This window comes from Sodalis sp. RH22 (assembly GCF_047324165.1).
Lineage (GTDB): Bacteria > Pseudomonadota > Gammaproteobacteria > Enterobacterales > Enterobacteriaceae > Acerihabitans.
This window is the reverse complement of record NZ_CP178731.1, coordinates 4024756-4140098: the sequence shown is the minus strand read 5'-3', so window position 1 is coordinate 4140098 and position 115343 is coordinate 4024756. Positions and strand designations below refer to the sequence as shown.

Here is a 115343-nt window from a genome sequence, read left to right as displayed (position 1 = left end):
GCGTAAACGCCATATTGGCCATGCGCTCGGCATCAGGGCCGGACAGGCCGTGGATATAGGCCCAGGTAATATAGTTGATGCTGCCGATGCCGCGGATACCCAGCCAGCCGATCAAGACCCGGTGCAGGCGCGGCGTGCCGCTGCCGATGGTCGCCGCATACACTGCGAGCGGGCGAACCAGCAAAAATACGATTGCCGCCAGCACCAATCCCATGGGATCCCAATGCAGCGCCAGGGTGACGCCCAACACGATAACGATACCGGCGGCAAACAACCGTTCCATGGTATCGCCAAAGGAGAGCGCGTCGCTGACCACCAGGCCGACGGAGCGCAGCGGCCCCGACGCACCGGACTCATGGCGCTGGTTGGGATTGACCAGGGATTCCGCCGTGCCGCCGCGCGCGTCCTCCGGCAAATGGTCCGGCGAATGCCGGGAAAAGATGCCCAGCTCGGTGCGCCTGAGCCCGACGCCGGCGGCAAACGTGGCTAAAAAGCCCGACGCATCCAGGCTTTGCGCCGCGGCGTAGCTTAATGCCACCAGCGCCAGGGCCAGGAAATCATTGGGCGCGGTGTCGTTCCGGGTACTTTTCAGGTGCGTGGCCAGATGGCCAATCAGCCGGCCCATGCCAAAACCGATGCCCAGCCCGCCCAGCAGCGCCCAGGCGACATCGCGCAGCGCCCAGTGGCCCAGCATGCCGAACGACAGCGGCTCATGGGTGGTCAGCAGCAGCATGGCCAACATCAAAATCGGCAGCGCCGTGCCGTCGTTCATGCCCGCTTCGCTGGACAGGGAGACCCGCAGGCTATCGTCGTCGCGGGCGTCGTTAACCGAAATCAGGCTGGCCAGCACCGGATCGGTAGGCGCCACTATCGCGCCGAAGGCCAGGGATAGCGGCCAGGAGAATCCGGTCAGCCAGTGGGCGGCCAGCGTCACGCCGCCGACCGTCAGGATCATCGCCGGGAAAGCCAGGCGCAGTCCCATGCGCCAGCCCGGGTCCTGGAACGGCAATCGCAGCTTGAGGCCGGTAATAAACAGCGAGGCGGCCATGGCAATTTCGGTGACATGCGCGATTAACATCGCGTGGGCGGCCACATCCACCCGCAGCAGGTTCAGCACCCAGGGACCGCAGACGATGCCCGCCAACAGATATACGCCGAATGAGGTGACGGGCCCGCGATGGATCCAGCCGGACGCCAGCGACATGACTAATAACAAGCCGCCCACGGCCGCTGTCCATCCCGTAAAACCCATGCGTTCCCCTGATAATGTCGTTATTCCCCTCTAAGTATGATCTATTTTTTTTATTCGCTCTGATTATGTGTGGACGGACTATCGGCACCCCGGCACGGCATATCGCGTCACGCGGGAAAACCGAACCGCCTTGCGATGCCGCGCCTTTGCCACTGCGTGCCCCCGCCCTTGCGTATCGCGCGGCAACTGGCTACTGTTCTTTCTGATTGTCGGCACTTCACCGGAGCATATTGTGATGTCTTTAACGTCCCTGGCGCGCCTGCGCGATATTCCCGCCGGCGAGTGGGATGCCCTGGTCCCGGCCGGACAACCCTTTCTGCGCCACGCCTTTTTGTCGTCTCTTGAGGACAGCGGCAGCCTTGATCCGCGTTCGGGCTGGCAAGCCGACCATCTGTTATGGGTGGAGGACGGCCGTACCCTTGCCGCCATGCCCGGCTACCGGAAACACCACTCCTATGGCGAATATGTTTTCGATCAGGGCTGGGCGGAAGCCTGCGAACGCGCCGGTATTCAGTATTATCCCAAATGGCTGGGCGCCGTGCCCTTCAGTCCGGTAACCGGCGCCAGGCTGCTCGGCGACCCGGCGGCGGGCGCCCGGCTGCTGGCGGCGCTGCCGGGGCATCTGGCCCGCCACGGCCTCTCGGGCGCGCATATCAACTTTACCGATTCCCGCGCCAACGGTCTGCTGGCGGCCGAGCCGGACTGGCTCAGGCGCCTGGGTTGCCAGTATCATTGGTTTAATCGCGACTACCGGGATTTCCAGGATTTTCTTGATGCCCTGACCTCGCGCAAACGCAAGCAAATGCGCAAGGAACGCGGGCAGGTCCTGGCGCAGGGCATTGAGTTCGCCTGGCTTGCGGGCGGGCAGGTGAGCGAGGCGCAGTGGGACTTTATTTACGCCTGCTACGCCAATACCTATGAGGTGCGCGGCCGCACGCCCTACCTGGCACGGGACTTTTTTAGCCTGCTGGCCGCACGGATGCCCGACGCCGTCCGGGTGGTGCTGGCCAGCCAACGGGGCCGCCCGGTGGCCATGGCCTTCAGCCTGGTGGACGGCGATACGTTTTACGGGCGCTATTGGGGCTGCCTGGCGGAATTCGATCGGCTGCATTTCGAAACCTGTTTTTACCAGGGCATTGATTATGCCATTGCCCATGGGCTGGCGCGTTTTGACGCCGGCGCCCAGGGCGAGCATAAGCTTATCCGCGGTTTCGAGCCGGTGCTGACCGACTCATGGCACTACCTGCGCCACCCCGGCCTGCGCGAGGCGGTGGCCGATTTCCTGACGCAAGAACAACAGGCCGTGCGCGCCTGGGCGCAGGACGCCAGGCAGTCGCTACCCTACCGCCAGGACTGAGCAAAACGTGGCGATAACCGGCACCGACCAAGCGCCATGCCGCCGCCCTGATTACTCCGCCCCGACAAATCCGCCGGTCTGGTATTGCCATAACCGGGCATACAACCCCTGGCGGGCCAGCAGTTCGTTATGGCTGCCGACCTCGGCGATGCGCCCATTATCCAGCACCACCAGCCGATCCATCTTGATAATGGTCGACAGCCGGTGGGCGATGGCAATGACCGTCTTGCCGCGCATCAGCAGCTCCAGGCTTTCCTGGATGGCCGCCTCCACCTCCGAATCCAGCGCCGAGGTCGCCTCGTCCATAATCAGGATCGGCGCGTCCTTCAGCAATACCCGGGCGATGGCGATACGCTGGCGCTGCCCGCCGGAGAGCTTCACGCCGCGCTCGCCGACATGGGCATCCAGGCCGGTACGGCCCTGCGGGTCGGACAGCAGCGGGATAAACTCGTCGGCGCGGGCGCGGCGAATGGCATCCCACAGTTGCTCGTCGCTGGCGCCGGGTTTGCCATACAGCAGGTTATCGCGGATAGAACGGTGCAGCAGGGAGGTATCCTGGGTGATCATGCCGATCTGCGCCCGCAGGCTCTCCTGGCTGACGTGGGCGATATCCTGCCCGTCGATAAGAATCCGGCCGCCGTCCAGGTCGTACAGGCGCAGCAGCAGGTTCACCAGCGTCGACTTGCCGGCTCCGGAGGGGCCGATCAGACCGATTTTTTCGCCGGGTTGGATAAACAGATCCAACCCGTTTATCACCGGCCGCTCCCGGCCGTAGTTAAAATCAACATGATCAAACCGAATGGCGCCGCGGTCGACCACCAGCCGCTGCGCCCGCGGCCGGTCGGTGACGCTGACCGGTTGGGCGATGGTTTCCAGGCCGTCCTGCACCATGCCGATATTTTCAAAAATGCCGTTAACCACCCACATGATCCAGCCCGACATATTGACGATGCGGATCACCAGGCCGGTGGCCAGCGCAATGGCGCCCACGCTTAACAGCGACTGGGTCCATAACCACAGCGCCAGCCCGGTGGTGCCGACGATCAGCAGGCCGTTGAGCGTGGTGATCACCACGTCCATACTGGTGACCACACGGCTTGCCAGCTGGGTTTTATACGTCTGCTCGCTGATAGCCTCGCGGGCATACTGCTGCTCCAGCGCCGTATGCGCGAACAGTTTCAGGGTGGTGATATTGGTATAGCCGTCGACAATACAGCCCATCAGCTTGGAACGCGCCTCTGAAGACGCCACCGAGCGGGCTTTGACCCTGGGCACGAAATAATACAGGCAGACCAGGTAGCCGAAAATCCAGGCCACCAGGGGGATCACCAGACGCCAATCCGCCTCGGCAAACAGCACCAGCGTGGTGATGGCGTAAATCAACACATGCCACAGGGCGTCCACCGCCTGCACCAGCGAGTCGCGCAGTGAATTGCCGGTTTGCATAATGCGCTGGGCGATGCGGCCGGCAAAATCATTCTGGAAAAAATTCAGGCTCTGGCGCAGCACGTAGTTATGATTTTGCCAGCGGATCAGGCTGGTCATACCCGGGCTGATGGTCTGGTGCACCAGCAGGTCGTGCAGGCCGATGAACACCGGACGCAGCAACAGGATCACCACCGTCATCCACAGCAGTTCGCCGCCGTGCTCGCTGAAAAAACGCGTGCCGGGCGTGCCGTTGACCAGGTCGATAATCCGGCTCAGGTAGCTGAACATCGCCACCTCGATAAGCGCGCCGACCAAACCCACCACCAGCAGCGCGGCAAAGCTCGGCCAGACCTGGCGCAGATAATACCAATAGAAAGGCCATACCCGGCCGGGTGGCGCCTTCGTCGGCGCTTCCTGGAAAACGTCGATAAATTTTTCGAAACGGCGGTACAGCATCACAATCCTCTCATCTCGTTTAAGCTGGGCGTACCCGGGATAAAGAAGAGTAGTGCATTTTGCGCCGGATTTTTGACTCAATTCACCGCTCATTAAGCCACAGTATCTTATGGCGGCGAGGAAACGCGGCGGGGCTCATGACGTAAAAAACGGCGCGCTCCCCGGCGCCCGCCGTCAGGTTGCCGCCGGCAGGCGTTATGCAGAGCGCGCCGTTCCACTGCTTCTCTTATTGATGCCGCCGCGTGAACGGGCGGATGTTATCGGCGCAATCCCGACGGCCTTGTCCCTTGGCGCGCGGGATCACTCAACCGCGTCGCGAATCAGCGGACAGGTCATGCAATGACCGCCGCCGCGTCCGCGGCCCAGCTCGCTGCCCACGATTTCAATGACCTCCACCCCTTCTTTACGCAGCCGGGTATTGGTTTTGGTATTGCGATCATAGGCCATGACCTTGCCGGGAGACAGCGCCACCATGTTATTGCCGCTGTCCCACTGCTGGCGTTCGGTATCGTAATCATTGCCCTCGGTTTCGACCACACGCAGCGTATCCAGGTTTAACGCCGCGGCCACCGCCTCGACAAAGGAGCCCTGGTCGCGGCTGAGCTTCATGCCGGTCGGGCCGTCGTCCGGACGCAGGGAAAACGTTTTGATTTGATTGACGATGGCCGGATACAGCGTCACCACATCCCGATCGCAGAAGGTGAATACCGTATCCAGATGCATCGCCGCGCGCAGTTTCGGCATGGCGGCAATCATTACCCGTTCCACCCCGGACTGTTTTTTAGCGAACAGCGACGCCGCCAGTTGGGTAATGGCCTGGTGCGAGGTACGTTCGCTCATGCCGATGAGCACCGTTTTATTGCCGATAGGCATCACATCGCCGCCTTCCAGGGTGGCGGTGCCGTGGTGAACCGTCGGATCGCCATACCAGACATCGAAATGGGCATGGGCAAAATCCGGATGGAATTTATAGATAGCCGCCATCAGCAATGTTTCCTCATGGCGGGCCGGCCAGTAAAGCGGGTTAAGCGTGACGCCGCCGTAGATCCAGCAGGTCGTGTCGCGGGTATACAGGGTATTGGGCAACGGCGGCAGCAGGTACTCGGTAATGCCCACCGCTTCACGGATCAGCGTCAGTTCCTCATGATCGGCATATCCCTGTGCGGCCAGTTCGGTGGTGGAGAGGCCGCCTATCAGCACTTCGGCCAGGATCCGCGGCGGCAGGCCATCGAGGAAACTGCGGGTTTCGCTTAATATCCCAAGCGTTACCTCATCGGGCACGATTTGCTGATCCAGCAGCCAGCTCCTGGCCAAAGGATTTTCCAGGGTCGTCGCCAGCAGGTTATGCATTTCCACCACCTCGACGCCCTGCTCGCGCATTTTGGTCATAAAGTCGAAATGATCGCGTTTGGCGCGCTCCACCCACAGCACGTCGTCAAATAACAGTTCATCACAGTTACTGGGCGTCAGGCGATTATGCGCCCTCCCCGGCGCGCACACCAAGACCTTGCGCAGTCGTCCCACTTCCGAATAAACGCCATACTCCGCAGGTTTTTGCTTCTCTGTCATATCAGCTCCCGTCATTTAGATGGTGATAACCCCGGTGGCGAGACTCCACAGCGCCGCAATGGCCGCCAGCATCACGACGATAAAGACTATCCGTTCCGCCGCGGTGAATAATTCCGCCTTCTGTTCACGTTTTGCGAGAATAAACAGCACGGTGCCGGATCCGTAGATCACGGCGGACAACAGCAGATACTTTAATCCGCCGGCATAAATCATCAGCAACGCGTAAAAGGTAGCGATTGCCGCAAAAAGCAGGTCTTTTTTATGCCCCCGCCAATCGGTTTCATAGGTCTCGCCGGTCCAGGCCAGCTTTAAGGCGTAGGCGCCGACCAATAAATAAGGGATAAGCGTCAGCGAGCTGGTCAATTCAAGCGCCAGCTGAAAGGCATAATCACTAAACAACGTCAGGACCAGGAAAACCTGGATGGTGATATTGGTCAGCCATACGGCGGCGGAGGGGACCGCCCGGCTATTTTCCGTGGCGAATATCTTCGGCATGCTTTGGCTTTTGGCGGCGCAGAACAGCACTTCCGCCGCCAGCAGCGACCAGGAGAGATATGCGCCGAGCACCGAAATAATCAGCCCCGCGCTGATAAACACCGCACCCCAGCGGCCCACCACCGCTTCCAGCACGCCGGCCATGGACGGCTGGCGCAAGGCGGCCAGGTCCGGGCGCAGCAATACGCCGTAGGACAGCATGGTCACCAGGATCATCAGGCACAGCACGCCGATAAAACCCAGCACCGTGGCAATGCCGATATGGCTGCGCTGCCGGGCATAGCGGGAATAGACGCTGGCGCCCTCGATTCCTAAAAAGACAAATACCGTCACCAGCATGGTGCTCCGTACCTGGGAAAACAGCGATTCGGGCTGCGCCGCCGGCGCCATCGCCAGGGCGGCATGGCCGGCATAGCCGTAGTCGTTGAGGTGCGATACGTCGCCGCCGCGCGCCAAATCCGGGACGCCCCAGAAATTGGCGGCAAAAAAATCGCCTTTGAAGGCGAAAATCAAGACAATGACAAAACAGAATATCGGAATAACTTTGGCGAAGGTGGCGATGGTATTGATTGACGCGGCGCCTTTTACGCCACGCAACAACAGCACATGGAATGCCCAGAGAATAACCGAAGCCACCAGTACCGCCGGCACGGTATCGCCATTGCCGAATATCGGAAAAAAGGCGCCAAGCGTGGATTTTATTAAAATATAATAAGAAACGTTGCCTATACAGGTGCCCGCCCAGAATCCCAGGGCGGAGGCAAAACCTAAATAATCGCCGAATCCTTCCTTGGCATAAATAAATACCCCGGAATTGAGTTCAGGCTTGCGCTGGGCCAGCGTCTGGAAGACAAAAGCCAGCATCAGCATACCGCCGCCCGCGATACACCAGGCGATCAGGGCGCCGAAGCCGCCGGTGGCGCGACCGAAGGTGGCCGGCAGGGAAAATATACCGGCGCCGATCATCGACCCCACCACCAAAGCCGTAAGCGACCATAGAGACAATTTCGCGTCTGCTGAGTTTGTCATATATATTCTCAATGTCTTGCGGTAAATCATAAATTAACTCATTTTTTACGCAATGTATTGTGATCTTTTCGTGATTTTAGATTTTTGCAATATATCCATTCCATGCCTTTGGCGGCATGCCTGTCGCCATGATTTCTATATCCATAGAAACTAAATGATGAATTATTTTTAATACGAAAGTTAATTTTAGAAGGAAATCATATTAATTATATTTATTACATATTACCTAACAACATTAAAAAAACGCGGTGGAATATCCGCCGATATCATAGTTATTATTTCTCGCACCGCTGCGCCTTTAAATATGCCGCGAAGACCATTATGCCGTTTTTTATCATGCCGGGTCCGCTACGCGGCGGCATGGGCGCTTGACCGGGGCCGTGGTTTTTCTGTTTTCCACGCGAGGGGATTTGCCGGTATCATCCGGCGCGTTATCGTCGGACCAAACAGTTTTTTTTATTGATCGAAACGTCTTATCAATGGGTAACCGTTAAGCATCACCCATGGCCGTTTAGCCTTGCGCCTAAGGCCTGCCGCAGCGCCTGGGCCAATTGCGCCAGGCTAAACGGCTTGCGCAGCAGCGTGACGGCGTCGGGCAATCCGCAGCCGTCGCGGCGCATATCCTGACCGCTGATAAGCAGGGTAGCCAGCGCCGGATTCGCCCGGCGGGCCAGGCGAATAACATCGGCGCCGCTGTGCGCGCCGGGCAGCATTAAATCGCTAATCAGCAGGGCGATATCCGGCGTGCGCCCGAGCAGCATCAGGGCCTCGGCGCTGTCGCCGGTGGCGAGCGTCAGGTATCCCAACTGATGCAGCTGTTCGCGCAGGGTTTCGCGCACATCGTCCTGATCGTCAAGGATCAGCACCAGCAAGTCCTCGCGCGCCTCGGGAGCGGGTTCGGCCGGCGGCGCCGGGACCGGGGTCGCGGCCGGCGCGCGCGGCAGTTGCAGGCGCACCAGCGTGCCGGCGCCCGGTGACGATTCAATCTGCACCCGGCCGCCGGACTGGCGGATAAAGCCATAGACCATCGACAGCCCCAGGCCGCTGCCGCTGCCGACCGTTTTGGTGGTGAAAAAGGGCTCGAATACCTGCGATTGCACCTCGGCCGACATACCGCAGCCGCTGTCGGCGACCTCCAGCGTCACCATATCCTGCTTCCTGCCGCCGGCGCGCACCACCCGCTGGTTATAGGTACGGATAATAATTTCGCCGCCGCGTCCCTCCATGGCGTCGCGGGCGTTGACCACCAGGTTCATAATGGCGTTTTCCAACTGGTTGACATCGATCCAGGCAAACCAGCCGGGCAGTTGAGGCTCAAGCTTCAGCGCGAGGTTGACCGCAAGCGTTTGGCGCAGCAGTTCGCTCAGGTTATCCACCAGCCCGGCCAACTGCACCGCCTGGGGATGCAGCGCCTGTTTGCGGGAAAAGGCCAGCAGGCGCTGCGTCAGCTGGGCGCCGCGCCCGGCGGCTTTCAGGGCGCGATCGATGCGCTCGCCGTCGCGGCCGTCGCCGTTTGCGCACAGCTCAAGGCTGCCGATAATCACCGCCAGCAGGTTATTGAAGTCATGGGCCAGGCCGCCGGTCAGCTGTCCCACCGCCTTCATTTTCTGGCTATGGACCAGCGCCTGCTCCAGCGCCTTGCGCTCCGAGCGGTCCAAGACCACATTGACCATGCCGTGGCGCGGCACCGGGCTGAAACGCAGCTCGAGGATAGGGCCGTTTCCCAGGTGTATTTCCAGCGCGCGGGGTTGAAGCGCGCGCAGGTGGGCCGCCACCTCGCGCCAGTCGCGATAACCGGGCGCCTTTGCCTGGTTGCGGCCGAGGAACGCCAGCAATTCCCGGTAATGCTGGCCACGAAACAGCAGCGTTGCCGGCAGCCCCAGCAGCAGCGGGTATTGCGGGTTCCACACCACCAGGTGGCCGCGCCGATCGAACAGGGCAAACCCGTCGCGCATGGCCAGGAAGGTATTTTCCAGCTGGGTGCTTTTTTCTTTCAGCAGACGCGAGGTATGCTCCAAAGACGCGGTATTGCCGGCAAAGACGTTAAAGGCCCGCGCCAGATCGCCCAGTTCGTCGCGCCGGTGCAGTCCCGGCACGCTGACCTGGCGCTCGCCCCTGGCCAGACGTGACATGGCGTCGGCGATAACCGACAGGTTGGACCCCAGGTTGCGATAGATATACCAGCCGGCGAACAGGGTGATGACCAGCGACAGCAGGGCAAACAGGCCGATGAAATAGATGATTGACGCCAGTTCGTTATGCGTCTGGCGCATCCGCTCCCGCGACTCCCCCGCCACTTTTTGCACATACAGGTTGATATCGCCGTTCAGCATGCCGACCAGCGCCTTGATATGATAGGTGTAATAGGCGATGGCCAGATCGCTGCCGGACAGCTCGCGCCCCAGGGGGCCGAGACTGTGCTGGCTCAGCATAAATAACCGGATTTTATCGCCCAGCAGGGCGCTGGCGTCGCCGGCCGGCGGCCAGCCGGCCATCACCTGATCCAGTTGGATTAGCGCCGACCGGGGGCTGGTGGTGTGAATGGCGATATCCAGCAAGCGGTCGATTTCGCCCCTGAGGGCGACTGTCGGCGCCAACTGGTGTTCACGGGCCGCGATGGTATCAATCTGGCGCAGGTACATTTGGCACTGGTACAGCTCGCTCAGCAGCTGGTTGCGCTGCATATGCCGCTGATGGCCCAGCTCAAGCAGGCGGGTGACGCTGGCTTCCAGGGCGCCGCTGCGCCCGGTGATGCGCTCCACCAGCGCCGGTTCGCTCCCGGCCAGCGGCGATTGCGCCAACCGGCGCAGGGAAGATTGCAGCGCCAGCTGCGTTTGCGCCAGTCGCATAGCCTCGCTCTGGTATTCCAGCGCGCCCACCACCTGGGACAGGCGGATGGCGGCAATGGCCACGTTGGCGGTATCGCGTCCCAGCTCCATGCTGCCGGTCATTTCACTGAGGGTACGGGCCTGCATTTGTTCCTGCAGGTTGCCGGCATGGCGGAACCCCACGATCGCCACCACGCTCACCATCAGCGTCACCGCCACCACCAGCAGGTTAAACATCAGCAGGCGGCCCCGGGCGCCTGCCAGGATCGGCCTTGGGGAGAACAACGACGTCATATCAGGGCTCCGCGACGGGCAGGGCGCCAGTATAAAACCCATGCCGTGGCTAATTATGACAAACATGAACGACCGCTGACATTTTGCATTTATCTGCGCCTGCTTTACTGCGCCTATGACGGCTTAACGAAGGCGCCAACCGGATGACAGCTACCCCGATTCTCGAAATGCGCGATATCGGCAAACGTTTCGGCCATTTCCATGCCCTGAAGTCGGTCAACCTCAAAGTCTGGCTGGGCGAAATCCATGCCTTGATGGGGGAAAACGGCGCGGGCAAAAGCACCCTGATGAAAATCCTGGCCGGCGCTTACACCGCCACCAGCGGCGAGATCGTCATCGACGGCGAGCCCAGGCCGATTAAAAGCCCGAAAGACGCCCTGGCGGCGGGCATTACGCTTATCTACCAGGAAATGAATCTGGCGCCCAACCTGACGGTGGCGGAAAACATCTTCCTCGGCAGCGAGCTGGCGCGCGGCGGCCTGGTGCAGCGCGGCAAAATGGTCCAGGAGGCCCAGCAGGTCATCGATCGCCTGGGCGCCCAGTTTCACGCCACCGACCTGGTCATGTCGCTGACCATCGCCGAACAGCAGCAGGTGGAAATCGGCCGCGCGCTGCACCGCAACAGCCGCATCCTGGTAATGGACGAACCCACCGCCGCGCTCTCGTCCCGCGAAACGCAGCGCCTGTTCGAGCTGATAAAACGGCTGCGCCAGGAAGGGATGGCCATTATCTATATCAGCCATCGCATGGCGGAAGTCTATGAACTCTCCGATCGGGTCAGCGTGCTGCGCGACGGCCAGTATGTCGGCAGCCTGACGCGCGAGCAGCTTTCCGCCGCCGAGCTGGTGCGCATGATGGTCGGGCGGCCGCTAAGCGATCTGTTTAATAAGGACGTCCATATCCCGGTCGGCGATGTGCGCCTGGAGCTGCGGGACCTTACCGACGGTAAAAAAGTCAAGCCCGTCAGCCTGACGGTGCGTTCCGGCGAGATCGTCGCGCTGTCCGGACTGGTGGGCACCGGCCGATCCGAGCTGGCCCAGCTGGTGTTCGGCGTCCATAAACCCACCGGCGGCGTCGTGCGTGTGGACGGCAATCCCGTCGCCATCCGCTCGCCGCGCGACGCCATTGCGCTGGGCATCGGCTTTTTGCCCGAGAACCGTAAGGAACAGGGGCTGTTCCTGGATATGGCCGCCCATGAAAATATCGTTATGCCGATCCTGGAGCGCGACGCGCGCTTCGGCCTGCTTAACCGACGCAAGGGACTGTCGATTTCGTCCGAGGCCATCCGCGCGCTCAATATCCGCGTGCCCCACGCCCAGGTGCGCGCCGGCGGGCTGTCCGGCGGCAACCAGCAAAAGCTGCTGGTGTCGCGCTGGGTGGCGATCCATCCGCGCATCCTGATCCTTGACGAGCCGACGCGCGGGGTGGACGTGGGCGCCAAAAGCGAGATCTATCGCATGATGGGACAAATGGCGCAGCAGGGCGTGGCCATTTTAATGATCTCCAGCGAACTGCCTGAGGTGGTCGGGATGAGCGATCGCGTATACGTGATGTGTGAGGGCCGACTGGCAGGGGAGCTCAGCCGCGGCGAGATTTCGCAGGAAAATATCATGACGCTGGCCACCGGCGTCGCACTGACACCGTCGTCCGTTTAAGGAGCCGCCATGGCCACCAATTCCGCTACCCCCGACGCCACGCCGGCCGCCGCCAAACGGCCCTGGCTGAACGACCTGATGCAAACTGTCGGCATCCTGCCGATCCTGGTGCTGATCGTGGCGATTTTCGGCTTTGTCGCGCCCAATTTCTTCACCGACAGCAACCTGCTGAATATCGCCCGCCAGGCTTCCATAAACATCGTCCTGGCGGCCGGGATGACCTTTATTATCCTGACCGGCGGCATCGATCTGTCGGTGGGGTCGATGCTTGGCGCCACGGCGGTGGTGGCCATGGTGGTCTCGCTCAATCCGGCGCTGGCCTGGCTGTCGATTCCGCTGGCGCTGCTGGCGGGGCTGGGCATGGGGCTGTTCAACGGCATCCTGGTGGCCTACGCCGGCCTGCCGCCGTTTATCGTCACCCTCGGCACCTATACCGCGCTGCGCGGCGCCGCCTACCTGCTGGCGGACGGCACCACGGTGATCAATTCCTATATCAATTTCGAATGGATCGGCAATTCCTACCTGGGGCCGGTGCCCTGGCTGATTATCATTGCCCTGGCGGTGATTGCGGTGTGCTGGTTTATCCTCAGGCGCACCACCCTCGGCGTGCATATCTACGCGGTGGGCGGCAATATGCAGGCGGCGCGCCTGACCGGCATCCGGGTCAGCTTTGTGCTGCTGTTCGTCTATGCCGCCAGCGGCCTGCTTTCCGGCCTGGGCGGATTGATGAGCGCCTCCAGGCTCTACAGCGCCAACGGCAACCTGGGCATGGGGTATGAGCTGGACGCCATTGCCGCGGTGATCCTCGGCGGCACCAGTTTTGTCGGCGGCATCGGCACCATCACCGGCACGCTGGTGGGGGCGCTGATTATCGCCACGCTTAACAACGGCATGACGCTGATGGGCGTCTCCTATTTCTGGCAGCTGGTGATCAAAGGGGCGGTGATCATCATAGCGGTGCTGATTGACAAATACCGTACCCGACATCATCAGGCATAACCCATACCGGAGAGAAACCATGCGATTTAATCCTGTTTATACCGCGTTGCTGACGGCGGCCATGCTGACCGTCGCCCCCCTGGCGCAGGCCAAGGATCTGAAGGCCATCGGCGTAACGGTGGGCGATCTCGCCAACCCGTTTTTTGTCCAGATAACCAAAGGGGCGGAAATGAAAGCCCGAGAACTGGCCGGCGATAAAGTTAACGTGACGCTGGTGTCCAGCGGCTATGATCTAGGCCAGCAGGTGGGGCAAATCGATAATTTCATCGCCGCCAAGGTCGATATGATTATCCTGAACGCGGCGGATTCCAAAGGCATAGGTCCGGCGGTGAAACGCGCCCAGGCCGCGGGCATCGTGGTGGTGGCGGTCGATGTGGCGGCCGAGGGGGCCGACGCCACCATCACCTCCAACAATACCCAGGCCGGAGAACTGGCCTGCCAATACATTACCGATAAGCTGAAAGGCAAAGGCCAGGTGGTGATTGTTAACGGCCCGCCGGTGTCCGCGGTGCAAAACCGGGTGGAAGGCTGCATGAACGAGCTGAAAAAACACCCGGATATCAAACTGCTGTCCTATAACCAGAATGCCAAGGGCAGCCGCGAGGGAGGATTGGAAGTGATGACCTCGCTGCTGGCGGCCAACCCGCATATCGACGCGGTCTTCGCCATTAACGACCCGACGGCCATCGGCGCCGATCTGGCCGCCAAGCAGGCCCAGCGTAAAGAGTTCTTTATCGTCGGCGTCGACGGCTCGCCGGACGGCGAGGAAGCGCTGAAACGCGAAAACTCGCTGTTTGTCGCCACGCCGGCCCAGGATCCGCAGGTCATGGCCGCCAAGGCGGTGGAAATCGGTTATGACATTTTACAAGGCAAGCCGGCACCCAAGGACCCGGTGCTGATCCCGGTGAAAATGATCGATCGCAACAATGTCGGCAGCTACAAGGGCTGGACGGTGAAATAATCCACAGCGCCGGCGGGCCGGCGCGGTCGACTCCGCGCCGGCCCGCCATCATCCTCCTATGGGCGGCGAGGTATCGCGCCGCCCGCTCCCGATGACAGCGGAGGCGATATGAAACGCTCTCAGGTCAACAGTATCCTGCAGCAGACCCAGCAATTTTTTGCCCGCAACGGCATGCATCTGCCGCCGTTTGCCCGTTTTTCCCCCCCGGACTGGCTGGCCCTGGAACGCCGGCACTGGCGCGAGGTGTTTGATCTGCGCCTGGGCTGGGATGTCACCGATTTCGGCGGCGATGATTTTAGCCATACCGGCCTGACGCTGTTCACCTTGCGCAACGGCTCCCCCGACGGCGCGCCTTATGCCAAAACCTATGCCGAAAAAGCCATCCATTGTCGGGAAGCACAAATCACGCCGCTGCATTTTCATTGGCATAAGCGCGAGGATATTATCAACCGGGGCGGCGGCAACCTGATGGTGGAAATGTATAACAGCGATGAGGGGGAACAGCTCGCCGCCTCGAAAGTGACGGTCGTCATCGACGGTTGCCGGCAAACCCACGCCGCCGGCTCCCGGGTGCGGCTGGCGCCCGGGGAAAGCATTTGCCTCACGCCCGGTATTTACCACAGTTTCTGGGGGGAGGAGGGTTATGGCGATGTGCTGGTGGGCGAAGTCTCCATGACCAATGACGACCAGCATGATAACCGTTTCCTGCGGGGACAGGCGCGTTTTAGCCCGATAACCGAAGACGAGGCGCCGCGCTGGCTGCTATGCAACGACTACCCCCTCTTACCGGCCTGACGCGCTCAGGCGGTCTGGGCGATGGCGGCATCGGCGCGCACCACATCGGCCGCAAACACATATCCCAGCCGGCGGATGGTGCGGATAAGCGTCGGCTGGTGGGGATTGGATTCTATCTTACGGCGCAGCCGCATGATCAGCACGTCGACGGTGCGATCGAAGACGTCCAGGGTTTCGCTGTGGGTCAGTTCCAGCAGTTGATCGCGGGTGAGCACTTTACGGGCGTGCGCAATCAGCGCCAGCAGCAGGCTGTATTCGCCCTGCGTCAGGACCACCGGATCCCCGCCGGGATTAAACAGCGTGCAGCTGTCGCTGTCGAGCCGCCAGCCGTTAAACAGCCAGCCGTTGTGACGGCCGGCGGCCGGCGGCGCCATGGACGGCGAACCGCCGCGGCGCAGCACCGCCTTGATGCGCGCAATCACCACGCGCGGATGAAAGGGTTTGACGATATAATCATCGGCGCCCATTTCCAGACCGACGATGATATCGGATTCCGATCCCATGCCGGTGAGCATCACCACCGGCAAATGCGGCCGCAGGCGCTGGATCTGCTGCAATACCAGCAGGCCGTTGGTATCCGGCAGCATCAGGTCCAGCAGCACCAGCGCAATCTCCGGCGATTGCTCAAGCAGCGCCAGCGCCGACCGGCCCTGATGGCGGACGTGCACGGTAAATACATGCTCGCTGAGCATGTCGTTTAACAGTTCACAGATGGCGGGGTCGTCGTCCACGACAAGAATACTGGGTTTCATATGCCGTCTTCGCTGTGTTACGGGAATGATAATAGAGTGTACATTAAGCCAAATCGATAGCATGGTTCAGGATGTGGATGTGTGAGACGTCTCTCATGCCGCATCGGGGACGCGATGGCCGGCGGCGGATTAAATGGAGGAGGTGACAATGCGTATTGGCATAGATCTGGGCGGGACCAAAACAGAAGTGGTGGCGCTGGGCGAGGACGGACAGGCGATATATCGCCAGCGTATCCCCACGCCGCGCGACGATTATGACCAGACCCTACGCACCATCGCCTCGCTGGTGGCCGGCGCCGAACAGGCCGCCGGCCGGCAGGGCAGCGTCGGCATCGGCATCCCGGGCACCCTGTCGCCGTATACCCAACGGGTGAAAAATGCCAATTCGGTCTGGCTCAACGGCCGGGAGATCGATAAGGATTTAACGGCGCTGCTGGGACGACCGGTACGCATCGCCAACGACGCCAATTGCCTGGCGGTATCCGAGGCCACCGACGGCGCGGCCGCCGGCGCCGCCACCGTGTTTGCGGTGATTATCGGCACCGGCTGCGGCGCGGGGCTTGCGATCAACGGCCGGGTTCATGCCGGCGGCAACGGCATCGCCGGAGAGTGGGGCCATAATCCCCTGCCCTGGCAGGACGGGGACGAACAGCGCCATGCCCGGGAAGTACCCTGCTACTGCGGCAAGACGGGCTGTATCGAGACCTTTGTGTCCGGCACCGGTTTTGCCGGCGACTACACCCGCCTGGGCGGGCCGCCGTCCACCGGCGCGGAGATTATGCAGCGGGCGGCGGCGGGGGACGCGCTGGCCGGCATGGCCGTCAGCCGCTATGAGCAGCGGCTGGCCAAGTCGCTGGCCCATGTGATCAATATCCTCGACCCCGACGTGGTGGTGCTGGGCGGCGGCATGAGCAACGTCGACCGCTTATACCGTACCCTGCCGGCGTTGATTAAAGGCTGGACGTTCGGCGGCGAGTGCGAAACGCCGGTGCGCAAGGCGGCCCACGGCGATTCCAGCGGGGTGCGCGGCGCCGCCTGGCTGTGGCCGGATTGATCCGCCCGTGCCGTTTTTAGCGATCCTTATCTATAATCAATTGCATGGCGAACTAATATCGCGATAGAGATGAGAGGATCATGGCTGAAAAATCGACGACATCAACCCCGTCCCCCGGGCAATCCGGCAGTTCGCTGTTCGGCAATATCCATACCGGCAACGAAAAGATTGATAAGGTGGCGTTACGTTCCGGCCGCCTGATCGGGAAAGTCAGCGCCTATCCGGCTGTGGCGCACGTGATCCGCGCCGTGGAACGTTTTAACGACCGTATGGGCAGCCAGTTCGGCGCGGCGATCACCTATTTTTCCTTCCTGTCCCTGATACCCATTTTAATGGTGTCCTTCGCCGGGGTGGGGTTTTTCCTGGCGTCCAATCCGGATATCCTGACCAACCTGATTAACAAGATTGCCGACAGCATCAGCGACCGGACCCTGGCGGATACGCTGAAAACCACGGTCAAGACCGCCATCGCCCAGCGTACCACGGTGGGTATTACCGGGCTGCTGATAGCGCTGTATTCCGGCCTGAACTGGATGGGCAACCTGCGCGAGGCCATCCGCGCCCAGCTGCGCGACGAATGGGAGCGCAATCCCCAGGATGAGGAAAAATTCTATCTTAAATACCTGCGCGATCTGATTTCGCTGATTGGACTTATCGTGGCGCTGATTGTCACCCTGTCCCTGACCTCCATCGCCGGCGCCGCCCAGGAAAGTATCGTCAAAGCCCTGGGGCTGGACACCGTTGAATGGCTGCGGCCGGTCATGACGGTGGTCACGCTGATAGTCTCGGTGCTGGCCAATTACCTGCTGTTTTTGTGGATCTACTGGGTCATCCCCCGCCATAAGCCGCACAGCAAAGCCATGTTCCGCGGGGCGCTCCTGGCGGCGGTGGGTTTTGAAATCATCAAAATTATCATGACCCTGACGCTGCCCAAGCTGGCCACCTCGCCTTCGGGGGCGGCGTTTGGCTCGGTGATCGGGCTGATGGCGTTTTTCTACTTTTTTGCCCGCCTGACATTGTTTTGCGCCGCCTGGATAGCCACGGCAAAATACCGCGACGACGACACTCCCACGCCGCCGGGGACGAAAGCGCCTCCCGCGGCGAATCGCGGCCGGGACAATACCGGCGCCGGCATATCTTACGGCGCGCCTGGAAAACCGCCGGCGGCCCGGCGCCTCTGCGCCGCCCGGGCGGCATCGGGACAGGACCGCCTCTTGCCCTATCTAATGGTGCTTACCGCCGGTATAGCAGTGTATTATTTCAATAAAATGCGCTAAAAGCAGTGAGTATTGCTACTTTTAACAAAAATATAACCACAAACCAGCATATAACACTTACCCCGCCCTTTTATTTGCCCCCGGGGCAGGGTTAAATTCTGCCGGTTGCCGCCTATCACGGTCTTCCCTCTGCAAACAAGCGTCTGTGTCACATAATCTGCTTTTTGGCAGGCAAAGACGCCGGGTGGTCAAAAATACGCCATTGAAAATGCTTTTTTCTATGTCTAAGATGCCTTTCTTTTACGCATTTGATCAATAAGAAACAACATGCCAGCCTCCATCGCACCAGCCATCGAACCCAATGCGCCATCCGTCCCGGTAAACTCCCGGGGTAAAGTGATTGTGGCGTCGTTAATCGGTACCGCCATCGAATTTTTCGACTTCTATATTTACGCTACCGCGGCGGTCATCGTTTTCCCGCATATCTTCTTTCCGCAGGGCGATGCTACCGCCGCCACGCTGCAATCGCTGGCGACGTTCGCGCTGGCCTTCGTCGCCCGGCCCATCGGCTCCGCCCTGTTCGGGCATTTTGGCGATCGCGTCGGACGCAAGGTGACGCTGGTGGCCTCGCTGCTGACCATGGGTATTTCCACCGTGCTCATCGGCCTGCTGCCGGGTTACCAAACCATCGGCATCGCGGCGCCGATACTGCTGGCGGTGGCCCGTTTCGGCCAGGGCCTGGGACTGGGCGGCGAATGGGGCGGCGCGGCGCTGCTGGCCACGGAAAACGCGCCGGCGCATAAGCGCGCGCTGTACGGCTCGTTCCCGCAACTGGGGGCGCCCATCGGCTTCTTTTTCGCCAACGCCATGTTTTTAGCCCTGTCCTGGCTGCTGACCGACGAGCAGTTCCTGAGCTGGGGCTGGCGCGTGCCTTTTATCCTGTCGGCGGTACTGGTGCTGATCGGCCTGTATGTGCGCGTCTCGTTGCACGAAACGCCGGTATTCGCCAAGATAGCCCTGGCCAAGGCGCAGGTGCGCATGCCCATCGGCACGCTGTTCAGTAAGCATCTGAAAGCCACCGTGCTCGGCACCTTTATCATGGTGGCGACCTATACGCTGTTTTATATCATGACCGTCTATTCGCTGACCTACGGCACGACCCCCAAGCCGATTGGCCTGGGGATCCCCCGCAATGATTTCCTGCTGATGCTGATGGTCGGGGTCATCGGTTTCGGGCTGCTGGTGCCGGTGTCGGGCCAGCTGGCCGACAGCTTCGGCCGCCGGCGGACCATGATCACCGTAACCCTGATTATCATCCTGTTCGCGCTGGTTTTCCCGTCCATGCTTGGCTCGGGCAATATCTGGCTGGTAATGGCGTTCCTGCTATGCGGTTTTACCGTTATGGGCCTCACCTTCGGACCCATGGGCGCGCTGCTGCCCGAGCTGTTCCCCACCGAGGTGCGTTATACCGGCGCGTCGTTCTCCTATAACGTTTCCTCGATTATCGGGGCTTCGGTCGCGCCCTATATCGCCACCTGGCTGACCGCCAATTATGGTCTGTTCTATGTCGGCATCTACCTGGCCTCAATGGCGACCCTGACGCTGCTGGCGCTGCTGGCCACGCACGAGACTCGGCATCGGTCATTGTAGCTGTTAAAATAAGCGCGCCGGCAGTCAGGGGCCATCCCCCGGCCGGCTGGAGAATGACGGGCCGGATCCCCAGTGGTGCGGCCCGTTTTTTTTGATTATGCGAAAATAATGAGGGCTGTAATGAATATGCGGCGTAACCGATATTTCCTGCCGATACTGTTGTTGGTCATCGCGGCCATTGGCGCCGGCATCTATTACAGCCGCTTGCCCGGCGGCAACCCCGATGCGCTGTGGAAGATCGTCAGCCAGAAATGCGTACCCGGACAGCAAAAAACCGGACAGCCGGCGCCTTGTGCGCAAGTCAACCTGGCGGCGGGGTACGTGATACTTAAGGACCTGAACGGCCCCCTGCAGTATTTGTTGATGCCGACCGAAAAAATAACCGGTATGGAAAGCCCGCAGTTGTTACAGCCCCAGACCCCCAACTTCTTTTATGACGCCTGGCGGGCGCGGCACTATCTCGCCGAAAAACGCGGTGCCCCAATCCCGGACAGCGCCCTCTCCCTGGCGATTAATTCCGCCTCGGGCCGCACGCAGAACCAGTTGCATATCCATATCTCCTGCCTGCGTTCCGATGTGCGGCGCCGGCTTGACGGCGAAGCCGCCGCCCTCGGCAATGCCTGGCGCCCCTTGGGCGAACCGCTGATGGGGCATCCGTACCTGGCAATGCACGTTACCGCCGCCGAACTGGCGGCGCAGAGCCCGTTTCTGATGCTGGCGCGCGGCGTGCCGGACGCGGCGGATAACATGGGGCATTTTACGCTGGCCCTGGTGCCGCTGGCCGACGGCGGCTTCGCGCTGCTGGCCGGCGAGCGCAACCTGCTGCGCGGTAATCTGGCTTCCAGCGAGGAGATCCAGGATCACAACTGCGCCATCCTGCGCTAAGCGGACATGTCCGTGTCGCCCCTTGGCGGGATTTTCGCGTACGGCTTGCGGGTGAGGTTTATGTTGCCGCGGCGAGGGTTTCGCTGATGCTTGCGGGTGGGGTTTATGTTGCCGCGGCGAGGGTTTCGCTGATGCTTGCGGGTGGGGTTTATGTTGCCGCGGCGAGGGTTTCGCTTGCCATGCGTTAGGTTGTTTTATGCAGTGCCGGGCGCCGGCAAGCGACAAAGAGGCCGTACCGCGACGGCCTCCTTGACCTCCGCGCGTCCGGCAGATCGTGCGCCGCTGCGCGGTGCCCGGCATCACCCATCCCGGCTTTTGGACCGCCCGGCATGCGTTCCAGACGCAAGCCGGGCTTTCGCCGCTCCCGGCGGCTCATCCAGCCGTGACGTGCGCCGCCGGCGCACTCTATGCCGGCACCACGTCAACACCATCGCCTGCCGGCAAAACAGCGTTTTGGGGTTCTTAGCGGTATGCGCTTACCGGGAAAGGTCTCAGTATTCATTTTACGCTAATGTTTACAGGCTGATGGCTAATGGCTGGAAGCGTAATGCTTAATGTTAAAACTCAAAACTCAAAATTGAATGATGAATGTCATATGGCATAACTGCATGACTGCATGACTGCATGACTGATAAGTCTCTTTCGGTATGCCTGCTTTTCGCTATGTCAGCGGCATTCCAGACCCGTTGCATTCTGTAATGGTTAACCGTATCCCGGCGCCAGACCTTATCCCAAGCATCAGCGCCGCTGTTGTTTCATAATATGCCGTGCGAACCGCGACATAGGGACCGGCATAAAGCGCGCTGACGGCGCCTGTGACCCCGGCATGAGCCGCCGGGAGCGGCGAAAGGCCCGGTAGCGCCGGGAGCGCATACCGGGCCGGTGCATCACGGGGGCATGGGCGGCGGAAGGCATCGCGCAGCGACGCGCGACCTGCCGGGCGCGCGGAGGTCAAGGAGGCCGTCGCGCTACGGCCTCTTTGTCGCTTGCCGGCACCCGGCAATACATAAAGCAACCCGACGCATGGCAAGCGAAACCTCCGCCATGGCGACATAAATCGCCCCGCACACGACAAGCGAAACCTTCGCCATGGCGACATAAATCGCCCCGCACACGACAAGCGAAACCTTCGCCATGGCGACATAAATCGCCCCGCACACGACAAGCGAAACCTCCACCACGGCGACATAAATCGCCCCGCACACGACAAGCGAAACCTCCGCCATGGCGACATAAATCGCCCCGCACACGACAAGCGAAACCTCCACCACGGCGACATAAATCGCCCCGCACACGACAAGCGAAACCTCCGCCACGGCGACATAAATCGCCCCGCACACGACAAGCGAAACCTCCGCCATGGCGACATAAATCGCCCCGCACACGACAAGCGAAACCTCCGCCATGGCGACATAAATCGCCCCGCACACGACAAGCGAAACCTTCGCCACGGCGACATAAATCGCCCCGCACACGACAAGCGAAACCTCCGCCATGGCGACATAAATCGCCCCGCACACCACAAGCGAAACCTTCACCATGGCGACATAAATCGCCTCGCACACGACAAGCGAAACCTTCGCCACGGCGACATAAATCGCCCCGCACACGACAAGCGAAACTCACACCGCGGCGACATAAATCGCCCCGCCAGCCGCAAACGAAGCCCCTAACGAGGCGACATAAACAGCGCGACATTTACTTCCCGGGGCGGCCAATATTGCCGGACCTCATCAGCCCCATCACGCATCAGGACCGCGATCGCAAAATCTCCACTCGGCATATTAAAGGGAGAGCGTGCCGCCCTGTTATTTTTTGTTTTTCATTTCCTGCAAAATCGGACCGCACTGATTCTCTTCACCGCCGCTGGGCGAAATCAACGCCAGCAGCGCCGCCGCCGGCGCCAGAACCGCGCCAAGCGCCACCGCCGCCGCCCCGCGCGCAATCAGCGGGCCGGGTTTTACCCCGGCGTCGGGGTTCTTAAAGGTGCCGCGCACATACAACGGCGAGCGCAATGTCACGATACGCATCCCTTTACTGTCCGGATTGATGGATAAATCCAGCCGTTCGCTGGAAAAATTAGTCGTGCCGGCAATATTGATGACCGCATTCTCTGTATCAAACACAAACAAGCGCGGCGTAGCCAACCCGTTACGCACCCCCAGGTCCGCCGCCGCGCAGTTAATCTTCACCTGTTCGTCGCCAAACAGTTTGCCGACCACATAGTTACCCACGTTCAGGCCGGCGATTTCCATCAGATTACGGCTGATAACGCCGTCGTTCATCAGAATACGCACATCGCCATTGGCGCTGCCCAACAGCGCGGCCACGGAATTACCGGTGCCGGTAAACTGCGCATCGCCGTTCAACTGCCCCATGCTGCTGCGCATGGCTTCCACGTCGGGGAACAACGCCTTAAGCTGCAGTCCGCGCGCGTGCAAATCCGCCCTGCCCCGCATCGGCGTCTTGTTGCCCTCAAGCTTAATGGTGGAATTCAGGTTGCCACGCGCCATGCCAAAACGCAGCGGGTCAAGCAGCAGCACGCCGTCATCTAGCTTAACGTGGGTATAAAGATCGCTGATTGGCAGATTTTTGCCGTGTTCGATGCGCTTGCCGGTGAATTTCACATCCGCGTCCATGGTATCCCACTTGGCGGTATCGAATTTATCGTAGGGCAGCACCTTATCCGCCGGCTGTACCGACTGGGTTTTGGCTTTCTGCTTACCGCTTTCCGTGCCGGAATCCGCGCCGATAAGCGGCCCCAAATCGGCAAAGCGCAGTTCATTCGACACCACTTCTCCGGTCAGAGAAGGTCGCGGTTTACCCTGCACGAACTCCAGCGTGCCGTGGATATCGCTTGAGCCGATTTTGCCGTTAAATTTCTCATAGCGATAATGCCCGGCCTCCTTGCCCTGGAAATGGGCAATCAGGTGCCCGTCCGTTGAATACGGCGGTGAATCCGGCAATACGACACCGGTCAGGGCATGCAGATCCCCCAGGTTATCGCCCGCCAGCCGCAGCCGCAAATCCAGGCCGCCCAGGTTCATCGGATCTTCCAGCGTCCCCTGGATAGCGACCCGGGTCGCGCCGGAGCGCACGTCCGCCTGCAAAGGGAAGGGCCGGCTGGCGCTGCGCAGCGCCAGCATGCCGCCGATTTTACCGTCGCCGCTCAGGGGCTCGTTGTTATATTTCCCCGTCACCTTCCAGCCGAAGATATAGTCGTCGGTACGCCGCGCCGCGCCGCTGCCATCCGGATTGACGGCGGTATCGTCCTTGGCCGTTTTTTCATCGCCGCCGGACTTGGCCGCGGTATCGGCCTTGGCCGTTTTTTCATCACCACTGGACTTGGCGGCGGTATCGGCCTTGGCCGTTTTATCATCGCCGCCAGATTTGGCCGAGGTATCATCGGCCTTGGCCGTTTTGTCGCCGCCCGCGCTGGAGGCGTCGCCCCGGGTGGTATTATCCTTGGTGCTGGCGCCGGCCAGCTCCGCGTAAGGGATAGGCTTGCCCAGCGGATTGACCGTCATATGAATGTCGGCCTTGGTTATCGGGTCGAGAAAGTCAATTTTCCCCTGGTCAAAGGCAATATCGTCCACCTTGAATGACCAGGCGGAAGGCGGCGTGTCCTGCTGCGGCTGATCGCTGTTGGCCAGGTTAAAGGTCCAGTTGTTCTTACCGTTGGCCAAACGCTTTAACGCGGCGTCGGGGCTGAAAAGAGTAATGCGCGGGAGGTAGATCTCCTTATGCAGCAACGCCAGCGGCGACAGACTGGCCTCCACCCGTTTCAGCCGGGCGGTATAATCGCCGGGCACGTCGGGCGGGTTGCCGAGTACCACGTCTTCCGCATGCAGATGCGGCCAGGGGATCCATGCCCGCCATCCCGCCTCGTCCCGCTGGCGCGACCACTGTACGCCCAGGTCGCCGTTAATGGCGAAGGGCCGGTGCAGCTCGGCGGTAACCTTTTCATTGATCGTGGGCTTCAGGCGATTCAGATCGTAGGTGGCGATAAAAATAACGATGGCAATCAATACCACCACTAAGAATAATACAATGCCTAAGATCGCCTTTTTCGTCCGGGTCATGGTGATAACATTCCTCATTAAACGGCCTTATGTCATTAATCATAGTTGAGGATTTCGGACCTGAGGCAGGATAATGATTGAATTTGTTACTGAAAATAGTGATTATCCCTGAACAAGGGCCCCCGCAGGGCGCGATCTAAGTCATGAAAAATTAAAACAACGTTTCAGTGCTATTGACGGCGGCGACCAATCTAGTGAGACTAAGTGCGTTAACCCCTTTCTATTCACTTTATTCATACAGGCTCGCAGTAAATGACAACCAAAAACATTGCCGTTATCGGCGAATGCATGATTGAACTGTCCGAAAAAGGCACCGATGTTAAACGCGGGTTTGGCGGCGATACGCTCAATACCTCGGTGTATATTGCGCGGCTGGTCACATCGGGCGAGTTGGACGTACATTACGTCACCGCGCTCGGCACCGACACCTTCAGTGAAGACATGATCGGCGCATGGCGGCAGGAAGGGGTGAAAACCGATCTTATCCAGCGCCTGGATAACCGTTTGCCGGGCTTATATTATATCGAGACCGACGCCACCGGCGAGCGCACCTTCTATTACTGGCGTAATGAAGCCGCCGCGCGCTACTGGCTGGAAAGCGCGGATTCAGAGCGTATCTGCCGTGAGCTGGCGGGTTTTGATTATCTTTATTTGAGCGGCATCAGCATCGCCATCCTCAGCGCCGAAAGCCGCCAGCGCCTGCTGGCGCTGCTGAAAACCTGCCGGGATAACGGCGGCAAGGTCATCTTTGACAATAACTATCGTCCGCGCCTGTGGGCGAACAGGGAAGAAACCCAAGGCGCATATCGGGATATCCTCACCCACACAGATATCGCCTTCCTGACCCTGGACGATGAAGATATGCTGTGGGGCAAACAGCCGGTGGACGAGGTCATTAAGCGCACCCGCGGCTGGGGCGTGCAGGAAATTGTCATCAAACGCGGCGCCGAGTCCTGTCTGGTAACGACCCGGGAAGGGGAACTGCTGGACGTGCCGGCGATCAAACTGCCGCAGGACAAGGTGGTCGATACCACCGCCGCGGGCGACTCGTTCAGCGCCGGCTATCTGGCGGTGCGCCTGACCGGCGGCGACGCGGTCTCTGCTGCCAAATGCGGCCACCTGACCGCCAGCACGGTGATCCAATATCGCGGCGCCATCATTCCACGCGACGCAATGCCCGCAATACCTGCATAAGCCCATGATGCGTGAGGCGGCGAATGCCCTTTCCTGGCTATCGCCGCCATCATGCCCGCCGTTACCGCGTTGAAACCAGCCCCGCCCAGCCCGCATCAAGACGGCGGCGGGATATCCGTGACTTCCGGTTTGCTCTCATCGACGGCTGCCGGCTGCGGTCCCGGCGCCATGATATGCTCGTAGGTTTCCTGCAGCGCCTTCATATTCATTTCCGGCTCGCCCTTGGGCTGCATCAGCACCAGCGTGGCGTTTTGCGATAGCTGCGAGCGCAACTCTTCATTAAGCATCTGCAGCGTCAGCTTGGACAAAAACGCGTTGCGCAGCTTCTGGTACTGCTCCGGCGCGATATCCACCACGTCATTTTGCTGTGAACGCAGACGCTGGCTCATTAATATGTCGGTATCGGTACGGGCGTAAGTGGCGAACAGCGTGCCCAACTCGCCGGTCTTGCGCGCCATAAGCGCGTCGAACTCCGCCTTGCTCAGGCCGTTATTGCGCAGGTTCGCCAGCTCATGGGAAACAAAGGTCAACGCGGCCGTCAGGTTATCCATGGCGGTGTCCATATGCACGGCGCACTGGGAGCGCTGGTAATGCACATTACAATCGAAACGCAGGTTGGTCTGCTTCAGGTTGCTGTCTTGCATGGCCTGCTGGACATGCCAGAACAACGCCTCGCGGGCCAGATCGCTGCGCCAGTAGCGATCCAGTGAGCGCGAATCGCGGATAGGCTGCCAGGGAGTATCCCATACCAGCTTCAGACTATCTTCTTTGGCGTCCTCGCTCATCAGGCTGACCGGCTGCGCCACCAGCGGCGACAGCGCCGGCAGCGTGGAAGGCGTATCGCGCTTGCCCTTCAGCGATGAGAACGTTTTGACGATCTGCTCGTTCAGCCCGCGATTGTCGACGTTGCCCACCACATACAGCGTCATGGCGTCCGGCGTATACCAGCGCTGATAGAATTGCTGCAACTGCTGGCCGCTCACCGGCGCGGCCGCCTGCCGGCTCGGATCGTGGGCCAGCAAGACCGACCCTTTAAGGCGGTAATGCCACCAGGGGCTGCCGGCATTGGCGGGGGCGGTCGCCACCGGATCGGCCCCTTCCAGGGCGGCATGCAGCGTGGTGGGATTAATGGTTAAATGGCCGCCGGTGTTCATCATCCATTTCAGCGCCTCTTTCAACAGCTCGGGGCGGCCGTTGGGCAGGCTCAGGCTGTAAAGCGTGTAATCGTAGGAGATGACGGCCGGAGGCTGCGGACGTTCGCGGTCCACGCCCTGTTGCCAGAGTGATTTCAGCTGCGCGGAGGAAAAGTTTTCACTGTGTGTCAACGCCAGGCGCGGAAGCAGGCGCGCAAAACCGGTCTGCTGCGCGTTTTCAGCCAGCGAACCGGTATTCACCATTAAGCGTAATTCAATACGATCGTTCGGCCGTTGCGGTGTTGCCAACACTTGCCAGGAGAAGCCATTACTGAGTTTACCCTGTTGCCAGGCGGGATCGGGTTGTAATGCTTCTGCCTGAACATTGCCACCCACCGTCGCCAGTAACACTCCACTCATGAAAAGACGAATTCCGGTGCCCTGCATGTGAACCCCTACTCAATAACTGCCTATTAAAATATGTAATCTCACTCAGACGGTTTACCGTGCGTTCCATCGATTAGTACTTTTTCCGTCGGAAAAAAGCGTGGCGCAAAGTGTACCATGTTGTTAGACCGCAGACCTTTGCGGATGTCACGGCACGGCATAAAATAGTACCGCCTGGGGTATAAACGAGATAAAAATAGGCGTAACAGGGCATTACCGGCCGTATCGCCATGCATCGGCCGGTAAAAGGGGGGCAAAAACAGCAGGAAATGATCAGGTTCCGGAGGCGGCCGTTTTCGTGGGTTTAAGCACCGCGTTCAGCTGTTTTTCATCCAGTTGATCACACCACTTGGCCACGACGATAGTGGCGACGCCATTGCCCACCAGGTTGGTCAGCGCGCGGGCCTCGGACATAAACCGGTCAATGCCGAGGATAAGCGCCAGCCCGGCCACCGGCAGGTGCCCGACCGCCGACAGGGTCGCGGCCAGGACGATAAAGCCGCTGCCGGTGACGCCCGCCGCCCCCTTGCTTGACAGCAGCAATACCACCAGCAGGGTCACCTGATGGATGATGTCCATATGGCTATTGGTGGCCTGGGCGATAAACACCGCCGCCATGGTCAGGTAGATGGACGTGCCATCGAGGTTAAAGGAATAGCCGGTGGGGATCACCAGGCCCACCACCGATTTTTCGCAGCCGGCACGCTCCATTTTATCAAGCATGCGCGGCAGCGCCGACTCGGAAGAAGAGGTGCCGAGCACAATCAGCAGTTCTTCTTTGATATAGTTGATAAAACGGAAGATATTAAAGCCGGTGACCCGCGCAATCAGCCCCAGCACCACCACCACGAACAGGATGCAGGTCAGATAGAAACAGGCGATAAGCTGCCCCAGCTGTATCAGCGACCCCAGGCCATACTTGCCGATGGTAAAGGCCATGGCCCCGAATGCGCCAATCGGCGCCAGGCGCATGATCATATTGATAATGCCGAAAATCACCTTGGCGAAGCTGTCGATAACGTTAAAAATCACCTGGCCCTTTTCGCCCAGGCGGTGGAGGGCGAAACCGAACAACACCGCGAACAGAAGCACCTGCAGGATATTGCCGCTGGCGAAAGCGCCGATTACGCTCGCCGGGATGATATCCATCAGAAACGCCACCAGTCCCTGCTGCTCGGCCTGCTGCGCATAGATAGCCACCGCCTTGGCATCCAGGGTGGCCGGATCGATATTCATGCCGGCGCCCGGTTGCACCACGTTAACGATAATCAGGCCGATAATCAGCGCTATGGTGCTGACGATCTCAAAATACAGCAGCGCCACCGCCCCGGTGCGGCCCACCTCTTTCAGGCTTTCCATGCCCGCGATACCGGTGACCACGGTACAAAAGATAACCGGTGCAATGATCATCTTGATCAATTTAACAAAACCATCGCCCAGAGGTTTCATGTCCGCGCCCAGTTCCGGATAGAAATGCCCGAGCAGGATCCCTGCCGCAATGGCCACCAGGACCTGAAGATAAAGGCTTTTAAACGGGTTGAATGTCATACGCCAACCTTATTCATTAGTTATACGCGTTTAAGTGGGTTGAATATGTAGCAAGGATATTAATGATTTGATAATGAATTACATATCTCGAAATACCAATACACCACCGCGCGGGGGTTGTCGGCAGGCAACGGAGAGAAATTAGAATTGAAACGCTTCAGTTGGACTTTAGAAACTATAGTAACCGGCCATGGGAAGCGGCACACGGCCGCACCGGCGATCAAACGGCGGCGAGATGCAGGAAACGCTGCTCGAAATCCTCCTGGGGCAGAGGCTCGGAAAACAGGTAGCCCTGTCCCCAGCTGATGTTATGATCCAGCAGGCATTGCAGCTGCGCCTGGGTTTCCACGCCTTCAGCGATAACCGGCAGCGACAGCACCTCGGCAATGGCGCTGACAATACGCAGCATCACCAAATCCTCCGGCAGTTTTTCGATAAAACTCCGGTCGATTTTCAGCAAATCAATGGGCAGGTTGCGCAACCGGTCCAGATAATAAAGGCTGGAGTAGCCCATGCCGAAGTCATCCAGCGCAATCAAAATCCCCAGCTCGCGCATTTGCCGCAGCAGGCCGAGGGAGTGCTCGAATTCAGTAATGCGCGCGGTCTCGGTGATTTCCAGCACCAGTTGTGCGGGCGCGATCTCGTAGCGGGCCAGCAGCACTTTGAGAAACGGCACCAGATTGGATTCCTGCAGTTGTTTGGCCGAGAGGTTCACCGCCAGCTGGAGATGGATACCGCGTTTACGCCATTGCGCCAGAATGCGGCAGGAGGCTTCTAAGACCCAGTTGCCCAGCGGCACCATCGCGCCGATTTCTTCGGCGCCGCTGATGAAATCCGACGGCAGCGAGTAACTGCCGTCATCCTGGCGCCAGCGCAGCAAGACCTCCGCGCCAATCAGCCGCCGGTCGCGAATATCCACCTGCGGCTGGAAGAACAGTGCGCAGCGTTCCTGCTCTATGCCTTCCAGGATGGTGCTTTCCAGCGTCATGCGCCGGTGAACCATGGCGGTGAGCTTGGGCTCGAAGAATAAGATCTGGTTTTTGCCGTTGTCATGGGCCAGCATCATGGCGGACGTGGCGCGCCGCAGCAGTTGATGCGCGGACTCGTCGTTGCGCAGCCTCAGGGCAATGCCGATGCTGGCGGCGGGACGCAGCGACAGGCTGCCGATGGCCAGGGGGGCATTAATGCTTTTCATGATGCCCTGCGCCAGTTGCATTCCTTCGTAAGCGTTCTGGATTCCGTGATCGAACAACGCGAATTCATTGTGATTGAGCTGGCCGAGAAAACGATGATCGTTAAGGTGCCGCTTAAGCTGCCGGGTCAGCGTCATCAGCAGGATGCCCCGTTGCGCCTCGGTAAGAATGCCGGTGGCTTCCTGTAGCGTGCTGATACTGATGACCAGCAGGCAATATTGCTGCATATCCCGGCACAGGACCATGCGCGAATCCAGCATGGCGGTAAACAGGTTTTTATTCGGCAGCGCGGTCTCGGCATGGCGGGTCGACAGCCGGTTAAGATCGTCGAACATGCCGGCCAGTATCTGCTGGTTGCGATTATAGCTGCGCACCAGCACGCCAAGCTCGTCGTCGCGGTGCATATCCGGCAGCGAAAGCTGGTGGCGGGGAATGTCCTGCGCCGGCAGCGTTTCCAGACTGCGGGCGATTTCACGCAGGGGATGGACCATCAGGCGGTTAATACACCAGGTGATCGCAATCGTCAGCACCAGCGCCAGCAGGAGATAGGTGGACATCATGGTGGAAAACGCGCTGGCGATAAACTGGTACAACCGGTAGGAGTCGGCTTGCAATACCAGCGACGCCAGGGCCCGTGGATGCGAAGGCCGCGGAAGCGCGTACAGCGGCACCGAGATTTCCACCGGCAGCCGGAACAGGCGCTCTATCAGCGCCGGCACCGGCCGCTCCGGCGGAAAATCCGCGTGCAGCACCTGGAAATCATCCGGCAGCACCACATCCGCCCGGCTCAGGATGCCCACCGGCTTCAGGGTGGCGAGAATCCGCTCGGCCTGCGGCACGTCTCCCTTTAATACCGCGCTGGATAAAGGCTGACGCACCGACATGGCTATATTTTGCAGCTGCTGGGCGTAATCCTCACGGCGCTGCTGCACAAAATGGAACAGCTGGATCACAATGAAAATGCAAATAGTCACCAGCGCCACGCCTGACACCGTAGCCATTTGTTTAATCGTTAATGAACGTCTGATCCGCAAACTGTTCTCCAAGGCGTTTTTCAGCTCGACCCGTTACGCTCCCTAACCCGGCGGACGGTTACCCGGCTCACCCCGGCCCCGGCCATGACGAAGGACAGCGCATATTTTCGCGATTCGGGCAGCAAAAGTTGCCGGGCGGGCCGCAGAGCGATTTTGTGCATACTAATATATACTATCTCACGCCGGGTTTTATTTTTTAAAACAGGCATTTCGTCTCTTTAACGCTTATCGGCGACACTCGGTTATAATGACGACGTTTTACCTAGGAATATTCTGATTCATGGCGGTCCTGGCGCGCGCCGGCGGGGTAGATAGGGCATTAATCCCCGCGCATCCCTGACGTTGCGGCGCTGGCGTGAAGAACAACAGCTGTGTAAAATGCAATCAGCGCCTTACATCAGTTTTGTTGCAGTTTGAAATGCCATTATTTTAACAAGACATTAAGTTTTCTTTATAATTTTTCGCAGGCATCACGAATGGGATAGCATGAGCAGAGGATAATGGCATTTCCCAGGCTATCGCTTTTATTCATAGCCGCCCCATGCCGGCGTTGAAGATTTACATTTTCACTGCTTCGGCACTCAAGACGGGACTATAATTTTACCGCAGCTCAATGTGTTTCATTTGATTTAACTTTGTAAAAAATTGAAACTTGTATTAGTTTGTCTTGAGGACCTTCTCATTCATTTCATTGTGCCAGGCTCGAGGCCCATTACCATCCCTAACATAACCCGCGGGCGCCGTCTTGTTCATAAGATAATGCGGTCCGCAGAGTGGTCGCGCAAATTTATCCGGTGAGGTAGGAATGAATAATTACGATGATATTAAGCGGTTTAAAGAAAAACTCAATATGGAAGGCATTGATTATAAAGAAATCGCTGAAAGCAATCCTAATATTACCGCGCATAACTGGGCGATTATAAAACAAGTGGCCACGGCCGATGAACCTTTTCATCCCCTGGAGCAGGGGCGCCCCACACAGCCCACCCCCGCTCCCGTCTCGGATAAAGAATTCAGCGCATCGCCGCTGGGGCAACCGCTGGCGGCCCAGCAGCCGCGCGCGGGCGGAAATATTAATCGGGACATTGGCGCCATAAACGCCCACTATCAGCCGCAGGCCTCAACAGCGGCGGAGTCTTTTGCTTCCCCCCTGATGAGCGCGGTCGGCAAGGCGCTGCCGGCGATAGGCCCCGTGGCGCCCGTCGCCACGCCCCAGGACGGCAATGCGCCCGCGGGCGCCGCGTTTCTTAACGCCATACAGCAGGAATTTGCCGCTCCGCCCGCCGCCGTGCCCACGCGGTCACAGGAACCCGCCGCGGCATCGCCCTTCGACGCCGGGCAACATGGCCGCCCCGCCGCGGCATCGCCTTTCGACGCCGGGCAACACGGCCGCCCCGCCGCGGCATCGCTTTTCGACGCCGGGCAACACGGCCGCCCCGCCGCGGCATCGCTCTTTGACGCAGCGCGGCATGACCAACCCGCCCGGACGTCTTCTACGGCGGCGTCATCGGTCCGGGCGCCGGCCAATGCCGCCGGTACCATGCGCTTTAATAGTCTGTTTAACCGGAAATCCCAGTCATCGGCAATGCCGTCGGGTCGGGATACGCTCCTTTCACTTCTTTTAGAGAATATTGCGTTATGCCGTTAGTCTGTGTCTGTTCGCCGAAGGGCGGCGTGGGTAAAACAACCGTCAGCGCCAATCTTGCCTACGCCCTGGCCCGCAGCGGCAGCAAGGTGCTGGTTATCGATTTCGATGTGCAAAACGCGCTGCGGCTGCATTTCGGCGTACCGATTTCCGATACCCGCGGCTACGTGGCACAGGCCACCACCGCCGTGGACTGGAGTCAGTTTATCCTGAAAGCCGACGCCAATCTGTTTGTCCTGCCCTATGGCGAGGTGGAGGAAGAACAGCGTCTGGCGTTTGAAAACGCCATCAGCCGCGATCCGCATTTCCTGCTGCGCGGATTAAACACGGTATTAAATTACCCCGGCCTGGTGGTCATCGCCGATTTTCCTCCCGGCCCGGTGGCGGCGTTAAAAGCCGTGCAACCCTTCGCGGATATGCACATTGTGGTCATGCTGGCGGATACCGCCTCGCTTTCCTTATTACCGCAAATGGAAAACCACAAATTCCTCGGCGCGCCGATGAATAACCGCCTTGGGGAGTATTATGTGGTTAATCAAAGCGATATGCGCCGCAACTTAAGCCGCGACGTATCGCAGTTTTTTGAACAGCGTCTGGGCGACCGGTTATTAGGCACCATACACCGCGATGAGTGCGTACCCGAAGCCAACGCGTCGCAGCGTTCAATCATTGAATTCAGCCCGGTGTCCGCCGCCGCGTTCGATATAGAACTCATCAGCAAAAAAGTCGCCGCCATTGTCGGCGTGAAAGTGGGCGATGGCGAGTTTTATGCCATGCCTAATCACGGCATCAAATAATAAGCACAGGAACAGGCATGAATAAGTTTCTATTTTCTATACTGCTTTTACTGTTACTGCCTGTTGCCGTGCTTATCATCATCACGCCGATGGACAGCGACAAACAATACATCTTCGGCCTGTTCAGTATCGGACTGATGTTGCTGCTGGGCGTAAGTAAAAGCCATTTAATCAGCGTCATCATGATAGTGATGTCTTTTTTGATGTCCACCCGCTATATCTATTGGCGCGCCACCGAAACGCTGCACTTTAATTCGGTGATTGAAGCGGTATTGGGGATCGGCCTGTTTATTGCCGAAATGTATGCCTGGGTTATCCTGGTGCTGGGTTACCTGCAAACCACCTGGCCGTTAAAGCGCAAAATTGAACCTATGCCGGACGACCCGGCCACCTGGCCGACGGTGGATGTCTACGTCCCGTCCTATAACGAGAGCCTGGACGTGGTGCGTGATACCGTCCTTGCGGCGCAGTGTATCGACTACCCGCGCGACAAGATGAAAATCTATATTCTGGACGACGGTAAACGCAATGAATTCGCGGTGTTTGCCGCCGATGCCGGGGTGGGTTATATCACCCGTAACGATAATAAGCATGCCAAGGCCGGCAACCTTAACCATGCGATGACCGTGACCAAAGGCGAGTTTATCTGCGTATTCGACTGCGATCATGTCGCCACCCGTGGCTTCCTGCAGGCCACCGTGGGCAGCTTTTTGATTGACGATCGCCTGGCGCTGATCCAAACGCCCCACCACTTCTATTCTCCCGATCCGTTCGAGCGCAACCTGTCGGCGGCGCGCGATATCCCCAATGAAGGCGCGCTGTTCTACGGGCCGGTGCAGCAGGGCAACGATAACTGGAACGCCACCTTTTTTTGCGGGTCCTGTGCGGTGATCCGGCGCAGCGCGCTGGAAGAAATCGGCGGATTCGCGGTGGAAACCGTCACCGAGGACGCCCATACAGCGCTGAAGCTGCAGCGGCTGGGCTGGAACTCCGCCTTTTTGTCCATTCCGCTGGCGGCGGGTCTTGCCACCGAGCGCCTGGGGCTGCATGTTATCCAGCGTACCCGCTGGGCGCGGGGCATGACCCAGATTTTTCGTCTGGACAATCCGCTATTCGGCCGCGGCCTCAAGTGGCAACAGCGTTTGTGTTATCTCAACGCCATGCTGCATTTCCAATACGGCCTGCCGCGCGTGGCGTTCCTGACCGCGCCGCTGGCGTATTTATTGTTTAACCAAAATATTATCGCCTCTTCCGCCAGCGCCATTTTTGCCTATGTTTTGCCGCATTTGTTCCTGGCCATCTATATCAATTCCCGCATGAACGGGCGTTTCCGCTATACCTTCTGGGGTGAAATTTACGAAACGACCATGGCGTTCCATTTGATTATCCCCACCCTGCTGACCCTGATTTCCCCCCGGCACGGTAAGTTTAACGTCACCGATAAAGGCGGGTTACTGGATGTCGGCTTCTTTGATTTCCATATCGTCAAACCGCATCTGATCGTGGCGGTGCTTCTGGGCATGGGTATTGCCGCCGGGGTAGTGCGCGCGATCATGCATGACTATTTTAACGTCGATCCCCGGGTGATTTTGCTCAATATCGTCTGGGCGTCCCTGAGCGTCATCATTTTGCTGGCGGCGATTGCGGTGGCCAAGGAAACGCGCCAGATCCGCAAGACTATCCGTATCGATGTCAGCATCCCGGCCATTATCCACTACGCCAGCGGTATTTCGGTGCGCACCGAAACCCTGGACCTCTCCATGGGCGGGATGAAGCTGGTAACCCCCGACGACCGCTATCAAACCGATCGCATCGAGGAAGTGGAACTGCGGCTGCAGTCCGGCGCGGTCTGTATCCCGGTCAGCCTGATTGGCGCCGACGCCAGCGTTATTCGCCTGATGTTTGAAGCGATGCCGCTGGAAAAACGACGTGAGCTGGTGCGCGTGGTGCTGGCACGCGCGGATGCCTGGATTGTGCCGCCCTATCCGAAAGATCGGCCGCTGCACTCATTTGCCAGCATTGTCCGCTGCGTCTTCGAGCTCTTTTACAACACCTGGAAAGAGCGCGGCCAAAAAAGAAAGAATGCCAAGTCCGCAGGACCTGGCGAAGCGACCTAAGCTCACGCGGAAAAAATTGCATGCCATTTCGTATCAGGAAGATAGCCCATTGTGTATTACTGATCGCCGCCTTGGGCGGCCTCGGCGCCACGGCATGCGTCGGGGCGGCCTTTGCCGCCGATCCGCAGGCCGCGCCGGTTTATCACCTGCCGCCGCTTCCGGCGGCGCAGGATACTGACGGCGCGGGCGCCCAGTCCGCTGACGATACGCGCCAATCCCCGGCCGCCGACCCGGCGGCAACCGGCGCCGGCGCGCCGGCCGATGGCAGCGCGCCACCAACCGCAAGCGCCGTCGGCACACCTGCCGGCGGCCTGCCGATGGATTTTCCCCCGCCGGTAATAAGCGTGGCGCCGCAGGCCGCCGCGCCGGGCCAGGGCGTCGATAGCCAACTGGCGCAGGTGACCCCCCTCAACGATGACACTATCAGTGTTGCCGGCATGGGCCAGCCGAACGGCCTCACGCTGAGCGGCGGCCAGCTCCAGTCCGGCATTGTGTTTACCCTGCCCCGCGATCAGGTGGCGACCACCGCCCGGCTATACCTGGCGCTGAAAGTCTCCCCGGCCCTGGCCGCGCGGGACACCAGCCTGCGCCTGATGCTCAACGGCCAGGAACTGGGCAATGTGGCGCTTAGCCAGGCCAGCGCCACGGATAATGTCTATGAGCTGGATATTCCGGCGGCAATGATCGTCAGTAACAACAACCTTAGCTTTAGCGTGAATGACGACAATACCCTGACGTGCGAGCGGGATCTGTCGGATAAATATTGGGTGACCGTCCTGCCCACCAGCCATTTGCAGTTGAGCAGCCAGATACTGGATATCGGCCGCGACTTAAGCCATTTCCCGCGCCCGTTTTACGATCCGTTGTCGATGAAGGGCTCGTCGGTGGCGTTTATCTTCGGCCAGACGGTCAAATCCGACGCGGTGGCGGCCGCCAGCATGCTGGCGTCCTATTTTGGCCTGCTGTCCAGCTACCGTAATATGGAATTCCCGGTGCACCTGAACGAGCTGCCGGCGCAAAACGGCATCCTGTTCGGCCAGCCCGGCGATAAAATCGCCGATATCACCCTGCCGCAGGTAACCGGCCCCACGCTGCAGATGATCGATAATCCGCTCAATCCGGTGTATAAGCTGTTGCTGGTGGTGGGGCGCAACGGTAATGAAATGCGCCAGGCCGCCTATCGCCTGATTTCGTCGCCGCTGCCGGCCAGGCAGGATGTCATCCAGGTGCAAAACCAGACTATCCCGTTACGCCAGCCCTACGACGCGCCGCGCTGGATTGACACCACCAAGCCGGTCTATCTGAAGGATCTGGCGCAAAACCCGGAATCGCTGACCGCCAACGGCCTGTATCACGACGGCATACGCATCGGCTTTCGCGCCGCCCCGGATCTGTTTATGTGGGATGGCGATTTCATCCCGGTAAAAATTGATTACCGCTTTCCGACCGAAAACTGGATAGACGAAGATTCGTCGCAATTGAGCATTACGCTTAACGGCACCTTCCTGCACAGTTTGCCGGTCAATAAGCACGGGCTGGTGGAAACCGCCTGGCGCAAGCTGGGCGGCGATACCCGCCAGGAAACCTTTACCCTGCAGCTGGCGCCTTATCTGATTTACGGCGATAACCAAATGGAATTTTATTTCGCCCTGAAGCCTAAGGCCGACGCGCCCTGCAGCCTGCTGACCAGCAATAATATCAAAAGCCGCATCGACCCGGACTCAACCATCGACCTGAGCCGGACGCACCATTTTACGCTATTGCCCAACCTGTCCTATTACGTCGGCGCGTCATTTCCCTTTAGCCGGCTGGCGGATTTCTCCCAAACGGTGATGCTGCTGCCCGCCAAACCGGAGGCCGGTGAAATCGCCACGCTGCTGGCGATGGCCGCCCGCGCCGGCAATGCCACCGGCATCGCCCTCAATCATGTGGATGTACGCCTGGGCCTGCAAGACCATGCCGCCGGCGGCATTCCCCTGGCGGATAAGGATATCCTCGCCTTCGCCTCGCTTAAACAGACCGATCTGGTGCGCGATTTGCTGGCCGGTTCGCCGTATGAAATGCGCAACGGCCTGCTGTCGGTCAAGGAAGAAACGCTTACCGCCCGCCTGAAAGGCTATTTTACCGGGCGTTTTTTCCGTCAGGGCGTGGAAGCGGACCGTTATCTGGCCTCCACCGACGCCTGGCGGGGATTCCTGAGTTTCGCCTCGCCCTGGGCCGGCAAACGGGTAGTGGTACTGGCCACGGCCACCGACAGCGATCAGTTGTCGCATATTAACGCTGATTTACAGGTACCGGCCATTAATGCCGGCGTTCGCGGCGATATAGCGGTGATCAATGCGGAAAACGGCGTAAAAAGTTTTACCGTGGGCAGCCAGTTCCCCAGCGGGGAGATGCCCTGGTACATGATGATAATCTGGTACGCCAATCAGCATATTATTTTCCTTTCCTTAAGCGGCCTGGTGTTCGCGGTACTGATAGGAAGTTGTATTTACGTTCTGCTGGCGCGGCATGCGGCTAAACGCCTGGCCAATAGCGCGAACAAATAACCGTATCGATAAGATGCGTTGCCTGACTGGGCCATATGGGTAAAAGAAAATGAAACGGCAAATAAAAAAAGACTTAAAAACGCTGTATGTCGCCGGCCTGGCGGGCCTGTCGCTGTTTTCCGCCCTGGCGCAGGCAGCGGATAATAGCCCGGCCATTAACGCGTTGCTGCAGCAGGCAGCCTATTGGCACGAAAAAGCCCATAACGATTTGGCCCAGGAATCGTTACAGAAAATCCTGGCGGTGGATGAAAATAACGCCGATGCCCTGTATCTGCTCTCGCTCTACGCGTTACGCGACGGACAAAAGGCCGAGGCCCAGAAATGGCGCCAGCGGCTGGTCAAGGCCTCGCCAGGCGACGCGCGCCTGCAGAACCTCGACAGCGCCAGCGTACTGCAAACCATCTCGCCGACCCAATTAGCCAATGCGCGCCAACTGGCGGCGCAGGGCAACACGGCGCGCGCCATCGAAAGCTACCGCACCCTGTTCCAGGGCAACCAGCCGCTGGACAGCCTGGCGGTAGAGTATTACGAAACCCTGGCCGGGGTTCCGGCCTCGCGCCCGGACGCTATCGCCGGCCTGCGCAGCCGCGTCAGCCAGCAGCCGTCCGATACGGCCGCCAGGATGGCGCTGGGCAGGATCCTGACCTATGACGAAAACACCCGTCGCGAAGGCGTCGGGCTGCTGGCGCCGATGGCGGCCAATAACAAGGCGGCGGACAACGCCCTGCGCCAGGCGCTCATCTGGATGGCGCCGCAGCCCGGGGATAAAACCGTCTATGACGATTATATGCAACGCCACCCCAGCGACGGCGCGGTATTACGCCATTTTCAGGAAAGCGTGGGCGGCGCTGAAAAGGGACAGGGCTATTCAGCCCTGAACAGCGGCGATCTTACGGCGGCGCGCAGCCGGTTCGAGGCGGTGCTGACCACCAACCCCAACGACGGCGACGCCTTGGCCGGGCTGGGTTATATCGCTATGCGCGGCGGTGATTTCAGCGCGGCGGAAAACTACCTTAACCAGGCAATGAAGCAAGGCGGTCCGAACAGCGCCCAATGGGCGGCGCTGGCCAAGGACGCGCATTTTTACGGCGAACTGAACAAAGCCAAAGGCGCCGTCTCGTCCGGCGACCTGAACGCGGCGCTGGCGCTCAGCGAGCCGCTGGCGCAGGCGGAAGGCAGCAAAGGCGTCTCGGCGGAGCTGTTCCGCGCCGACGTCTTGCGCCGCAGGGGCGACCTGGCCGGCGCGGAGCAAGCCTATCGCACCGCGCTGTCGAGCGATCCGCAGAATACCGATACCAAGCTGGGACTCTACTATACCCTGCGCCAGGCCAATAAGACCGCCGACGCGCAGCAGGTGCTGGAAACAATACCGGCGGATAAGCGCCCGCAGGTGGCGGCGGGCGGCGTCAACGTCGAGCCGTTGCGCCGCCAGGCCGCGCAGGCAATGCAAGCCAACGATCCGCAGCGGGCATTGAATTTGCTGCAGCAGGCGCTGGAAAAACAACCGTCCAATATCTGGGTGCGCCTGGATATGGCGCGCATCCTGCAAAAGCAGGGAGACAGCGCGCAGGCCCAGGCCTTGATGGCCGCCGCCGGCCAGCGCGGCGCGCCGGCGGACAACCTTTACGCCGCCGCCCTGTTCGCCAGCGAAACTCAGCGCTGGGCCGCCGCGGCGCAGCTGCTGGCCTATATTCCCGACAGCCGGCGCAACCGCGCCATGCGCGATCTGGCCGTGCGGGTAAACTTTAACCAGCAGATGGCGGGCGCCGAACGTTATATCCAGGAGGGCAACCGCACGGCGGCGTTAAACACCTTGCGCTCCCTGGCGCAAACGCCACCCGCCGCGCCGGCAGATGTGGGCAAACTGGCGCAGGATCTGATGACCCTGGGCGACAGCGCCGCCGCGGTGGCGCTGGTACGTAATAATATGCGCGCCGGCGTTAACGGCAATGCCGGTGATTATGCGGCCCAGGTCGGCGTGCTCAACCAGGCCGGCCTGACCGCGGAGGCGGAGGCCTGGATGAATAATCCGCGCATCGTGGCCAGCAGCACGCCGGCCGAACTGAGCCGCATTCGCCAGGGCTCGGTGATTAACCAGGCGGATGAACTGCGCGAACGCGGACAATACGCGGCGGCCTACGATAAGCTCATCGTGGCGATGCAAAGCGATCCGCAAAACGTCGATCTGATGCTGGCCATGGCGCGTCTTTACCAGTCCGGCAAAATGAACGAACAGGCGGCGCGGGTCTATGATTATGTGCTGGTGCGCGAACCGCAAAACGAAGGCGCCCGCGAAGGCGCCGCCAACGCGGCCCTGGCCCAGGGCGATATCGCCCGCGCCAAACGACTGGTGGCCGGCATGCAGGGACCGCGTTCGGTAGATCGCATGGTGCTCGAGGCGCGCATTGCGGAAGCGGCGGGGGATCATGAGCAGGCCATCGCCCTGCTGCGCTCCGCCAAAGGCCGGGTCATCGGCCTGAATACCGCCGGCCCCGGCGGCGCGCCGGTTGTCGGTGGGCTGGAAACCGCCGACAATCCCTTCGTTAATAAAACCGTGGCCGCGGCCGCGCCGCGCACCGCTTCCGCCTACGGCGCCGTACTGCCGTGGCAGCGTTCCGATAGCCCGGCGCCGCTGCCGCTGACCGGCTTGACGCTGGCAACCGCCAGCGCCGAAACGCCCGAAGACCGTACGCTTAAACAAATCAATCAGCTGCTTGATCAGGAACAGCAAAAAACCGCCACCTGGGTGGAAGGCGATGTGGGAATCCGCAGCCGCGACGGCGAAAGCGGCCTGAGCGGCCTGACGGAAATCAAGGCGCCGCTGGTGCTCTCCGGCGTGCCGTTCGACAGCTCGCGGCTAAAACTATCGGTCACGCCGGTTTCGTTAAATTCCGGCTCCACCAGCGGCACGGTCAGCAACCGTTTCGGCACCGGCGCGCTGCAGCAGGGACGCATGGTGGAAAACGCCACCAATAACGCCACCGCCGCCGCCGGCGCCACCACGTCGACCACCACCACGTCCACCACCACCAACTCCGACGGCACCCAGAGCAGCACCACCACCACCACGTCCTCGACCGCGGATGCCGCCTCCACCGTCAATCCCGGCGATTACGCCGCCGATTCCTCCGGTTCGCAGCAGGCCTCCGGCGTGGAGGTCAACCTGGCGCTCAGCGGCGACAGCTACAAGGCCGATGTCGGCACCACGCCACTGGGCGAGGATCTGAGCTCACTGGTGGGCGGTCTTCAATGGTCCCCCAGCCTGACCACCTTCAGTAAGCTTATCTTTACCGCCGAACGACGCGCGGTCACCGACAGCCTGCTTTCCTACGTGGGCACGAGGGATAAGATTAGCGGTAAAAAATGGGGGCAGGTCACCAAAAACGGCGGCGGCGTCCAATACTCCTACGACGACGGCGACGCGGGCCTGTATGCCGGCGTCGGTGGTTACAGTTACCAGGGCGACAATATTCCCGGCAATACCGGCATCACCTCATCGGCGGGATTTTATGTCCGCCCGCTACGCGAGGACCATAGCGAGGTGAAGACCGGTATTAACATTACCTTTATGGATTATGATAAAAACCTCAGCTATTACAGCTACGGCCAGGGAGGCTATTTCAGTCCGCAAAACTATATCAGCGTCTCGCTGCCGGTGGATTACACCCAAAAGTATGACGACTGGGACCTGACGCTGGGCGGCTCGGTGGGCTATCAGTCCTATTCACAGGATAAAAGCGCCTACTATCCGAATAATCCGGCGCTGCAAACCGCCCTGGAATCACTGGTGGCCGGCGGATACGTCGATTCGGCCTATTACGACGCCCGTAATGAAAACGGCGTCAGCTATAATGTGCACGCCAACGGCAGCTATAAAATCAATCCCAATATGTCCGTGGGCGGGCAGGTGGGCTACGACACCTTTGGCGACTACTCCGAGAGCACCGCGCTGGTGTACTTTAAATATTTATTGGGTGGTAAATAAGTATGCAGGATATATCTGACGCAACGTCCGAGCTGGTTTACTTCCGCCGGCGGCAATATCAGCCCGGCTGGCAGGATCTGCTCGATATCATGATCTCCGGCATCGCCGCCAATGCCGGCGACGAAGATCGCCGCCAGTTCCTTAACCTGATGGGTAGCCAACTGGCCGGGCGCTTTCCTTTACCCCATGCCGAAACGGTCGGGGATCTGGAAGATGGCTTTAACCGGCTCTGGTCGGAATTCAATTGGGGCTTTGTGCGGCTGCAGCCGGGTGAAACCCATCTCACGTTGATACATCATGCCGTTCCTCCCGCGGCTACGGGCGCTGAGCCGGAGGAGTGGACCGCCGGGCTGGCGGCGATCCTGGAAGGCGCCTATGCTGAATGGATATTAGCCCAGGGCGGACAGCCTCATGTCGCGCTGCGTTGGCAGCAGGACAGCGCGGAAGGCATAATGACTTTTAGTTATCAAAACACTATTTAAGGGATTGAAGCGTTATGAAATTTGCCCGCCATTTGCCGCTGCTGCTCGCTATGTTTTTCGCCCTGCTGACGGGCGCGGCGCAGGCCGACAGCGCCGGCTGGCAACATTATAAAAGCCGCTATATGCTGCCGGAAGGCCGCATTATCGATACCGGCAACCACAATGTCAGCCATACCGAGGGGCAGGGCTACGCCATGCTGCTGGCGGTAAACTATAACGACCGCGCCGCCTTCGATACCCTGTTGAATTGGACCAACCAGCATCTGTACCGTAAAGACATCGGCCTGTACTCCTGGCGCTACGATCCCGCCGCTACCCCGCCGGTGGCCGACATCAACAATGCCTCCGACGGCGACACCCTGATCGCCTGGGCGCTGCTCCAGGCCGGGGACAAGTGGAAACTGCCGAACTATACCGCGGCGTCGAACGCGCTGCAGGCGGCGATAATCAAACACAATGTGATTAAGTTCGCCGGCTTCAACCTGCTGTTGCCGGGGGCGTCGGGCTTTAACCAGACCAGCTCGGTGACGCTCAATCCGTCATACTTTATCTTCCCCGCCTGGCAGGCGTTTTACCAGGCCGGCCATTTGAAGATCTGGAACGATTTAACCGCCGATTCCCTTAAAATCCTGGGGCTGATGCGCTTTGGCGACCCCCGGCTGCCCACCGATTGGGTCACCCTGCGGGCGGATGGCGCCTTGACGCCTTCCGATCGCTGGCCGTCGCGCTTTAGCTTTGACGCGGTGCGCATACCGCTGTATATCAACTGGGCGCAGCGCAACAGCCTGGCGCTTGGGCCGTACGTCGCCTACTGGCGCCAGTTCGACCGGCTGGCCACTCCCGCCTGGGTCGATGTGCTGACCGGCGCCAAGGCCGATTTCATGCTATCGCCGGGCATGCTGGCCATTCGTGACGCCATCATGGGCAACGGCGCGCAGGTCAATGACAATATCCAGCCGCAGGAAGACTACTATTCCGCCAGCCTGCGGATGCTGACGTACTGGTCGCTGAAATAATTACCCGAACTACAAGTGCAGTCGCGTGCGGCCCTCGACAGGGCCACATGCATAAAAAATGTTACCCTTTATCATCGAATTTATTCCTCTTAACATCATCATTGGTCCCCTTGAATACAGTTAACGGATTATAAGAGATTCCCCAGTCGTAATAGTCCGTTTTTTCAATCTTTTTAATTTTGTGTACGATGTAAATGCCAACGGGTAAAAGTATAATTGACATAACCACTTTATAGCACCACGTAGTAGATATGATATTAACTAATTCATAAAATGAATATTTAGATGATAAACTGATTGGATAATCGGTAATCAGCAATACCGCCTGGGCCATCATGGCGGATAAGGTATAGCGGATGATGAAAAAGCGGCCGTTGAAATACACTTTAAGCTTGGATATTAAAAAGCTATTGCAAAAATAAGATGCCGGCATCGAGACCCAGGTCGCAACGGTTACCCGCCAAAAGTCATTGTAGAGGCCATAATAGTGCTGGGAATAGGCATTCGAATCAACTTGAATAACTGCACATATATTTATTAAAAAAACATATATTGTTTGGCATAAAACCACAATCCAAACCGTACGCCCCCCTAATTTATAACCATAAACTTCCGTGGAAATAGTTGATAATAAATAAAATAATGAAAATATAATGCCGCTAGCGGTAATTCTAAAGTCGCCTAAATTAAATACCTTAAACATCAATGTGTCGCACATCACCATGATGGTAACAGTTAATCCGACAAATAATCCGTATAGCTTGTAATCTGTATTCATAAAATCCCTTTTAAAAATTATCGTCTGTTAACGTGTACATACTTGTATTGGAAAAGATCTTCATCTTTAAGGCCTTTAGACTTTTTAGTAGTGCTTTAATAGTTTTAACATTTAGAGCGAACAGGTCATAATCTTAATTTCAAAATTTCAATAAGTCATGCTTTTTTATTACTTCGTTTAATTGAATAATTTACTTTTTATACAAATTGAAAAATATAGCATATTTATTATTAGAAATTATTTCTTCCTGGTTAATTATTAAAGTGTACCTATAATGTCAGAAATATTTTAAAATATCACTATTAACGAATAGCTTAAAGTTATAAAAGATGAAAAGTACTATTTTTTTAAAATTTAACATCAATATTAATCTGGAAATTAGAGTAAAAATTCAGTTTCTCCTCTCAGTATATTGCCGAAGTACCGGAGGAGAATATCTGCTATAATAATTATATTCGATATACTTATTTTTTTATCTTTTCGTCTAATTCTTGTACACATTCAAACATAATTTCTTTAATTATCTCTGAATCATGAATAGCCACGAATTGCTCCATTGTCCCATAAAAATCCAAGAATGAAATCCTGATTGTTCTGGATACCCATACTGCAAAAAAAATCTGAGAGCAATTATCTAACCTTTGCGATAAAAGCATGGCACTTTTAGGCTTATGATTGTGTTCTGCTTCAAAAGCTAAGGCCGCAGTATCTACACTACGCCAAGCAAAATGATTTTGCAGATTTTCTAAATCAACAAGTAGAGGGCCCCCTATCAATAAATCATCTCTTAATTCAGTAATCAAGGTTCCTTTTATATTTAAATACCCATTTACACGTAGGTTTGTGGGCAGTTTATCGATAGGCGTATTTTCAAGATCTAATGAATCATTACAATGAAAATCATCAGGTAGGGCTTCAATATTAGTGTTTTCCATGAAGATAGATTGTCCAACCTCTATGTCTATTGGTAATATCCGAACCTTCGTATCTTTAGCGTCAAGATTATCATAAACCTTGAGTTTATTGGGTAGCTTATTAATAGCACAACCTTTTAAAATCAATGATCCCATGACAATTAAATATTCAGGTAGATGAGTCACACCACTATCGCTAAGGTCAAGGGTATCGTTGATTATGATTAATCCGCCCGGTGTACGGGAAAACTCAACTTTTTTTGAGAGAAGATAATCGAAAAAATTAATTTTATGTCTCCTTCGTTATATGGTGATTGTGTCAATGTAAACTAGCATGTGATTTTCAAGGGAAAAATATACTTTGATAGACAATCATTTTGAATAAAATATATTTAAATATCTATATAACTCAGCTTAATATTAATTATTCTAACCACTAGGAAAATAAACAATAGAGCAATATCTAACGGACATAAATTACTCGTTTTTAGTTCTGAGTGACAATATACTGTATTTTTTTCAATATATCATCACAGAGACAATATAATGCATAAAATTGACTTAAAAAATCAAAATGGTGAGCATGAAGCACTTCTTACTATTGGGAAAAATTTGGTTTATTTGATGTCAACAAGAAATGTTGACAGTACAGAATTAAGCACCTTAACCGGTCTTGGCACAGCAACTATCAATAGTATGCGGCGAGGTATCGGAAATCCTACGCTCGCAACGATTGTCGCGTTGGCTCAATTTTTTGAAGTTAGCCTAAGCGAGTTCACAGACATTAATATAGAAAGGCAGGCAATAAGTCATAAAAAAATTAAAACACTGCCATTAATAAAACTTAATGAATTAAATATATTTTTGGATAACGTGTTGGATACATATGATACTTATACTACAGAATTATGTGTATTTGGAAATAATGATTGTTTTGCTATTAATATAAATAATGATTCTCTATACCCACAATTCTCTAGCGGAACAATTTGCATAGTAAAAAAAGATAACACACCCCATGACGGAGATATTGTTTTAGTAAAAATAAACAATTGCACTCCTTGTTTTAGACGTGTATTTATTGAAGATACAGGTTATTTGTTCACTGCGGTATCGATAGATCAGGATTTAGTCCCTTCGGCATATAAATCTTATTCTATAGTTGGTATTATAATCAAAACCATTAAATATTTTTCTTGATATTAAATATTCTGAGGTGATTAATGCATTGGCGTTTAGTTATAAAATGGGTTAAGGCAGTTTTTACCCCTCAGTATCAATTAACTTTAAGTGAAGTAATAAAATCCAGGATCCCCTATAAATCCAAATACATGTTTAAAGAATTTGGTAGTCATGAATATATTAGTTTAACATTCGAGGATATAAAAAAAAGTGAAAACTTACTACATATCATTAACCCTAACAACCTAATTGAAATAAGCCTAATTGAATCTAAAATACAAAAAGATTACGAAGCTTATTACATAACTGAAATGACAATTGGCAATAACTATAAGCTGAAAGCACTGGATCAGGAAGTTTGTTTTTCAGGCGAGTACATACATAAAAATATTGATGTTTTTCAGAACTTTCACTCGAAAGATCTTTGTGAAATTATGTATGCGACCGGTTTTAATAAAGGCCGAAGGGTTTCTCTTGCTCTAAAAGATGTCAGCGATAGTAGAAAGCTTAAACCAGCTAAAACGAACACAGATAATATTTACAACTTTAAGCCTATGGAGTAAGTAGGCAGCATCAACATCTAAACTGTGGGACAGAAGTCATGGTCCCACCTCCACCGGATGATATTTACCAATGTTCATACCCTGTATGTCTGCTTTGCTGCCAAATATCTATGTCTTTAACCGGTGTTTCGTCTAGATCTCGTTTCGTAGTAAGTTCTGCAGGAATACATCGGCTCGACGCCGATTTTAAAAACAGCTTATCCCCAGCGAATTATCGCATCAAGATCCTCACGACTAGCAAGATACGATTGATTGGGCATCGACGCAGGAAGAAATACTGTGGCAAAATTGTTCTCCTTTTTTGAGAGATAATTCATTATATTCGCCTTAAAAACGGATGTGGCAGACACATAGATAATACCTTCAAATCAAGCCATAATGATCATCATCAGTAAAATTTCCTACATCCTGAAAACATTTTAAAAACTTGGGCCCGCGCTTTATTGTTTTCTTGATTCTGCTGCCTTTTTTTTGCCTTCGCGGTGGCGGCAAACTCGCCCTCAAACATGTTTGAAAAATTGTTATCTATCTCTTGCCTCTTCTGTCACAGCTTTGATCAGATTAATAGTGATACAATTTTTAGCATTTGCTAGTTTAATGGCTGGGCTTTCGTATTTAAGAAGGTCGGTTTCATCGTTTCACTGTGCGCACGTTTATGTGCATAACGAAAACGCATATATCTGAGAATAAACAATAACAAAAATCTATTATGGACTGTTGGCGTAACCGGTCATCAGGTTAGGATGACACTGAGGTAATAAGGGTACGAAGGCATAATTGCACATACGTTTGAAGCGGTCATGATAGGCAGGAAAAATCCCATCATGCCCGCAGGCACGGTCTTGTTATCAAACTCAGCGAATGCCCTGCGCCTCGTCCTGATCGACGGCAAAGCAGGCCACCAGTTGGTCGCCGTAGCGCTTAAGCTGCGGCTGCAGTTCGGTACAGGTACCGAAACGGCGGCGGCAGCGGGCGCTGAAGGCGCATCCCGGGGGCGGGTTCAGCGGGCTTGGCAGCTCGCCGGTCAGCTTGATGCGTTCGCGGCGCAGATCCGGGTTCAGCCTGGGTGTGGCCGACAGCAGCGCCTGGGTATAGGGATGGCGCGGATTACTGAAAATCGCCTCTTTGCTGCCCTTCTCCACGCAGCGGCCCAGGTACATCACCATCACTTCGTCGGCAATGTGTTCCACCACCGACAGGTCATGGGAAATAAACACATACGACAGCCCCATATCCTGCTGCAGGTCCATCATCAGGTTCAGTACCTGGGCGCGCACCGATACGTCCAGGGCCGATACCGGCTCATCGGCGATGACCACGTCGGGGTCGAGCATCAGCCCGCGGGCAATGGCGATACGCTGGCGCTGGCCGCCGGAAAACATATGCGGATAACGATCATAGTATTCGGTACGCAGTCCCACCTTCGCCATCATCGCCAGCGCTTTCTCACGCCGTTCGGCGCGGTTGAGCGAGGTATTGATTTGCAGCGGCTCCTCGAGGATTTGCCCCACCTTCTTGCGCGGGTTCAGCGAGCCGTAGGGGTTCTGGAACACGATCTGGATCTTCTGGCGCCGCAGGTGCGCGGCGGTCACATCAGGTTTCAGCAGATCCTGGCCCAGGTAATGCAACTGCCCGCCCGTTGGCGTTTCAATCATGGTCAGCAGACGGCCGAGGGTGGACTTGCCGCAGCCGGATTCGCCGACCACCGCCAGCGTCTTGCCGCGCTCCAGGGTAAAGGATACCCCGTCCAGGGCCTTGACCATGACCTCCTTGCCGAACAACCCTTTTTTCACCGGGTAGTATTTCTTTAAATCCACCGCGTGCAGCAAGGCGGTTGCCTGCGGATCGTAAATAGTCTCGCTCATCGGGTGGGTCTCCCCGCATCATCCAGCGGATAGTGACATTTAGACTGACGATCCGGCAAATCCCGCAGCTCCGGCTCTACCTGGCGGCAATAATCGGTGGCATAGGGACAGCGCGGGTTCAGCAGGCAGCCGGTGGGGCGATCGTATTTGCCTGGCACCATGCCCGGCAGCGAGGCCAGCCTGGCCTTGTCGGTGGCAAATTCCGGCAGGGAGCGCAGCAGCGCCTGGGTATAGGGGTGGCGCGGCGCGCGGAAGATTTCCGTCGCCTTGCCGGTTTCCACCACCTGGCCGGCGTACATGACGATAATATGATGCGCGGCTTCCGCCACCAGCGCCAGGTCATGGGTAATCAGCACCAGCGCCATATTTTCCCGCTGCTGCAAATCCAGCAGCAGCTCGATGATCTGCGCCTGGATGGTCACATCCAGCGCGGTGGTGGGCTCATCGGCAATCAGCAGCTTGGGACGGCAGGCAATCGCCATGGCGATCATCACGCGCTGGCTCATGCCGCCGGACAGCTGGTGCGGATAGACATCCAGCCTGGATGCCGGCGCGGGAATGCCCACCAGGGTCAGCAGATCGATGGCGCGCTGGCGCCGGGTCCTGCGGTTGCCGCCCTGGTGCACCTTGATGGCTTCCATAATCTGGTAGCCTACGGTGTAGCAAGGGTTAAGGCTGGTCATCGGGTCCTGGAAAATCATGGCGATGTCGGCGCCAATCAGCTGACGGCGCTCGCTGTTGGAGATTTTCTGCAAATCCCGGCCGTTGAATACCAGGTTTTCCGCCATGACGCGGCCGGGAAAATCAATCAGGCCCATAATGGCCAGCGAGCTGACGGACTTGCCGGAGCCGGACTCACCGACGATGCCCACGACCTGGCCCTGTTCCACCTGGTAGCTGATGCGGTCGACGGCACGAAACGGTGTTCCTTCATCACCGAAATGTACCGATAATTTATCTATGGTTAATAACGCCATTGCTTCCTCGTTACTGCTTGAGTTTGGGGTCGAGCGCGTCACGCAGTCCGTCCCCCATCAAATTAAAGGCTAACACGGTGAGCAGGATAATGACCCCCGGGAAGGTCACCACCCACCAGGCACTCTGCGCAAACTGCAGCACATCGGAGAGCATGGTGCCCCACTCCGGTGTCGGCGGCTGCGCGCCCATGCCCAGGAAGCCCAACGCGGCCATGTCAAGGATGGCATTGGAGAAGCCCAGCGACGCCTGCACGATCAAGGGTGCCAGGCAGTTGGGAAGGATGTTGATAAACATCTGGCGCAGGGGTCCGGCGCCGGCCACGCCCGAGGCGGTCACATAGTCGCGGTTCACCTCGCCCAGCACCGCCGCGCGCGTCAGGCGCACGTAATGCGGCAGGGCGACGAACGTCAGCGCCAGCGAGGCGTTGACGATGGAGGGGCCGAAGATGGCCACCAGCACCAGCGCCAGCAGCAGGCTGGGCAGCGCCAGCATGATATCCACCACGCGCATGATGACCACGTCCACCAATCCGCCGATATAACCGGATAACAGCCCGAATATCACGCCGAATATCAGCGACAGGACCACCACCAGGCAACCGACCAGTAGCGAAAGGCGCGCGCCGTACATCAGGCGGGTCATGATATCGCGCCCGACGTCATCGGTGCCCAGGATAAACTGCCAGCTACCGCCCTCCATCCATACCGGCGGGCGCAGCAAGGCCTCGCGGAATTGCTCCGCCGGGCCATGGGGCGCGATGACCCCGGCGCCGATGGCGACGACGAACATCAGGACGATATAGCCCAGGCCGATGACCGCGCCCTTGTTGCGTTTAAAATAGTGCCAGAACTCCTGGAGCGGGGTCATGGGCTTCGGTGCGCCGGTTATTACCGGCTCAGAGATTTCAGTCATTTTCCATTCCCCTATTTCTTGTGGCGAATACGCGGGTTAACCACGCCATACAGCACGTCCACCAGCAGGTTCACCACAATAATCAGGATCGCCACCAATAACACCCCGCCCTGTACCACCGGATAATCACGGCGCTGCAAGGCCTCGACCAGCCAGCGGCCCAGGCCCGGCCAGGAGAAAATCGTTTCCGTCAGGATAGCGCCCGCCAACAGGGTGCCGACCTGCAGCCCGATAACCGTCACCACCGGCAACAGGGCGTTGCGCAGGGCATGGACAATAATGACGCGCATGCGGCTCAGGCCTTTGGCGCGGGCGGTGCGGATATAATCCTCGCTCAGCACTTCCAGCATCGCCGAACGGGTCATGCGCACAATCACCGCCAGCGGGATAGTGCCAAGCACGATGGCCGGCAGCACCATATGCATCACGGCGTCTTTAAAATCCCCCGGCTGGCCCCAAATCAGGGTATCGATCAGCATAAAGCCGGTAAGCGGCATGCTGTCGTCCAGGAAGACCGTGTCGCCCACCCTCCCGGACACCGGGGTGAGGTTAAAGTGCACCGACACCAGCATGATGAGCATCATGCCCCACCAGAAAATAGGCATCGAATAGCCGGCCAGCGAAATACTGACGGCGGTATGATCAAACAGCGAACCACGTTTGACCGCCGCCAGCACCCCGGCCGGGATACCGACCAGCACGGCAAAAATCATTGCGCAAACACCCAGTTCCAGGGTTGCCTGGAAACGCGGCACGAATTCCTGCCAAACGGGGATGCGGCTTTTAAGCGAAATGCCCAGGTCACCGTGCATAATGCCGACGACATAATGAACATATTGCTGAAATAAGGGTTTATCCAGGCCCAGCGCCGCCATCATCTCTGCGTGGCGCTCGGGGGACATTCCGCGTTCACCCGCCATGATCAGCACCGGATCGCCGGGAATCAAATGGACAAACGCAAACGTCAGCAAGGTAATACCAATAAACGTCGGGATTACGAGTCCCAAACGTCGGAGTATGAACTGCAACATATTCCGAACTCTCTGTTTCTGTAGATAGTTTACCCGGGCGCATTACGCGCCCGGGTTATCAAAGCTCACATCTTCAGGATTCCCCCCTGGCCTCGCTGGCGCGATTCCTTCCCCGGTGCGGCACCGGGGAACACTCCCGCTTCCCCGCATGGGTGGGGGAAGCTCCCTTTAGGGATATGGGGGGTTAATTGACCTTTAGTCTAAAGATACGTTCTCGAAATGATGTTTACCCAGTGGATCGACCACATACCCTTTCACTTCCTTACGCACAGGCTCGTATACCGTGGAATGGGCAACGATAAGCGCGGGCGCCTGATCGTGCATGACCACCTGGGCCTGTTTGTACAGATCCACGCGTTTCGCATGATCGGACGTGCTGCGCGCCGGCTGGATCAGGTCTTCAAACGGCTTGTAGCACCACCTTGAGTAGTTGGAGCCGTCTTTTGCCGCATCGCAGCTGAACAGGGTGGCGAAGAAGTTATCCGGATCCCCATTGTCCCCGGTCCAGCCCATCATAACAGACTGATGCTCGCCGGCCTTGGCGCGTTTGAGGTATTCGCCCCATTCGTAGCTGACGATCTTGGCCTTAACGCCGATTTTAGCCCAGTCGGACTGAATCATTTCCGCCATGCGCCTGGCGTTCGGGTTGTAGGGACGCTGTACCGGCATAGCCCACAAATCGATGGAGAAACCCTCCGGCAAGCCCGCTTCCTTCAGCAGTTCTTTCGCTTTGGCCGGATCGTAAGCGTAATCCTGCACCGCGTCGTTATAGCTCCACATGGTCGGCGGAATCAGGTTTTTCGCCGGCTGGCCCGCGCCCTGGTATACCGCGTCGATGATGGCGGATTTGTTTACCGCGGTGATCAGCGCCTGGCGAACCTTCAGGTTATCCAGCGGTTTTTTCTCGACGTTAAACGCCAGGTAGCCCACGTTCAGGCCCGGCTGTTCCATCAGGTTGATGGTTTTGTCTTCTTTCATGCGCGCGATGTCGGCCGGATTAGGATACGGCATGATCTGGCATTCGTTTTTCTGCAGCTTGGCATAACGTACGGACGCGTCCGGCGTAATGGAGAACACCAGGCGGTCGATTTTCGGCTTGGTGCCCCAATAGTTTTCAAACGCTTTGTACAGGATGCGGGAATCTTTCTGGTACTGCAGCAGTTGGAAGGGGCCGGTACCGATCGGGTTAAGATCGATTTTTTCCGGCGTGCCCGCTTTTTGCATCAGATCGGCATACTGGGCGGACATGATGGAGGCGAAGTCCATGGCCAGGTCGGCCAGGAATGGCGATTCCTCGCGGGTCAGGTTGAAGCGCACGGTGTAGTCGTCGACTTTTTCCACGCTGGCGATCAAATCGCCCATGCCCATGCCGTCAAAGTACTCGTAATTGCCGCCGGAGACTTTATGGTAAGGATGATTGGCGTCTTTCTGCCGCATAAAGGAGAAGATCACGTCGTCTGCGTTGAAATCGCGGGTCGGTTTGAAATCCTTGCTTTCCTGCCACTTCACGCCTTTACGCAGATGGAAAGTATAGGTTTTGCCGTCGGCGCTGACTTCCCACTTTTCGGCCAGGCTCGGAATCACTTCCGTGGTGCCCAGCTTGAAATCGACCAGACGATTGTAGATCGGCACGGAACTGGCATCAAAACTGGTGCCGGACGTGAATAACTGCGGGTTGAACCCTTCAGGCGAGCCCTCTGAACAATATACCAGAGTCTTTGCCTGAACGCTGGCCGCCACGGCTAATGCCGCCAGGCTAATGCCGACCTTCAGTATCCCTGATTTGGTCAAGGAAATTGTCATCATTCTGCTCCATTGTGTGATGTGATGTTGTGTGTTGTACGGCCAGACGCTGTTTTATTTAATGCTGCGGTCTGTGCAGTGCGCCTTGCGGCATCAGAACCAAAGAAGGGAATATATGCCGGGATGCCCATGAGGCAGCACCCCCCGACGCGTTGAATGCGTGGGACCATTCAAACAATCCATTGCCCCTCCTGAATTCCGAGGCTCCCAATTTGGCAACTGTTTGCCAATACGTCAATATAACCCGTAGGGATTTACACATTTTGTGAGACGCAGCAAACGAAAACAATCCACAGGTGTTTGGCCAAAAATGAAGCACGATCGCCAGTCAATATAGCTAAACTGTGAAGTAATTCACTTTATGACAATGAGTAAGCAGTCATACATACTATTTAAAAACTAAAAAAAAATTTGATCGTGTGGCGAATATATGAACTGTTATTTCAGAATTTCCGGATGAAAGCAGGTAAAAATGCTGACATTGGTTCGCCTTGATGACCATATCGACAACCTTTCCGTCCAGTCTGCCATACTATCTGCGCGCTATCCATCAGCCATAAACAAAGGTTATGACCGACCATAAGAAAACCTTGTTTATTGATGCCGGAAATAAGGATAACTTTGTAATATACTGATAATTATGCTTATTTTTAACGCTAATCGCTCTCTGCAGTATTGACTCCGCAGGACGTTTTATCGGGGGGCGTAATAAAATGAGGCGCAATGCAACAAACCGCTTTTTCGGCTATACATCGCGATAAGATCAAATAACGGTGTCATATTTTCCCTGATAAAAACAAAATAAATAAATTAACTATTTGCTGCCATAAAATAAATAAGTTATTAACCTTAGAGAGAATATGCGCTTGCCGGGAAATCGGTACCATGACGGCGCAGTTAAAATTTCTTTACCTCAATGTGCAGTTTTTTCAAGGCATAATAAAGCTGCCGGGGGGTGATATGGAGCAAACGGGCGGCTTTGGCCTTGACCCCGCCGCTTTTTTCCAGGGCGGCGACCAGGCGATAGCGCAGCTCCTCATCGGCGTCGTCAGGGGCGCCGGCCGTCGCGGTCATGGCGCTCATCATTATTTCCGCCGGCCATAGCGGCGTAGCCGGGCCATACCCCGCCTCGTGGCCCGCCTCCTGCGGCACCGTCTCCTGCTGCCGGCTGATTTCCTGGTTCAAACGCTGGCGCAGGCAGCGCCCGGACAGGCAGGGCAATTGCTGGATAACGCCATCCCGGGCCTGGATGGCGGCATGCTCAAGGCAATTCTCGATATCGCGCACATTCCCCGGCCAATGGCACAGATAGAGTGGCGCCTGGGCCGCCTCGGTCAGCGTGAGCGTCCTGTGATTATCGCGGTTATAACGTTCGAAAAAATAGTTAACCAGGCCGGGAATGTCTTCTTTACGCTCGCGCAGGGCCGGCAGGGCAATGGTGGCGATATGGATGCGATAATAGAGTTCGGCTAAAAAGGTCCCCTGCGCCATCCTCTGCTCCAGGTTTTTCTCGGTGGCGCAAATTATGCGCACATCGCAGGCCAGGGTGCGGGAGCCGCCGAGCGGCTTATAACGCTGTTCTTGTAAAATGCGCAGCAGCCGCTTTTGCAATAACAGGGAAAAATGGCCGATTTCGCTGATAAACAGCGTTCCGCCCGCCGCCAGGGCAATATCGCCGGGATAGCCGGCGATATTGCCGGAAAAGCCCGCTTCACAACCGAACAATTCGCGCATGATATCGTCGCTGGCAAGGTAATCGCAGCACACTTTAATAAACGGACCGGCGCGATGTTGCGACTGGAGGTGAATCGCCCGGGCGATAACATCCTTACCGGTTCCCGGCTCGCCGCGCAATAATACCGCTGAGCGGGTGGGCGCAATGTTTGCCACCGCCGCCAGGGTGCGTTTCATGGCATGGGAATGGGCGATGATCTGATCGACCGCATGGCCGCCGCGTCCTTTACGTGAGCGCGCTTTTCCCGCCGGCCCGCAAAGGTCGACGGCGCAGCGCGGAATGGCTAACCGCCCCGCGGCGAGATCACCGGTGCCGGCCATATCAGTCTCCACTCCGGTAATCTTTATAGTTCAGCTGATATTTCGCCATGCGCAGGCCGAGCATGCGCCGGGTCAGGCCCAACTGCGCCGCCGCCCTGGACATATTGCCCTGGAAGCGGGCCAGCGCCTCGACGATCAGTTCATACTCCATCATGGATAAACGGGCCTCCAGGCCCGACTGCTCGCCAAGCGTGCCCAGCACGGCCGGTTGCAGGGCGGCGGGCAGATGATAGCTGTGGACCACCCCCTCTTCCGCCAGCAATACCGCACGCTCCATCATATTTTCCAGCTCCCGCACGTTGCCCGGCCAGTCGTAGTTGAGCATTAAGTTCAGCGCGGGCGTGGAAATGGCAGGGACATCAACCCCCTGTTCCCGGGCAAACCAGGCGTTGAAATGTTCGGCCAGGATCAGGATATCGTTACCCCGCTCACGCAGCGCTGGAATAGTAATAGGGAAGACATTCAGACGATAGTACAGATCCTCGCGAAAGGTGCCGTTGGTGACCATGGCGGTTAAATCGCAGTGCGTCGCCGCCAGGATGCGCACGTTGACCTTAATGGACTCGTTGCTGCCCAGGCGTTCAAAGCACCGTTCCTGGATCACCCGCAATAGCTTGGCCTGGGCCGAAAGAGATAATTCGCCCACTTCATCCAGGAAAATCGTGCCGCCATCCGCCTCCTCGAACCTTCCGGCCCGACGCGCGACGGCACCGGTAAAGGCGCCTTTTTCATGGCCGAACAGCTCACTTTCGATGACGCTTTCCGGCAGCGAGGCGCAGTTGAATTTAACAAACGGCCCGCTGCCGCAGCTGCTGTTATAGTGGATGGCGCTGGCGACCCGTTCCTTGCCGACCCCGCTTTCACCGAGGATCAGCACCGTGGTGCGGGCGTGGCTGACTTTGTCAATCATCAGATAAACCGACTGCATCGCCCTGGAGTTGCCGATGATATTCGCCGGTTTGAATTTTTCCTTCAGCTCTTTATCCAGCCGGGCGCTTTGAGCCTGCAATACCTGCTTATGGGCGCGCTCCAGCAAATGCAGCTCCACCGCCTGGGCAATAGTGGTGGCGATAATGGCCAGCACCTCCAGATCCAGATATAACAGTTGCCGGTTATTGTATAAACGTTCCACCCCAATGGTGCCCATTACTTTCATGCCGCGCATGATGGGCACGCAGATAAAGGAAAGATGGCCATCGACCGTTTTATCCCAACTGCCGGTGCGATTGAGAAACAACGGCTCTTCGGCAATGATCGGGACAATAATGGGCTGGCGGGTTTCCACCACCCTGCCGGTGATGCCCTCGCCGGGATAATAGACGCCCTTTTCGATTTCATCCTTGGATAAACCGTAGCTTTCATGGATAAAAATCTGGTCGCAGCTGGCATCGTAGAGCGAGATCATCGCCCGGGTAACCTGCAAATGTTTTTGCATCAGCTCCAGCACCAGCTTGAGCGTCTTGGATAAAGAGCCTTCCCTGCTGACCACCTTGCTGACCTCGGACAGCAGGGGCAGCAGTTCGGAGCGGCACTCGCCCAGTTGGCAGGTAAAGGATAACGAATCCGCCAGCGTCGGATGGGCGGATGCGGTGTCATTAAGCATGGCCGGTGGCATAAAGCGCGCCTCCCTTTGGCGCCCAATGGGCGGTGAAGGTCAAAAAACCGATGTGCCGGCATAGGTTTTCCGGCCCGAGTGAGAGTGGTGCAAGTTGCCGGCCATCTATCGCTATATAATTAAATATATAACGATATGATTTAACGTCGTTTTGCCATTGGCGCATTGACGCCAGTGGCTTTTTTGTCTTGTATGTGACAACGGATAATCAACAATGTACGTTTCACGCCGGAGTCAGGCGCCCGGCTGAAGCGGCGCGCCCTGCAGCAGCCTGAGTCCGCATCATCATGTTGATAAAAACCGGGATGGGGACACTCATACCGCGCTGTGGACAAACCGCAGCGATAATGGGATAGCAGGCTGATTATCCCGATAAGTGGTGCCGGCACGCGTATCAACACATTATTATTAGACCATCCGCCTTCAGCATCTTAGAGAATACGCAGTATTTTTTACTGCTCACACAGGAATAATGCTAATCAGGAAGGTTAAAGTTTTTAATAAAAAAATAAATATGCCAAAATGCTGGCTAACTCGTTTATCTTATTTAAGCAAAGATAATGATTTAGGAAATTAAAAAAATAATATCATCCATGCCGCTGAATTTGTTATTCAAAAAAGATACTCGAAACAATAACCTGTCGCCAGCAACCCAAAAAATATTGCGGCAATATAGCTTTCAATTGACTTTCAATTAATAATATTTTCACCCATGGACAACAATGCCGGTTTTAAAAAGGTTTCTCTTTGATATTGCCGTTTAACTCTTTGTTAACTTTTTCATGCTTTACTTGCCCTATTAGCACACCCCTATCCGCGTCTTATGTGATGAACCCAATTAATCGGGAATAATTTATTATCATTCAAATAAGGGAATAAATGAATATCGGCGGTTGTGGCAGTTCATCGGGCAACAGATGCGGCAGCTCATCCAGGGGCTGTGGCGGCGGCAATTCCCGTGGAGCATGCGCGACGCACAGAGGCGGGGGTGGCGGTGATTATGCCGGCCGGGTCACCTCGTCGAGAAATGAAGATGTCATGACCGTAACCGCCACCCCTGGCAGACACCACTCCGGTAATCATCATTTCCGTCTGCATGGCGGCGGCAACGGCGGTAATACCAGCGGGAGCGGAGGTTTTAATAATACACAGCAATTAGAGACGGCGAGAAGAAGGGATTTTCAAGCACTTACGGAACAATTTCAATATCACATTAATTTATCAAAAGAAGTGTTGGATAAAGCCCTGGCGGAATGCCAGGAAGATCATGATGGCTATCACTCCCAGCCAAGGCCTGCCACATTGGCGGCGGCAGAGGCGCTGGACAATGATATGCGGGCGCAGGTGTTTTCCGCCCAGCATAAAAAGCAATCCGCCTACCAAGCGCTGAGTGAGATTAACGACCGCCTTTGCCATCTCAGTACCGGCGTTATCGCATTACATAAAGAACTAAGCACTAACCCGAGTACGTCTGTTCGGGAACGCTATTTACGGCAAGAACATCAGCTCAATCTAGAAAAGACCAAACGGAATAATCTTGACCATGCCGCCCGGGCAAGGGCTGGACAGGTGGATAACGCGCTCAAACGGAAAAATGAAACCGGGCAAATTTTAGCGGCAATAAGAAACTCTATTGCAGAACAAAAGGCTGCGGGAGCTCCCCCTGAAGCGCGGAAAGCTGTTGTCAACGCTGAAAACGCCGCAAACTCCCGTAGCGAACCCTTGGCGGATAAAAGTGCTATACCCGCATCGGCAACGCCCTCCATGGTGGGCAATACTGCTATTCCCGCATCGGTATCGCCGTCCATGGTGGACCGTAATGCCATTCCCACATCGGCAATGCCCTCCATGGCGCAGGTTAACGCGCGGCGCGCCATAGCGTTATCCGGTATGGCAGTGGCCCCATCGCCCAGGATGGCGCTGGCGCCGGTCGCCGCCGGCGTAAATGGCGGTATGGCAAACGCCGCCGCCGGCGGGGTTAATGGTCTCGCGCTACGCACCGCGATAAGCGAATTAGGCGCGGCCACGCTCGGGCTGGCAAAACATCCCCTTGGCCTGGGGGTGGGGTTGTTAGCCTACAGCGGCAACGTGGGCGAAGGTAGCGACAAGGTGCCGGGGCGCGACCTGGCGCAACGCTTCGCCACTGCTCCGTTGGATCCGTCTGAACTGGCGTCTGCGCCAGGGGTCAGCTGTGCCGCAGGTAACGCTGTAAAAAATAACCTGCTGGGCGCTGTCGCCGGGGCTGCAGTGGAAAGCGCACCGGTGGCCGGAGCTGCTTGCGATGCTGCCAAAGAAGGCAAAAAAGACGCAGCGCTGGCGCTTGGTAAGGCTGCAACCGAGGTTCAGGCCGCTGTTTGTCGCGACAGCCTGCTGTGTGTGGCGAAACTTATCCTGACGGGACAAAGCGGTAGTACAACGGAAACTGTGCCTGTTGCGGATGATTTGACGGGCGGTAAACTTGAAAACCCATCGTCAAATCAGGATAATAAGAACGTATTTATCTCACCGGATCAGCGAGGAGATCAGAGATTCCGTCACACCGGCAATATCGAACGCAAACCGTATACGGATGAGAGTACGACGGTAACGCCGATACCGGAACATAGTAAAGATAAATTCATTTATCTGTCTAATGGCAAAGATAATAGATTACCCATTTCAGAACCTACGGTGGCAAATAATGGATTGAAAGTTGAATCTAATGCTAAACATACACCTGGAGCACAAGGATCTAGGCCTAATGCCGGGGTTGAGCCGAGAAATTCTTTAGAACTATTTGACCATTCTATTGCTACGAAAGATCCGAAGATAAGGCTAGCCATTGATAATAATGGGAATATTCATCGGTTCTTCAACACTAGCAAGGATGGAAAGGGCAATTTTCACTGGAGTGGCAGCTCGGGAGATGAAAAAAATGCTTTAGGTAACAGGGAATTGGGGAACTTTAACAGAGAAATCAAAGAGCTGAAGGATAAAAAATGATTTTCGGACAACCTTTTGTATTTGCTGTTTTTTACGAATTACTGGAAAAAACAGAGGACAATTACTGGAAATATGGACTTTTTGGTTTTTTTATTGAGGACGAAATATATCCAGCAAAGGGATCTAATTATACATTGTCAATGGCTATTGATTATCTAAAGGATTGTGAGCCTGAAATAACTAATTGCAAAAATAATGAGCTCCTTTTTCCCGACAGCGATTTAGAACTGTTAAGAAAACTGGCACATTCGCATGGAATGCTTCTTGATAGTGATCCTCAAGATTTGGAATTGCCTGACGCAAAGCCGTTAGGCGTTTTTTTAAGCCCACTTGAAGTATCAGACGTTGGCTTTTATTTGTTTTATTATCCTAAAGATGAAGATGAAGAATACTTGATATACACAGCGGATTACGGTAATACAGCTAAAAAAGCCATATTTAAGAAAGGTACTATCAGTAATGTGTTCGCACAACTCCCAATCAAAGATGCTATATAGTTGACTAAAATTCCGGCACCTACGCCGGTATTTTTAACTTATATGCCAGTCCGTATCTGATGATTTAGGAGCGTTACTTGGCTCAATGGATTGGACGATATGGCGTGATTCATCCAAACCTGCCGATCCAGCGGTATGGGAAGACTGGATAGCAGCAGTTAAAAAAGTGGATTGAACAAGAACCCGTTCAACTCTTACCTATGTTGAGTACCCGCGCCCGGCAACGCCCGTCCGGTTGTTGCGCCACCGTAAGCGCCAGCTTTAATGCCGGCAGTTCATGTTTAAACCATTTCGGCACATGATCGCAGGTAATGTCGATTTGTTTAAAGGCTCCCGCGCGGAAAAATGGCAGCAGCACCTGTTTCGAGGTTAAGGCGCCATCGCTTTTCAGCGCGTCGATAAGGTTAAGGCAATATTCCCCCGCGCCCTGGCCGGGCTTGATAACGCTTTGGGCCGCCGCTGCCTGCTCCCGCGGCGCGTTCTCTTCCACAAACTGCCGGATACGCGTCAGGAAACCGGCGGGTTCCCCGGTCAGCCGCCACAATTAGGCGCGGCCGCGCTCGGGCTGGCAAAACATCCCCTCGGCCTGGGGGTGGGGCTGTTAGCCTACAGCGGCAACGTGGGCGAAGGCAGCGATAAAGTGCCGGGGCGCGACCTGGCGCAACGCTTTTCATCTGCTCCAGCGGCTCCGTCTGGACCGGCGTCTGCGCCAGGGATCAGCTTTTCCGCAGGTAACGCTGTGGAGAATAACCTGCTGGGCGCGATCGTAGGTGGTGCGGCGGAAAGTGCAGCGATAGCGGGAGCAGTAGGTCATGGCAGCCAGTCGGAGTCGAACGATGACGACGGCTTCGATATGGGTGGAGACATCTGTGAAGGCACGCGCGAACAGTGTTCGGTACGTGATGGAACGCGCGGGCCGGGACGGATGGAAAGTCGCAACGAAGAGGGCGGCGAGGCTAAACCGAATCTGGGCAAAGACATAGCCAAAGCCGCCGATGCGCAAAAAGCCGAGCTGGGCGGAGTGGGATCGGGAACACCGGGAGGTTGGGGGCCGGAAGACGAAGAGAAAGCCAGAAATAATGACCGAAAAGTTATTACTGTTGAAGAGCTGAGGTCCACCTCCTCAAGGGGGCAAGAAACTTTAGGCAGATCAAAGCTTTTTGAACGAGCAGGTGGAAAAAACGCAGCTAATAAAGAATTTGATGCCTTAGCGCCTGATAATGTTAAACAAATTCCCGGTGGCAGGGTCGGTTCATTGTCTGATGGACGGACAGTCATTATCCGCGAACGTAGTACTGACGGCAGACCTACATTAGAGATACAATCTGGCAGGAATAGAATAAAATTCAGATATGAGGAGTGATTATATATGAAGGAAAAATTAGTTAAACTTGCATATGATGAATGCTCCACGCTGGTTGGTAGCCAATTGATTAATTGTAACTATGCTTCTGGGGCGCTTTTTTTATCTTTACTTGCAAACAATAAAAAAATAAAAATTGCCTTTGATTGGATTTATTGTTTCCGCGTTATTGACGAGGGTGATTTATTGAAAATGCAAGAAGAACAAAAAGGTGAAATGGTCGCTGGCATTTATACTATTTTACATTCACCATATTTGAAGTGGTTTAATGAACAGAGTGCTGATATCCATGCGAAAGAAGGTGTTGTTCACTATTCAATAGTTACAATTGAAGATGTGATAGATGTACTATCGTTAGTTCCACCGGTGATCTCCAGTGAGTAATTTTTTGATTAAAACCCCGGCCTAGCACCGGGGTTCTCCCTCGAGCCAGGACGGTAAAACGGCACTGATATCGCCTGATCAACGCCGTGAGCAAGGTTCTAGGCATACCGGCAACATAGGCGGTAAACCGGTAAGGGGCGGAAATATTTTTGCAAATCCTGGTGCGGATCCTCTTACTATGAGAGATCTGGTTTACCTTTCTCAATAATCTAACAGTAAAATTGAAAACGTCATCACTGAAACATTATCGGGTAAAAAAAACTTCACCAGCTCGACGACGTTAACTACTGACAAAGCATTAGCTGCGGGTTTGAAGTTTTTAGGCTCAAATTACAAGGAAATTGGCAAGACTGGTTCAGGGGTCTACCATAGTGCAGACGGAACAAAAGAATTTAGAATAGATTCAGGTTCTATAAGCGGCATGCATGCTCCCGGTATTCCGCATGTTCATTTTAGTGTAAAAGACCCGGTAACGGGTAAGTATAGTTCGAATAACCATGTTCCTTACGAAGATTAAGGAAAGATGATGATTATGAAAAATGGAACCATAGTTAGTGGAGAGTATAATGGATGGGAAATACAGGTTGTAGATGATACCCTGGGTGATACTGGTGGCTATTATTTAATATTTCAGAACAGTGATAAGGTGGTCTTTGATTATTGGTTTGAAAAAAGAGAATATCTTGATAATCAATTAACCGATTACAGTATCAAATGGAATGATTAGAGGCAGCTTACCCCGACTACTGCCGGGGTTATCACCAGCACCCAAATAGGCATTTAGCATGGGCGATACCTGCGGAAAATCATCCCCTGGACAATGACGGAGCAAGGAACGGAGGTCGAGGACACCTGATTGATTGCCGAGCCACAGGCAGGTCAAGTGCCCAGAATTTGCGCCAGAAGCGGGCTTGACTTTTTAAACGCCCAAGCAGGCAACTCAAGCGTTGCCTGCGATATTGAGCACCAACGCCCGGCAACGCCCGTCCGGTTGTTGCGCCACCGTAAGCGCCAGCTTTAATGCCGGCAGTTCATGTTTAAACCATTTCGGCACATGATCGCAGGTAATGTCGATTTGTTTAAAGGCTCCCGCGCGGAAAAATGGCAGCAGCACCTGTTTCGAGGTTAAGGCGCCATCGCTTTTCAGCGCGTCGATAAGGTTAAGGCAATATTCCCCCGCGCCCTGGCCGGGCTTGATAACGCTTTGGGCCGCCGCTGCCTGCTCCCGCGGCGCGTTTTCTTCCACAAACTGCCGGATACGCGTCAGGAAACCGGCGGGTTCCCCGGTCAGCCGCCACATAGTGATGCCCATGCCGTCAAAATAGGACAGCAGCGCGCCGTGAATAGCGGCGGCGACAAAATGGCGGCAGCCGTCGAGGGACGTCAGCATCTCCAGGGTGCGGGTTCTGATTTCGCTTAATCCCATTTGCGGGCGCAGGGTAAACGGAATATCCGCAACCGGCCGCCAACCGTCGGCGGTTGATTCATACACCCGCACCGCGCCTGGCTGGTACAGCGAGGCGGCCCGGCCGCCGGCATCGATAAATACCGCTATCTTCATTTTCCACTCCCTAAAATCCGTGCTGTTTACCCTTCATTGAAATGATATCAATACGCAGCACCAGGGTGGCGCGCACATTGGCGGCGGGAAAGGTCCAGGCTTTGTCGCTGAAGCGGGCGACAATCAGGTTAAGCGCGGCGATCTTTTCCGCCTCGTCCCGGATAAACACCGCGTTGCCCAGACCGATGACCGTACGGTGCCTGGCCTCGAAATTACAGATCACCTCGTCTTCCACCACGCCCTGTTCGGTGGAAACCGCAAAACACAGGGTGCTGTTTTTTTTCAGCATCGCTATTTTGGTGCCGGCCCTGGCGGAATGGAAATAAAGCGACGTGCCGTCCCAGGCGTAAAATACCGGTACCATAAAAGGGATATTGTCCTGCGCCAGGGCGATATACATCACCCTGGCGGAGTCCAGGATCGCCGCTATTTCGGCCGGTTGCGTTATTTCCCGTTCATCGCGACGCATGGCGCCGTGCGGATGTCCCGGGGCCGCGCGCGGTTCTGTCGACTGCATAGGTCGTGCCCTCCTTTATCGCGCCTGGGAACCCTGGGTGCCCAAAGCGGTTAAAATCCCCGACAATTCCCGGCAAATGGCGATAATGCCGGCCGAATCCGCCAGGGTCGGGGTGCCGTGGTGGTAGTTTTCCAGCGAACAGAGACCAAAGATGTCATCCAGCGCGCGGATTTTGCCGCTTAATGACGGCGAAAAGAGAATAACCTCCTCCGCCGTATCCATAAGGCTGCCATAGTTGTGGTTATACGGCATGCTGCCGTACCAGGCGCAGAGTGCGATGAGATAACACTCCACGGCAATGGACGCCACGTTGAAAACCAGACCGGGCGACTGCGCCTGTTCGGCGAACAGTTCCGCCCGCCGGTGATAGCCTTCGGCATCATGGGAAAGCCGGATAAACTTTTGCCGATCGGATTCAAATAACAGTTTTGACATTGGTTTTATCCTTATGAATGACAGGCCGATACCCATTACCAGACGTTAAGGATCCACTCTTTGTTTTTCTTGTATTCCATATCGGTGAACAGCGCGTTGGCAAACTGCTCCGCCAGCCAGATGGCCCCCGCATAGCCCACCACCGGATGGCGCCATAAGCCGGCGCGGTCATAGGTGGGAAACCCAACCCGGACCATGGGGATCTGATTGTCGATGGCGGTAAAGCGCCCTTTGGAATGGCCGAGGATCAAATCCAGTTCCAGCCCTTGGTGGGTAATGCGGTTTTCCAGTTCCCACAGGTCGGCATTGGTAATGATCTCCATGCCGTGATCCACCTGCTCCTGTAGGGCGATAATGCGGGGATCGGTATCATAAAACGCGTTATCGTCGCCCAGCAGCAGCAGTACCGGCTTCATTTCCAGATCCAGGCAAAACTCGGCCAGGCCGATGACCAGATCGGGATTGCCGTAAATCGCCACCCGCTTATCGGCCAGGAACATATGCACCAAATCGGTCAAGGCGTCGATGGCGATGCCGCGCTCGCGCACCAGCGATTCCGGAATTGCCTTGCCGGTCAGCTGCCGCAGGTTTTGCAGGAACGTGTCGGTATTACGGATACCAATGGGCGTAGGCCCGATAATGGTGGGGATGGCGAATTGTTCCGCCAGGTAATCCGCCGCCTTGCGTCCTTCATAACGGTTCAGCGCGAGGGTGCCCAGGGCGTTGGCCGTTCCCACCAGGTCCTCGACGGTGGTATTGCCGTGGGAAACGGTGTTGCCGCTGGGCATCACCGGGGAGTCGAAATTTTCAATTTCAAACAGCACGGTGGCATCGATGCGCATTTCCGCCAGCAGATGTTTCAGCGCCGTCACGTCGCCGGGGTTAACCCAGCCGGTGAACAGGTTAATCTTGCCGTTGGGTTCGCTTTTCTTGGCAAAATATTTGATGAAATCCCGCACCGTCACATCGTAGCCGCTTATCATGCTGCCGACAAAACTCGGGGTATGGATCGGGATCAGATAGACCTCGCGGCCGGGAAATTTCTCTTTCAACAGCCCATCGTTAAGCTTGCGCACCACGCCGTCCACGTCGTCGCCGATCACCTCGGTGGAGCAGGTGGTGATAATCGGCACCACCCTGACATGGGGGTAGCGCATCAGCAGCACGTCCACCGCCTGCTCCACGCGATCGAGCGCGCCGAATACCGCGCCGTCCTCATGCACCGAGGAAGAGGCGATTTCAAAGCTCTCCTTTAAATGCTGGGAAATCAGCAAACGCACGAACATCACGCAGCCCTGGCCGCCGTGCACGATGCCGATACAATCCTTGACGCCGATGCTGACATATTGCGCCCCCGCCGGCTGGCAGGTGAATATCGGATTGATAACGCCGGTACGATCTTTCTTTCTTAATTCACACGACATGCTAGTGCCCTCTAATAGCGCCGATCGGTTAATTCCGCGTTTAGCGATCCGGTAATCGTCAGGTAGTTCAGCCGTTCATGGAGCGCGGTGATAAGCGCGGCGATCTCCGTCTTACCCATCATGCCCAGCCAAGAAAAGCGCGTTTTATACGCCTCCACCAGTACCACGGCGTCGGCCCAGTAGCAGCGATTGGCCGGGGTACTGAGATCCACCGGTTCGTCACACAGCAATTGCGCGACGATATGCAAAATGCCTTCATTCTGCTTTTCCCGGTCCCAGACGCGGGAATGAAACTGCCAGAGGCAATGTTTCATGATGTAATCCACCAGCGGCTCGATACGGTCTTCAATCTGGTTTGCCATCGATGGTTCTCCTTATTCCGCCGGAATGACCGTCTGGCCGGGAAAGGTGGGATAAACGCGCTCACGCAGCTTGGCTACGCTGTCATAGCCGCCGCTATACTGGCGCAGGGTGGTGGACGCCAGGGTCTGATCGTCAAGGCCTGCGGCAGCGAGCATTTTCTGTGTGGCGAAACCCCGGTCGGTGGGGATGGCATCCTTGCTGATATCCAGCAGGGCCAGCTGATGGATGGGTGAATAAATGGCGTTATAGATATCGCGCGCAAAACGCACCCAGCCTTCGTACCCCTTATAGGGACCGTTATGGTACGCATGGGCGTTCAGGTAGGGGACGCGGATTTTTTTCGCCACTTCGCCCGGGCGCTTGCCGGTAAAGATGACATCCGGCTTGAGCTGGTACATCGCTTCCAGGGTTTCCAGTTCATTGGGATCGTCGATGGCCATGGCGCCGGCCTCGCAGCGGGCAATGCCTTTTTCCATATCGCCCTGATGGCCGAATTTGGTATAGACCGACACCACTTCCACGCCCATTTCCGCATGGATTACGTGCGCCCAGTGCCAGAGTTTGGAACCGCCCGGCCATAAGCAGACTTTTTTGCCTTTCAGGCGCGCCATATACCAGTCAAGCTCCGGTTTCCAGCGGGCGGTTTCCTCGTCGATAATGGCCTGCGCGCGGTCTTCGATACCAAAAAACAGTCCGATCTTGCGCAGGGAATCCGATAAGGGGCCAAAACCAAAACCGTCGATATCCAGGCGCGGAATGCCGTAGCGCACCCGCAGTTCATTGGCGATATATTCCGCCGAGCGCGCGCATTCCAGCACATTAAGGTGGGCTTTATGCATGCCGCGCAAATCATCGTAGGAGCCGTTGCCGGTAAACGTGGACAGCACCTGGATACCCATGCGCTTAAAGTAATCCACCATCACTTCTTGATCGCCCTGGATATTGTATTCGCCCACATAGTTGATGACATGATCGCTGGTGATTTTCGGCTCGACGGTGCCGACCTTCTGGTTAATCCAGGCGATATTGATTTTATGATGGCCTCCGGACTGGCTGGGGCCGGCGAAACCCGGCGAATTGCAGACAAAAATATCCACATCCGGCAATTCGTCCATCACGTCCTGCGCCACGGCGGCGATATCGTCGCCGATCAGCGCCGACGCGCAGGTTTGGTAAATGGTCATGCGCTTAATGGTGGGCTGGGCCTTAAACGCCTCCAGGATATTCTGCTTCAGCACCCCTTCCGCGCCGAACACGATATGTTTTTCCTTCATATCGGTGGCAAAGGTATATTTCAGCTGGAAGTTGTCGTTATCGCTGATGTAGCGTTTGGTTTGCCAGGTATCGTAAGTACATCCCACCGGTCCGTGGCTGATATGGATGACATCCTTCATCGGCGTGCCGATAACATGCTTGGCGCCGCAATAGGCGCAGCCGCGTTCGGACAATGTTCCCGGGATGGTATTCAGATAGCCCAGGGGCAGCACCGAGGTTAAGTCCTCCCCGGCGCCTTTGACTACGGCATGGAGTTTCCGCTCCGGTATACACTTGCTAACCTCAAACTCATGATGTGGCATGGTTCATTCCCCGATTAAGTAACTGGTCATCTTGCCGGCCGGCGGCGATCCGGTCCTTTAGCCCTTGGCGCTGTTCAATCAATCGGCCAGGCCGTATTTGACCACCATGGCTTCCAGCGCTTCCATGGTCATGGGTTTAGGGATAACCAGGTTTTTATTTTCAATAATCTTACGTCCCAGCTCGCTGTATTCATGGGCCTGGTTAGATTCCGGATCAAATTCAGTAACGGTTTTTTTATTGAATTCCGCTTTCTGCACGATATTATCCCGCGGTACAAAATGCAGTAATTGCGTGCCGATGGCCGCGGTGAACTCCTCAACAAATTCCCGCTCCCCGTCAACCTTGCGGCTATTACAAATAATACCGCCGAGACGGACACCGCTTTGCTTGGCATATTTCACCAAGCCTTTGCAAATATTATTGGCGGCATAGATCGCCATCATTTCACCCGAGGCGACAATATAGACTTCCTGGGCCTTGCCTTCGCGGATCGGCATGGCGAACCCGCCGCAGACCACGTCGCCCAAAACGTCAAAGAAGATAAAATCCAGATCTTCGGAGTAGGCGCGATTATTTTCCATCAGGTCGATGGCGGTGATGACGCCTCGTCCGGCGCAGCCTACGCCCGGCTCAGGGCCGCCGGACTCAACGCAGCTGATGCCGAACACGCCGGTTTTGACCACCATGTCATTGGTGATCTTTTCGGCGCCCCGATCGCGCAGCACGTCCATCAGGGTTTCCTGATGCATGCCGCCTAATATCAGCCGCGTGGAATCCGCCTTCGGATCACAGCCATGAATAAACACTTTTTGACCATGATAATAGGCTAATGCGGCGGCGGTATTTTGTGTGGTGGTCGATTTACCAATACCACCCTTGCCATAGATTGCCAGTTTGCGAGTCACAATAAAGAACTCCTCTGATGAATAATGTATAATGAATAAAAAATAGTAAAGACAGCATGAATAGAGCAATCCCCATGCCAAGGCGTAAAACAGTCCGTACGGCCGCGATAATAATGCGTATTTTTTTGTAGCGGGAATACGTTACCGCCTGTATTTATTGGCAATATCACCATGCGGCGAAATCGTATTTTACATACCGCCGGTTGCTGACGGGAAAATGCATATCCGCGCATTTAGTACATTCGCGAACATTATTAAAAATAAAAGTTCACGACGGTGTTTTATCCGGTGGGAGGACCCGACCGGCCCGGCGCTTGATCCGTATCATTCACGTTTTAGCGCCGGTTGTGTTATTGGTGATCCAGCAGGAAGTGGCGACGGCGCATTTACATCATCTCTCTCAACACGACGAGGCACGATCATGCTTTATCTTTCCGATCAGGAACTGGATTCGCTACTGCAGGAAGATATCCGCTACGGCGACCTGACTACCCGCGCCCTGGGCATCGGCAACCGTCAGGGCGTCATGAGCTTTAGCCGGCGCACCGCCGGGAAAGTCAGCGGGCTGGACGCCGCAGCAAGGGTCCTGCAACGGCTGGGGCTCAGCGTGGTGATGGCGATGGCCGACGGGCAGATGGCGCAGGCCGGCGATGTGCTGTTAACCGCAGCCGGGCCGGCCGAAAGATTACACCAGGGCTGGAAAGTGGCGCAAAACCTCTTGGAATGGTGCAGCGGCGTCGCCCAGGCCACTCATGAGATGGTCGCCATGGCGCAAGCGGTAAACCCCAGGATGCGCATCGCCTGCACCCGCAAAACCATTCCCGGCACCAAAACGCTGGCGCTGGGCGCGGTGATTGACGGCGGCGGCATCCTGCATCGCTGCGGAACCGCGGATACGGTACTGTTGTTCGCCAACCACCGTCATTTCTGCGCCGATCCGGCGGATTGGCGCCAGCATGTGGCCACACTGCGCGGCGCGGCGCCGGACCGGTTAATCGTGGTGGAAGCGGATAATGAAACCGAAGCCATGGCGGCTATAGACGCCGGCCCGGACCTGGTGCAACTGGATAAATTCAGTCCCGCCGCGGTAAGCCGGGCGCTGGCCTATGCCAACAGCCAGGCTACCGGTTGCCGGCTGGCGGCGGCGGGCGGGATCCATTCCGGCAATATCGGGGAATACGCCCGCACCGGCATTGAGCTGGCAATCACCTCGATGCCTTACTACAGTCCGCCCGCCGATATCGGCGTCCGGCTGTATCCCGCCAAGTGATACCGCCGTCATCCGCTTCGCGTCTCAACAGCGCACGCCGTAAGGTATTAGGGATTTCCGGCCGTTATTGGCGGTGAGTCGTGGGTCGCCAGCACAATGCTGGACGCCTTGACCAGGGCAATCACTTCATCACCGTCCTTGAGGCGCATGCCGGCGACGCTCTCATTGGTAATGACCGAAACCAATGACATGCTGGCATCGACGGCGACCGTAACTTCGCTGTTGATGGCGCCTTTGACGATGTTGGTGATGCTGCCGGTAAATTGATTGCGCGCCGAAAACCGCAGGCCGGTGCCGGCGGTCGTCAGGATCACCCAGGGCGCTTTGATAAACGCGCTGGCTTCGCCGCCAAGGCGCAGGTCGAGATAGTGCACGCTGCTATGGGTAATGGTGGCGACCAGCTTCTTGCCGCCCGCCAGGGTGAGTTCTATTTCATCATTGACCGCGCCGGCGACAATGGCCGTTACGGTGCCAGTCAGATGGTTTCTTGCGGATGTCAGCATAGTCTTCTCCAGAAGGTAAAAGGAAGCCTGGGCAAAAAGTCACTACCCCTGCCAATACGCAGCAACTTTTATGCCATATATCCCGGACGGTGTTTATTTAAGTTATGACTCACCAGGAAAATGACCGGGCCGGCGCGGCCTGTTTCCCCAGGATACCTGATAAACGCCCGCCGTTCATCTTGACAACCCCCGTGCGCTTCTGGGGATACCCGACGTTTCGCAATGTGCTCGCCAAGGGAAGGAAAAAGTTATTATCCGTCGCCGGATTTATTTATGACTACTATAAAACATCGGCCATCTAGCCATGGCTTATTAACATTGATTCATCGAACCTTTAATTATTATTCAATATATTTTTCAAAAAATAATGTTTTAATTTTAATAAATATCCCGTTGAGTATTCTCTAAGATTCCTTTGAGGTAAGGATATGAATAAGAAGTTTTTTTTCCTGGCGTGCTGGCTGGGCTGTGGCCTGGCGGGTGTTGCCCGGGCGGTAACCACCACCGGAGCCATTAACGCCTCGCTGACCTTAACCAACGGTTGCCTGATCAACGGCGACCCGGCCACCAGCAATGTTAACTTCGGCACGCTCGATTTCGGTACCCATCCCGCCACTTTCGAGGAGCTGAGCGCGACACTGAGCGGCGCCACCGGCGACGGCATCCGTGTTCGTTGTACCACCGGGGCAACCTTTAGCGTGCAGATAACCGGCAGCAACCCCGCGCCGGTGAATGTGTATGGCGCGGAAACCGCCAGCCCGCGTTATCTGGTGCTCGGCAGCGACGCATCACAGGGCATTGCGTATACGCTGTATAACGACGCCGCGTTTACCACGCCTATTGCCAACAATACCGGCCTGAGGGCTACCGGTGTCCCTGATCCGGTAAACGGCAATATTTATCCGGTATATGGTCGGGTCACCCAGGGCGGGAATAATACCAGCGTGCCGGCGGGTACTTATAGCGACGTGATTAATGTCCAGGTCATTTATTGATAGCGGAATGCTTAAGGGATGTCAGTACTCAACCGACGGCAACGGCCTCATTGCCTGGGCGTGGCGCTCGGGTCGCTGCTGGCGCTGTATCCAGGACCGCTGTCCGCCTTGCCGACGCAAAATTTTCAGATATCGGCGTCGGTGGTGTCGGGCTGCCAGATCCAGGGCGGCGGTGTGCTCGGGACGCTGGATTTCGGTACCTTGTCCGGTATCGATACCCGGGCCGCCAATGCCGCGCTGGTGCAAAGCGCCTCGTTTGCCATCGCCTGCACCCCGGGCACGACCTTAACCATGAATCTGGGCGGCGGTAATCATTTCACCACAACGCGTCATCTTCAGCGATTGAATAATACCGATCTGATTGCCTACCGCCTTTTCACCAGCGCCAGTTTATCGCCGGCCAGTGAAATTCCGGTTAACCAGGATATCGCCATCAGCCACGGCGATGGCGACCACATCCAGCTGCCGGTTTACGGACAGCTGCAGTTGGATGGCTTTCACCCGGCAGGAACCTATACCGATAGCATTACGGTAACCCTGTCCTGGTAACGATTTAGAAGGATCTGAATATGACCATTCTCGCCGTCGGGCGCTTTCTGTTGTCGCTGCTGCTGGGCCTGTGGCTGCCCATCGCCTGGGCGGGGCACGCCGTCCTGATCTGGCCGGTGGATCCCTTTTTGGCCGGCACGCAAAAAGCCACCGAGCTGTGGGTGGAAAACAAGGGCGCCGCCGCCACCTTGCTGCAGGTGCGGATCTTTTCCTGGGAGCAGACGGAGGGCGGGGAGCGCTTTCATACGCAACAGGATATTATCGCCAGCCCGCCCATGCTCAGGCTGGATGCCGGACAAAAACAGCTGATCCGCATTATCAGGCAAGCGCCGCCGGCTTCCGGCCCGGAACAAGCCTTTCGCATCCTGCTCGACGAAATTCCCACCCCTAACGACCGGGCCGACGATCCCGCCAATTCGCTGATGTTCCAGATGCGTTACTCCATTCCGCTGTTTGTCTACGGCGGCCAATCGTCGCCGGACAGCGGCATGCCGCTGTTAAGCTGGCGTCTGGTCCAGGTACGGGGCGAGCCTTATCTGGAGATCCGCAACCAAGGACCGGTACACGCCCGGCTCAGCAAAACGCGGCTGGGGAAATATCAGCTCACCGACGGATTGTTCGGTTACGTACTGGCCAACGCCCGCCATCGCTGGCCGCTTAACGCCGGCGTTGACGCTCACGCGGTGCTGGAGACCCGGGTCGATAACCGCAACAAGGTATGGCGCGGCACGTCTTCCGCGCGCTAGATAATGGACCGTCCTGCGCCGACCTTTCTCCGCCGTTGCGCCGTTACCCTGTTAAGTTATTGGGCTTGCGGGTTTCCCATGGACGGCAACGCGGAAACGTTCTCTTCGCTGCCGCCGCCGCCGGGGATGGCGCCCGGGCAGGCGCAGCGTCAATATATGCTGGAGCTGGTGGTGAATGAATCCGCCGTCGGCCGGATCGTGCCGGTGGCGTTTCGCGACGGGCATTATACCGTGCCCACCGCCGATCTGGTGCAAGCCGGGCTGCCGGCCGATCGGCTAAACGCGCAGCAAACGGATGTCACCGCCCTGCCCGGCGTAACGGCGACTTATGACCGGCCGCGGCAGCGGCTGTTGCTGGCGGTGCCGGCCAGTTGGCTGCCGGAACAATCGATAAGCCTGGAGCCGGGCGGCCGGCGCCATCCTGCACGCGTCAGCCCCGGCGCGTTGTTCAACTATGATATTTATGGCAGTCGCATCAGCGGCGACGTGCGCTTAGCCGTATGGCATGAATTGCGTACCTTTGGCGATGCCGGCCACTTTTCCATTGACGGCGTGGCGCAGCGCCAGATAACCGGCGCGCCCGGCGGCGGCGGCTATATGCGCTACGATACCTATTGGGCCAGCCAGAACGAGGAGCATGCCCTGCGCTGGGCGGCGGGCGATGTGATCACCGACGCGTTATCGTGGAGCAGCAGCGTGCGTATCGGCGGCATCCAGCTCGCACGTGATTTTTCGGTACGCCCGGATATCGTGACCTATCCTCTGCCTTCGTTCGCGGGACAGGCGGCGGTGCCCACCACCGTCGATATGTTTATCAACGGTTATAAAACCAGCAGCAACAACCTCCAGCCAGGTCCTTACTCGCTCAACAATATGCCTTTTATCAACGGCGCCGGCGAGGCGGTTATCGTCACCACGGACGCGGTAGGCCGCCAGGTGATCACTACCCTGCCGTTCTATGTGTCCAGTACCCTGCTCAAACCCGGCTTATCCGATTATTCCGTGGGCGCCGGCGCGCTGCGCCGCGCGTATGGCGTAAAAAACGCCGATTACGGCCCGCCGGTGGCCAGCGGTTCCTACCGCCGGGGAACAACGGACTGGTTGACGCTGGAAAGCCATGCCGAGGGCGCGCAAAACCTGGCCCTGGCCGGCGCGGGCAGCCTGTTGCGGGTGGGACGCGCGGGAGTGATCAACGGCTCCTGGACCCGCAGCCGTTTTGGCGGATGGGCCGGAGAACAATATGGCTGCGGTTATCAATACAGTAACCGGGTCGCCAGCATCGGCACGCAGCATACCTGGCGCAGCAGTCACTTTGCCCATCTGGCGCTCTATGATGCCGGCGCCCGTCATCGGCCGCGCACCGCCTCGACGTTAAGCCGGGCCAGCGCGCAATATAACGCCGGCGTCACGCTGCATCGTTATGGCAGCCTCGGCGCGGCAATGATCGATATCCGCGGCCGGAGGGGCGATCGTACCCGCTTATGGAATCTGTCATGGAGCAGGAATCTGTGGGGCGACGCCAGCCTGTTTGCGACCGCGGGTTTCGATCGGCAACAGCGGGACTATTCCGGCGCCCTCTCGTTGATCATGCCCTTTGGCGGCCTGGCCAGCGCCAGCGTCGGCCTGGAGCGCGACAGGCCCGGCGGCGACGCCCAGCGCCTGACGGTGTCCCGCGCCATGCCCTCAGACGGCGGTTTCAGCTGGGACGCCTCCTATGCCCGCCAGCAAAGAGACAAAGATTATCGCCAGGCCACGCTCGACTGGCGTAACCGTTATGTCGACGCCTCCGGCGGCTTTTACGGCGTCAGCGGCAGCGACGTGCAATGGGCGGATATCAGCGGCGCGCTGGTGACGATGGATGGGCGGCTGCTGGCGGCAAACCAGTTAAATAATGCGTTTGTGCTGATAAAAACCGGGCAGCCGCAAGTGCTGGTACGTTATGAAAACCAGCCGGCGGGCGTGACCGACCAAGCGGGCTACCTGCTGATTCCCAATGTTATCGCCTACTACCCGGCTAAATACGGCATCGATATCTTAAATATCCCCGCTGATTTGACGGCGCCCGCTATCGAGCAACGTTTCTCGGTGCCCCGCCAGAGCGGCTATCTGCTCCATTTCCCTATCGAGCCGCTGCGCGCGGCCAGCATCATCCTGCATGACGGCCAGGGCCGGCCGCTGCCCGTAGGCACCCGGGTCGTGCGCGACGGGCGGCCCGATGATTATGTGGGCTGGGAAGGCCTTACCTGGCTGGAAAACCTGGCAACCGACAACCGGCTGCGCGCCGTCACTCCGGACGGACGGCGCTGCGCCGCCCGCCTGACGCTGCCGGACGGCAGGCCCCGGGCTTTACATACCTACGGGCCGTTGCCATGCCCGCTGTCCGCGACACCTTAAGGAACGCTTGATGAAAACCCTTTCCCCGGGATTGCTGTTGCTCGCATTATTATGCCAGTCCGCCCTTGCCGCCTGCGCCTTGCCCGGCCGTACCGTCGCCTTTGGCAAGGCAAGCTCTTTCAGCATTAACAGCACCGTCAGCACGTCCAGCAACAGTATCGAGGTTAACTGCGGCGCCGGCAGCACGCTTGCCCTGCTGAGCACCGACCATATTGATCTGCAGCTCTATTCCGCCAATGCCACCAGCAGCGGACAGGCGGCGCTGAAAGCCATCGACGGCGGCGATGTTATCCCCATCCAGGTATGCACCGCCGCCAACTGCGCCACGCAACTGGCGCTTAACGGCGCCCCGGTGAGATACCATTCCGCCGAGCTGGTAAACCTGGTCGGGCTGATGGGGGGGTCGAACTTCAGTATCCCGCTGTATTTGCACACCATGACGGGCCAGAACGTGGCGGCGGGAACCTATACCGTCACCCTGAATATCCTGGTGAACTACGCTATCTGCACCGGCATAGGCGCGCTGGGACAATGTATGCCGGGCAGCAGCCAGATGGGTTCCGCCATGGTGCCGCTGACGGTTAACCTGGTCATCACCAACGACTGCGTCGCTATTACCGCCCCCGACATCAGCTTTGGCGCCGCGCCGCTGGTGAGCGGTTTTAATCCGGTATCGCAGACGATCGGCATCGTCTGTACCAAAGGCAGCACGTATACGGTGGGGATGAATAACGGCAATCATGCGGTCGGCAACGTCAGGCACATGGCCAGCGGCGGCAGTCTGCTCGGCTATGAGATCTCTAAATCCAACGGCGCCGAGTCCTGGCGTGACAACGGCAATGACCGCTGGTCCAGCGCGCTATCCAATAGCGTCAGCAGCGACGGCACCCTGCGTACCTACAATTATGTCGCGCGGATTTTGCCAAACCAGCCTACGCCGCCGCCGGGCAATTATACCGATAATGTGGTTATCGATCTGTCGTTCTAGGCCGTGCGGCAGGCGTTAAACAATAAAGAGTGGAAAGGGCTTAATTTCACGAATATCGCTATTATCAATAACCAATCCATTGACGTTTTTTATAGAGTGGATTTTTGCGGCACCCTGGGCGGGCGTTAGCGGACGCTACGCCAGAGGCGTGGGTTTTGGCACCGACTTCCTGATCAATTCATCCGTTTCGAACGCTGGAATAGCCTCGCCGGAAAAGGCGACGGCATACCTTTGTCCCCCTGAACTGATATGCACAACAGTATCGTAGCTTTTACCAGAGGTTTCTTTTCTCCGCTTTGTCCTGCGAGACATCAGCTGAAGCGTTGTTTTTGGCATGACCAGAATACGTCCAAGCCTGAATTCATCATGATAAATAGACGTTTTCCTGTCATTTTCAATCAAAAAGAAATCAACTTTCATATCATCCCCGCATCGCTTGTTATATCGTTTAAAAATGCCCCCAGGGCCTGACTTTATTATACGAATTCATCGTCTCCCTAAAATAGCATCCAATGCCGACAGCAAAACAATATCCAGACTAATTTATAACATGCGCCGTCAAGCCGGCAGATACAAGCTTTTTTAACATTTATTTGACATATCCAGGCAATACCAATGCTAATTTCCTGTTGTAAAGGTAAATTTATTCAAAGAGTTGTTCAGCAATTCATCAGAAATGCTTAAGAAAAAATGCAGCTTTGCCACTTAAGATAATGCGTTAGCGACAAGAGAATTTACGGGCATGATTTATCGATGCCAATTGATTGCCTTTTATAGAAGCGTATTTTAGCCCGCCGCGTGCTTTTTATATTTTCACCCGCAGATAAACATATAATCTCAAATGTCAGTCAGGTAAATTTTTATAATTAATATATTTTGTAAAACGAATGATGGATTTGCTTATCCCCACCCGGGCCTCAAATCCTTGCCGGCCGTCGTGCCGCGGTTATTTTTACACAGGAAATCACCTGTTCCCGATAATATCGGCTGGCGGGGCTGAAGTGTTTTTCCCAAAACGGGCGCGCTGGTCAGGGACGAGGTTTGCTGCAAAAAAAAAAGCACGTCCTAAGACGTGCTTTTTTTCTGCCTTGTCTGGACTGCTGGAGACAAGACCTTGAAGAGGTTGGTCGGTGAGAGAGGATTTGAACCTCCGACCCATACGTCCCGAACGTATTGCGCTACCAGGCTGCGCCACTCACCGAATGCGGGCGCATCTTACTGCGGCCGTCTTTTTGCGTCAATCCCTTTTTCAAGAAATACTGCCGACTGTTTACAAAAGCGCCGCCGGCGGTACCTGTCGCTTACAGGGCCATCCCCTTGGCCGCAGGCTTGGCGCACCAGTTGTTCCGCGGGTTGATGCCGCCGTTCGGCGACGTATAGCCCAGGCAGCCGAGAATGGTATCAAACAGCTCTTCATGGCGATGGGTGGCGCCGATACGCTGCTGGGCCTGCAGGCGGTCGAACGCCTCCCGATGGGGCTGGTCGGCCAGGAACGCATCCGACGCCCAGACCATCATCGGTACGCGGAACTGTTCCGGCGGCGCCATATCGCGCGGCGTGCCGTGTAAATGGTAGTTTTCATCAATGGACTCGCCATGGTCGGAGGCGTAGAACACCAGGGCTTTTTTATTGCGCATCCTGTCGATGACGCTTGCGATAAAACTATCGGTATACAACACGCTGTTATCGAAGGCATTGATAAGCTGCGCTTTGGAGCAGGCATGATCCACGCCCATGCATTCAGGCTGGTAGCGGGCAAAATCCCGCGGATAACGCTGCGAATAGAGGTAATGCGAGCCTTTGGTATGCAACACCATCAGGTGCTTGCCTTTGGGGTAGCGTTTAAGCGATTCGCTCATCTCATCCACCAGCAGCATATCATCCACGGATTTGCCGTCGTTGCGTTTTTCCGCGGCGATCATCTCGCGAAACGAGAAGTTATTGGCATAGGTATTTTTATAAAACCACACCTCGCTCTGCATGGCGAACAGCTCCGAGGTAAAGCCGAGCGAACGCATTACCGCAAAGATATTCTGCTCTTTTAACGTCCGCTGCTGGTTATCCGCTGTCCCGCCCTCGCGCACGAACATGCAGCGCAGGGAGAGTTTGGTGGAGGTATCGCAGGATTGCCCGCGAAACGCCACCAGGTTTTTCTCGCGGGATAATTTGGGCGTGGTATCGCGGTGATAGCCCAGCAGCCCCATATGGTCCCAGCGGGTGGTTTCGCCGATGATAAAAACCACATAGGTATCATCGATACCGGCCGGAGTCACATAGGTAAACTGCTTGGCGGGATCGAACAGCGTGTCATTGTCCTGGTTTTCGTCGAAATGGGTGTAGGCGAACAGGCCAAGGGCCGCCATCCAGTTAACCGGCAGGTAGGAATGCGCGATAACGCCGCCGTAGCTGGGCAGATCGATATTGGTGATTTTTTCGCGCACGTTCTGCGCCTTATCCTGATAGCGCACCGGCAGCCAGATCAGCGCCAACGTAACCAGTAGGATCAACAGAGGCTTAATGCGCTGGCCGGGGGTCTTCATCTGCTGGATCAGGGTACCGCTCACCGAGTGTTTCCAGATCAAAAACAACGGCAAGGCGCTGACCGCCACCATCCACAGGACAAAATAAAACCCGACCACCTCTTTTGATAAATCAATATCCGTGGTCATGACAGAGGCAATAATGCCGTAGCCAATAACGACATTAAAATAGGTCATGTAATAACTGGCGGCAACCGAGATTAACAACAATACTGTAGCCACAGTACGGTAGAAATGACGCCCGCCCAGCGAAATCAGCCGCAGCAAAAAGAAGGTGGATAGCACCGTCACCATAATTTCGGTAAGGGCGATAACCATGTGGCCGACGGTGGTAACCGGATGAAGCACATCGAAACGCCGGATAAAAACCGACAGGTTAAGAAAAAAACCCACATAAACAGCGATTATTATCGATAGTTTTTGCTGCGACAGCTGTTTGACTAATTTAATCAAGGCAATAGTCCATGATAATCAATAAATTAAGGTCTCGCTGCCGGCGATTTGGCTAGCGGATTCGCACCCGACTTATGCCGCCATGGCTAACAACGAATGGATAAGCATACCTTTAATGTGCGAAACCATTTTGACAAATTTCATATTAAAAAGTTTTGGGTAGTAACGGTTTATCCTGCGGCGGACGCGCCGGGCAAAAAAAAACGCCGCAAGCAAAGGCTCGCGGCGTTATCCAACCGGTTTCACCGGCAGCCGCGCTGAGCGGCGGCACCGGTTTAACGCTGAAAACTAATTAATGACGTTAAGTTTAACATCAATGTTATTGCGGGTCGCGTTGGAATACGGGCAGACCACATGCGCTTTCTGCACTAACGACTCGGCCAGGCCGCGATCCATGCCGGCTAAATGAATATCCAGCTGGGCTTCAATGGCAAAACCGGTCGGCACCGCGCCGATGCCGACCGTGCCTTCGATAAACGCGTCCGCCGGCAGCTTCACTTTCTCCTGCGCGGCGACATGTTTTAACGCACCCAGAAAGCAGGCGGAATAGCCGGCGGCGAACAGTTGCTCCGGGTTGGTGAATTCCCCGCCCGGGCCGCCCATTTCTTTCGGCACGCCCAGTTTGACATCCAGCACGCCGTCGGATGAGGTGGCCCGGCCATCGCGCCCGCCGGTGGCTTTGGCTTTTGCGCGGTACACAACTTTTTCAATAGACATGGTTCTTTCCCTCTTACGTTGTTGGATGATGCCTTCGCCGGACCGAGTGCCGGACGAAGATATATTGCAAGCGATTAAATCGCTTGCAACTTAAAAGCAGGGGCTTTATTCAGTATAGCCCATAGCGGTAGCCTGGTCGCCGCTCAGGCCCCCAGGGCGGTTACCACTGCGCCAGCTGGGCGCGAAGGGTTTGCAACTGCCGTTTTAAGTCGTTGAGCTTTTCTTCACTGCAGGCCGTGGCGCACAGGATATCGTCCGGCACCGTGCGCGCGGTTTCCCGTAATGCCCGGCCCTTGTCGGTCAGACGGATAATCACCTGGCGTTCGTCCGCCGCGGAGCGAAAGCGTCCGAGCAGGCCGGCGGTTTCCAGGCGCTTGAGCAGCGGGGTCAGCGTGGCGGAATCGAGATACAGCCGTTCGCCGATATCCGATACCATCACCTCGTCACGCTCCCACAGTACCAGCATAACCAGATATTGCGGGTAAGTGAGATCCAGCTTGACCAATAATTTGCGGTAGACCTTGTTCAAGGCCAGGTTCGCCGAGTACAGGGCAAAGCAGAACTGCTGGTCAAGGGCTAAAGGCGTAGCCGTCGCTTTTGGGTCATCATGTTTCGTTTTCATGGTGTTATTATAAATAGCGCGCGATAGAATCGCAAGTTATTTTTTTGCTCACCTTCCCCCGTCTGGACTGGCGGCGCGGAAAACATACCGTGCGTTTTTGCTACACTTTTTATCGGTAAGTCGTTACCGTAACTTTTCACATCGATGATATCATTAGCAAACTTGCTATTAATCCTTACCTACTGCGTGTGACCCATGGAAGCCTGGAAGATCAATATCTTTTCCGTTTGGTTAGGCTGTTTTTTCACCGGCCTGGCCATGAGCCAAATCCTGCCTTTTTTGCCGCTGTACGTTGAGCAACTTGGCGTGCGATCCCATGAGGCGCTCAGCATCTGGTCGGGATTGGTATTCAGCGCGACGTTCCTGGTTTCCGCGGTAGTGGCGCCGCTGTGGGGCAGCCTGGCGGACCGGCGGGGGCGCAAGCTGATGCTGTTGCGCGCGTCGCTTGGCATGGCGGTGGTGATTGCGCTGCAGGGTTTTGCCAGTAATGTCTATCAGTTATTCCTGCTGCGGGCGCTGATGGGCCTGACATCAGGTTATATTCCCAACGCCATGGCGCTGGTGGCATCGCAGGTGCCGCGCGAGAAAAGCGGTTGGGCGCTCGGCACCCTTTCCACCGGCCAGGTGGCCGGCGTGATTGTCGGCCCGCTGCTCGGCGGCTTTATGGCCGATCACCTGGGTCTGCGGGTGGTATTCCTGGTGACGTCGGCACTGATGTTTACCAGCTTTCTGGTGACGCTGTTCTTGATTAAAGAGAAAACGGTTAACATCAAAAAAGCCGATCAGCTCAAGGGCCGGGCAATCTTTCATTCATTGCCCTATCCAGGCCTGATTTTCAGCCTGTTTATTACCACCATGATGATCCAGCTGACCAACAGCTCGATAAGCCCTATTCTGACTTTGTTTATCAAAGATATCTACAACGATACCGGCAATCTGGCGTTTATCAGCGGCGTGATCGCCGCCGTGCCGGGCGTGTCGGCGCTGCTGGCCGCGCCGCGCCTGGGCCAGTTGGGCGACCGCATCGGCACCTCGCGTATCTTGATGGCGGCGATGATGGCAAGCATAGCGCTGTTTTGTTGCATGGCCCTGGTGAAGACGCCCTTGCAGTTGGGCGTGCTGCGCTTCTTGCTCGGATTCACCGACGGCGCGCTGATGCCCGCCGTCCAGACGCTGCTGGTAAAATATTCCAGCGATAAAGTCACCGGCCGTATCTTCGGTTATAACCAGTCGTTTATGTATATGGGGAATGTGGTAGGGCCGCTCATCGGCTCCAGCGTCTCGGCGGTACTGGGCTTTCGCTGGGTGTTTTTATTCACGGCCTTGATGGTGCTGATCAATACGGTGCAGCTCTGGTCGGGCTTTCGCAAGATCCCCGCCAGGAACAGTTAAATCCAGGGATAACGGCCGCCCATTTGCACCACCATGATACCGGCGCAGATTGCCACAAAGAATAAAAATACCAGCAGAATTCGGGTCATCGCTTCGCTCCTTATCAAAATATTGCCTGTTTTTTGACCAGCCCTTTTATACTATAGCCGCGCCGGCCGAACCTGAAAAACATCTGTGCAAAAAAATCGTTCGCCATCCCTTGCCCATGCCGGCAGACATGCAAACAAGTGGGAGCGATGGACGCATGTCCGCCACTCCCGCAAGCCGGGTTTTGCCATCAGACCCGTCTTAGCCCAAGCACAACATGCCCGGGATGTTATTTGAAAATGCGGAAACGTTCTTCATCGTCGATAAATGTTTTTTCGCCCGCCGCCTGCTCAATGGAGCCAAACGGCATTTGCGCGCGCAGTTTCCAGCTGTCCGGCAATTCCCAGGTGCGTTTAACCTCATCGTCAATCAGGGGATTATAATGCTGCAATGTCGCGCCGATACGCTCCTGAGCCAGGGCCGTCCATACTGAAAATTGCGCAATGCCGGTGGAATGTTCCGACCAGATGGGGAAGTTATCGGCATAGGCGGCAAATTGCTTTTGCAAAACATCAATGACCTTGGTGTCTTCAAAAAACAGCACCGTCCCTTTGCCTGCGGCAAATGAGGCCAGTTTGGTTTCAGTGGCGGCGAAGGATTGCGCGGGCACAATCTTCCTCAGCGTTTCTTTAATGATATTCCATAATTTTTCATGCTGTTCACCAAAGAGCACGACAACACGGGAGCTTTGAGAATTAAAGGACGAGGGGCTATGTTTGACCGCGTCTTTCACCAGCGAGGCGATCTGGTCTTCCGATAGCGCGACATTCCTGCCGATGGCGTAAATCGACCGGCGGGCTTTGATGACGTCCAGAAATGCATTGCTCATAGATCTACTCCTGTTAAAGGGAAATTAATGAACGGCGGCTACAGGCGGTTCATCGCACCGGCTAGCTTATGCCTTGTCGGTGTAATCTGTAAATCATTCGCATCATTCTCTCGATTAACTATGCTGATAAGACTTATTGCGGATCTTCATGGCATTAGCCCATGACCTACCAGACGAGCAGGAGCGATGATCTTATGACCATAGAAACCCTCGCGTTAAATGAAGCGGTGGGCGGCGTTCCCAACAGTCCGCTGCCCCTGGTCATCTATCGCCGCGTGATACCGGCGCAAACGCCCGATCCGGCGGCCTGGCTGGAACGTCATTTTGCCGCCAATGATTGGCCGGCCCAGTGGCGGTATATTATCTATAACTTCACCCATTTCCATTCCAATTGCCACGAGCTGCTAGGTGTTTACGCCGGCGAATCCCAGGTGCAGTTCGGCGGTGAAAGCGGGCCGGTCGTCACTTTGTCCCTAGGCGATGTGGTGCTGATCCCGGCCGGCGTCGGCCATAAAGCGCTGCAATCAAGCGAGGATTTTATGGTGGTCGGCGCTTATCCCAACGGCATGAACGCCGATTTATGCCGCGACGATCCCGCCAGGCTGGCCTCAGTGCAACAGCATATCGGGCAGGTGCCGTTACCGGCCACCGATCCGATCAGCGGCGATCGGGGCGGCATTACCACGCTATGGCATAATCCGGAACAAGCATAAGCCGGCGTAGAACAGGAGGAAACTATGTCTCGAGTCCAGGCAGTCGATCATTTGGTTATCAGCGTTAGCGATATTGCCGTTTCCAAGAAATTCTACAGCGGATTGTTTACGTTCCTGGGTTTTGACGTGATGGACGAAATGCCCGCGGCGATGGGCTGGAGCAACGGCACGACGCGCTTTTGGATTTACCAGGCGGACGAGCAGGGTAAAAAGCATCCTTATCGTAAAGGCGACGTGGGATTCCACCATTATGCCTGGTCGCTGAACAGCCGGCGGGACGTCGATGAGCTGCAGGCGTGGCTGGAACACAACGGCGCCAGCATCGTCGACCCGGCCGGCGAATATTATGCGGACTATTATGCGGTCTTTTTCCTCGATCCCGACGGCCTGAAGCTGGAAGGCATGCATTACGGCAAACAGGAGTAATACGCGGCCGGGCAATGGACCCGCCTGTCATATAGCGGAACCTGGGCCATACTTAGGTGACCCCCACTCACAAGGAGAAATTCCTGATGAAAGAGATCGGCGCAAACGGCCAGGTGGATTACGTTGAGTTCAACGTCAGCGATATCCAGCGTGCCAAACAGTTCTATGGTTCGGCGTTCGGTTGGGCGTTTACGGATTACGGCCCGACCTATACCGAATTCTACGATGGCAGGATTACCGGCGGCTTTACCTCCACCGAGGCGATTACCCCGGGCGGCGGCCCGCTGGTCATTTTCTACGCCAGCGATCTGCCCGGCACGCTGAAAAAGCTGGAAGCCGCCGGCGCGGAAATCGTCAAGCCGATATTCGCCTTCCCCGGCGGGCAACGCTTTCATTTCAAGGATCCCGACGGCTACATATTAGGCGTTTGGACGGAAGATTAGCCGGCGCGGAAAATCTGCGATCCTCCTGTCAAAAATAAAACAGCGTTCTATTTTTGCGACGCCGTCATGCTACCCTATGGCATCAGATCATGACTTCATAGGATAACAGGAGGAATTATGTCCAAGACAGTCGCCGTATTGCTGGCGAAGGGTTTTGAGGAAGCGGAAGCCATCATCGTAATTGATGTGCTGCGCCGCTTGGATATCAAGGTTGAAACCCTCTCATGTCAGGATAGGCTTGAGCTGGTGAGCTATCACCAGATCCGGATGTTCGCCGACGCCCTGCTCGAGCATCGCCGGGAGACGCTCTATGACGCGGTGGTGATCCCCGGCGGCCTTGAGGGTACGGTCAACCTGGCCGCTAATCCGCTGGTAACGGATTTTATCCGCCGCCACGATGAGGCTGGCAAATGGATTTGTCCGTTATGCTCGGCCGCGGCCCGGGTGCTGGGCGGCAACGATTTACTCAAGGGACGCCGCTATGTGTGCTCCGGCGATCTGCACCGGGGAATCAGCGACGGCCGCTTTATTGATGAGAAAGTGGTCGAGGACGGCAACCTGCTCAGCGGTAAAGGACTGGGCGTCGCCTTTGATTTTGCCTTTTCCCTGGCCTATCGCCTCACCGGCGATCAACAAAAGACCGACTTCCAGGTTGAGCATATCTATTACGATTACTGGCGCACGTCAGCGCCGTTAGGCGGTATTGTCCCGAATTAGCCCGATCATGGCCGGATTTAGCCTGTTTATGTGCCCTACCCATGGGCACTATAGTGCTACAGCATTATCACGGAGTCCGGAAATGGCACAAAGCGCGTTATTGATTATCGATGTCCAGCAATCTTTCCTGCAGCGTCCCTTCTGGTCGGAAGACGACGTGCCCGCCTTTCAACAGGCGCTGCTGTCACTTATCGCCGGGTGCCGGCAGCGCGGCGCGGCGCTGGTGGATATTTTCCATAACAGCGGCGACGGCCCCTTTAGCCCGCAGTCCGGCCTGGTAAAACCGCTGCCGTTCCTGACCCATACCGCCGACGCCACGTTCCACAAACATGTCCATAACGCCCTGACCGAATCCGGACTGCGCGCATGGCTGGATGAGCGGGACATCAAGCACGTGATCATCGCCGGCATCCGCACCGAGCAGTGTTGCGAAACCACTGCCCGGGTGGCGTCGGACCTGGGGTATCGCGTCACTTTCGTGACCGAGGCGACGCTGACGTTTCCCATGACCCATGACGGCCGGACGCTGAGCAGCGCGGATCTCAAGCACCACACCGAAACGGTGCTTATCGACCGTTTCGCCGCTATCCGCACCGTGGCCGGCTGCCTGGAGGAACTGGAGCAAGCGTGATGCGTGATGTTTATTTCCTGGTATTGCCCCAGGTCATGGCGCTGGATCTCACCGGCCCGGCGGAGGTGCTGGCGCTGTCCGGCGCCTTCAGGCTGCACTACATCGGCCCGCAGGAGGAGATTGCCACCTCCATCGGCATGACCGTCAGCCGGATTGCGCCGCTGCCGGCCTCCCTGCCGCCGGACAGCATCGTGGTGCTGGCGGGTGTCGCCGACTCCCGCCAGCAGCTGGACAGCGCGCCGGCGCTGGAGGCGCAGCGGTGGCTGCGTGAGCGCCGATCATCCTTTCAGGATCGGACATGGACGCTGGTGTGCGTTTGCTCCGGGTCGCTGCTGGCCGGGCGGGCCGGCCTGCTGGACGGGTATCGCTGCACCACCCACCATGACGTGATGGAGCGCCTGCGCCAGCAGGCTCCCGCGGCCCTGGTCAAGGACAACCGGATTTTTGTCGAGGATCGGGGGGTATTTACCAGCGCTGGCATTACCGCCGGTATTGACCTGGCCCTGTACCTGGTCAGCCTGTATGTCGGGCCGCAGCAGGCCATGGCCACTGCCCGGGAAATGGTGGTTTATTTCCGCCGCGGCGGCGACGACCCGCAGCTTTCGCCCTGGCTGCGCCACCGTAATCACCTGCACCCGGCGGTACACCGCGCCCAGGACATCCTGGCCCATGAGCCGGAGGCGGAATGGCGCCTTGACGCGCTGGCGCGGCAGGTATTTATGAGCAGCCGCCATTTGACCCGGCTGTTCCGGGAACATCTAGGGCTTAGCGTCAGGGAATATCACGAACAGCTGCGACTGGCGGTGGCGCAGCAGCGTTTACAGCAGGGCCAGGGCATCGAGAAATCGGCGCTGGCCGCCGGTTTTTCCTCCAGCCGCCAGTTGCGCCGGGCGCAGCAGCGCTGGCAGGAATAACGCCCTGCCGGCATATCAACCCCGGATCCGGGATTTCAGCTGACCCAGCGGCGCACATCAACGCGCCGTAGCCCCGCCGCCAGCAGCAGGCTCACCAACAGCGTGGCGATAAACACATACATGATATCCAGCGGCGGCGCCGCTTTAAAATCCAGGCCATGGGTGCGGATAAAATGAATGATAAACGCATGAAAGCCATAAATAGCCAGCGAATAGCGCGAGATCAGGCGTAGCGGCGGCCACCATTGCCGCCGGCAGGCCTGTTTAAAAAATACAAACAGGCTGACGGCGCCGATACATACCAGGGGGCCGCAATAAAGGTAATAGGTATCGGCGAAGTCGCCATTAACGATCAGCTGCTTTTTCGTGCCCACCGCCACCAGCACGACACTGATAATAAACAGCGCCGCGGCGATCACGGGGATTTTTTTACCGCGCAGATCAAGCATACCCACGGCCCGGCCCAGCACCGCATACAAGATGTAATAAAACGTATCGCCGCTGATAAACAGGTTTACCGGCAGCAAGGTTATATGGCCGCGATTGAACGTTACGGTGTTGGGATTGGCCATCACCGCCAGCAGCACTATTATCGTCGCCAGAAAACCGGCGGACACCGGTTTGATTTCGATCAGCGGCGACAGCAGATAAATGACCATCACCGCGTAGAAAAACCAAAGATGGTAGAAAACCGGCTTCTGCAAAGCCCCTTCCAGCGCCCGCGCCGCGTTGATGGGGGTAAAAAGCGCCATATACAGCAGCCCGATCAGGCTGTAAAACAGCAGGCATAGCCCCATGCGCAGGAAATGTCTGGCGCCGGCGCGCCTGGCGCCGAAAAAAAGAAAGCCCGATATCATAAAAAATAGCGGAACGGCAACCCGCGACGCGGAGTTAAGCACATTGGCCAGCAGCCAGTTGTGCTCACCGATGTCCAGGCCATGGGTAACATAAAACGAGGTGGTGTGGATCATTATCACCATCATGCAGGCCAGCGCACGCAGATTATCTATCCAGTCAATTCTTTTATCTTCGTCCACTCACTTCATCCCTATCCGCATTTTGTATGCATACGCTTAATCTTCAATATCTTAAAAATAGGCTATATATCTACAAATGAGGAAGCAAAGTAAAAAATGAATTATCCGGATGAAGGATAATTTCGGCCGGGGTTGCGTGGGATTTAAAATAAATGCAAAATAGCCGGCCAATGTTAAAAACATTGACGGATTATTTTGTTTTTAACTCTATATTTCAGCTGGTTATAATATGCAAAGCTCATTATCTCCCTCCGTTCGTTTAGGCCGGAGGGCGTTGCTATTTCCGTTATGCCTGGTGCTGTTCGAATTTGCCGTCTATATCGGCAACGACATGATCCAGCCGGGCATGATGGCGGTGGTCGCATCCTTTAATGCGGGCCGGGAATGGGTTCCGACCTCCATGACCGCCTACCTGGGCGGCGGCATGGTGCTGCAATGGCTGCTGGGGCCATTGTCGGATCGCCGTGGCCGGCGCCCGGTAATGCTGGCCGGGGTGATGTTTTTTATTGCCGCCTGCCTCGGCATTCTGCTGGCGCAAACCATTGAGCAATTTATGGCGCTGCGTTTTTTACAAGGGTTCGGACTGTGTTTTATCGGCGCGGTGGGCTATGCCACCATCCAGGAGTCGTTCGATGAAGCCACCTGCATCAAAATTACCGCGCTGATGGCCAACGTCGCGCTGATTGCCCCGTTATTAGGCCCGCTGGCCGGCTCCATTATTATCCAGCTGGCTTCCTGGCAGGTCATGTTCGTGCTGTTTGCCGGCCTCTCGGCCATCGCGCTGGCGGGCTTGTGGCGCGCCATGCCCGAAACCGCCTCGCGCCTGGGGGAGTCGTTTTCTCCGGGCGGCCTGTGGCGCGACTATAAGGTGGTGCTGACCAACCGCCAGTTCCTGTACGGCGCCATGGCCATCGGACTGGCCTGCCTGCCGTTGCTGTCCTGGCTGGCCCAGTCGCCGGTGATCCTGATGGGCGACGGGGGGATGACGCCGATGGAATACGGCTTGCTGCAGATGCCGGTGTTCGGCGCGCTGATCCTGGGCAACATCACCCTGGCGCGATTAAGCGGCCGGCGTACCGTGGATCGGCTGATCAAGCTCGGCGCCGCGCCGATCATCGGCGGGCTGGTGCTGGCCACCGCGGCCACCCTGTTCTCGCCCCACGCCTATCTGTGGATGACCGCCGGCATGAGCCTGTACGCCTACGGCATCGGCGTCGCCAACGCCGGCCTGTACCGGCTGACGCTGTTTTCCTGCGCCATGAGCAAGGGCACCGTGTCCGCCGCGCTGGGCATGCTGAACATTATGGTTTATACCCTGGGCATCGAACTGGCAAAAACGCTGTACGCCCAGGGCGGCAGCGGCCTGTTCAACCTGTTTAACCTGATAAGCGTGCTGGGCTGGTATACGCTGGTGCGGCTGTTTATCCGCCGCCGCGCATCCACGCTGACGTCCATTCCCACGCCCGCGCTATAAGCGTCAGCAAGAGAAAGGCCGGCAAAGGCCGGCCTTTGTCACCCTGGGGTTAAAACAGCCCCATCGGCTGATCGGAGTAGCTGACCAGCAGGCATTTGGTCTGCTGGTAATGCTCGAGCATCATCTTATGGGTTTCGCGCCCGATACCGGACTGCTTATAACCGCCGAAGGCGGCATGGGCGGGATAGGCATGGTAGCAATTGGTCCATACCCGGCCGGCCTGGATGCCGCGGCCCATTTTATAGGCCACGTTGCCGTCGCGGCTCCAGACCCCGGCGCCCAAGCCGTAATCCGTATCGTTGGCCAGCGCCAGCGCCTCATCCATATCCTTAAAGGTGGTTACCGCCAGCACCGGACCGAAGATTTCCTCCTGGAAGACGCGCATACTGTTTTTGCCGAACAAAATGGTCGGCTCCAGGTAGTAGCCCTCGGACAGTTGCCCCTCCATCTGTTTGCGCCGCCCGCCGGTGAGGATCTCGGCGCCTTCTTTTTTGCCGATATCAATATAGTTGAGAATGGTGTCCATTTGCCCCGAGGATACCTGCGCCCCCAGCTGGGTCCGGGCATCAAGGGGATTGCCGCTGCGGATGGCCTCGACGCGTTTTACCGCCCGCTCCATAAACCGCTCATAAATCGATTCCTGCACCAGCGCCCGGCTTGGGCAGGTGCAGACTTCGCCCTGGTTAAAGGCAAACAGGGCAAACCCTTCCAGCGCCTTATCAAAAAATGCATCTTCCTGATTCATGACGTCGGCAAAAAAGATATTCGGCGATTTGCCGCCCAGTTCCAGCGTGACGGGAATGATGTTTTGCGCCGCATAGCTCATGATGCGCTGGCCTACTTCCGTGGAGCCGGTAAAGGCCACTTTGGCCACGCGTTTTGAGGTGGCGAGGTATTCGCCGATTTCGGCGCCCGCCCCGTTGACCACGTTAATCACCCCCGCCGGCAGCAAATCCTGAATCAGTTCCATCATCACCAGGATGGAGAGCGGGGTCAGCTTGGCCGGCTTAAGGACGATACAGTTGCCGGCGGCCAGCGCCGGGGCCATTTTCCAGCAGGCCATCAGCAGCGGGAAATTCCACGGAATAATTTGCGCCACCACGCCCAGCGGTTCATGAAAATGGTAGGCGACCGTATCGCCGTCGATTTCGCTGATGCCCCCTTCCTGGGCGCGCGCGCAGGAGGCGAAATAACGAAAATGGTCGATAGCCAGGGGCACGTCGGCGGCGCTGGTCTCACGAATCGGCTTGCCGTTGTCCCAGGTTTCCACCGCCGCCAGCAGTTCGACGTTTTGCTCCAGGCGATCGGCGATGCGCAGCATGATATTGGCGCGGGTCTGTACCGACATCGCGCCCCACTCCGCTTTCGCCTTATGGGCGGCATCCAGCGCAAGGTCGACGTCGTCAGAGCTGGAACTGGCGATTTCGCACAGCGGCAGGCCGGTTACCGGCGTCAGGTTGACAAAATAATCACCTTTTACCGGCGCGACCCAAGCACCGCCGATAAAGTTGTCGTAACGGGGTTTAAGTTTGAGCGGATAACCATATTCGCCGGGTATTAACCGGCTTGAGGGGGGATTGTAAGCCATGTTTTCTCCTAGACACTGTGACTTTACCAAGAGTGGGCTGGGCTGATAAACGCTATCCTTTAACGTTAGCTGCAGCGGACACCACGAGACAGGTAAGGAGGGAATGAATTTTAACTATTCGAGAGGGTTCACAGTTTGTGTCATAACATTTCAGTGCCATACAGTGCCGCTGCTACTGGCGGCGCAGTACGGGCAAAACTGGTGCGCGCAAACAGCCGTTCCGCCAGCGCCACCAGCATCGGCCGATTCACGCACCAGTTGGGCATCACGCGGCGATAATTGATAAACCCCAGCGTGCAGGCCACGGCAATATCGGCAAGCGTCAGGGTGGGGCCGTTAAGCCGCCTGCCCTCGTGGGCATGTTCCTCCAGCGCGTCCAGGCCGCGGCAGATTTTTGCGCGCTGGTTCAACAGCACGTTTTCATCGGGGCCGCCGCCGCGCCCGCATTCGCGGACGATGGCCATGGCCGCATCCGTCACGCCGTCGGCCAGCGCTTCAATTTGCCTCACCCGCAGCGCTTCCAGGCGATCGGCCGGCAGCAGCGGCGGTTCGGGATGGGCCAACTCCAGATATTCCGCGATGATGGGCGAATCAAAGATACCCTCGCCCCGCTCGTTAAGCAGTACCGGCACCTTGCCCAACGGGTTCACCGCCGTGACGCAGGCATCACGACCGTTAGGAGAGGCGCTGACCAATTCAAAGGCAATATCCTTTTCCAGCAGGATAACTGAGATTTTCCGCACGTAAGGACTGGTATAGCTGCCTAACAGTTTCATTGGTTCGCCTCCGGTGGCCGTGGTCGCACAAATCAGTATGGCTCATGACACAGAAGTTTAAGTTAGAGAAGCCGTATTTAATGGAATGACAACGTGCCCAAGATGTTGCCTACCAGGTCGTCATGAACGGCTGCGCCGGAGGTCGGCGTCAATACCTGGATGGTGATGACGCGATCCAGGTAAGGCGTTATCAGCAAGGTGCCCAGCATGGCTTTGCCCTGCATTTCCTGTTGGGAGTCGATGCGCAGGAATTTATGCTTATCCACCATTACCGGGACCTGGCCGGTTTTCCTGACATTCTTGAACTGGGTTTTCAGGCCCGACAGCGCGCCCTGCGCCATTTTATTAAATGCCGCGTCGCTGGTGTCGTTGGCATCGCCGTTGACCGTGCGCACCTCGCTGATGCCCACCGCCTGCGAATGCGCCCGGTTGGCGAACAGCTGGACCACCACGCCGGTATTTTGCGCGTTGGCGTCCTCCCGCGTCTGGTTAACAAAATCCGGCGGCAGTTGTAAGGTTATCTTGCCGTCGAGCAACGCGACCCGGACACTGTTTTTCAGTTCCGGCGCCGGCGCGGCGGCGGAAGAGGACGCCGCCGGCGCCGATGCCGCCGTAACGCCCAGCACCGATACGCCCGCCAGGGCGATCGCGGTCATAATCCTGATAATACGCCTTGCCATGTCAAACATCCTTCTCGCAATCAACGGAGTGGCCGCCAACGGCAGCCTGCTGTGAAAACATCGTTAAGCAAAAGCATAGCCCCTTTTTAAGCGCAGCGGCGCGCCACATGCGCATTTTGTTACCGCGCCGCCGGTGGAGTAGACTAGGGACATCAGGCCCACCAGCACAACGGCGAGTAAACCATCGTGACCGACCCTCTTCCCATACAGGATACCGACCCCACCACCCTTGCCGGGATAAGCCGGCTCGGCGTTCGCAAACGGGGGCAGCTCGACCGGGAGCTACCCGACTGGCTGGCCGAGGAAGTGCCGGTGGCGCTGGTCTACAACGGCATTTCCCATGTGGTCATGATGGCCTCGCCAAAAGAGCTGGAGCAATTTGCCCTGGGCTTCTCGCTGTCCGAAGGCATTATCAGCGCGCCGGGCGAGATTTACGGTATGGACGTGGTGACGGCCTGCAACGGCCTGGAGGTGCATATCGAACTGTCCAGCCGCCGTTTTATGGCGCTGAAAGAGCATCGGCGCGCCATGGCCGGACGCACCGGCTGCGGTGTCTGCGGCGTCGAGCAGCTTGAGGAGATAGGCAAACCCATCGCTCCCCTGCCCTTTACCCAAACCTGGCCGCTGGCGCGGCTGGACCATGCGCTGGCGCAGTTGAAAAGCGTGCAGCCCATCGGCAGGCTGACCGGTTGTACCCACGCGGCGGCCTGGATCACCCCCGAAGGCGAACTGACGCTGGGCTGCGAGGACGTCGGCCGCCACGTGGCGCTGGACAAGCTGCTCGGCTGCCGGGCGCGCCAGGGCGCCGCGCCCGGCGCGGTGCTGGTCTCCAGCCGGGCTAGTTATGAAATGGTGCAGAAATCCGCCATGTGCGGCGTGGAAATCCTGTTCGCCGTCTCGGCCGCCACCGCCCTGGCGGTAGACGTGGCCGAACGCTGCGGGCTGACGCTGGTGGGATTCAGCAAGCCGGGGCGGGCCGCGGTTTATACGCATCCCTGCCGAATCGTTGACAGCAAAAGCTAAACATGTTCTTTAAAAGGGACTGATAAACGTTTTAATAAACGTTTAATTAACTATAATGATCGGATTGCTTACGCGGCACTAACATTCATTCAGGGTGCCGCTCACCTAAAATGGAGAAGATAAATATGAGCTATACTCTGCCATCCTTGCCTTATGCTTATGACGCCCTGGAACCGCATTTCGACAAACAAACGATGGAAATCCATCACACCAAGCATCATCAAACCTATGTCAACAATGCCAACGCCGCGCTCGAAAGCCTGCCTGAACTCGCCAGCCTGCCGGTTGACGAACTGATCCAAAAACTCGATCAGGTGCCGGCGGACAAAAAAACCGTACTGCGCAACAACGCCGGCGGTCACGCCAACCACAGCCTATTCTGGAAAGGCCTGAAGCTGGGCACCACCCTTTCGGGCGATCTGAAAACCGCCATTGAGCGCGATCTGGGTTCCGTCGACGCGTTCAAGGAAGCGTTTGAAAAAGCCGCCGCCACCCGTTTTGGTTCCGGCTGGGCCTGGCTGGTATTGAAAGACGGTAAACTGGCCGTGGTCTCCACCGCCAACCAGGACAACCCGCTGATGGGCGAAGCCATCGCCGGCACCTCCGGCTACCCGATCCTGGGCCTGGACGTGTGGGAACATGCCTACTACCTGAAATATCAAAACCGTCGCCCGGACTATATCAAGGCCTTCTGGAACGTGGTGAACTGGGACGAAGCGGCCAAACGTTTCGGCGAAGCCAAATAACCGGCGTCCGTTAAATGTAAAAACCATCCCGCGGGATGGTTCGGTTGATCGCAAACGTCCCGGCCTTACGGCCGGGACGTTTGCATTTCAGGTACCGTTGCTCCCTGAAGCAGGCTTATTTCAGTAACAACTTGTCAGTGAAGGCTTTTTTCGCGCTGATGCGGACTAAATACTCGGTGGTCGACAGCACCATGGTGGAACGGACAATCTGCTGGTAGCGCTGCTGCTGCATACGCACCAGCGCGTCATCCGCCGGTACGCGGGAAAATTCCGGCAACGGCGGGAACGCCGCGACGCAGTGCAGTTCGCTGAACGGGCCGAGGATTTCATCGTCGGTAAACCGGTATTCCTTGGGATCGTCCTGCAAGGCCTCGTGCAAGGCCATCAGCAGCTCGGCGTCCTCATACTCCTGTCGGCTGATAACGCCCAGGGCGTATACCAGCTTCAGGCGCACCGGTAGTTCGCCCAGCGGACCGGCGCCAATCAGTAGCGGCTCCACGGCATATTTTACCGCGTAATCATCCTTGCGAAAGATTTGCAGCACCAGAATATTGACCGCCTCGGCCAATAATTCCACCGCCGCGCCCATCAAATCCCTGACCGTTGTGCCGGCGTTCAGTTGTTCGAGGACCTGGTTTTCGTACAGTTGAGTATTTTCCGTCATCACCGAACACCATGTAACCCCCGGAGGCGGGATATTGCCCGCCGCCGGATCTTCATCATCATTGCATGGCGTTATAAAGATCCACCACCTGCGCTACCACCTCGCCGTCTTCCTCAAGACCGGAGACCTGCGCCAGCGCCGCTCCGGGGCCTGATTTTTCCAGCAATGCCGCCCATTCCTGCGCCTGGGGATCCTGCTCGCTATGATAATGCATGGCGGCGGCGATGCCCTTAAGCAGGTTGTCGTGGCGCAGGCCGTATTCCATGGTGCCGCGCAGCGGCTTGATCAACCGGTCGCCGGCGCTGAGCTTACGCAGCGGCTGGCGGCCGACGCGCTCTACGTCGTCATGTAAATAGGGATTCTCAAAGCGCTGCAGGATCTTATTGATATAGGCGGCGTGTTTCGCGGCTTCAAAACCGTAACGGTTAATCAGCACCGCGCCGCTTTCTTCCATGGCGCCTTTCACCACCTGGCGGATGTCGGGGTCGAGGATCGCGTCGCGGATGGTCTTATGCCCGGCATGCTGGCCCAGATAGGCGGTGATGGCATGGCCGGTGTTAAGCGTAAACAGCTTACGTTCGACAAACGCCATCAGATTATCAGTCAGCTCCATGCCGGCGATAGCCGGCGGCTCGCCGATAAACTGGGTTTTATCCACAATCCACTCGCTAAAGGTTTCCACCGTCACCGCCAGCGGATCCTGGGTTCCGGCTTCGGCCGGGGGTACGATGCGATCCACCGCGGAATCGACGAAACCGACGTGCTGCGCCACCCAGGCGTGATACTGCTCGGGCAGTGCCTTTAAGACATGCTGTTTCAACTGGCTGGTGCCGCGCACCATATTTTCACAGGCGATAATATTCAGCGGCCGGGTATTGCCCGCGTCATGGCGCGCGATCAACCCTTTGGCGACGGTACCGGCGATGCGTTCCAGGATCTGCGGCCCTACGGCGGTGGTTACCAAATCAACGTCGGCTATCAATGCCACCACTTCCGCGCCGGTGCTGTTAACGGCGCTGACGCCCCGGACCCTTTCCACATGGGACTGCTCGCCCACGACATGGACCTCGTATTCATGCCTGGCGTTCAAGGCGTCAAGCACCGTTTGGTTAACGTCGGCAAACACCACGTCCACCCCGGCATCGGCCAATAATTTACCGATAAAGCCGCGTCCGATATTACCTGCTCCGAAATGTAATGCTTTCATAGATTTAACCTTGGATTCTCTTAGTTAAAAAGGGGCCAACGCAGGCCCCCTCTCAAATACAACCGTTTCCATCGCCCGCGCTGTGGTTAGGCCGTTTTGCCGCCTTTGAGCAGCTCAAGCACTTCATCTACGTCGGTGGTGTTGATCAGGCGTTGGATAACCGCATCGTCGTCCAGCGCGTTAGTCAGGCTGGTAATGACCTGGATGTGCTCGTTATTGCGCGCGGCGATACCAATCACCAGACGGGCAATATCGTCTTCCTCATCACCGAAACGCACGCCCGCCGGATACTGGCAGAATACCACGCCGGTGCGCAGCACCTTATCCTTGGCCTCGATGGTGCCATGGGGAACCGCAATGGACTCGCCCAGGTAGGTGGAAGTCAGCTTTTCACGATCCAGCATCGCTTCCACATACTCCGGCAGCACGTAACCGCCGTTGACCAGTTGTTCACCGGCAAAACGGATCGCCTGTTCCTTATTGTCGGCCTGCCGTCCGAGGAAGATATTGGCCGCGGTCAGGCGGAACAGGTTCTGCTCGCTGTCTTCGAAGCTGTCGTCCAGGGTGGTGATGACTTTATTCTGATTGGTTTCGGTCTTTTGCACCGCGACCAGACGCGCCACCAGATCGGTATACAGCCCGCTGTCCAGGAAGTTGGTCAGCGAGATATGCTGCGCCTGCGGGGCGTGGCGCATGGCCCGCTCGGTCAGGTCGCGGTGGGTGATCACCAGGTCAACATCCTCAGGCAGGCTGTTGATGGCCGTATTGGTGACGCTGATATTGGTCAGCCCGGCTTCCTTGACTTTTTTACGCAGTACCCCGGCGCCCATGGCGCTGGAGCCCATGCCGGCATCGCAGGCCACGATGATTTTACGTACCGAAGCCAGGTCGCCGGTGGCGCCGGCGGTAACCGGCGCGGCCATGCCTTTGGACTGCGCTTTCATGTCTTTTATACGGCGGGTGGCGTCTTCCAGATCGTCCCCTTCCTTGGCCTTCATGCTTTTCAGCAGGATCGAGGCGATAACGAAGGACACGGCAAACGCCGCAATGACCGCGGTGATATTGGCAAAATAGGCGCCTTTAGGCGTCATGGCCAGCACCGCCAGGATGGAACCCGGCGAAGCGGGGGAAACCAGGCCGCCGTGCAGCACGCTCAGGGTAAACACGCCGGTCATGCCGCCGAGGATTACCGCTATCAGCAGACGCGGGTTCATCAGCACGTAAGGGAAATAGATTTCGTGGATACCACCCAGGAAATGGATGATGGCCGCGCCGCCGGCGGACTGTTTGGCGTTGCCGCGACCGAAAATCATGTAGGCAATCAGCACGCCCATGCCCGGACCCGGGTTGGCTTCAATCAGGAAGAAGATCGATTTGCCGGTGGCGGTAGCCTGCTGGATGCCCAACGGCGAGAAGATGCCGTGGTTGATGGCGTTATTCAGGAACAGGATTTTTGCCGGTTCGACAAAGATCGAGGCCAGCGGCAATAAATCGTGGCGTACCATCAGGTTCACGCCCGCCGCCAGGATATGGGACAGGATTTCAACCAGCGGCCCGATGGCCAGGAAGGCGATAATCGCCAGGATCATGCCGATGATGCCGGCGGAGAAGTTGTTGACCAACATCTCGAAGCCGCTTTTGATCTTGCCGTCCACCATACGGTCAAAACGTTTAATCGCCCAGCCGCCCAACGGACCGGCCAGCATGGCGCCGAGGAACATCGGCATATCCGCCCCGGCAATCACGCCCATGGTGGTAATGGCGCCCACCACGCCGCCGCGTTCGCCGCCGGCCAGCCGTCCGCCGGTATAACCGATCAGCAACGGCAGCAGGTAGGTGATCATCGGGCCGACTAATTTAGCCAGCGTCGCGTTGGGTGTCCACCCGGTGGGGATGAACAGCGCGGTGATAATCCCCCAGGCAATAAAGGCGCCGATATTCGGCATCACCATATTGCTCAGGAAACGGCCAAAATTTTGTACTCTGACCTTGATATCCGAAGAAGACATAAAAAACACCCCTATTGATACGCGCCGGACAATAAGGGCGCGTGAAAATTGTTGCGACAGTGTTGCATTCTCTGTCGGTAGTTCTATAAGCAGCGGGACTCTACCACGCTGCGTGCCGAATGCGTACTCAGCGGCGTAACTGTGACGAATATCACCATGTCACCCCCTGTTTATCCCCTATATCGGTGATATTCATCACAAATTCCGTATGAAAAAAAACCACAATTATAACTTCAGGGAGTTAACGGCGGGTAAATTGTGATAGAGATCACTCTTGCTTGCTGGGTATTTGTTTGATAAATGTGATTTGTATCACAAATTATTTATCATCCCAGCCGGGCATCGGCGAAGAGAGGGCGATAGCGGCTGATTTAGACGCTAAAAGGCGGAATTGCGTAGCTAAAGCTGTAAGAAAATTACCGCTGTAATACCTGCGTTTTCTCGCACGCACGACAGCCATCATGACGCGGATATGTTACAAAAAGGTGACCCGGCGGGCCACCTTGGTGTAACGCGGCGCGTCATTAGCGCAGGGCCGTCCCTGCGGCGGTCTGCGCCTGCATCAGCTGCTGGTGCTGGCTTTGCAGGCCGGCCATCAGCTCATTATATTGCGTCGCCTGCAGCCGGGTGGGAAAGGCCACCGACGTGGGGCTGTAGGTCACCTGGCTGCCCTGCATATTCAGGAAATTGCCCACCTGGATCAGGGTTTCCGCAAGCTGCGCCGCGCTGGTCACCACCGGCGTCACCTGCTGTGCCGGCTGAATCACCAGCTTGGTATAGGCCTGTTCGTATACCGCCTTCAGGTCGTCGGGCTGCTTTAGCGCGGCGCGGGAGTCATCCGCCTGTTTTTTCAGGCGTTCTATCTGCGGCCCCAGCAGATTCAGTGCCCCTGCGGACTGCTGCAAATCCACCCGGTGGGTAAGATAATCCTGCGGCACGCGGATCTGGCTGACCTGATCCAGCACCGGCAGCAGGCTGGCATTGACCGCCTGGGTATATTGCTGGGTAAAGGTCAGCAGGATCTGGTAGTCGGCCACATAGGTGCCGAACTGTTTTTTCTGATCGTCGGTCAGCGTCGGCAGGCGCTCGCCGCCCGGCAGCACGGTGGTTTGTAAAAACGCCATAAACGCCTTGCGCTGCTCCGGCTCCTTGTCGCCGCAGGCGGTAATCTGCAGCGCCAGCATCAATAGCACTGGAATCATCAGCGCATAGCGCAACTGCGCCAGTCTGTCCCTTAACATCATGACCAACTACTCCTGTAAAATAGCTCACCCCTTTCCCTGGTTACCCAATTAACGCGTCCTGTTTGCAGAGTAAGGATAGTCCACTTTGCGAGGAATAAATATGCTCAAAGCCCTACCGATGGTCTCATTTTTTTACAAAACCCGCGGCGCATCGAACCCATCCACGGCATCAAGGGTAAGGGAGGCACATCCGCTATTGCCATAGCGGTCCGTCAACCGCAACGGCAAGGCCGGAGGAATAAAGCCGTTGCCGGTCAGACTGAAGCCCCAAACGTTATCACCAGCCGGCGAGGGGCCGGCAGACGCATCGTAAACATCGGTCTCGATAATAAAATCAATAAGATTACTTTATTGCATCAGGTCACTTACCTCTATCATGTGATCATTTTAACGAAATGAAATGGCACGACAGCAGCTCTTTTATGATACTTAAATCATTAACGCGGATTTTCTTAGGTTTTATCAAGATGAAAACATGCTAATAAAACACCACATTTATAGTCATGCCGCGCACACAATTATTACTGTATATAAACGATGACTTGATTCAGATATTCCGTCGCTTTATTTAAGACTGAATTTCTTGGTCAAGTGAAAGCGCATGGGATCTTTGATTACGAAGGTATTCGGGGCGTCCCACTCCCATACGCGGCAAAAAATACCGTCAATAGTTTTATAACGCAATCCTTTGTCCTCCAAGTTTTTTAACAAGGTACGTATTGTAACCATTTCAAAATCTTGCGAGGCATGAGAACGCACGGTGATAATATCCACTTTATACTCACTTGCAAGGCGGGACGCAAAAAGATCGTCATCCTTAGGGAATCGCTCTAACCGGTAATTGTGCTGAAAATCACGGCGAGTGACCTCTGCGGGCGTAAAGCTATTGTCGGCTGCTTGCCGCAATCCCAACCTTAGCCTTCTTCCCTCTTTTATACCATACCTCACTTGAGTCCCTTGCGGCGGCGTGAAAAAACCCGCCTCTTGGTGATATTTTCCATGGGACGAAATAATAAGGCGTTCTGAATTTTCAGACCCTTTAAATAAATACAGATCGTCGCCCAACTCTATCCTGTTGCCAAGCGCGATATCTTCAAGACCTCCTCCCCTGGCGGTGTTAGCGCGTCTGGCCGCCAATTTGCCGACGCCCGCCCCCGCCCCCGCGCCTAATCCCAGAGCCAGCGATGCCCATCCCAGCGCCGCCGAGGCCTGCGGATTCTTTTCCTCCAGCGCGATGGAGGCAATGCCTGTCGCCGCCGCCGCCGCTTCAAGGGTAATCAAGACGCCCGCGACCAATGATAGTGAGGCGCCGCCGGTGGGAATGCTCAAGGCAAAGCCTACGACAGCCAAAACGATACCCAGAATGCCCTGCCAGCTGATATGGCCGCTCGGATCGGCGTTATTGACCGGGTCGCCGGCGCAATAGACATAGGCATTGATACCGCCCGCGCCGAACGGACTTAACGAATCCGGCGTATTAAAACGCATCAGCACCGGGTTATAAGCGCGATAGCCGTTGCCCAGGTGATAAGCGCCGCTCACCGGATCGGGACGCTCGCCGGTAAAACCGGGCAACGACGGGCGGAAGGCAGGACTAAAGCCCCAGGGGGTATAACGGACCAGCTCCGAGGTCTGATTTTCGGCCCGTGACCACAGCAGGCTGTTCTGATCATTGGTGGCCGTCAGTCGCAAGTGGGTACCGTCATGCACCGCTGCAGTGGCGCCGCCCAGTTTGGCTAGCCGCACCGGCCGCAACGCGCCGGGTTGCTGCTCGTTGACCCTCTCATCACTGCGGTAATAAAGCGCATGCGCGCCGCGCCCGGTTACCGATTGTCCGACCAATCGATTGAGGGCGTCATAGCCATAACCGCCGCCCGGAGCGGGGCCGCCCGTCACCGAAATCAAACGGCCCAGCGGGTCATAAGCAAGCCGGCGTCCGGCCTCGTCCAGCGTCATCTGGCCGTTGGCGTCATACGTCAGCGCTATCACGGCGGGATAATCCGGATGGCTGTGCTGCACCCGGCTGAGCTGAGTGGGATCGCTGGGGTTATTAAATTGAAACAGCGCATTGTCCACGCCGCCGGGAAACGTGGTGCCGCATTGGGTAATGTTGTCGATGGCGTCATAGACAAAGGTCTGTAACGAGATAGACTTGCCGTAGGGGTCTACCGGCGGCGCGGCGCCGGCGCAGGTATAGCGTTCCAGCCGGTTGCGGCTGTCGTAAAACCAGGCTTCCTGGCGCAGTATTACATTATTGTGCCGTGTTTCGCTGCTGCGCCGCTGGTCGTTGGCATACCAGGTCTGGCTTATGGTCAGCGTTTCGTTATTGGCCGCTGTGACCGAGCGGGCAATCTCGCGGTCAAACTGATCGTAGCCCAGCCTGATGGTGCAGCCATGCAGACCGCGTGGGTCGGCGGTGTGCCGCGTTTCCAGTCTGCCCAGCGCATCGTAGGTCAGTGTTATAACCATATCCGCATCGCTGACCCGAACCAGTTGCCCCACCGCATTATACTGATATTGGGTCTGCGTGCCGGTGACATCGGTATACTGCGTCTGGCTGCCCATCAGGCTCCAGGCGTGGTTTACCCCACGCAACGGCTGGCCCGGCACGGTAAAGGTTTCTCCCTGCAACTGGCCGGAGCGGGTAAACGCGCGCGTGGTAACCACGCCATTATCGCCCGTGGCTCGCGTCATTCTGCCGCTCAGGGGATCCCAGGTAAAATCCTGGCGCAGGGTGCCGCTGGTCACGCTCCTGACGGCATTATCCAATTGGGGAATATATTCATAGCGCAGCACTTCGCCCATCGGCGTGGTCACAGTGGACGGCAGCGGGCTGGCGCCAGTCCAGCCAAAACGGGTCAGGCGACCGCCGCTGGTACTTTGCATGATGCGCCCACTGCTGTCATATGCCTGGGAGCCCAACTGAAAAATACGCGCAGCGGAATTAGTAACACGGATGGCGGTAGCCCATAGCTGGTCGCTAAACGGCACGTACATTTTACTCACCACGCTACCGTCGGGCAGACGTTGGCCCACTACCCGATCGAAGGCATCATACTGGTAATCGGTGGTGCGGCCCATTTCATCGGTTTCCTGACGCAAACGACCCAGGCCATCATAACGGCGGGTGACCTGCCCCAGCGTCACGCCCGACCGATCGCGCCGGACAATGGTCAGCGGCAGCCCGCGGACGTCCAGAGTGGTCAGGGTCCAGCCGGCATATAGCGTCTGATTATTGGCGAAGCCCTCGCGGGTCTCAGCCTGGGTCAGTGCAATCGGGTCGCTTTGGGTTATCAACGTGGTTCCGTCGTTGAACGCGGTACGCAATAGGTTCCCCCAAATGTCATACGTGATCGCCGCCGTACGCGCCATACGGGCGACCTGGCCGCTACGGGGATAGTCAAACACGCTTTCGGCGACCCGCTCGCCAAAAGCATTATAGGCGGCGGTTTGCGCCTCAAACCACTGACCGTTTGTATCCGGATCGCTAACTTCCTGGCGCGTCACCCGCCCCAGGCCATCAAACCAGCTGCGCGTGGCATTGCCGAGCGGATCGGTGGTGGTGGTGTAAATAGCGGTGCCGCCGGTTACAGGCTGGGTTGCATAGGCAAGCATGGTCACCTGCTGGAACGCGCTGCCGGCATTGCGGGTGGAGCGGGTAGGGCGACCGAGATTATCATAGACATTTACCGTGCGGTTGCCCTGCTCATCGGTCTCGGCCAGCACCCGCCCACTTAATATCGATACTTCCCGGCTGGTAGTGAGCGTTAGCTTATCGTGACCGGTGACCCGCTCGCTGGTGGTCAGCACATTTGCGTTTAACGTATAAAGTTGTTCGAGGAAATTCGGATAACTCAGACTACTGTTGTTGAGGTCATAAAACCAGCGCACCGTGCGCGCAGGTCGCCCATGCATCGTCGGGCTGGCGCGCTGGTTAAGGTAGAACTGCTGGGTATGCAGTATCCGGGTTGCGCCGCTGGCGTCAAAGCGGTCTTCCATCAGCACGCTATAAGGGGCGGGGGCGCCGGCCATGGCGGGCAGGGAAATATAGTTGTAGTTCTCGTCGCGCGCGGGGGTGGAGAACGCCGAGGGGGCCGGGATTGTATTTTTCCGCCGTATAAAGCGTGTAAATCCCCATGGGTCGGGCGGGCAGCCGGGTTCCCCGGCGGGCGAATAATAAAACAGCTCGGTAACCATACCGTCCGGGGTTTGCGTGCGGGTGGGATTGCCTGAGGCATCGAATTCCGTCAGGGTAATTTCGCTACGCGGCGTACCGGAGAGATAGCGCCATATAACAGTCCGGCTGCGCGGCAGCTGAAACTGCGGGGGCTGATTGTCAAAAACCGTGCCCGGCAAGGCATAATACTCGGTAATGGTACGAGTGCTGGCACCCAGGCTTTGCGTTTCCTCTTCGATTTGCAGATGGAAGTTATTGTATGTGCAGATCGTCGCCCGCGAGACGCCGCCGCTGGTCACTGTTCTGCGCGACCAATAGGTATAGGCGTTGAGAACGCCGAAAAGGTTATCGCGGTCCGGCGACCAACTGCCGGCGGTGCCGTAGCCGAGGTAATTCGAGTTGGAGTAGGTATAAGTAGTGTCAATCCCCTCCTGACCGGCGCCGGGAGATTTTAAATGCCTTGATACCGCCGGCAGGGCCGGCAGGCCCGCACTGGTCGGAAACAACATCCGGGCGTTTTGATACCAGACCTGCTCCCTGAGCCCGGTGGGATAGTGAATACCGGTAATCGGATACCAAGACCCGACCGTTGTATAGTCAAACGTCCAGGTCAAGGGCGGCGTCACCGCGTTATTCGTCAACTGGTACAGATTATTATTACGGTAAATCATCGTCAGGACATAACTTTCGCTGCTCCCCGGCCAAAGGGTAAACGTGGAGGCGTTAGTGCCGGAGTAGACCGCCGACAGCAACAGTTTGCCGGTGCTATCGGTAATTCTTTCCAGGCGCGTCAGAGAGCCGAGGATGTTCCAATCAAACTTAAGCCACTGACCGGTGGGTGCATGAATATATTCCGGGACTTTCATCGACCGCGCGTCCTGTGGGCCGGTCAGCACTTCCACGGTGCCGTTTTTCCAGATAATAAAATAATTGGTACTGGTCCGCATAAAGCGAAAGCTGTCCAGCTTATGCTGAACAATGATCGGTTGATCTCCGGTTTCAATAATATTATATCGCTCGCCGGTATTAAGCACTAATAGCCGATTCGCGAAGTCATAATAGGAATAACCCAGTGAGATACCTATTCCGTAACCATCATTTCCAGTGCTAAGCGGTGAATATGTCAACCTGGCGTCAAATGCCGGGCCAACACCGCCGTTACCCACCAAATTGGCAATGGGAAGCGCGATTACAAACAGGCCCGTGCGGGGATCGACTCCGCCCTGCAGACCCTCGATAGAATTTGAGGCCTGGGAAGAAAATAAATTGCTCATAGATCAATCCTTGCGAGTTTATTTACTTTTTTCGTTTATACAATCATCGTAACTGAGGCACATCGAAGTAATCATTGGTATTAAAATACAGTGTGAGATTGCCTTTATTACCGTATTTATCAGTGAGACTAATAACACGCGTGCTCGCTTGGCCGCTACTCCAATAATGAGCCACAATGTCAGTCTCACCCCATATAGAAAACTGATACATGACCAACGTTGCCGGATTCGTAATATTATTATCTACGTCACCGGCATTTAAAGAGGTAAATAATTTAAACGCGAAACCAGAAGCATACCCCAAGAAATGGCCTTGAACTTCTGGATTAAATGGCTTTACATACCAAAAATTCACTTGATAATAAGAGCGGCCCCAGCCACGCTCCATCACAGAAAAAGGCCGACTATAAAGGTAACTAGAGCCTTGAGCAATTCCTGTAAATCCTGCCCCCCCCCAAGGGTCATTACCTAAATTCAAATCGGCGTCCGAAATAATATCCATAGGTTCTGCTAATAAAAAAGTTCCTCCTATTTTTGGATAAAGATTGATAGTTACACAATCGAGCGTTCCATTATAATGATAATAGGTAACTAGTCTATGGGACTCCCAATAAATATTATCCCGTAAAGTTTCTCTCGATCGTTGACTGAGAGTAACGTTTCTCGCGTCAGAATAATCAATGGGGTCCAAGGCATTAATTGTAACAGAACTGAAAAATCCGGGGGTACCGTATAAACCTGTACTTATCACCTTTGGCGAAGCGGCCGGATGGGTCAAGGTTAGTTGCACCGCGATTTCAATGGTTCTGGAAGGACTAGCTGCCCCACGTCCTACGAAATAACTAAACGTTCTGCCACTTGTCTCGATAAGTCCATCCACAGGCACCATTTGAGATTCGGTTTCCCTGAACCTTTCGGACATGTTCATCTCATTGATATCACCTTGGTAATATCCCGTTGATGAATAGCTGTTTTCCAACATAGGATCTTTTTCAAATGTAGTCTGATGGGCATCTGCATTTGTCTCAGTATTGTCAGGCAGTATGTACGTAGACGGTGTATCCTGGACTGGCGCAAATGATGGTGCCGGAGGGAGAATATCGAACCCAAGGGAACCATAAACAACAAACCAAGTACTGTTGTTAGGATTCTGGCTTAGATGCGCTGTCCTAATAACCTCTATTAGATTTACATTACGTCGAAACTCGTCCAATGAATAATCCGTGAATTCCTGGCCGAATTCATCCAATGCTTTTATATAAATGATAACTTCTACGGTGTTGAAACCATTTCCATAGATATATGCAACACGGTTAGTTGTAGTAAATGAAACCTGCAAGGATTCAATAGATTTGATATCAGACCAAGCCATTTTTTACCTCCTATCATTATAAAATCACAATCGATACTCAAGAAGCTAAAATTATTTTTGTAAAATTCAAATTCCAATTACTGAATTTCATTAACTGAAACGAGAGAAGATTTTTTCATTAACATTATTTTTATATTTTTTCCTATATAAAACAATATGTATTTATTTTCATTAAAATTCCTTAATTATTGTTAAAGGAAAAGTAATTCAAAAGGATGTCAATAAATGGAATTCATAAACGATACAAAATTCTTTTTTTTCAATCATTTAAAGAATAAATAAGAGAGAGGTGCATACATTAAAAAACTTTATTCTAAGATAAAAACAAATCACATTGCTGTTATAAATTTTTCGCTCACTCGCTATATAACAATAGTACCAGCAGTAAATTGCCATCGGGCATTAATATTTTAATTTATGTCGAGTAAAAGTTAAAAAATGTCATATCAATAAGTTTCATCAATATTATCGATAACGAGGCGTCAGAGAAAAACCATTTGCTGGATTAAGCTCTTTGCTAAAAAAAACCGGCCAGTATTCACTGACCGGTTCTGTTACCCGCTACGCGGTTACGTCCGAAATGCTATTGCAGCAGCGAAATATCCGCCACCCGCAAAAACAGCTGTTGCAGCTGGCTGAGCAGCGTCAGGCGGTTAACCCGCACCTCGGCGTTATCGTCCATCACCATCACTTTATCGAAAAAGGCGTCCACCGGCTCGCGCAGGGTGGCCAGTTCCGCCAGCGCTTCCTGGTAGCGGCCCGCGGCAAACAGCGGCTCCAGCTTATCGCGCAGCACCGTAAGGTGCGTCGCCAGCTGGATCTCCGCCGCGTCTTTCAGCACCGCGGCGCGCACGTCGCCGTTCAGGGTGTCGGTGGCCTTGGCCAGGATATTGGACACGCGCTTGTTGGCGGCCGCCAACGCGGCGGCGGCGTCCAGGGTGCGGAAATAGGTGACCGCGCGCATGCGGGCGTCGAAATCCGCCGGTCGGGTAGGCCGGCGCGCCAGCACCGCCTGGATGGTGTCGACGCTGTGGCCCGCTTCCTGGTACCAGGCGCGGAAGCGGCCGAGCATAAAGTCGACCACATCGTCCACCACCCTGGCATTGGTGAGTTTTTCACCGTACAGGCGCGCGGCTTCGGCGGCCAGGGCCGATAAATCCAGCGGCAGGTTGTTCTCGACGATAATGCGCAGCACGCCCAGGGCGGCGCGCCTGAGGGCAAACGGATCTTTATCCCCTTTCGGATGCTGGCCGATGCCGAAAATACCGGCCAGGGTATCCATTTTCTCGGCGATGGCCACCGCCGAGGATACCGGCGTGGACGGCAGGGCATCGCCGGAGAAACGCGGCTGGTACTGTTCTTTTAGCGCCAGCGCCACGTCTTCCGGCTCGCCGTCGTGGCGGGCGTAGTGCATGCCCATCACGCCCTGGGTGTCGGTAAACTCAAACACCATATTGGTCACCAGGTCGCACTTGGACAGCAGCCCGGCGCGGGCGGCATGCTGCACGTCGGCGCCAATCCGGCCGGCAATCCAGCCGGCAAGCGACTCGATACGATCGCTTTTATCGCGCACGGTGCCCAGCTGCTGCTGGAATAATACGGTATCCAGCCGGGGCAGCCGGTCTTCCAGGCGTGTTTTCAAATCGGTGTTATAGAAAAATTCGGCGTCGGCCAAACGTGGGCGCACGACTTTTTCATTGCCGGATATCACCTGGCTTGGGTCTTTGGAGGCGATATTGGAAACAAAGATAAAGTGCGGCAGCAGTTTGCCCTGGGCGTCGTATACCGGGAAGTATTTTTGATCGCCCTTCATGGTGTAGACCAGGGCCTCGGGCGGTACGGCGAGGAATTTTTCCTCAAACCGCGCGGTGAGCACCACCGGCCATTCCACCAGCGAGGTCACTTCTTCCAGCAAACTGTCGGTCAAATCGGCAGTACCGCCGATTTCCCTGGCCGCCGCCTCGGCGTCGCGCTTGATCTGGGCCTTGCGCAGCTCGTAATCGGCCATCACCTTGCCGCGTTCCAGCAGCAGGGCCGGGTATTGGTCCGCGTTGTCCAGCGTCAGTTCGGACTCGCCCATAAAACGGTGGCCGCGCACGGTGCGGGCGGAATCTATGCCCAATACCCGCCCCGGGATCAGCTTGTCGCCCAGCAGCAGGACGACGGTATGCACCGGACGGATAAACTGCGTGTCGCTGTCGCCCCAGCGCATCATGCGCGGGATCGGCAGTTTAGCCAGCGCGGTGGTGACCATGCCCGGCAGCAGTTCCTGCGCGCGCTTGCCTTTAACCGACGCCCGGTAGAGCAGCCATTCGCCCTTGTCGGTCACCTGGCGTTCCGCCTGCTCGACGGTGATGCCGCAGCCGCGCGCCCAGCCCTCGGCCGCCTTGGTGGGTTTGCCCTCGGCGTCAAACGCCTGGGCAACGGCGGGACCGCGTTTTTCAATGTTGCTGTCGGCCTGGGCGGCGCCAAGGTTTAGCACCTTAAGCGCCAGGCGGCGGGGCGAGGCGAACCATTGCACCTCGCCGTGGGGCAGGTTGGCGCCGTCGAGTTCGGCGGTAAACAGGGTGGCGAACGACTGCGCCAGTTGGCGAAGCGCTTTTGGCGGCAGCTCTTCCGTGCCGATTTCCACCAGGAAAGTGTGTTGCGTCATGGCCGGCCTCTTATTTCTCGTTCTTTTTGCACATCGGAAAACCCAGGGCTTCCCGGGAAGCGTAGTAGGCTTCGGCGACCGCTTTGGTCAGGGTGCGGATCCGCAGAATATAACGCTGACGTTCGGTAACCGAGATGGCCTTGCGGGCATCCAATAAATTAAAGCTGTGCGCCGCCTTGAGAATACGTTCATACGCCGGCAGCGGCAGGGGTTTTTCCAGCGCCAGCAGCGTCTGCGCTTCTTTTTCGTACTGATCGAAACAAACAAACAGGAAGTCGACGTCGGCGTACTCGAAGTTATAGGTGGATTGCTCCACTTCGTTTTGATGGAATACATCGCCGTAGGTGGTCTTGCCCAGCGGGCCGTCGCTCCAGGTCAGGTCATAGACGCTGTCCACGCCCTGCAGGTACATGGCCAGGCGTTCCAGGCCATAGGTGATTTCGCCGGTCACCGGGCGGCATTCCAGCCCGCCCACCTGCTGGAAGTAGGTAAACTGCGTCACTTCCATGCCGTTGAGCCACACTTCCCAGCCGAGGCCCCAGGCGCCAAGCGTCGGGTTTTCCCAGTTGTCCTCGACAAAACGGATATCGTTAATGGTCGGATCCAGCCCGACTTCTTTCAGCGAGCCGAGGTATAATTCCTGGATATTGTCCGGGGAAGGCTTGATGATGACCTGAAACTGATAGTAGTGCTGCAGGCGGTTGGGATTTTCGCCGTACCGGCCGTCGGTGGGACGACGCGACGGCTGCACATAGGCGGCGGCAATCGGCTCCGGTCCCAGCGCCCGCAGGCAGGTCATGGGATGGGAGGTGCCCGCGCCGACTTCCATATCCAGCGGTTGGACAATGGTGCAGCCTTGGCGCGCCCAGTAGTCCTGTAAGGTCAGGATCAGGCCCTGAAAGGTCTTGGGATCAAACTTTTGCATGTTGAATTCGCACGCGATAAAAGTGGATATATTAAGAATGCGCCAGTATACCCTCTGGCGGTAAGATATACAGCCCAATTAAGGAGTAAGGCGATGATCCGCCCGTTTGTGCCGGGCGATATGCCCGCGCTGCTGGCGCTGTGGCTGGACAGCACCACCCGCGCCCATCCCTTTATCCGCGCCGGCTACTGGCTTGAGAGCCTGCCGTTGGTGCGCGACGACTACCTGCCGCAAGCCCGGAGCTGGGTGGCTGAGCGCGACGGCGTCATCACCGGCTTTATCAGCGTGATGATGGAGCAGTTTGTCGGCGCGGTTTTTGTCGCGCCCCGCTACCATCGCCAGGGCATCGGCCAGGCGCTGATGACGCGGGTAAAACAGCGCTACCCGGTGTTGACCCTTGAGGTCTACCAGTTAAACCGCGCCGCCTGTCATTTTTACTACCGCCAGGATTTCCGCGAAATCGGCAAGGCGTTTAACGCCGAAACCGGCCATATGCTGCTGACCCTGCAATGGCGCGCCGGTTAAAAGCGTTTGTTACCGCTTCAGGATTGGCTATGCTAACGCTGGTCAGCAGGTTATTTACCCGGGGCGAAAAAACGTTGCCCATGCATGCGCTGGCGCGGCAAACAAATCAATGCCGCCGGGACGCAGGCACATAATCCGCACATGCACGTTGTTCAATGGTTTGATAATACGCGCCGCCGGGGCGCGGATACATTTATCAGCCGCTCAGGTGCATGAATTTCTATCAGGAGAGGTACGCCGTGAGCCAGCAAAAAGGGACCCGCGCATCGGGACGCGCCACCATCAGCGATGTGGCCAGAGCCGCAAACAGCGGCAAGACCAGCGTGTCGCGCTATTTGAACGGCGAGCTGCACCTGCTTTCCGACGACCTTAAGGCGCGCATCGAAGCGGCCATCGTGCAGCTCAATTACCGCCCCAGCCAGATGGCCCGCAGCCTGAAGGGGGGACAGACCAGGCTGATAGGCCTGATTATCGCCGATATTACCAATCCCTATTCCGTTGACGTGATGCGCGGCATCGAGGCCGCCTGCCGCCGGCACGGCTTCACCCTGCTGGTATGCAACACCAACAACGAAGTGAACCAGGAACGCCACTATCTTCAGTTGCTTAACGGCTATCAGGTGGAAGGGATCGTGGTCAACGCGGTGGGCATGCATGAGGATGCGCTTGCCATGCTGCAGCAGTCCTTGCTGCCGATGGTGCTGATTGACCGCAAAATTCCCGGTTTCGCCTGCGACATGGTGGGCCTGGACAACCGCGAGGCGGCGACCCGCGCCACCGGGCACCTGATCGCGCAGGGATTTGAAGCCATTATGTTCCTCAGCGAGCCCCTGGGCACGGTGAATACCCGCATCGAACGGCTGCAGGCCTTTCGCGCCTGCCTGGCGGCCCATCCGGATCTGGCGGCGGAAGAGGCGGAGTGCGCGCTGAACGATACCGACACCCTGGCCGCCGTTATCCAGGACTTTAACCGCCGCCACCGCGGCATGCGCAAGGCCATTCTGTCGGCCAACGGCGCGCTGACGCTGCACATCGCACGCGTACTGCGGCGCCAGGGCCTGAACTGGGGCAGCGATATAGGCCTGCTGGGATTTGACGAACTGGAGTGGGCGGAGCTGGCGGGCGTGGGCATTACCACCTTTAAGCAGCCGACCTACCAAATCGGCTACGCCGCGCTGGAACAATTGTTAAAGCGCATCCAGGGGGCCGACGAACCGGTCAGCGAACAAGCGTTCAGCGGCGAGCTGATCGTGCGGGGGTCCACTACCCGTTAGCGAAGCGGATAAGACCGTAAGGCACCCTTAGGAAACGGAAAAGTCAGATAATAGTTTCCTCCCTGCGGCGACCACGCGCCGTTAATCGCCGCGCACCTCCCCGCCCCGCCCCGGATGCCAGTTGGCTAAATTAGTGACAGCGATCATAAATCTGACATAACGGACTTCTCAATGGAACCGGTACCATCTACCGTAAAACCATCACCGCGGAAAATGTCTCCGCACGGGAGTCCAAGATGAAACATGATGTGTTTGTGGTTACCGCCGCGTACGGCAATGACAATGTCCTCGCCATGGGCGGGCAGCAAAAACTGCTGCCGACCATCGCCGGGGCGGGCGCCGCCGGGGTGGAAATGCGCCGCGAGCTGCTGACGGAAACCGACCTGGCCCGCCTGCCGGAACTGGCCCGGGAGATAGCCGGCCTGGGGCTGCGCTGCTTCTATTCCGCGCCGGAGGCCTTATTTACCCGGGACGGCGCGCCCAACCCGTTGTTGCCGCAGCTGTTCGACGAAGCCGAACGCCTTGGCGCCGAGCGGCTAAAATTATCCTTAGGCCATTATTCCGCCACCGGGGATATCGCCGGCCTGGACGCGTTGCTGACATCCCGGCGCGTGCGGTTAATGGTGGAGAACGACCAGACCGAATGCGGCGCGCTGGCCCCCATCAGCGCGTTTTTGCACCGGGCGCGGGATGCGCGGCTGCCGGTCGGCATGACGTTTGATATGGGCAACTGGCGCTGGGTTGGGGAAGATCCGCAGGCGGCGGCCGCGGAGCTGGCCTCTTTTGTCAGCTATATCCATATCAAGGTCGCGCTCCCGTCGGATAACGGCTGGCGCGCCACGGCGCCGCAACACGACGGGCAGGACTGGCGGCGGTTGCTGGCAAGCCTGCCGGACGATGTGCCGCGCGCCATCGAGTTCCCGCTGGAAGGAGACGATCTGGCGGCGGTGACCCGCCGATTCATCGCGCTATTGCAATAAGCGCGCCGCCTGGCCGGCTTATTACCGGGCCTCTTCCCGGCGGTAGCCGGGTCCGGCCGCCGGCGTCACGACGGCCCCGCCCCCGCGGTGTGCGCCCGGGCACCGGGGTAATTTATTCGACATAGGGATGGAACCGATACCAAAGAACATGATGATGCCAGCGCGCGCGGCGGCGGATGGCCGGGCAGGCTATTGACGCACCGCGTCGAAACAATAACAACGACATCGGAACACCCGCCCCGGCCCTACCCTGCGGCGGTTGAGACAGCAGCGATATCAATGAAGGAATACATCTATGAGCTTAGCGAAATTAGCACCAAAACGTTGGTGGTATATTATGCCGATTGTATTTATCAGCTACAGTCTGGCATATCTCGACCGGGCCAACTTCAGTTTTGCCTCCGCCGCCGGTATTAACGATGACCTGGGAATAACCAAAGGGGTATCGTCATTATTGGGCGCGCTGTTCTTTCTCGGTTATTTCTTTTTTCAGATACCGGGCGCTATTTATGCCGAACGCCGCAGCGTCAAGACGCTGATTTTCTGGTGCCTGGTCTTATGGGGCGGTTTCGCCGCGCTCACCGGCATCGTCAGTAATATTCCCATGCTGATGGCGATCCGGTTTGCGCTGGGCGTGGTGGAGGCGGCGGTGATGCCGGCGTTGCTGATTTATATCAGCAACTGGTTTACCAAAGCCGAACGCTCACGTGCCAATACGTTCCTGATCCTCGGCAACCCGGTGACGGTACTGTGGATGTCGGTGGTTTCGGGGTATTTGATCAACGCCTTCGGCTGGCGGGAAATGTTTATCTTCGAAGGCATCCCGGCGGTTATCTGGGCTTTTTGCTGGTGGGTGTTGGTTAACGATAAACCCGCCCAGGCAAAATGGCTGTCGGAGGAAGAAAAGCAGGCGCTGCAACGGCAATTGGCCAAGGAACAGGAAGGCATTAAAGCGGTGCATAATTACGCCGAGGCGTTCCGTTCGCGTAATGTGATTATTCTGTGCATCCAGTATTTCGCCTGGAGCATCGGCGTTTACGGGTTTGTATTATGGCTGCCGTCCATTCTGCGCAACGGCATGGAAATGGGCATGGTGCAGGCCGGCTGGTTATCCGCGGTGCCTTACCTGGCGGCCACCATTGCCATGATCATCGTCTCCTGGGCATCGGACAAGCTACAGAAACGCAAAATATTCGTCTGGCCACTGCTGCTGATTGGCGCCCTGGCCTTTATCGGTTCCTACCTGCTGGGCGCCCACCATTTCTGGGGTTCCTATGCGCTGCTGGTTATCGCCGGCGCCGCCATGTATGCGCCTTATGGCCCGTTCTTCGCCATAGTGCCGGAAATGCTGCCGCGCAACGTCGCCGGCGGGGCGATGGCGCTGATTAACAGCATGGGCGCCCTCGGTTCCTTCGTCGGCTCGTGGGTGGTCGGCTACCTTAACGGCGCCACCGGTTCGCCCTCGGCGTCCTATGTCTTTATGGCGGTGGCGCTGCTGGTATCGGTGTGGTTGACGTTAATTGTCAAACCGGCGGAAAACGCCGTGCCGCGCATGGCCTAAAGCCGGCGCCGCCTGTTCCGTTAACAGGCAAAAATGGTATGCTGGTCTTTATCGCCAAATGACATAACCGACCAACGGAGATCATGATGAAACCTGCCGTAGTATTGTACAAATCGTTGCCCGACGACCTGCGCCAACGTCTGGATGAGCATTTTGACGTGACCGAAATCGGGGATGTGGGCGCAGAAAATGTGCGCAGGCATGCGGACATATTGCAACAGGCTCAGGGTATCATCGGCTCCGGCGGTAAATTCGATAAAACAATGCTCGACGCGCTGCCCAACCTCAGGGCCGCCTCCACCATTTCCGCCGGCTACGATCAGTTCGACGTCGACGAGATGAGCGCGCGCGGCATTGCGCTGATGCATACTCCCCACGCCCTGACGGAAACCGTGGCCGACCTGCTGATGGGGCTGGTGCTGGCCACCGCGCGGCGCCTGGTGGAACTGGCGGAGAGGACCAAGGCGGGCGAATGGCGTGAGAGCGTCGACAGCACCTGGTTTGGCACCGACGTGCATCATAAAACCCTGGGCGTGGTCGGCATGGGACGTATCGGCCTGGCGCTGGCGCAGCGTGCGAACCTGGGGTTTTCCATGCCGGTGCTCTATAACGCCCGTCGTCA

90 protein-coding genes, 1 tRNA gene and 1 pseudogene (2 of these 92 only partly in view) are annotated in these 115343 nt (G+C 56.7%); 45 read left to right on the top strand and 47 right to left on the bottom strand.

Annotation, left to right across the window (positions count from 1 at the left end; translation table 11 throughout):
* A protein-coding gene (locus tag ACL2XN_RS18740; RefSeq protein ID WP_413729240.1) for a cation:proton antiporter crosses the window boundary here: on the bottom strand, positions 1–1252 show its 5' portion. It extends 122 nt beyond the left edge of the window; 1252 of the gene's 1374 nt are visible here — the first part of the coding sequence; the start codon lies at positions 1250–1252; its stop codon lies off the left edge, out of view.
* 235 nt (positions 1253–1487) lie between these two features.
* Between ACL2XN_RS18740 and ACL2XN_RS18735 the strand changes: the two genes are divergently transcribed.
* Positions 1488–2609 (top strand): GNAT family N-acetyltransferase, encoded by a 1122-nt coding sequence (locus ACL2XN_RS18735; protein ID WP_413730995.1) that lies wholly within the window; start codon positions 1488–1490, stop codon positions 2607–2609.
* Between the two features lie 51 nt (positions 2610–2660).
* Here the strand turns inward: ACL2XN_RS18735 and ACL2XN_RS18730 are convergent, their stop codons facing one another.
* The 4 genes from ACL2XN_RS18730 to ACL2XN_RS18715 all read right to left on the bottom strand — a co-directional run bounded on the left by ACL2XN_RS18730 (position 2661) and on the right by ACL2XN_RS18715 (position 10699).
* Positions 2661–4493: an ABC transporter ATP-binding protein gene (locus ACL2XN_RS18730; RefSeq protein ID WP_410016691.1), complete on the bottom strand. Its 1833-nt coding sequence runs from the start codon at positions 4491–4493 to the stop codon at positions 2661–2663.
* 300 nt (positions 4494–4793) lie between these two features.
* Positions 4794–6062, bottom strand: a complete 1269-nt coding sequence (gene arcA, locus ACL2XN_RS18725; protein WP_413729239.1) for an arginine deiminase — start codon at positions 6060–6062, stop codon at positions 4794–4796.
* Positions 6063–6077: 15 nt separating this feature from the next.
* On the bottom strand, positions 6078–7586 hold the full coding sequence (locus ACL2XN_RS18720) for an amino acid permease (protein ID WP_413729238.1): 1509 nt from the start codon (positions 7584–7586) through the stop codon (positions 6078–6080).
* A gap of 497 nt (positions 7587–8083) precedes the next feature.
* Positions 8084–10699 carry an ATP-binding protein gene (locus ACL2XN_RS18715; RefSeq protein WP_413723511.1) on the bottom strand — a complete coding sequence of 872 codons (2616 nt, stop codon included), beginning with the start codon at positions 10697–10699 and terminating at the stop codon, positions 8084–8086.
* Between the two features lie 152 nt (positions 10700–10851).
* On the opposite strand from ACL2XN_RS18715, the gene ACL2XN_RS18710 reads away from it, so the two are divergent.
* The 4 genes from ACL2XN_RS18710 to ACL2XN_RS18695 all read left to right on the top strand — a co-directional run bounded on the left by ACL2XN_RS18710 (position 10852) and on the right by ACL2XN_RS18695 (position 15118).
* Positions 10852–12363, top strand: a complete 1512-nt coding sequence (locus tag ACL2XN_RS18710) for a sugar ABC transporter ATP-binding protein (protein WP_413729237.1) — start codon at positions 10852–10854, stop codon at positions 12361–12363.
* Positions 12364–12372: 9 nt separating this feature from the next.
* Positions 12373–13362 (top strand): ABC transporter permease subunit, encoded by a 990-nt coding sequence (locus tag ACL2XN_RS18705; protein ID WP_410013036.1) that lies wholly within the window; start codon positions 12373–12375, stop codon positions 13360–13362.
* A 19-nt stretch (positions 13363–13381) separates the two neighbouring features.
* A complete protein-coding gene (locus ACL2XN_RS18700) occupies positions 13382–14323 on the top strand; it encodes an ABC transporter substrate-binding protein (protein WP_413721668.1) in 942 nt (313 codons plus the stop codon).
* 108 nt (positions 14324–14431) lie between these two features.
* A complete protein-coding gene (locus ACL2XN_RS18695) occupies positions 14432–15118 on the top strand; it encodes a D-lyxose/D-mannose family sugar isomerase (RefSeq protein WP_410013034.1) in 687 nt (228 codons plus the stop codon).
* Between the two features lie 5 nt (positions 15119–15123).
* Here the strand turns inward: ACL2XN_RS18695 and ACL2XN_RS18690 are convergent, their stop codons facing one another.
* Positions 15124–15870, bottom strand: a complete 747-nt coding sequence (locus ACL2XN_RS18690) for a response regulator transcription factor (protein ID WP_413729236.1) — start codon at positions 15868–15870, stop codon at positions 15124–15126.
* A 148-nt stretch (positions 15871–16018) separates the two neighbouring features.
* On the opposite strand from ACL2XN_RS18690, the gene mak reads away from it, so the two are divergent.
* The 4 genes and pseudogenes from mak to ACL2XN_RS18670 all read left to right on the top strand — a co-directional run bounded on the left by mak (position 16019) and on the right by ACL2XN_RS18670 (position 20676).
* Entirely contained in the window at positions 16019–16924 is a 906-nt protein-coding gene (mak, locus tag ACL2XN_RS18685; RefSeq protein WP_413729235.1) for a fructokinase, read from the top strand.
* A gap of 80 nt (positions 16925–17004) precedes the next feature.
* Positions 17005–18000, top strand: a pseudogene (gene yhjD / locus ACL2XN_RS18680) (inner membrane protein YhjD); the annotation flags it as partial.
* Positions 18001–18468: 468 nt separating this feature from the next.
* Positions 18469–19791, top strand: coding sequence for an MFS transporter (locus ACL2XN_RS18675; protein ID WP_410013031.1), 1323 nt, complete (start codon positions 18469–18471; stop codon positions 19789–19791).
* 126 nt (positions 19792–19917) lie between these two features.
* Positions 19918–20676 carry a CDP-diacylglycerol diphosphatase gene (locus tag ACL2XN_RS18670; RefSeq protein WP_413730994.1) on the top strand — a complete coding sequence of 253 codons (759 nt, stop codon included), beginning with the start codon at positions 19918–19920 and terminating at the stop codon, positions 20674–20676.
* Between the two features lie 968 nt (positions 20677–21644).
* On the opposite strand, the gene ACL2XN_RS18665 is transcribed toward ACL2XN_RS18670, so the two are convergent.
* Both ACL2XN_RS18665 and ACL2XN_RS18660 read right to left on the bottom strand, forming a co-directional pair.
* On the bottom strand, positions 21645–22262 hold the full coding sequence (locus tag ACL2XN_RS18665; RefSeq protein WP_413729233.1) for a hypothetical protein: 618 nt from the start codon (positions 22260–22262) through the stop codon (positions 21645–21647).
* Between the two features lie 222 nt (positions 22263–22484).
* Complete coding sequence (locus ACL2XN_RS18660; RefSeq protein WP_413729232.1) at positions 22485–24758, bottom strand: AsmA family protein; 2274 nt, start codon at positions 24756–24758, stop codon at positions 22485–22487.
* 252 nt (positions 24759–25010) lie between these two features.
* Between ACL2XN_RS18660 and ACL2XN_RS18655 the strand changes: the two genes are divergently transcribed.
* Entirely contained in the window at positions 25011–25952 is a 942-nt protein-coding gene (locus ACL2XN_RS18655; RefSeq protein ID WP_413729231.1) for a sugar kinase, read from the top strand.
* A 95-nt stretch (positions 25953–26047) separates the two neighbouring features.
* On the opposite strand, the gene ACL2XN_RS18650 is transcribed toward ACL2XN_RS18655, so the two are convergent.
* The 3 genes from ACL2XN_RS18650 to hmsP form a co-directional block, all read right to left on the bottom strand.
* Positions 26048–27532: a M16 family metallopeptidase gene (locus ACL2XN_RS18650; RefSeq protein ID WP_410013028.1), complete on the bottom strand. Its 1485-nt coding sequence runs from the start codon at positions 27530–27532 to the stop codon at positions 26048–26050.
* 273 nt (positions 27533–27805) lie between these two features.
* A complete protein-coding gene (locus ACL2XN_RS18645) occupies positions 27806–29080 on the bottom strand; it encodes a dicarboxylate/amino acid:cation symporter (RefSeq protein WP_410013027.1) in 1275 nt (424 codons plus the stop codon).
* Between the two features lie 220 nt (positions 29081–29300).
* The gene (gene hmsP / locus ACL2XN_RS18640; RefSeq protein ID WP_413729230.1) at positions 29301–31307 is read right to left on the bottom strand and encodes a biofilm formation regulator HmsP; all 2007 of its coding nucleotides are present in this window, start codon (positions 31305–31307) and stop codon (positions 29301–29303) included.
* Between the two features lie 805 nt (positions 31308–32112).
* Between hmsP and ACL2XN_RS18635 the strand changes: the two genes are divergently transcribed.
* Genes ACL2XN_RS18635 through ACL2XN_RS18605 form a run of 7 tightly spaced genes read left to right on the top strand, consistent with a single transcriptional unit; the run spans position 32113 to position 43898 of the window.
* Positions 32113–32955, top strand: coding sequence for a hypothetical protein (locus ACL2XN_RS18635; RefSeq protein ID WP_413729229.1), 843 nt, complete (start codon positions 32113–32115; stop codon positions 32953–32955).
* Positions 32946–33749, top strand: coding sequence for a cellulose biosynthesis protein BcsQ (gene bcsQ / locus ACL2XN_RS18630; RefSeq protein WP_410013024.1), 804 nt, complete (start codon positions 32946–32948; stop codon positions 33747–33749). The genes ACL2XN_RS18635 and bcsQ overlap by 10 nt, the downstream gene beginning before the upstream one ends.
* Positions 33750–33766: 17 nt before the next feature.
* Positions 33767–35866: a UDP-forming cellulose synthase catalytic subunit gene (gene bcsA / locus ACL2XN_RS18625; RefSeq protein ID WP_413721673.1), complete on the top strand. Its 2100-nt coding sequence runs from the start codon at positions 33767–33769 to the stop codon at positions 35864–35866.
* Positions 35867–35886: 20 nt separating this feature from the next.
* A complete protein-coding gene (gene bcsB, locus ACL2XN_RS18620; RefSeq protein ID WP_413721674.1) occupies positions 35887–38415 on the top strand; it encodes a cellulose biosynthesis cyclic di-GMP-binding regulatory protein BcsB in 2529 nt (842 codons plus the stop codon).
* Between the two features lie 49 nt (positions 38416–38464).
* The gene (locus ACL2XN_RS18615) at positions 38465–42400 is read left to right on the top strand and encodes a cellulose synthase subunit BcsC-related outer membrane protein (protein WP_413729227.1); all 3936 of its coding nucleotides are present in this window, start codon (positions 38465–38467) and stop codon (positions 42398–42400) included.
* Positions 42401–42402: 2 nt separating this feature from the next.
* Positions 42403–42882 (top strand): cellulose biosynthesis protein BcsD, encoded by a 480-nt coding sequence (gene bcsD, locus ACL2XN_RS18610; protein ID WP_410013020.1) that lies wholly within the window; start codon positions 42403–42405, stop codon positions 42880–42882.
* 14 nt (positions 42883–42896) lie between these two features.
* On the top strand, positions 42897–43898 hold the full coding sequence (locus ACL2XN_RS18605; RefSeq protein WP_413729226.1) for a glycosyl hydrolase family 8: 1002 nt from the start codon (positions 42897–42899) through the stop codon (positions 43896–43898).
* Between the two features lie 61 nt (positions 43899–43959).
* Here ACL2XN_RS18605 and ACL2XN_RS18600 read toward each other — a convergent pair whose 3' ends face one another.
* Both ACL2XN_RS18600 and ACL2XN_RS18595 read right to left on the bottom strand, forming a co-directional pair.
* Positions 43960–44676 (bottom strand): VUT family protein, encoded by a 717-nt coding sequence (locus ACL2XN_RS18600; protein WP_410013018.1) that lies wholly within the window; start codon positions 44674–44676, stop codon positions 43960–43962.
* Between the two features lie 464 nt (positions 44677–45140).
* Positions 45141–45776: a hypothetical protein gene (locus tag ACL2XN_RS18595; RefSeq protein WP_410013017.1), complete on the bottom strand. Its 636-nt coding sequence runs from the start codon at positions 45774–45776 to the stop codon at positions 45141–45143.
* A 360-nt stretch (positions 45777–46136) separates the two neighbouring features.
* Here ACL2XN_RS18595 and ACL2XN_RS18590 point away from each other — a divergent pair, with 360 nt between their 5' ends.
* Complete coding sequence (locus ACL2XN_RS18590; RefSeq protein WP_410013016.1) at positions 46137–46790, top strand: S24 family peptidase; 654 nt, start codon at positions 46137–46139, stop codon at positions 46788–46790.
* 23 nt (positions 46791–46813) lie between these two features.
* Positions 46814–47335: a hypothetical protein gene (locus ACL2XN_RS18585; protein ID WP_410013015.1), complete on the top strand. Its 522-nt coding sequence runs from the start codon at positions 46814–46816 to the stop codon at positions 47333–47335.
* Between the two features lie 854 nt (positions 47336–48189).
* Here ACL2XN_RS18585 and dppF read toward each other — a convergent pair.
* The 7 genes from dppF to ACL2XN_RS18550 all read right to left on the bottom strand — a co-directional run bounded on the left by dppF (position 48190) and on the right by ACL2XN_RS18550 (position 57594).
* The gene (gene dppF, locus ACL2XN_RS18580; protein ID WP_410013014.1) at positions 48190–49200 is read right to left on the bottom strand and encodes a dipeptide ABC transporter ATP-binding subunit DppF; all 1011 of its coding nucleotides are present in this window, start codon (positions 49198–49200) and stop codon (positions 48190–48192) included.
* Positions 49197–50177 (bottom strand): dipeptide ABC transporter ATP-binding protein, encoded by a 981-nt coding sequence (gene dppD / locus ACL2XN_RS18575; RefSeq protein ID WP_410013013.1) that lies wholly within the window; start codon positions 50175–50177, stop codon positions 49197–49199. Before dppD ends, dppF begins: the two co-directional genes overlap by 4 nt.
* Before the next feature lie 10 nt (positions 50178–50187).
* The gene (gene dppC, locus ACL2XN_RS18570) at positions 50188–51090 is read right to left on the bottom strand and encodes a dipeptide ABC transporter permease DppC (protein WP_410013012.1); all 903 of its coding nucleotides are present in this window, start codon (positions 51088–51090) and stop codon (positions 50188–50190) included.
* Positions 51091–51101: 11 nt separating this feature from the next.
* The gene (gene dppB / locus ACL2XN_RS18565) at positions 51102–52121 is read right to left on the bottom strand and encodes a dipeptide ABC transporter permease DppB (protein WP_410013011.1); all 1020 of its coding nucleotides are present in this window, start codon (positions 52119–52121) and stop codon (positions 51102–51104) included.
* 195 nt (positions 52122–52316) lie between these two features.
* Positions 52317–53924, bottom strand: coding sequence for a dipeptide ABC transporter periplasmic-binding protein DppA (gene dppA / locus ACL2XN_RS18560; RefSeq protein ID WP_410016688.1), 1608 nt, complete (start codon positions 53922–53924; stop codon positions 52317–52319).
* Positions 53925–54821: 897 nt separating this feature from the next.
* Complete coding sequence (locus tag ACL2XN_RS18555; protein WP_413729224.1) at positions 54822–55979, bottom strand: sigma 54-interacting transcriptional regulator; 1158 nt, start codon at positions 55977–55979, stop codon at positions 54822–54824.
* Between the two features lies 1 nt (position 55980).
* Entirely contained in the window at positions 55981–57594 is a 1614-nt protein-coding gene (locus ACL2XN_RS18550) for a sigma 54-interacting transcriptional regulator (protein WP_413729223.1), read from the bottom strand.
* Positions 57595–58632: 1038 nt separating this feature from the next.
* On the opposite strand from ACL2XN_RS18550, the gene ACL2XN_RS18545 reads away from it, so the two are divergent.
* On the top strand, positions 58633–60576 hold the full coding sequence (locus ACL2XN_RS18545) for a hypothetical protein (RefSeq protein WP_413729222.1): 1944 nt from the start codon (positions 58633–58635) through the stop codon (positions 60574–60576).
* On the top strand, positions 60573–61073 hold the full coding sequence (locus tag ACL2XN_RS18540; protein ID WP_413727504.1) for an immunity 42 family protein: 501 nt from the start codon (positions 60573–60575) through the stop codon (positions 61071–61073). Before ACL2XN_RS18545 ends, ACL2XN_RS18540 begins: the two co-directional genes overlap by 4 nt.
* Before the next feature lie 187 nt (positions 61074–61260).
* Here the strand turns inward: ACL2XN_RS18540 and ACL2XN_RS18535 are convergent, their stop codons facing one another.
* Positions 61261–61617, bottom strand: coding sequence for a Fe-only nitrogenase accessory AnfO family protein (locus ACL2XN_RS18535; protein WP_413721679.1), 357 nt, complete (start codon positions 61615–61617; stop codon positions 61261–61263).
* A gap of 195 nt (positions 61618–61812) precedes the next feature.
* On the opposite strand from ACL2XN_RS18535, the gene ACL2XN_RS18530 reads away from it, so the two are divergent.
* The 3 genes from ACL2XN_RS18530 (at position 61813) to ACL2XN_RS18520 (ending at position 63547) form a co-directional block, all read left to right on the top strand.
* Positions 61813–62436: a hypothetical protein gene (locus tag ACL2XN_RS18530; RefSeq protein WP_413721680.1), complete on the top strand. Its 624-nt coding sequence runs from the start codon at positions 61813–61815 to the stop codon at positions 62434–62436.
* A 6-nt stretch (positions 62437–62442) separates the two neighbouring features.
* Positions 62443–62820 (top strand): hypothetical protein, encoded by a 378-nt coding sequence (locus ACL2XN_RS18525; RefSeq protein ID WP_413721681.1) that lies wholly within the window; start codon positions 62443–62445, stop codon positions 62818–62820.
* 526 nt (positions 62821–63346) lie between these two features.
* The gene (locus tag ACL2XN_RS18520) at positions 63347–63547 is read left to right on the top strand and encodes a hypothetical protein (RefSeq protein WP_413723513.1); all 201 of its coding nucleotides are present in this window, start codon (positions 63347–63349) and stop codon (positions 63545–63547) included.
* 213 nt (positions 63548–63760) lie between these two features.
* Here ACL2XN_RS18520 and anfO read toward each other — a convergent pair whose 3' ends face one another.
* The 7 genes from anfO to nifH form a co-directional block, all read right to left on the bottom strand.
* Positions 63761–64381, bottom strand: a complete 621-nt coding sequence (gene anfO, locus ACL2XN_RS18515) for a Fe-only nitrogenase accessory protein AnfO (protein ID WP_413721682.1) — start codon at positions 64379–64381, stop codon at positions 63761–63763.
* A 10-nt stretch (positions 64382–64391) separates the two neighbouring features.
* Complete coding sequence (locus ACL2XN_RS18510) at positions 64392–64898, bottom strand: pyridoxamine 5'-phosphate oxidase family protein (protein WP_410013005.1); 507 nt, start codon at positions 64896–64898, stop codon at positions 64392–64394.
* 15 nt (positions 64899–64913) lie between these two features.
* Positions 64914–65333: a hypothetical protein gene (locus ACL2XN_RS18505; RefSeq protein WP_413729220.1), complete on the bottom strand. Its 420-nt coding sequence runs from the start codon at positions 65331–65333 to the stop codon at positions 64914–64916.
* 35 nt (positions 65334–65368) lie between these two features.
* Positions 65369–66757, bottom strand: a complete 1389-nt coding sequence (anfK, locus tag ACL2XN_RS18500; RefSeq protein ID WP_410013003.1) for a Fe-only nitrogenase subunit beta — start codon at positions 66755–66757, stop codon at positions 65369–65371.
* Positions 66758–66768: 11 nt separating this feature from the next.
* Positions 66769–67119: a Fe-only nitrogenase subunit delta gene (anfG, locus tag ACL2XN_RS18495; RefSeq protein ID WP_413729218.1), complete on the bottom strand. Its 351-nt coding sequence runs from the start codon at positions 67117–67119 to the stop codon at positions 66769–66771.
* A gap of 12 nt (positions 67120–67131) precedes the next feature.
* Positions 67132–68697: a nitrogenase iron-iron protein, alpha chain gene (gene anfD / locus ACL2XN_RS18490; protein ID WP_413729217.1), complete on the bottom strand. Its 1566-nt coding sequence runs from the start codon at positions 68695–68697 to the stop codon at positions 67132–67134.
* Between the two features lie 78 nt (positions 68698–68775).
* A complete protein-coding gene (gene nifH, locus ACL2XN_RS18485) occupies positions 68776–69603 on the bottom strand; it encodes a nitrogenase iron protein (protein WP_410013000.1) in 828 nt (275 codons plus the stop codon).
* 421 nt (positions 69604–70024) lie between these two features.
* Between nifH and modD the strand changes: the two genes are divergently transcribed.
* Entirely contained in the window at positions 70025–70873 is an 849-nt protein-coding gene (gene modD / locus ACL2XN_RS18480; protein WP_410012999.1) for a ModD protein, read from the top strand.
* 47 nt (positions 70874–70920) lie between these two features.
* On the opposite strand, the gene ACL2XN_RS18475 is transcribed toward modD, so the two are convergent.
* Positions 70921–71376 (bottom strand): molybdopterin-binding protein, encoded by a 456-nt coding sequence (locus ACL2XN_RS18475; protein WP_410012998.1) that lies wholly within the window; start codon positions 71374–71376, stop codon positions 70921–70923.
* 428 nt (positions 71377–71804) lie between these two features.
* Between ACL2XN_RS18475 and ACL2XN_RS18470 the strand changes: the two genes are divergently transcribed.
* Genes ACL2XN_RS18470 through ACL2XN_RS18450 form a run of 5 tightly spaced genes read left to right on the top strand, consistent with a single transcriptional unit; the run spans position 71805 to position 77048 of the window.
* The gene (locus tag ACL2XN_RS18470; protein ID WP_410012997.1) at positions 71805–72371 is read left to right on the top strand and encodes a spore coat U domain-containing protein; all 567 of its coding nucleotides are present in this window, start codon (positions 71805–71807) and stop codon (positions 72369–72371) included.
* Positions 72372–72389: 18 nt separating this feature from the next.
* Positions 72390–72920 (top strand): spore coat U domain-containing protein, encoded by a 531-nt coding sequence (locus ACL2XN_RS18465; protein WP_410012996.1) that lies wholly within the window; start codon positions 72390–72392, stop codon positions 72918–72920.
* 20 nt (positions 72921–72940) lie between these two features.
* Entirely contained in the window at positions 72941–73666 is a 726-nt protein-coding gene (locus ACL2XN_RS18460; protein WP_410012995.1) for a molecular chaperone, read from the top strand.
* A 3-nt stretch (positions 73667–73669) separates the two neighbouring features.
* The gene (locus tag ACL2XN_RS18455) at positions 73670–76060 is read left to right on the top strand and encodes a fimbria/pilus outer membrane usher protein (protein WP_413729216.1); all 2391 of its coding nucleotides are present in this window, start codon (positions 73670–73672) and stop codon (positions 76058–76060) included.
* Between the two features lie 10 nt (positions 76061–76070).
* Complete coding sequence (locus ACL2XN_RS18450) at positions 76071–77048, top strand: spore coat protein U domain-containing protein (protein WP_413729215.1); 978 nt, start codon at positions 76071–76073, stop codon at positions 77046–77048.
* A gap of 135 nt (positions 77049–77183) precedes the next feature.
* On the opposite strand, the gene ACL2XN_RS18445 is transcribed toward ACL2XN_RS18450, so the two are convergent.
* The 5 genes from ACL2XN_RS18445 to ACL2XN_RS18425 form a co-directional block, all read right to left on the bottom strand.
* Complete coding sequence (locus ACL2XN_RS18445) at positions 77184–77468, bottom strand: hypothetical protein (RefSeq protein ID WP_410012992.1); 285 nt, start codon at positions 77466–77468, stop codon at positions 77184–77186.
* Positions 77469–78172: 704 nt separating this feature from the next.
* Positions 78173–78249, bottom strand: a tRNA-Pro gene (locus tag ACL2XN_RS18440).
* 100 nt (positions 78250–78349) lie between these two features.
* Positions 78350–80038 carry a kdo(2)-lipid A phosphoethanolamine 7''-transferase gene (gene eptB / locus ACL2XN_RS18435; RefSeq protein ID WP_413723514.1) on the bottom strand — a complete coding sequence of 563 codons (1689 nt, stop codon included), beginning with the start codon at positions 80036–80038 and terminating at the stop codon, positions 78350–78352.
* A 291-nt stretch (positions 80039–80329) separates the two neighbouring features.
* A complete protein-coding gene (locus ACL2XN_RS18430; protein ID WP_410012991.1) occupies positions 80330–80758 on the bottom strand; it encodes an organic hydroperoxide resistance protein in 429 nt (142 codons plus the stop codon).
* Between the two features lie 160 nt (positions 80759–80918).
* Complete coding sequence (locus ACL2XN_RS18425) at positions 80919–81380, bottom strand: MarR family winged helix-turn-helix transcriptional regulator (RefSeq protein ID WP_410012990.1); 462 nt, start codon at positions 81378–81380, stop codon at positions 80919–80921.
* A 195-nt stretch (positions 81381–81575) separates the two neighbouring features.
* On the opposite strand from ACL2XN_RS18425, the gene ACL2XN_RS18420 reads away from it, so the two are divergent.
* The gene (locus tag ACL2XN_RS18420) at positions 81576–82772 is read left to right on the top strand and encodes a multidrug efflux MFS transporter (protein ID WP_410012989.1); all 1197 of its coding nucleotides are present in this window, start codon (positions 81576–81578) and stop codon (positions 82770–82772) included.
* Between the two features lie 316 nt (positions 82773–83088).
* Here ACL2XN_RS18420 and ACL2XN_RS18415 read toward each other — a convergent pair whose 3' ends face one another.
* Positions 83089–83688 carry a nitroreductase family protein gene (locus tag ACL2XN_RS18415; protein ID WP_410012988.1) on the bottom strand — a complete coding sequence of 200 codons (600 nt, stop codon included), beginning with the start codon at positions 83686–83688 and terminating at the stop codon, positions 83089–83091.
* A 194-nt stretch (positions 83689–83882) separates the two neighbouring features.
* Between ACL2XN_RS18415 and ACL2XN_RS18410 the strand changes: the two genes are divergently transcribed.
* From ACL2XN_RS18410 to ACL2XN_RS18385, 6 genes are all read left to right on the top strand, one after another.
* A complete protein-coding gene (locus ACL2XN_RS18410; protein WP_410012987.1) occupies positions 83883–84401 on the top strand; it encodes a cupin in 519 nt (172 codons plus the stop codon).
* 24 nt (positions 84402–84425) lie between these two features.
* Positions 84426–84827: a VOC family protein gene (locus tag ACL2XN_RS18405; protein WP_413721690.1), complete on the top strand. Its 402-nt coding sequence runs from the start codon at positions 84426–84428 to the stop codon at positions 84825–84827.
* 86 nt (positions 84828–84913) lie between these two features.
* Positions 84914–85270, top strand: coding sequence for a VOC family protein (locus tag ACL2XN_RS18400; protein ID WP_410012985.1), 357 nt, complete (start codon positions 84914–84916; stop codon positions 85268–85270).
* A 117-nt stretch (positions 85271–85387) separates the two neighbouring features.
* A complete protein-coding gene (locus ACL2XN_RS18395) occupies positions 85388–85987 on the top strand; it encodes a DJ-1/PfpI family protein (RefSeq protein ID WP_413729214.1) in 600 nt (199 codons plus the stop codon).
* A gap of 82 nt (positions 85988–86069) precedes the next feature.
* The gene (locus ACL2XN_RS18390) at positions 86070–86618 is read left to right on the top strand and encodes an isochorismatase family protein (protein WP_410012983.1); all 549 of its coding nucleotides are present in this window, start codon (positions 86070–86072) and stop codon (positions 86616–86618) included.
* A complete protein-coding gene (locus tag ACL2XN_RS18385) occupies positions 86615–87532 on the top strand; it encodes a GlxA family transcriptional regulator (protein ID WP_413729213.1) in 918 nt (305 codons plus the stop codon). Before ACL2XN_RS18390 ends, ACL2XN_RS18385 begins: the two co-directional genes overlap by 4 nt.
* A 35-nt stretch (positions 87533–87567) precedes the next feature.
* Here the strand turns inward: ACL2XN_RS18385 and ACL2XN_RS18380 are convergent, their stop codons facing one another.
* Positions 87568–88515 carry an acyltransferase gene (locus tag ACL2XN_RS18380; RefSeq protein ID WP_413730993.1) on the bottom strand — a complete coding sequence of 316 codons (948 nt, stop codon included), beginning with the start codon at positions 88513–88515 and terminating at the stop codon, positions 87568–87570.
* Positions 88516–88798: 283 nt separating this feature from the next.
* On the opposite strand from ACL2XN_RS18380, the gene ACL2XN_RS18375 reads away from it, so the two are divergent.
* Entirely contained in the window at positions 88799–90043 is a 1245-nt protein-coding gene (locus ACL2XN_RS18375) for an MFS transporter (RefSeq protein WP_410012980.1), read from the top strand.
* Between the two features lie 49 nt (positions 90044–90092).
* Here the strand turns inward: ACL2XN_RS18375 and ACL2XN_RS18370 are convergent, their stop codons facing one another.
* The 3 genes from ACL2XN_RS18370 to ACL2XN_RS18360 form a co-directional block, all read right to left on the bottom strand.
* Positions 90093–91631, bottom strand: coding sequence for an aldehyde dehydrogenase family protein (locus tag ACL2XN_RS18370; RefSeq protein ID WP_413729212.1), 1539 nt, complete (start codon positions 91629–91631; stop codon positions 90093–90095).
* Between the two features lie 140 nt (positions 91632–91771).
* Entirely contained in the window at positions 91772–92407 is a 636-nt protein-coding gene (locus tag ACL2XN_RS18365) for a glutathione S-transferase (protein ID WP_413721693.1), read from the bottom strand.
* 77 nt (positions 92408–92484) lie between these two features.
* Positions 92485–93087, bottom strand: coding sequence for a hypothetical protein (locus ACL2XN_RS18360; RefSeq protein WP_410012977.1), 603 nt, complete (start codon positions 93085–93087; stop codon positions 92485–92487).
* A 237-nt stretch (positions 93088–93324) separates the two neighbouring features.
* Here ACL2XN_RS18360 and fdhD point away from each other — a divergent pair, with 237 nt between their 5' ends.
* A complete protein-coding gene (fdhD, locus tag ACL2XN_RS18355; RefSeq protein WP_413728842.1) occupies positions 93325–94110 on the top strand; it encodes a formate dehydrogenase accessory sulfurtransferase FdhD in 786 nt (261 codons plus the stop codon).
* 125 nt (positions 94111–94235) lie between these two features.
* Entirely contained in the window at positions 94236–94856 is a 621-nt protein-coding gene (sodA, locus tag ACL2XN_RS18350; RefSeq protein ID WP_413721695.1) for a superoxide dismutase [Mn], read from the top strand.
* Between the two features lie 115 nt (positions 94857–94971).
* Here sodA and ACL2XN_RS18345 read toward each other — a convergent pair whose 3' ends face one another.
* From ACL2XN_RS18345 to glyQ, 8 genes are all read right to left on the bottom strand, one after another.
* Positions 94972–95520, bottom strand: coding sequence for an MltR family transcriptional regulator (locus ACL2XN_RS18345; protein ID WP_410012975.1), 549 nt, complete (start codon positions 95518–95520; stop codon positions 94972–94974).
* 58 nt (positions 95521–95578) lie between these two features.
* A complete protein-coding gene (locus ACL2XN_RS18340) occupies positions 95579–96727 on the bottom strand; it encodes a mannitol-1-phosphate 5-dehydrogenase (protein WP_413721696.1) in 1149 nt (382 codons plus the stop codon).
* A gap of 86 nt (positions 96728–96813) precedes the next feature.
* Complete coding sequence (locus tag ACL2XN_RS18335) at positions 96814–98736, bottom strand: PTS mannitol transporter subunit IICBA (RefSeq protein WP_410012973.1); 1923 nt, start codon at positions 98734–98736, stop codon at positions 96814–96816.
* A 524-nt stretch (positions 98737–99260) separates the two neighbouring features.
* Positions 99261–99977: a DUF3053 domain-containing protein gene (locus ACL2XN_RS18330; RefSeq protein ID WP_410016685.1), complete on the bottom strand. Its 717-nt coding sequence runs from the start codon at positions 99975–99977 to the stop codon at positions 99261–99263.
* A gap of 567 nt (positions 99978–100544) precedes the next feature.
* Entirely contained in the window at positions 100545–105104 is a 4560-nt protein-coding gene (locus tag ACL2XN_RS18325; protein ID WP_413729211.1) for an RHS repeat-associated core domain-containing protein, read from the bottom strand.
* Between the two features lie 370 nt (positions 105105–105474).
* Complete coding sequence (locus tag ACL2XN_RS18320) at positions 105475–106803, bottom strand: hypothetical protein (protein WP_413729210.1); 1329 nt, start codon at positions 106801–106803, stop codon at positions 105475–105477.
* A gap of 583 nt (positions 106804–107386) precedes the next feature.
* A complete protein-coding gene (gene glyS, locus ACL2XN_RS18315) occupies positions 107387–109456 on the bottom strand; it encodes a glycine--tRNA ligase subunit beta (protein ID WP_413721700.1) in 2070 nt (689 codons plus the stop codon).
* Positions 109457–109466: 10 nt separating this feature from the next.
* Positions 109467–110381 carry a glycine--tRNA ligase subunit alpha gene (glyQ, locus tag ACL2XN_RS18310; RefSeq protein WP_410012968.1) on the bottom strand — a complete coding sequence of 305 codons (915 nt, stop codon included), beginning with the start codon at positions 110379–110381 and terminating at the stop codon, positions 109467–109469.
* A gap of 93 nt (positions 110382–110474) precedes the next feature.
* Here glyQ and ACL2XN_RS18305 point away from each other — a divergent pair, with 93 nt between their 5' ends.
* From ACL2XN_RS18305 to ghrB, 5 genes are all read left to right on the top strand, one after another.
* A complete protein-coding gene (locus tag ACL2XN_RS18305) occupies positions 110475–110906 on the top strand; it encodes an N-acetyltransferase (RefSeq protein ID WP_410012967.1) in 432 nt (143 codons plus the stop codon).
* 239 nt (positions 110907–111145) lie between these two features.
* The gene (locus ACL2XN_RS18300; RefSeq protein ID WP_410012966.1) at positions 111146–112180 is read left to right on the top strand and encodes a LacI family DNA-binding transcriptional regulator; all 1035 of its coding nucleotides are present in this window, start codon (positions 111146–111148) and stop codon (positions 112178–112180) included.
* Positions 112181–112416: 236 nt separating this feature from the next.
* Positions 112417–113160, top strand: a complete 744-nt coding sequence (locus ACL2XN_RS18295; RefSeq protein ID WP_413727487.1) for a sugar phosphate isomerase/epimerase family protein — start codon at positions 112417–112419, stop codon at positions 113158–113160.
* 295 nt (positions 113161–113455) lie between these two features.
* Positions 113456–114721 carry an MFS transporter gene (locus ACL2XN_RS18290; RefSeq protein ID WP_410012964.1) on the top strand — a complete coding sequence of 422 codons (1266 nt, stop codon included), beginning with the start codon at positions 113456–113458 and terminating at the stop codon, positions 114719–114721.
* 86 nt (positions 114722–114807) lie between these two features.
* Positions 114808–115343, top strand: the 5' portion of a protein-coding gene (ghrB, locus tag ACL2XN_RS18285; RefSeq protein ID WP_410016684.1) for a glyoxylate/hydroxypyruvate reductase GhrB. The gene runs 439 nt beyond the window's last position; the window shows 536 of its 975 coding nt (coding positions 1–536); its start codon is at positions 114808–114810; its stop codon lies off the right edge, out of view.

What these genes read in the sequence shown, in the direction of transcription:
- bcsD (WP_410013020.1), top strand. Translation starts at nt 42,403, where the DNA reads ATGCAGGATATATCTGACGCAACGTCCGAGCTGGTTTACTTCCGCCGG.
- ACL2XN_RS18420 (WP_410012989.1), top strand. Translation starts at nt 81,576, where the DNA reads ATGGAAGCCTGGAAGATCAATATCTTTTCCGTTTGGTTAGGCTGTTTT.
- ACL2XN_RS18735 (WP_413730995.1), top strand. Translation starts at nt 1,488, where the DNA reads ATGTCTTTAACGTCCCTGGCGCGCCTGCGCGATATTCCCGCCGGCGAG.
- ACL2XN_RS18550 (WP_413729223.1), bottom strand. Translation starts at nt 57,594, where the DNA reads ATGCCACCGGCCATGCTTAATGACACCGCATCCGCCCATCCGACGCTG.
- ACL2XN_RS18455 (WP_413729216.1), top strand. Translation starts at nt 73,670, where the DNA reads ATGGACCGTCCTGCGCCGACCTTTCTCCGCCGTTGCGCCGTTACCCTG.
- ACL2XN_RS18710 (WP_413729237.1), top strand. Translation starts at nt 10,852, where the DNA reads ATGACAGCTACCCCGATTCTCGAAATGCGCGATATCGGCAAACGTTTC.
- arcA (WP_413729239.1), bottom strand. Translation starts at nt 6,062, where the DNA reads ATGACAGAGAAGCAAAAACCTGCGGAGTATGGCGTTTATTCGGAAGTG.
- ACL2XN_RS18400 (WP_410012985.1), top strand. Translation starts at nt 84,914, where the DNA reads ATGAAAGAGATCGGCGCAAACGGCCAGGTGGATTACGTTGAGTTCAAC.
- ACL2XN_RS18390 (WP_410012983.1), top strand. Translation starts at nt 86,070, where the DNA reads ATGGCACAAAGCGCGTTATTGATTATCGATGTCCAGCAATCTTTCCTG.
- ACL2XN_RS18475 (WP_410012998.1), bottom strand. Translation starts at nt 71,376, where the DNA reads ATGCTGACATCCGCAAGAAACCATCTGACTGGCACCGTAACGGCCATT.
- ACL2XN_RS18670 (WP_413730994.1), top strand. Translation starts at nt 19,918, where the DNA reads ATGCGGCGTAACCGATATTTCCTGCCGATACTGTTGTTGGTCATCGCG.
- ACL2XN_RS18650 (WP_410013028.1), bottom strand. Translation starts at nt 27,532, where the DNA reads ATGCAGGGCACCGGAATTCGTCTTTTCATGAGTGGAGTGTTACTGGCG.
- bcsB (WP_413721674.1), top strand. Translation starts at nt 35,887, where the DNA reads ATGCCATTTCGTATCAGGAAGATAGCCCATTGTGTATTACTGATCGCC.
- anfK (WP_410013003.1), bottom strand. Translation starts at nt 66,757, where the DNA reads ATGTCGTGTGAATTAAGAAAGAAAGATCGTACCGGCGTTATCAATCCG.
- ACL2XN_RS18320 (WP_413729210.1), bottom strand. Translation starts at nt 106,803, where the DNA reads ATGGCTTGGTCTGATATCAAATCTATTGAATCCTTGCAGGTTTCATTT.
- ACL2XN_RS18600 (WP_410013018.1), bottom strand. Translation starts at nt 44,676, where the DNA reads ATGAATACAGATTACAAGCTATACGGATTATTTGTCGGATTAACTGTT.
- ACL2XN_RS18340 (WP_413721696.1), bottom strand. Translation starts at nt 96,727, where the DNA reads ATGAAAGCATTACATTTCGGAGCAGGTAATATCGGACGCGGCTTTATC.
- ACL2XN_RS18365 (WP_413721693.1), bottom strand. Translation starts at nt 92,407, where the DNA reads ATGAAACTGTTAGGCAGCTATACCAGTCCTTACGTGCGGAAAATCTCA.
- ACL2XN_RS18450 (WP_413729215.1), top strand. Translation starts at nt 76,071, where the DNA reads ATGAAAACCCTTTCCCCGGGATTGCTGTTGCTCGCATTATTATGCCAG.
- ACL2XN_RS18325 (WP_413729211.1), bottom strand. Translation starts at nt 105,104, where the DNA reads ATGCGGACCAGTACCAATTATTTTATTATCTGGAAAAACGGCACCGTG.
- dppD (WP_410013013.1), bottom strand. Translation starts at nt 50,177, where the DNA reads ATGGCGTTATTAACCATAGATAAATTATCGGTACATTTCGGTGATGAA.
- ACL2XN_RS18305 (WP_410012967.1), top strand. Translation starts at nt 110,475, where the DNA reads ATGATCCGCCCGTTTGTGCCGGGCGATATGCCCGCGCTGCTGGCGCTG.
- ACL2XN_RS18510 (WP_410013005.1), bottom strand. Translation starts at nt 64,898, where the DNA reads ATGCAGTCGACAGAACCGCGCGCGGCCCCGGGACATCCGCACGGCGCC.
- ACL2XN_RS18605 (WP_413729226.1), top strand. Translation starts at nt 42,897, where the DNA reads ATGAAATTTGCCCGCCATTTGCCGCTGCTGCTCGCTATGTTTTTCGCC.
- ACL2XN_RS18540 (WP_413727504.1), top strand. Translation starts at nt 60,573, where the DNA reads ATGATTTTCGGACAACCTTTTGTATTTGCTGTTTTTTACGAATTACTG.
- ACL2XN_RS18330 (WP_410016685.1), bottom strand. Translation starts at nt 99,977, where the DNA reads ATGTTAAGGGACAGACTGGCGCAGTTGCGCTATGCGCTGATGATTCCA.
- ACL2XN_RS18700 (WP_413721668.1), top strand. Translation starts at nt 13,382, where the DNA reads ATGCGATTTAATCCTGTTTATACCGCGTTGCTGACGGCGGCCATGCTG.
- ACL2XN_RS18345 (WP_410012975.1), bottom strand. Translation starts at nt 95,520, where the DNA reads ATGACGGAAAATACTCAACTGTACGAAAACCAGGTCCTCGAACAACTG.
- ACL2XN_RS18335 (WP_410012973.1), bottom strand. Translation starts at nt 98,736, where the DNA reads ATGTCTTCTTCGGATATCAAGGTCAGAGTACAAAATTTTGGCCGTTTC.
- ACL2XN_RS18375 (WP_410012980.1), top strand. Translation starts at nt 88,799, where the DNA reads ATGCAAAGCTCATTATCTCCCTCCGTTCGTTTAGGCCGGAGGGCGTTG.
- anfO (WP_413721682.1), bottom strand. Translation starts at nt 64,381, where the DNA reads ATGAAGATAGCGGTATTTATCGATGCCGGCGGCCGGGCCGCCTCGCTG.
- ACL2XN_RS18555 (WP_413729224.1), bottom strand. Translation starts at nt 55,979, where the DNA reads ATGGCCGGCACCGGTGATCTCGCCGCGGGGCGGTTAGCCATTCCGCGC.
- ACL2XN_RS18460 (WP_410012995.1), top strand. Translation starts at nt 72,941, where the DNA reads ATGACCATTCTCGCCGTCGGGCGCTTTCTGTTGTCGCTGCTGCTGGGC.
- ACL2XN_RS18585 (WP_410013015.1), top strand. Translation starts at nt 46,814, where the DNA reads ATGCATTGGCGTTTAGTTATAAAATGGGTTAAGGCAGTTTTTACCCCT.
- ACL2XN_RS18430 (WP_410012991.1), bottom strand. Translation starts at nt 80,758, where the DNA reads ATGTCTATTGAAAAAGTTGTGTACCGCGCAAAAGCCAAAGCCACCGGC.
- ACL2XN_RS18505 (WP_413729220.1), bottom strand. Translation starts at nt 65,333, where the DNA reads ATGTCAAAACTGTTATTTGAATCCGATCGGCAAAAGTTTATCCGGCTT.
- ACL2XN_RS18360 (WP_410012977.1), bottom strand. Translation starts at nt 93,087, where the DNA reads ATGGCAAGGCGTATTATCAGGATTATGACCGCGATCGCCCTGGCGGGC.
- dppB (WP_410013011.1), bottom strand. Translation starts at nt 52,121, where the DNA reads ATGTTGCAGTTCATACTCCGACGTTTGGGACTCGTAATCCCGACGTTT.
- anfG (WP_413729218.1), bottom strand. Translation starts at nt 67,119, where the DNA reads ATGGCAAACCAGATTGAAGACCGTATCGAGCCGCTGGTGGATTACATC.
- ACL2XN_RS18675 (WP_410013031.1), top strand. Translation starts at nt 18,469, where the DNA reads ATGCCAGCCTCCATCGCACCAGCCATCGAACCCAATGCGCCATCCGTC.
- ACL2XN_RS18405 (WP_413721690.1), top strand. Translation starts at nt 84,426, where the DNA reads ATGTCTCGAGTCCAGGCAGTCGATCATTTGGTTATCAGCGTTAGCGAT.
- ACL2XN_RS18520 (WP_413723513.1), top strand. Translation starts at nt 63,347, where the DNA reads ATGATTATGAAAAATGGAACCATAGTTAGTGGAGAGTATAATGGATGG.
- ACL2XN_RS18380 (WP_413730993.1), bottom strand. Translation starts at nt 88,515, where the DNA reads ATGATGGTGATAATGATCCACACCACCTCGTTTTATGTTACCCATGGC.
- dppC (WP_410013012.1), bottom strand. Translation starts at nt 51,090, where the DNA reads ATGACTGAAATCTCTGAGCCGGTAATAACCGGCGCACCGAAGCCCATG.
- anfD (WP_413729217.1), bottom strand. Translation starts at nt 68,697, where the DNA reads ATGCCACATCATGAGTTTGAGGTTAGCAAGTGTATACCGGAGCGGAAA.
- ACL2XN_RS18730 (WP_410016691.1), bottom strand. Translation starts at nt 4,493, where the DNA reads ATGCTGTACCGCCGTTTCGAAAAATTTATCGACGTTTTCCAGGAAGCG.
- ACL2XN_RS18295 (WP_413727487.1), top strand. Translation starts at nt 112,417, where the DNA reads ATGAAACATGATGTGTTTGTGGTTACCGCCGCGTACGGCAATGACAAT.
- dppA (WP_410016688.1), bottom strand. Translation starts at nt 53,924, where the DNA reads ATGACAATTTCCTTGACCAAATCAGGGATACTGAAGGTCGGCATTAGC.
- ACL2XN_RS18395 (WP_413729214.1), top strand. Translation starts at nt 85,388, where the DNA reads ATGTCCAAGACAGTCGCCGTATTGCTGGCGAAGGGTTTTGAGGAAGCG.
- ACL2XN_RS18690 (WP_413729236.1), bottom strand. Translation starts at nt 15,870, where the DNA reads ATGAAACCCAGTATTCTTGTCGTGGACGACGACCCCGCCATCTGTGAA.
- ACL2XN_RS18465 (WP_410012996.1), top strand. Translation starts at nt 72,390, where the DNA reads ATGTCAGTACTCAACCGACGGCAACGGCCTCATTGCCTGGGCGTGGCG.
- ACL2XN_RS18590 (WP_410013016.1), top strand. Translation starts at nt 46,137, where the DNA reads ATGCATAAAATTGACTTAAAAAATCAAAATGGTGAGCATGAAGCACTT.
- ACL2XN_RS18720 (WP_413729238.1), bottom strand. Translation starts at nt 7,586, where the DNA reads ATGACAAACTCAGCAGACGCGAAATTGTCTCTATGGTCGCTTACGGCT.
- modD (WP_410012999.1), top strand. Translation starts at nt 70,025, where the DNA reads ATGCTTTATCTTTCCGATCAGGAACTGGATTCGCTACTGCAGGAAGAT.
- mak (WP_413729235.1), top strand. Translation starts at nt 16,019, where the DNA reads ATGCGTATTGGCATAGATCTGGGCGGGACCAAAACAGAAGTGGTGGCG.
- ACL2XN_RS18655 (WP_413729231.1), top strand. Translation starts at nt 25,011, where the DNA reads ATGACAACCAAAAACATTGCCGTTATCGGCGAATGCATGATTGAACTG.
- glyQ (WP_410012968.1), bottom strand. Translation starts at nt 110,381, where the DNA reads ATGCAAAAGTTTGATCCCAAGACCTTTCAGGGCCTGATCCTGACCTTA.
- ACL2XN_RS18660 (WP_413729232.1), bottom strand. Translation starts at nt 24,758, where the DNA reads ATGACCCGGACGAAAAAGGCGATCTTAGGCATTGTATTATTCTTAGTG.
- ACL2XN_RS18425 (WP_410012990.1), bottom strand. Translation starts at nt 81,380, where the DNA reads ATGAAAACGAAACATGATGACCCAAAAGCGACGGCTACGCCTTTAGCC.
- ACL2XN_RS18290 (WP_410012964.1), top strand. Translation starts at nt 113,456, where the DNA reads ATGAGCTTAGCGAAATTAGCACCAAAACGTTGGTGGTATATTATGCCG.
- ACL2XN_RS18410 (WP_410012987.1), top strand. Translation starts at nt 83,883, where the DNA reads ATGACCATAGAAACCCTCGCGTTAAATGAAGCGGTGGGCGGCGTTCCC.
- ACL2XN_RS18615 (WP_413729227.1), top strand. Translation starts at nt 38,465, where the DNA reads ATGAAACGGCAAATAAAAAAAGACTTAAAAACGCTGTATGTCGCCGGC.
- bcsQ (WP_410013024.1), top strand. Translation starts at nt 32,946, where the DNA reads ATGCCGTTAGTCTGTGTCTGTTCGCCGAAGGGCGGCGTGGGTAAAACA.
- ACL2XN_RS18445 (WP_410012992.1), bottom strand. Translation starts at nt 77,468, where the DNA reads ATGAAAGTTGATTTCTTTTTGATTGAAAATGACAGGAAAACGTCTATT.
- ACL2XN_RS18545 (WP_413729222.1), top strand. Translation starts at nt 58,633, where the DNA reads ATGACCGTAACCGCCACCCCTGGCAGACACCACTCCGGTAATCATCAT.
- glyS (WP_413721700.1), bottom strand. Translation starts at nt 109,456, where the DNA reads ATGACGCAACACACTTTCCTGGTGGAAATCGGCACGGAAGAGCTGCCG.
- ACL2XN_RS18470 (WP_410012997.1), top strand. Translation starts at nt 71,805, where the DNA reads ATGAATAAGAAGTTTTTTTTCCTGGCGTGCTGGCTGGGCTGTGGCCTG.
- dppF (WP_410013014.1), bottom strand. Translation starts at nt 49,200, where the DNA reads ATGAGCGAGACTATTTACGATCCGCAGGCAACCGCCTTGCTGCACGCG.
- ACL2XN_RS18415 (WP_410012988.1), bottom strand. Translation starts at nt 83,688, where the DNA reads ATGAGCAATGCATTTCTGGACGTCATCAAAGCCCGCCGGTCGATTTAC.
- bcsA (WP_413721673.1), top strand. Translation starts at nt 33,767, where the DNA reads ATGAATAAGTTTCTATTTTCTATACTGCTTTTACTGTTACTGCCTGTT.
- ACL2XN_RS18695 (WP_410013034.1), top strand. Translation starts at nt 14,432, where the DNA reads ATGAAACGCTCTCAGGTCAACAGTATCCTGCAGCAGACCCAGCAATTT.
- ACL2XN_RS18645 (WP_410013027.1), bottom strand. Translation starts at nt 29,080, where the DNA reads ATGACATTCAACCCGTTTAAAAGCCTTTATCTTCAGGTCCTGGTGGCC.
- ACL2XN_RS18635 (WP_413729229.1), top strand. Translation starts at nt 32,113, where the DNA reads ATGAATAATTACGATGATATTAAGCGGTTTAAAGAAAAACTCAATATG.
- ACL2XN_RS18525 (WP_413721681.1), top strand. Translation starts at nt 62,443, where the DNA reads ATGAAGGAAAAATTAGTTAAACTTGCATATGATGAATGCTCCACGCTG.
- ACL2XN_RS18370 (WP_413729212.1), bottom strand. Translation starts at nt 91,631, where the DNA reads ATGGCTTACAATCCCCCCTCAAGCCGGTTAATACCCGGCGAATATGGT.
- sodA (WP_413721695.1), top strand. Translation starts at nt 94,236, where the DNA reads ATGAGCTATACTCTGCCATCCTTGCCTTATGCTTATGACGCCCTGGAA.
- ACL2XN_RS18705 (WP_410013036.1), top strand. Translation starts at nt 12,373, where the DNA reads ATGGCCACCAATTCCGCTACCCCCGACGCCACGCCGGCCGCCGCCAAA.